A 96,626-nucleotide genomic window follows, 5' to 3' on the forward strand; every position below is an offset into this window, starting at 1 on the left:
GACTTCATTATACCGAAAGAGGCGATTTTTTTGTATATGAAATAGAAAAAGGAGCTGTAAAAGGTCATTTTTTCACAACCTTTTGATACAGCCCCCTCTGCTTATTTCTCTTCCATCGCCATCATTTTATCGACGCGGTCGGCGTGGCGGCCGCCTTCAAACTCCGTATCGAGCCAGGCTTTGACGATTTCACCCGCCAGACCCGGTCCGACGACGCGCTCGCCCATCGCCAGGATGTTGCTGTTATTGTGGGCGCGGGATGCTTTGGCACTGAACACGTCGTGGCAGACCGCGGCGCGGATGCCGTTGACTTTGTTGGCGGAAATGGAAATGCCGATACCGGTTCCGCAGATCAGGATACCTTTATCCACTTCTCCGGCGGCGACGCGTTCGGCCACCGGCTGGGCGTAATCCGGGTAGTCGACCGACTCCTCGCAGTTGCATCCGTAATCTTCTATCTCTATATTCATATCGTGCAGTACTTTCTCCACTTCCACTTTCAATTTGTGACCGGCGTGGTCGGATCCCATTGCAATTTTCACGGGCATTTCCTCCTGACATTTCTTTTTTCGGACTGGGAAAGACACCACTTCAGTCCTCGTTCATCCGCTCCAGTATCTTCTCTACCAGTGTCTCAAGCTCGTCCGCTGTGTGCCGGTACGTGTCACGGGAGCCGCCGATTGGATCGGTAATGTCCCCGGCCCCGCTTTCTTCATTCCAGGCAAATTCTTTCACGGTAAATACTTTGTCCGCAGCTTCCGGGAATTGCTGCACAGTCATGCCGTGGTGGTTTTTCGTCATCGTAAGAATAAGGTCGGCCCAGTCAACCCGTTCTTTCGTTAATGGTTTGGCCGCGTGACGGAGCAGAATATCCCGTTCTTTCAGCACTTCCACCGTTTCTTTGGACGCGGACATACCGGGGGATGCCGACGTCCCGGCGGACTGCACCTCGATATCATCTCTTCCTTTTTCCCGGAGAAGTGCTTCGGCCATCGGGCTCCGGCACGTATTACCGGTACAGACAAACAACACGTTGGTCATCCCTGGTTCCTTCCTTTTTATCTTAATGTAATTTCTATTTTACCACAGATATGTCTGTCACAGAATCAGCTTTACGCCAAGACTGAACAAAATAATGCCGCCGGCGGCTTCTCCAAAATGGCCGAGCATATACTGAAGTCTGCCACCAAGAGCAAGACCGGCCCACGTAAACGCTGCGCTGAATGCTCCAAACAAAAGCAGCACTTCGACCCACGGTGTCTGCAGAATGCCAAGCGATATACCGATCGAGAAACTATCCAGACTGACGAGCACCGCAAACAGAAAGACACCTTTTCCGCGCGGCATAACAGCAGCTGTCGTTTCTTCACTGCTTAGTGCCGACCAGATCATCTGCATGCCGGTGAAGATGAGAAGCACACCGCCTACCATGAGAGCCGCCTGCTCAAACGACTCTTCAATCCATCTTCCGCCGAACAGACCGAAAGACGGCATAATCATATGAAAAAAACCTACCACTGCCGCCGTTTTCAGACGTGGGATTCGTTCTGCCTGATTCATAGCGGCCGCAAGCGACATCGAAAACGCATCCATGCTTAACGCTGCCGCCATTCCGCACAGTACGAGCCAGCCTTCCATTTCCCGTTCCCCTTTCCGGACATGCTCGTACAGCTTATGCATGTCCGGAGCACATCATTCAGGAAGCGGAGGCGGCTTTTTCGAGACGATTCATCACGGCTTCCCCAATGCCCTCTTTCGGGAAGGTTTCACAAAAAATCACATCCACCCCGCTCTGGTCAGCGGCACGCAGATTATCATACAGCTTAGCGGCGATGCCGGCCGGCTTATCCTTTGATCCAAGTGGGATGAAAACATCCGCTGACGCCTCCAGTTCACGGCGGTGTTCATCCACCGCCATGATACCAACCGTTTTTCCTTCCCTGCGTGCTGCCAGGGCAGCTTTCTGCATACCACCTTCGATGAGCACCAAAGGGGAAGACGGAGCATAGTGCCGGTATTTCATCCCCGGCGCTTTTGGAGTATCTTCCTCGGCCGCAGCGTCTGCCTGCACGATGTGTTCTGCCCCGAGAACATCCGTCAGCTGCTCTCTTGTAATACCACCGGGGCGCAGAATCACCGCCTTCTCTCCGGTACAGTCCACAACGGTGGATTCCAGGCCGTACCCGGCATCGCCTCCCTGCACGATACCCGCGATTTGTCCGTCCAGATCATATGTCACGTGTTCGGCTTTTGTCGGACTCGGGCGCCCCGACCGGTTGGCACTGGGAGCAGCCACCGGAACACCGGCCTCGTTAATAAGTGCTCTCGCTACCGGATGCTCAGGCATACGGACCGCGAGCGAGTCAAGTCCGGCGGTTACTTTCTCAGAAACCGCATCGCTTTTCGGAACGATTAACGTGAGCGGACCCGGCCAGAACGCATCGGCCAGTTTTTCCGCCATGTCCGGTATCGAGGACACCAGAGGATGCCACTGGGACCGATCCCCGATATGTACAATCAACGGGTTATCGCCGGGCCTTCCTTTCGCGGCGAATATCTGCTCCACCGCCGTGTCCCTGCGTGCATCCGCCCCGAGACCGTAGACCGTCTCTGTCGGGAACGCAACGGCTTCCCCACGGCTTATACACAACCCAGCTTCTTCTAATTCAGGGGGTAAAGGCTCCTTCCCATCCCAATTATCCACATTCCAGATTTTCGTATGTTTATAACTCAACTTTCCACCCCTTTTCAAGCGTTCCATGAACCCCCATCATTATAAGAAAAATTGCTTTATCCAGGCAAATATAAAAAAGTTACCCACAACTATATGCGTTTCTGTGGATAACTTATTAAAGCCTTCATATCAGTTTTCAATACTCTTTTTAACCCTTGTCGCCAAACCAGCTGTTCCATTTCTCCACAACGAAGAACCGGTACTCCTCTTTTTCATCCACACTATCCCCTGACTTCTCCACATTTTCTCTTGAAACGTCTTCTTTTTCCACAGAATTTGATGACTTATCCACAGAATCGCCGGACGAGATAAAGCAGAGCGGTGGAAACAGTACGCACCACCAGTTATCCCCTTCGCCTTTGCCGATTGTGACGACGAGTGCTTCATATTCACCTGCCGGATAGACAATCGGCCCGTAAATTCTTGTTGGAAAATCCACATCGGATTTCACGGCAATCGAAAAACCGCGTTTTTCCAAGCCGTGATCGTCCAGAATACTCTGGACCGTTTCTTTCAGTCCGGGGAGGGAGCGCTGTAGTTTGGTGAGCGCTTCCTCTTTGTTCAGCTCAGACGTCATTTCGTCCTGTAACTGCTGATTCACCGCGTCGCGTACTTCGGTTTTTACAAGCTGTTCTTCCGGCGAGTTATTGTGGGCGAGAATGCGCAGGCGCACCGCTTCTTCGGGTATCGTCTGAATACCGGCATCCGATGCTGCGGCGTTCTGCTGCTGTTCCATCTGCAGCCAGGATATGAGAACGAGAAATAATACATAAATAAGTGCTTTTTTCGGCATGACTTTGGCACCGTCCTTTCATGATTCATTGTGGACGGTGCCGCTGCGTTCTAAACGATAAAAGGTTCGACATCTTTTGTTGTCACGTTATACGTCATTTCGTTCGCAGAATACCATTCTTGGTTTTTTGTTGATGTCATACCTGACTTCAATATCGGCGAGCGGCAGTTCCTTCCGGAGAATACGGCTTACATCTTCTCCCTGCCGGTCCCCGATTTCAAAGGCGGCCAGACCCCGGGACTGCAGCAGTGCCGGCAGATGAACTGCCATTTTCCGGTAGCAGGCGAGCCCGTCGTCTTCACCGACCAGCGCCAGCTTCGGATCATGGTCTCGGACGAGCGGATCGAGCGCTTCCCACTCCTCGTTCGGAATGTAAGGAGGATTGGATACGATAACGTCGTATTTTGTTTCTCCTTCGAGGAGCGGATCCATCAGACTTCCTTCGATGAACTCGACAGACGCCCCGAGATCAGCGGCGTTCTTCTGCGCGGTCGCAAGTGCCCGGGGCGAAATCTCCACCGCCTTCACCTGCACGTCCGGGGCTTCCAGTGCGATAGTGATCGCGATGACGCCGCTTCCGGTTCCGATATCAGCGATCTGCAGCGCCGTGATATGCTGGCGCCGGATCCAGCCGAGCACCTCATCGACGAGCTCTTCGGTTTCAGGCCTTGGGATCAATACATGTTCGTTGACGTGGAAGCGGCGGCCGTAAAACTCTTCATACCCTGTCAGATGCTGAACAGGAACGCCTTGTGCATGCTGCGTCACGTCACGCGAAAAAGCCTCCCACACGTCATCGGTCACAGGATCACGCCGGGACAGGTGAAAATCCGTCCAGTCCACGTTTAAGTGGTGTTTCATCAACCACTCCGCTGCTTTTGGCTCTCGTCTGCTTTCTTCTAAAAAAGACGAAGCCCGGTGGAGGGCTTCGTACACATATGCAGGCTTCATTTATGCCTCTCCTGCCTCTTCCATCATTTCCGCCTGTTCTTCCACAATCAGCGCTTCGATAATCTGCTCGATTTCGCCCTGCAGCACCTGATCCAGTTTCTGCACAGTGAGGCCGATACGGTGGTCGGTTACACGGCTCTGCGGGAAATTGTACGTACGGATGCGTTCCGAGCGGTCCCCGGTGCCGACTGCTGATTTGCGGTTCTCGTCATACTCAGCTTCGGCTTCTTTCTGGTACATGTCATAAATACGGGCGCGAAGAACTTTCATCGCTTTGTCCTTGTTTTTGATCTGCGATTTTTCGTCCTGACAGGACACCACAATACCGGTCGGTTCGTGGGTGAGCCGTACCGCCGACATGGTCGTGTTTACGCTCTGTCCGCCAGGGCCGCTGGAGGCGAATGTGTCGACGCGGATATCTTTATCGTGGAGTTCCACTTCGACTTCTTCGGCTTCCGGCAGAACCGCCACAGTGGACGTCGACGTATGAATGCGTCCGCCCGACTCGGTGCTCGGGACCCGCTGCACGCGGTGGGCGCCGTTTTCGTATTTCATCTTCGAGTAGGCGCCTTCCCCGTTGATCATAAAAATGATTTTATTGAAGCCGCCGAGTTCCGTCGGGGTCGACTCGATGACTTCCGCTTTCCAGTTGTTCTTCTCAGCGAAACGGGAATACATTCTAAATAGATCGGCCGCAAACAGCGACGCCTCATCGCCGCCTGCCGCTCCACGGATTTCCACGATGACATTTTTATCATCATTGGGGTCTTTGGGCAGCAGCAGAATCCGCAGCGTTTCTTCGAGTTCCTGCTTTTTTTCCGCCAGCTCCTCGATTTCCATTTTAACCATATCTTCCATGTCGTCATCCTGATTTTCCTGCAGCATGGCCTTAGCGTCGTCAAGCTGGGTTGTTGTTTCTTTATATTCCCTGTATTTCTGGACAATATCCGAAATCTCCGCTTGTTCCTTGGAGTAATCCCGTAATTTCGCCGTATCGCTCACGACATCCGGGTCGCTCAGCCATTCGTTCAGCTGTTCATAACGGTCTTCAACGGCTTGCAGACGTTCTAGCACAAGCTTTCACCTCTTTATCGGTTGCATAACATTATAATTATAGTATAATGCCGCCTCTCCGTCAAAAGAATCCGGATCGGGGTATCCGGCTTTCAGGCTTAACATAGACACGTGTGAAATATCTCATCTCGGGGAAGATAATGGGTGAATTATGAATAAAACTGGAGGTATAACTAGTGGGAAATAAAGTGTTTATCAGCCCAAATCAGTACGTGCAGGGAGTCGATGTGGTCGATGAAGCAGGAACATATGCAAAAGATATGGGGAGCAAAGCACTGGTTATCGCAGACGAGTTTGTCTGGGATCTTGCCGGAAACAGAGTGGTGGACAGCCTGAAACAAGAGAACATTGAATCTGTCGGTACTACGTTTAACGGAGAAGCGTCCACCGGAGAAATTAACCGGATTATTGAAGAAGCCAAATCGGAAGGCGCGGATATGATTGTGGGTGTCGGCGGCGGCAAAACGCTTGATACCGCCAAAGGCGTCCGCGATCAGGTTCCCGGCGCCTGCTGCGTGATCATCCCAACCACCGCTTCCACCGATGCACCGACGAGCGCGCTGTCCGTTATTTATTCGGATGAAGGTGTATTTGAAACCTACCGCTTTTATTCGAAAAACCCGGACTTGATCATCATGGATTCGAAAATTATCGCAGGCGCTCCGCCACGCTTTCTGGCTTCGGGCATTGCCGATGCCATGGCAACATGGGTCGAAGCTCGCATGGCGATTCAGGCGAATGCCAACGCCATGGCGGGCGGTCTTTCCACGATTGCGGCCGCAGCCATCGCCGAAAAATGTGAAGAAACTCTTTTTCAATACGGGCTCCTCGCCTACGAATCAAACAAACGGCAGGTTGTGACACATGCCTTGGAGCAGATTGTTGAAGCCAACACGCTGCTGAGCGGGCTTGGATTTGAAAGCAGCGGCCTGGCACTGGCACATGCGATCCATAACGGATTCACCGTCCTCCACGGCGATATACACCACATGACGCACGGGGAAAAAGTCGCTTTCGGCACCCTCAGTCAGCTGACATTGGAGAACCGGTCGAAAGAAGAGTTTGAGAAGTATGTGGACATGTATTCCCGTCTGGAGCTTCCTGTTACGCTGGAAGATCTGCACCTTGAACAGGCTTCGGAAGACGATCTGATGAAGGTTGCAAAAGCCGCTTTAACTGAAGGAGAAAGCAGCCATAACATGCCGATGACGCTCACCGCGTATGACGTCGTAAGTGCCATGAAGGCCGCGGATCAATATGCTAAAGCCTATAAAAAAGAAAACGGGCTCGCATAACCATGAATAGAAAACAAACCCCCGGACGTCTCTTTTAGGAACCGTCCGGGGGTTTTATTGTGCATAATATCGAAAGGTATGTCGGTGCGCTGCTGCTTCGTGGACACTAAACTGCCCGGCAGCATACGTAGTGTCCACGGAAAAAGTGTTGGTGGACACTAAGATTCCGAAGCCGGCAGATAGTGTCCATTGAATTCTGCCGGTGTACACTAATTTCTGATTTCGGCAACGTAGTGTCCACAACCGGATAGACGGCAGCTGCCTTCGTCCTGCCCGGCTGAAAACGAAGTACCCGACGCCGGCGGATGCTTTTTCTTCAATGCATTCGGATAGTAAGAGTTCGGCGTTTACGTCACGTTTGTATGCCGGCTGCCCGCGTAAACGTCACGTAAAGCCGTCCATAATGACGTTTAGGGTGTCCGCATCCGGCCTAAACGTCATCATGGCGTTCCAACGTTACGTTTAGCTTCTTTTTTCGGGCATAAACGTCATCTAAACGTGCTCATAACGACGTTTGCATCGGGAGCCGGCGCCTAAACGTCGTTATGCTTTCCATCCGGTGCGTTAGAAAAAACGTTTTTATTTTTTCAGGAAGGGAATACTGTCTGTACTACCATATAGTAAAGAGCAAAGGGTGTTTAGTCATGAAATACGTGATCATCGGCGGAGATGCGGCCGGGATGAGCGCTGCGATGCAGATTGTGCGTAATGTGGAAGAAGCGGAGGTGACAACGCTTGAAGCAGGCGGCATTTATTCGTACGCCCAGTGCGGCCTTCCTTACATTGTGGGGGGTGAGGTGGAACATACCGATAAGCTGATTGCGCGGGATGTGGAAACGTTCCGGGAAAAATACGGCATCGATGCGAGAGTGTTCCACCACGTGGAGGCTGTCGATACAAAAAAGCAGATCGTATCCGGTCAAAATCTCGAAACAGGACAGCCTTTTGAACTGCCGTATGACAAGCTTCTCATCGCAAGCGGCGGTTCGCCGGTGCTTCCGGATGTGCCTGGACGGACGCTGAAAGGCGTTCATACGTTAAAAACGATTCCGGATATCGAAGCAATTGATGCGGATCTGGATGACGTGCACGATGTAACCATTATCGGAGGCGGCTACATCGGCCTGGAACTTGCTGAAAATCTGATTGAAACAGGCCGGAACGTGCGTATCATCGACCGCAATGACCGCATCGCCAAAATGTTTGATCCCGACATGACACCCCTTATTCATGAAGAAGCTGGGAAGCACGGCGTCGAGCTGTGCCTCGGGGAATCGGTGGAAGCGCTGGAAGGCGTGCAGAGGATCCAAGCTGTTCAGACGACGGGCAGCTGGTATGATACAGATCTCGTCATCGCCGCCACGGGCATACGGCCCAACACGGACTTTCTCGAAAACGCCGGCGTTCAGCTCCGGCATAACGGCGCGGTACAGGTGGACGCGTGGATGCGGACAAACGTGGACCACGTGTATGCGGCCGGGGACTGCGCCGTGCAGTACCACCGCATCAAAGAGCGGGACGATTATGTTCCGCTTGGCACCCATGCCAATAAACAGGGCCGCGCCGCCGGGAAAAACATGGCCGGTATCCCGAAGCAGTTTCAAGGCATCGTCGGCACGTCCATTCTCCGCTTTTTTGACCTCACCCTCGCCAAAACCGGGTTAAATGAAGCGGAAGCCGAATCCATGTCTTTTCCGTTTGATACCGTGATGCACCAGACCGTCGATAAAGCCGGTTATTTTGAAGGAAAAAAACCGCTCACTCTGAAACTGGTGTACCGTACGGATACCGAAGAAGTCATCGGTGGTCAGGTCATCGGAGAATCCGGCGCAGCCAAGCGTATCGACGTGCTCGCCGTTACATTGTTCCACCGGATGACCTTAGATGACTACGAAGACCTTGATTTATCCTACGCACCCCCGTACAACGGCGTTTGGGATCCGATCCAGCAGACCGTGCGGCGGGCGACGTGAAAAAAACGCTCCCGCTGATCCTGAAGGATGGCCGGGAGCGTTTTGGTATGAAAGAAAAGCTGCGCTGTTGTATCCGTTGCGGGCCGGTCCCGTTGCGGGGTTGGCTGAAAGGTGGATGTCAGGGGACACTAATCAGAAGAAAGCAGCACTTAGCGTCCACCAATCGCTGCTCCATGTACACTATAAGGCTGAAATCAACGGATATTGTCTACCGGCGGCTGGTAATGGACACTATTGGATTGTGACGACAAACCAGTGTACCCGGAAACACTTTTCATGCACACTAACATCACTTCCCCGTGGTTTAGTGTCCACTCCCTGCCTTCCACCATATTAAGCAAAACGCGGGCGGGCCTCCGCTTTTGGTCATCCATCCAATACCGTCACATGTACCTGATACCTCGGAAACTCCTGCTTGTACTGCCGCTTCAGCTGCTGCTGCTTTTTCTTTTTTTCTTCCTTGTCCCACGACGTATCGCTTGTCGTATAAAGATACGCATGGCGGCCGCCGAACATGACGTATTTCGGGGAAAAACCGATGCGGCGGGCGATGTCTTTCACTCTGTCGTTGTCATCCCCCTGGTTATACTCGTTCGTTGTCATCGATACATTCCCGGGACCCTGGTTGTAATCTGAAGGTGCCGCCGGTTCAGGACTTTGCAGCGGCCCGGCCTGCGGGGACTTATCCTGTTCACAGGATGCGGCCGACAGGAGCACCACACTCAGCAGAAAATATACGATATATTTCATAAAAAGACGTCCTCCTTGAGGCAGGTTGTCCTTTTAGGATTTCCGGTCCGCGCGTTTTCATGCAGCGTCACACATAAACCCGGCCTCGCATGCACCTCTTGGCCGGTAAACTCTCTTCTTTGGCTTGTATTAACCTCTATTCGGACGGTAAATCACAGCATTTGGCATGTATTCACTGACATTTGGCCGGTATACGACCTGAGCACACGATTTTCTGCCCCGCCGGCATCCAGGTAAAAAAATCCGGGCGATCCATATAGATCGTCCGGATTGTGATGCCACCCTGTATTTTTTGTTCAGCAGGTAGACCCTGTATTTTCAATATGCAGCTCGGACACGGGCCGGCCTGGTACTTCGTGGCAGTGCCGGCAGCGTGGTTCGTAGGCTTCATCGGCTCCGACCATAATCACTTCATCGTCATAGTGCGCCGGGCGTCCTTCGATCAGGCGCTGCGTGCGGGAAGCGGGAGATCCGCAGCAGGGACAGACCGCCTGCAGTTTCACCACTTCTTCCGCTGCTGCCATGAGCTCTTTCACCTGCACGAACGGCTCGCCCCGGAAATCCTGGTCGAGTCCGGCCAGTACCACTTTGATACCGCGGTCCGCCAGGTGCTGGGCGACAGAAACAATGCCGCGGTCGAAAAACTGCGCTTCGTCCACCGCCACCATCTGCACCCCCTTTTCGAGCATCGGCAGGATGTCGCGCGAGTGCCCTACCGCTTTGGCCCATATTTTCGTCCCATTGTGGGAAACGACTTCTTCCTCACTGTACCGGTCGTCGAGCGCCGGTTTAAACACAATTACGTTCAGGTTGCCGTAGGCTGCCCGGCGGATGCGCCGGATCAGTTCTTCGGATTTTCCGGAAAACATACTGCCGCAGATGACTTCCATCCATCCATCTTTTCGTATCATGTACATTCTTGTTCCCCTTACTTACTTCCTCATTTATTCTTTTCTTATTTTCCCTGAAATTCAGAATGTATTCAATAGGTCTTGGGAAGTTTTCGGGATTATCCATTTAAACGGTCCCGCTCAGGCTGCGAAGCAGCGGCGGACGCCGCGTTCCACTGCATGCGCTGCTTGCGTTTCTGCCGCAGGACGCGGGTGACGATCCCGTCTTCGCCGGCAAAAAGAAACGAAATCAGGAAAAAGACACCTGTCATCACGGCCATACTTCCGGAAATGGAAACATTTAGCCATTTGGCAGCATAGTATCCGCTGAAACAGGAAGCAGCGCTGATGAAAATGCTGAGTACAAACATATACGGAAAGCTTCGCGTCCATAAATACGCTGATGCCGCCGGAACAATCATAAAGGCCACGACCAGTACAGCTCCCACGCTGTCAAACGACGAAACAGCGGTGACCGATGTCATCGTCATAAGCAGGTAGTGCAAAAATGCCACCGGAACACCGAGTGCCACGGCGAGCCCCGGATCAAAAGTCGACACTTTCCATTCCTTATAGAAAAGCACCGCGAGGATCACGTTAAGGAACAGCACCACACTGACAAAAAGAAACGCCTGCGGCATAGACACGCCGAATACGCTCACTGTCTGAAAGGGCACAAATGCGATATCGCCCATCAACGCATGATTGACATCGAGGTGGACGTTTCCGGCATATCGGGAAATGAGAAACACACCGAGCGCGAAAAACGCCGTAAATGTCACGCCGATGGCGGCATCCGGCTGCACGCCGGAGTTCTGGAGGAGCTGGATAACAATGGTTGTCAGTAACCCCGCAACCGCCGCTCCAATAAGCATCGTGAAACTGTCCAGCGTGCTCGTCAGCAAAAAGGCCGATACCAGTCCGAGTATGACAGTATGGCTGATGGCATCCGAAATCATCGCCATCTGCCGGAGCACCAGCAGAACACCGATGATACTGCATGAAGCACCGACCAGTACACCGGTAACAATGATCCATCCTTCATAGGTCAAGATGGTTTCCTCCTTTCAGCCGTCATGTGAGATACCTGTTCTTTTTCAGCCAGTTCCACAACCGCCGGGCTTCGCTGTTTTCCACACCCAGTGTTTTCTGCCAGGCAGCATACCTTGAGGGAGTGGTATCGGGAACAGAATCAAGCGCCTGAACGGCCTGCTGCTTTTTCCACCGGCGCCGGAACCGGCGGTATGCGGTGATCTGGGCCAGCTTTCCTCTCCCCGGCGCAAAAAGAAATGAGAACACAAAGACAGCCGTTGCCGTTAATACGACGACCGGTCCCGTCGGAATGCCGCCGTCGAGTGCACTGAGAGCGGCGCCGGACAAACCGGAGAAAGCGCCGATCAGAGCCGACAGAATGACCATGATGCCAAGCCGGTCGGTCCAGTATCTGGCGGCAATGGCAGGCGTAATGATGAGCGCCGACATTAAAATAATACCGACAGCCTGAATTCCCGCTGTCACAATCAGTACGATGGAAAAGCTCAGGATGCTGTTCAGGGTTTTGGTTTTCCATCCCAGACCTCCTGCGAACAACGGATCAAAAATTACAAGCTTCCATTCTTTAAAAAACAACAGCGCCGCGGCTGTCACAAGCATGGCAATACCGCTCATCATCCAGACATCGAACTGAACCATCGAAGCGGCCTGACCGAAAATGTAACTATCCAGTCCACTTTTATTGCCGGCCGAGCTGTTGGTAATCATCGTGAGCAGAACAATACCAAGCCCGAAAAACACAGAAAGAATTAAGCCGATCGCTGTATCCTGTTTCAGTTTTGTATTCCGGTGAATGATGCGGATGCCCCACAGGCTGATAAACCCAAAGACAGCAGCGCCGATCATCAGCGCAGGCAGCTCTCTTCCGGCAGCCAGAAATCCAAGACACACACCGGGAAGTGCTGCGTGTGACATCGCTTCGCCTACCAGACTTTCTTTACGTAAAAGCACAAACGAACCGATGACGCCGCTTGCGATCCCTAAAAACATAGAGCCAAGCAGGACCCAGCGGAGATTGGGACTCTCAAGCAGAGACAGCCATTCCTGCATCATGACAGCCCCCCCGTTTCTTCAGAGGCCGCGGACTGAAGGAAAGCCAGCTGGCCGCCGTAGGCCTGCTGGAGCTTTTCTTTTGTGAACACTTCTTCTGTCGGACCTTGCGCCACCACCTGTTTGTTCAACAGAATCATCCAGTCGAAATATTCCCGTGCTGTCTGCAGGTCGTGATGCACGACTATAATGGTTTTGTTCTGCTGTTTCCATTTCTGCATCAGCTCGATGATGGCGCGCTCCGTTTTGGCGTCGATGCCTGCGAATGGTTCATCCATGATATACAACGAAGCATCCTGGGCCATCGCGCGGGCCAGAAAAACCCGCTGCTGCTGCCCTCCGGAAAGCTGCCTGATCTGTCTTTTCGCATAATCCTCCATACCCAATTCTTTTAGACTTTGAAAAGCAACCTCTCTGTCCTGTTTCCGCGGCCGACGGAACAGTCCGACGTGGCCGTACCGCCCCATCGTTACAACATCCAGGGCGTTTGTCGGAAAGTCCCAGTCGACTTCACCGCGCTGGGGGACGTACCCGATGCTGGAGCGTACTTTTTTCAGCTCGTCGCCGAAGAATACAGCACGCCCGTGCAGTTTCGGTACAAGATCAAGCACCGCCTTAAGCAGCGTGGACTTTCCTGCGCCGTTTGGTCCTACAATACCTACCAGTTTTCCCTGTGGAACAGAAAACGCCGCGTTCTCAAGTACTGTTGATTCCTGATAAGCTACGGTTATATTCTGAACGTCCAATGCGTCACTCATTATGCTGCCTCCTTGTTTTACTGGAGAGATGATACGATCGTATCGATGTTGTGACGGAACATGCCTTCGTACGTTCCTTCCTCTGTTCCGGCTTCACCCATCGCATCCGAATACAGTTCTCCGCCGATTTCCACCTGCTGTCCCTGCTCTTTCGCGCCTTCCACAACAGAATTCACCGCCTGCTCCGAGACGCTTGATTCTACAAACAGGGCTCCTATGCTGCGCTCCACCATCAAGTCGACGATATTATTCACGTCGCCTACACCAAATTCAGCATCGGTACTGATCCCCTGAAGCCCTTTGACCTCCATGCCGTACGCATCCCCGAAGTAGCTGAAAGCGTCATGGGCGGTCACGATGACGCGGCTTTCTTCCGGAATTTTATGAATTTGTTCTTCCGCGTACGTATCCATTTCATCCAGCATATCGAGGTACTCCTGTGCGCGCTCTTTATAAGCTTCTTCGTTGGCCGGATCCACTTCAATGAACGCATCCCTCACTGCTTTTACAGCATACGCCCATCTGTCCGGGTCGAACCATACGTGAGGGTCATGCGGATAGTCCTCTCCCCCGGATATCAGCATATCTTCGGGTACGTTCTCCGCAACGGCAAAGCTCGGGGTTTCACTTTCCACGTTTTGAAATACCTCTCCCATGTTTCCTTCGAGATTCAATCCGTTGTAAAGGTTCAAATCCGCTTCCGTCAGATTTTGTACGTCCTGCTGCGTCGGTTCGTACAGGTGCGGGTCCACGCCCGGTCCCATCATTCCCTGTACATCAGCCTGCTCGCCGCCTATATGTGCCGCAATATCTCTAACCTGGCCGGTTGTTGTGACAACAGAAAGTTTGCCGCCGCCAGATTCCCCGGAGGATCCTGCATTTTCACCGGCACCGCATGCTCCGAGAAGAAGCAGGCCGCTGCTGAATACAACAATTTTTTTCAACAAGCTCATTTTTTTACCTCCAGTTAACATATTTTTATCAATGACAAAAAGTTTCCCTTATGCAATAATAAACCTGCGCCATTATTTTTTCAATGCTTTTTTTCATGGACAAGAAGAAAACAAATGGGTTTCTATTATACATACTGAAAAGGCCCAATTTTTGTTCTTCTGAATATCTTCATTCTGAAACGTGGAAGCCTGGTCGGGCTGGAGCGGAGAGAGGGCTGTGTTTTTTCAGGCGGATCGAGGGAGTGGACACTGGACGACTCCGGGGAAATCTTAGTATCCATCAACGCTGATTTGGTGAACACTAAGACGACGGCGCGGGCACGAAAATGCGGCGAATGCGCGTGCATCCGTCGTTTCCATCCATTAAAAAAACCAGGCAGGGATCCACGTCCCTGCCTGGTTTCGTCCAGGTCTGACTATTAGTCGAGGTTGTATTTCTTCTTGAAACGGTCGATGCGGCCGCCGGTGTCAGCGAGCTTCTGCTTCCCGGTATAGAACGGGTGGGAGTCGGAGCTGATTTCCACTTTCAACAGTGGATACGTGTTGCCGTCTTCCCATTCAATCGTTTCGTCCGACGATTTCGTGGAACCGCTCAAGAACTTAAATCCTGTGCTGGAATCCATAAATACGACTTTTTGGAATTGCGGATGGATGTCCTGCTTCATTTGTTTTCACTCCTTTTGCTCTGGTGGTGAAATGCCGCGGCTTGCACGGCTTTGAACCGGACAGCGCGCAGCATGTATCTTCCTTTTCCATCAGCGTTTGATGTCACACATAACGGGATTATAACAAGTCCGCCGCGATATTTCAACTATTTCTTCACTATCCGATCAGCTGCGCCGATTCGATGTGCGGCCTTTCTGCTTGTCCTTTTCGAGTTCTTCGAAAAACTCGTCATTTGTCTTCGTCTGTTTGACTTGGCGGATAAAATGATCCAGAAAATCCGGGGAATCGTTCATCGTTTTCCGCATCGCCCACAAGTTTTCAAGATGCTCTTTGGAAAGAAGGAGTTCTTCTTTTCTCGTGCTGGAACGACGGATATCGATGGCTGGGAAAATGCGGCGTTCTGCCAGACGGCGGTCCAGATGCAGTTCCATGTTGCCGGTTCCCTTGAATTCTTCGTAAATCACATCGTCCATCCGCGATCCTGTTTCCACCAGCGCGGTCGCAAGAATGGTGAGGCTGCCGCCTTCTTCAATATTGCGCGCCGCTCCGAAAAAGCGTTTCGGACGGTGCAGCGCCGCCGGGTCAATACCGCCGGACAGCGTACGGCCGCTCGGCGGAATGACCAGGTTGTAGGCACGGGCCAGACGGGTAATGCTGTCCATGAGAATAACGACATCCTTCTTCTGCTCCACGAGCCGCATCGCGCGTTCGAGAACCAGTTCGGATACTTTAATATGATTTTCCGGCACTTCATCGAAGGTGGAACTGGCAATGTCGCCGTCCACCGACCGTTCAATGTCGGTCACCTCTTCCGGGCGTTCATCAATCAGAAGCACGATTAATTCCGTTTCGGGATGGTTTTCGGTAATGCTGTTCGCTACTTCTTTTAAGAGAGAGGTCTTCCCGGCTTTAGGCTGGGCGACGATAAGTCCGCGCTGCCCGAAGCCGACCGGTGTGACCATATCCATAATACGGGTCCCGGCGCGTCCCGGTTTATTTTCAAGATTCATGCGCTCCTGCGGGTACAGGGGAGTGAGCGCCGGGAAATGAGGGCGTTCCTTGGATGCGTCGGGATCGTCTCCATTCACCGCCTCCACCATCAGCAGGCCGTGATAGCGTTCCGAATCTTTCGGCGGCCGGACTTTCCCGGATACTTTGTCGCCGTTTCTCAGATCAAAGCGGCGGATCTGGGAGGCGGAAATATAAATGTCTTCCGAACTCGGCAGATAATTAATCGGCCGCAGGAAACCATACCCTTCCGTCTGGATGATTTCAAGAATCCCTTCCATGAACATATAACCGTCTTTTTCCGCCTGTCCTTTCAGAATGGCAAAAATCAATTCGCGTTTTGTCAGTTTGCTGTAGTAGGATACTTTATACTCTTTGGCGAGCGCATAAAGTTCTTTCAGCGTTTTATTCTCCAATTCTGCTAAGTTTACACTCAATCATCGTCACCACTTTTCTACATAATCAAATACACACTTCGCTGTACTGCTTCGTTTCTATGAAAAACAAGGGTTGGAATTTTTATAGGATACCTGCTGGTTCGGGGTGGAAAGTTGCGGCTTCCGCTTGGAAATGCTGATAAAATCTTCAGGTGGGGATATATCATATACTATCTTACTGGTTTTCCCGTCTATCATACATTGTAAACACGTTTTTTCACGAATAGCAACAATGAATTCAAAAGCACAGCAGCACAACATGGTGTGCTGCTGACCTTCCTTTTTTCTGTCTTTTTTTACTCCGCTTTCTTTATGACAAATCCGGGTTTTTTCTCTATGTTGTGTTTGCCGTCTACAAACCGGACGGTGCCGGAGCGGGCCCGCATGACGAGTGTCTGGGTGGTGGCGCTTGCTCCCTTGTAGTGTATGCCTTTCAGAAGACCGCCGTCTGTTACGCCGGTGGCGGCAAAGATCGCGTCATCTCCGGCGACCATGTCCTCCATGTACAGCACGCGGGAAACGTCATCGATACCCATATCTTCGCACCGTTTCTTCTCATCATCGTCCTTTGGAAGCAGCATTCCCTGCTGCTCTCCTCCCAGACATTTGAGGCCGACCGCAGATAGGACACCTTCGGGGGCGCCGCCTGACCCAAGCAGAATATCAATGCCGGTTTCTTCAAAAGCCGTGTTAATCGCGGCAGCGACATCGCCTTCCTGAATAAACTTGATTCTTGCGCCTGCATCCCGCACTTCCTGGATAAGGGACGTGTGACGCTCGCGGTTGAGCATCGTAACCACAACGTCTCCTACGTCTTTGCCTTTTGCCTCGGCCACGGCTTTCAGATTATCCAATACGGGAGCTTTAATATCAATAACTCCGACCGCATCCGGACCGACGGCGATTTTCTGCATGTACATATCCGGAGCATTCAACAGGCAGCCCTGGTCGGCTACGGCAATGACCGTCAGCGCATTTTCCATACCGTTTGCTACAATATTGGTACCTTCTAAAGGATCGACAGCCACATCCACCCGCGGTCCGAATCCGGTGCCGAGTTTTTCCCCTATATAAAGCATCGGCGCCTCATCTTTTTCTCCTTCTCCGATTACGACAGTACCTTTCATCGGAATGGTGTCAAATACATCTCTCATCGTGCTTGTGGCTGCATCATCCGCTTCTTCTTTTTTTCCAAGTCCCATCCAGCGCGCCGATGATAAAGCGGCGGCTTCCGTTACACGTACCAGTTCGATGGATAAGCTTCTTTCCAATTTGTTCCCCTCCCATTTCCTTTACGAACTTTTCACCTGCTGTATTTCGCCCGGTGTCAGCTCTTCTCTCCAAACTCTTGCTCCAAGGGCGAGCAGTTTTTCAACCAAATCTTCGTAACCGCGGTCAATATGCTCCAGACCGGTGATTTCGGTCACACCTTCCGCCATCAGACCGGCTACCACCAGAGCGGCTCCCGCCCGCAGATCGCTTGCTCTTACTTTAGCGCCCTGCAGCGAGGATCTGCCGTTAATAATTGCGGAGCGCCCTTCCACTTTGACGTCGGCGTCCATCCGGTTCAATTCATCCACGTGCCTGAAACGAGCGTTGTAAATTGTATCGGTGACGACACTGGTGCCTCGTGCTCTTGTCAAAAGAGCCGTGACCGGCTGCTGCAGATCTGTAGCAAAACCAGGATACACGAGGGTTTTGATATCGACACTGGCGATTTCAGGCGGCGTTGCTATTCTTACCTGCTCATCCGCTGTCTCCACGCTCACCCCCATTTCACGTAGTTTAGCCATGAGGGATTCGAGATGGTCCGGTATAATGTTGTTAATCATTACTTCTTTCCCCATCGCGGCGGCGGCAATCATATAGGTTCCCGCTTCGATCCGGTCCGGTATAATGGAATGCACGCAGCCGTTCAGCTGTTCCACTCCGTCGATGCGGATAATATCGGTGCCGACTCCTTTGATTTTCGCGCCCATGCTGGAGAGTATCGTAGCTACATCGATGATTTCGGGTTCTTTGGCGGCATTTTCAATCGTTGTCCGACCTTCTGCTTTTACGGCGGCAAGCATAATATTAATGGTCGCTCCGACACTCACCACATCAAGATAAATGCGGGCCCCGGTCAGTTTTTCGGCCTGGAGGTAGATCGCTCCCTGTTCATTAGTCACCTTCGCACCAAGCGCTTCAAAGCCTTTAATGTGCTGATCAATCGGGCGCGGCCCGAGGTTGCACCCGCCGGGAAGACCGATTACCGCCTGTTTGAATTTGCCGAGCATAGCCCCCATCATGTAATAGGAAGCGCGAAGGGACTTCACCCTTCCGTTTGGCAGCGGTGTCGGAACGATTCCTGCCGGGTCAATGTTCATTTTCGAACCGTCATACGTCACAGAACCCCCAATATCTTCAAGCAGGGAAGCCAGCGTTTCTACATCTGAAATCTTTGGAAGGTTTTCAATGGATACGGTCGAATTGGCCATGACAGCCGCGGGAATTAAAGCTACTGCGCTGTTTTTGGCACCGCTGATATGTATACTGCCGTGTAAAGGATGTCCTCCTTCAACCATCAATTTCTGCATGCATATCTCACTTCCTCGTCTTCATTCTCAGGGTGTCGCGTTCATCTCATCTAGAGGGATCAATTTCAGTATAGACAGCCGGAAAGGGAGATACACCCTCCGGCCGGCTGTTTTTGATTTTTCCGGAATGCAGCTTTCGACCGCCCACGGCTTCCTGCTCTTTCTTTTTACCGATTCTCCCAATCGCTGAGAAATTTTTCAATTCCCTGGTCGGTCAATGGGTGTTTGAAAAGCTGACGAATGACCTTAAGCGGCAGCGTGGCTACATCCGCTCCTCTTGCTGCCGATTCCGATACGTGCAGAGGATGGCGGATGGAAGCAGCAAGAATTTCTGTGTCAATATCGTGTTCGGCAAAAATTTCTGCAATCTCACTGATTAGATCGAGCCCATTGTGTCCGATATCATCCAGACGACCCAGAAAAGGCGACACATAGGATGCGCCGGCTCTGGCAGCCAGAAGAGCCTGAACGGAAGAAAAGACGAGCGTTACATTGGTTTTAATGTTTTCTTCAGTAAAAACTTTTACGGCTTTCATCCCTTCTTCGGTCATCGGTACTTTCACTGTGATATTCGGCGCAATATGGGCGAGTTCGCGTCCTTCTGCAAGCATTCCATCCGCCTGGGTGGAAATGACTTCGGCACTGACCGACCCCTTTACGAGCGAAGTGATTTCTCTCAGCCGTTCCTTAAAATCAGCCCCTTCTTTCGCGACCAGACTTGGATTGGTCGTCACACCGGCAAGAATCCCCAGTTCGTGAGCTTCCGTGATTTCATCCATGTTGGCTGAATCAATAAAAAATTTCATATTTTCCGCCTCCTTTTGTAAGAAATGCTCCCTATTCCTATACTTTCCTGCCTGGCAGATAAAAGAGTTAACAGGTACCTCCCGCGGCGGCCTGTACACGATGAACGCCTTTCCCTCCATTGCCGGTTGTTATACACGGCCGGCCGAACCAAATTCACGCATTTTTGCTTTAACCGTCTCTTTCACAGCATCGCGGGCCGGACCCATATATTTACGGGGATCATAAAGCTCCGGCTTTTCTTCGAGAGTTTTTCGTACGGCGGCAGCTGAGGAAATCTGGCTTTCTGTGTTGACGTTAATTTTGGCGCACCCGAAACCAATGGCTTTCTGCACGTCCTCAGCGGGTATCCCCGTTCCGCCGTGAAGTACGAGCGGAACACCGACGGCGCTGTCGATTTCTTTCATACGGTCGAAACCAAGATGAGATTCCCTTTTGTAAGGAGCGTGCACAAAGCCAAGAGCGGGGGCCAGACAGTCTGCTTCTGTTTCTTCCACAAACTTTTTGCACTCAGACGAAACGGCATATGATTCTTCCGCTTTTTCCACAGCCGTGTCGTCTTCCTGCCCGCCGATCCGGCCGAGCTCCGCTTCCACCGATACCCCGACGGCATGAGCCGCTTCCACAACACGGCTGGTCAAGGCGATGTTCTCTTCCAGAGGATAAGAAGAACCATCAATCATAACGGATGTGAAACCGGCGCGGATGGCTTCCATGCCTACTTCGAAACTGGATCCGTGGTCCAGATGAACCGCTACCGGAACCGTAACGTGATGGGCTTCCATGAAGGTTTTCACCATGTCCACCACCGGCTTAAAACCGCTCATGTAGCGGGCGGATCCTTCAGAAACGCCGCATATCAGGGGCGAACGTTCTTCCTGGGCGGCCTGCAGCACCGCCTGAATAAATTCCATGTTGTTCAAATTGTACTGACCTACAGCATAATGATCGGCTTTTGCTTCATGGAGCATCTCTTTCATGGATACGAGCGGCATATGTTATCCTCCTTGCAAATTCCTTCGTGACAGGATGAATGAAAAGAGTTCCCGCTCCGCATCTTTAAAAACACCGGCAGATAGGTTGTACCGCTGTTTTTGTATTGTTTTCTGCTTCATTATAGCACATCATGAAAGATTTTCATCCATCCGTCCGGGAAAAGTTACCTGCGTCATAGAATAAAAGGCTGGTATAGAACTTTCGTTCGAGCACTAAGAATCAGGTCAGGTATTTCTGAATTTCTTCTCTAATCTGATTGATGTCAAATGGTTTGGAAATGTACGAGGAAGCACCAAGTCTTTGTGCTTCCTGCATCATGCTGAGCTCCCCGTACGCGGTCATTAATAGGACGGATGCGCCGGGAGCAAGCCCCAGCTCGGACCGTCTCCTCAGAATTTCAACCCCGTCCATGCCGGGAATTTTCATATCCAGTAAAACGAGATCGGGGTGCTCTGTTTCGAGAAGTTCCAGAGCTCTGCTGCCGTTTGATGCTTCCAGAATCTCATGTCCTTCTTTCTGCAGTATTTCCTGCAGCAGCACTCTTATGCCGTATTGATCGTCTACAATTAATATTTTATTCAAACCAAGTTCCCTTCTTTCTCCAGGCAGTACGTTCGATGCCGACTTTTTCTACTCAGGGCGTTCCGCGCTTATTTTCGTTATTTGTACCCCTTCCATACCTGCCTCCTGATTTCCTGCTTCTGCTGTTTTTTTTACAGAAATACAAATCTACTTTACGATAGACACAATAACAGTACATAAGGAAAGGCGGAAACCATGTGAAAGTATTTGCTACACAGCTCCAGGGAGCTTTTCAGAATATTTTATCAGAGGATGAAGCAATAGAAAATGGAGCCAGACTTCTGGCGCAGGGACCGGCGGGTACCGGGCGGCTGTTAATCGGCGGAACCACATCCATGGAAGGAAGCGCCTTGACCCTCACGCAGCACCCGGATGCGCCGGTTGAGACAGCGTTTGTATCTCTTGAAAAACCGGAGGAGGCGGCCACGGACGACCGCGTGCTTCTGCTGGCCGGAAACGCAGAAACTGATACGCTTCAGGCAGCCTTGGAAAAATTGCTCGAGCAGGAGATTCCGTTCGTCGCAGTGGCTCCGTTTGCCAAGGAGGAGGCCGGCGTGGAACTGGAACCGACAGATGTGTGGCTGCAGACGCACGTGAAAGGCGGCATCGTACCCGGGGAAAGCGGAGAGCGGATGGGTGACCCTTCTGCTCTATGCTCGCTGTTTGCAGGGCAGCTTCTATTTCTAAACATCAAAGAAATGCTCGACGAAACGTAAAGCCGCCGCTGAATGGGACGCTTGTCAACACAGGCAAAAAAGAGTCCGGGACAAAAGTAAAATAGGCGGAGGAAAACACGAATGTCCTGCGGCGTTGTTCAAGAGCCGCATAGCAGCGGAGTCAAAATACTTCAGCTCGTGCTTCCACAGGCTAATGACGTTTAAGGGGGCACGAAACCCTCTAAAGTGCTTTATGAATCATTCATGATGACGTTTAAGGGCGCACTGGGTACTCTAAAGTGCCTCATGAGCTATGCTTAACGACGTTTAAGGGGTTGCGGAACCCCCTAAAGTGCCTTATGACCCATTCCCATTTACAAACTACCGTACATCCACCCGGCATTTTTCTGCGTCCACGCTTCCAGCTCTGCTTCCTTTTCCTCGGTTATACCGGCTGGCGTCGTGATTACATTGCGGAGCAGCTCAGGTGTCGTTTCGATTCCGGCAAACGGGCCCTGGAACGGCCGGGGTCCGTCGATTTCGACAATTAGCTCATCCGGTGGAACCACAGCCGCGAGCCGTGGTGGCTTCTACGCCCGGCACAGGACGTACACGGTTTTGGGAGAAGGTCCCCTTTTTCTCAGCCGATTTTCCTCGTTTTCGAGCCGTGCGCGGGGCAAAGAAGACACGGTGCCCCCCCGGCGAACCGATGCCGCTCTTGTACTCCGGAGTGCAAAGAAGACACGGCGAGCCTCAGCGAGCCGATGTTGCCCTTGTGCTTTGGAGTAAAAGCAAAGTATCTTGGCGCAGCGGTTGATTTTAGAAACGAAAAATGCCGAACGATTTTAAGAAATCGTTCGGCATTTTTTATCTAATAAAGGTTTTGTCCTAGACTCTTCCTACTTTTTATTACTGATGCTCGATAGAGGCCTGGATGAATTCGCGGAACAGCGGCTGTGGTCTCGTTGGGCGGGACACAAATTCAGGATGAAACTGGGACGCGACAAAGTATGGATGATTCGCGAGTTCGATAATCTCCACCAGTCTGCCGTCCGGGCTCGTCCCGCTGAAGATGAATCCGGCTGCTTCCATGGCATCACGGTAGGCATTGTTGAATTCATAGCGGTGACGGTGGCGTTCGTACACCACTTCCTGATCGTACGCCTGCTTGGCAATGGTATTCTCCTGCAGCTTACAAGGGTACAGACCGAGACGCAGCGTGCCGCCCATATCCTCTACTTCTTTCTGCTCCGGCAGGAGATCAATGACCGGATCTTTCGTCTCCGGATCGAGCTCTGCGGAACCGGCTTCCTGCAGTCCCGCTACGTTCCGCGCGAATTCCACGGAAGCCAGCTGCATCCCAAGACAGATGCCGAGATACGGAATATTGTTCTCTCTGGCGTACTGGATCGCTGTCAGCTTGCCCTCGATACCGCGGTCGCCGAAGCCTCCCGGTACGAGAATGCCATCTGCCTCTTTCAGTTTCTCTACGATATTGTCCGGTGTCACGTCTTCGGAGTTGATCCACTGAATATCGACGTAGGAGTCAAACGCATAGCCGGCGTGTTTCAGCGATTCAGCGACGGACAGGTAAGCGTCGGGAAGCGATACATATTTCCCGACGAGCGCAATGGTGACCCGTCCGGAGAGGTTCTGCACCTTTTCGGCGAGCATCTTCCACTCTTCCATATCTGCCGGTCCGCCGCCCAGTTTCAGATAATCGCACACAATCTGGTCCATTTTCTGGCGCTGGAGATCGAGCGGAATCTGGTACAGGGTATCGGCGTCCGAACATTCAATCACAGCGTCTTTATGAATATCACAGAAGAGCGCGATTTTCTCTTTCATTTCCTGCGGCACGGCGCTCTCGGTCCGGACCACGATGATGTTCGGCTGAATGCCCAGGCTGCGCAGCTCTTTTACGCTGTGCTGGGTCGGCTTGGACTTAAGCTCACCAGCTGCGGAAAGGTGGGGAATCAGGGTACAGTGAATGTACATGGCATTTTCAACCCCGACATCACTTTTAATCTGCCGGATAGCTTCGAGAAAAGGCAGACTCTCGATGTCACCCACGGTGCCGCCGATTTCCGTAATCACAACGTCCGCTCCGGTTTCGCGGCCGGCACGGTATACCCGCTCAATAATTTCGTTGGTCACATGCGGAATAACCTGGACCGTCCCGCCGAGATAGTCTCCCCGGCGTTCTTTACGAATCACCGACGAATAGACTTTCCCTGTTGTGACGTTGCTGTTTTGGTTCAGGTTAATATCGATAAAACGTTCATAATGGCCTAAATCCAGGTCCGTTTCTGCACCGTCATCGGTCACAAACACTTCGCCGTGCTGATACGGGCTCATCGTTCCAGGATCGACATTAATATAGGGATCGAACTTCTGGATCGTCACACCATAGCCCCGGTTTTTCAGGAGACGGCCCAGCGAAGCGGCGGTAATTCCTTTCCCAAGCGATGACACAACCCCTCCGGTTACGAAGATATATTTAACTGCCATGCCTTCATCTACTCCTTTTTTATTTAATTACACTGTGGAATCCAGGTGGTTCGTTCATAAAAAAACAAAAGTGACACCTATCCCGGGGTAGGGGGCGCACTTTCGTTTCGTCTCATTTATGGAATGCTGTTATATATCTGTTTAAGCCCAAAAATGATTTTACCGAGCCTTATTTTAAAAGTCAAGCACCAAAATAACAGGATCTTTCCCCTGAACCGTGCACGTTCTGTGAAAGTCAGTAGGAGTCGTCATCTTCCGTTTCTTCCACGTCTTCACTGTCAAATCCGTCCAGCGGTTTTGTTTTTTCTTCGTCTTCGGCATTCTCTTCCTGCGACAGTTCATCCAGCTCGTCTTCGATATCTTCAAAGTCATCATCAAAGTCTTCCTCAAACTCATCAGACGCATCCTGATTCTTCTTCGTATCCTCACTCTTCACCGTCGTGCTCAGATCTTCATCCGACTGATCGAGTGGATACCAGCCGCGGAGACCCCAGTGATTCTCCCCGAGATGAACGAAGCGTCCGTCCAAATTCATCGAGGTGAACAGTTTCGTCTGCCGGTTTTTTGTTTCTTCAACGGCCATGCCTTTCAATTTAGCAATCCGGTTCATTAAGCTTCCATATTCATAAGGCTGGTTTTCCTCTTCCAGCAGAATATGAGCCAGCTCTATCGCAGACATTTCTTCAATTTCTTCTTCATTATAGTCAGAAATACTCAAGGACCGCACACTCCTTTTTTCCACAAAGTATTCATGTCCTACGGGAAACCATCCGCACAGATGCTTTCCCGATTGGAAACAGACGCCGTCTTGGTTATCCGTTCTTTAAAATCATACTTTTCATTATAAACATATTTGGGGTATTTATGCCAGCATTTTTCGAAGGATCCGCGCGCTCTTTTGCATACCCCGGCAGAAAGTTTTTTCGTATCCCTATTCTAGAATGAGCCGGTTTCGGACATTCTAGTGGATATATAACCCCTCTAATGAAACGACAGGGAGTGTCAGGAGGCCGTTTTCATGATTTGGATAATATCAGCAACCGCCGCCGTGCTGCTGGTGGCGGGGTGGTGTCTGTTTGATTTCATCCTGGGCAGAAAAAACCACCGCAGCGAGCGCAGCAGTGTACATTACCCGCGCCGTTTCGGTCAGGTCACGTGCTATAAAGAGGGGGGGACCTTTTTCCGAGACTATGTGGAAGATATAAAGCAGGCGGATCAGTCGGTTTACATTCTTTTTTATATTTTCCGGCATGACAGCATCGGTAGTCAACTGGTCGACCTGCTTTGCCAAAAAGCAGAGGAAGGCGTCACGGTACGCGTCATGCTTGACCGCGTCAGCAGCGGCATGAACCGCAAAGGCCGGGAAAAACTGAAGAAATCCGGGGTATTTTTTACGTACAGCCGGCCGGTTTCCCCGCCTTACCTGTTCTATTCCCTGCAGCGGCGCAACCACCGCAAAGTCACGGTCATTGACGGTGAAATTGGATATACGGGCGGTTTCAATGTTGGGGATGAATACCTGGGACGAGATCCGAAACTCGGTTACTGGCGCGATTTTCATCTCCGTATTAAGGGGGAGGGCGTGCAGGATTTAGTGCAGCAGTTCACCGCAGACTGGCTCCGGGAGCGTCCGGAAGACCATTTCTCCCCTGACAGCAATCCGGATCATCTGCCGGAAGGGGATACCTGCTTTCACTTTCTGGCGACAGATGGAGACGGGGTGCTGCAGGCGTTTCTTGATATGATCCGCAGGGCCAGGTTCCGTATTGATATGGCGACGCCGTATTTCATCCCCGGGGACGTTCTTTTAGAGGTACTGCTTGAAGCACTCGAACGGGGTGTGGTCCTGACAATGATTCTTCCGGCCAAGCGGGATCACCCCCTCGTTCAGGAAGCGTCCTGGTCCTACCTGGAGCCGTTAATCCGCGCTGGTGCCGGCGTTTATCATTATAATGACGGTTTCTTTCATGCCAAAGCCCTGCTGATTGATGATGTGTGCTGCGATATAGGCAGTGCTAACTTCGATCAGCGGAGTTTTCACCTGAACCTTGAAATGAATACGCTGATAGAGGATAAAACATTCATTGAATACGTGAGAAATATATTGGAAAAAGACTTGGAGCACGCGTCGCGCCTGCGTCTTGAGGATGTACAGAAGCGGCCGCTTCCGGTACAGATCAAAGAGAAAGCGGCCCGACTTGTGGAACCATTGCTTTAACATGCTGTCATGTTGACGCGCGGAAAGGAAAGACTCCTGTTTCGAGCTGACGGGCAAACTGCGTCACCGCAACATTATAGGAACCGGGCTGAAGGGTTGGAATCTGATGACCGACACCCTGGACCATCACGATATCTTTGGGCGCCTGCACAGCGTATTTGTAGAACATGTACTGGTAGTAATGAACATACCAGTCTCTTGTGCCGTATAAAAGCAGAAGCGGCCGGCTCAGAGAGGAAAGGCCCGCTGTGCAGGAATAATGCAGGCCGGATTCGTACAGAGAGCGGACAAGCGGGGCGGAACTTCGTTTCACCGCATCGGCTATTCGCTCCCGGTGCTCTGCCTGGGTTGCATTTCCGACCGAAAGCATCCAGGCGAGCAGCCCCATCCACCCTTTGTCCGTGATGTGGATTCCTATTTCAAATTCCCGCTCGAGCAGCGTCGTGCATACTTCCGGAAATCCTCCCGCCAGCGCCACCCCCGCCGTGCGCTCCGGCCATCGCAGCGCAAATTCGAGCGCAGTGGATCCCCCGCTTGAATACCCGCACAAGAGGACCTGGTCCAGACCGAGCAGATCGGCCAGATTGTGCACATCCTCCGCCCACTCCGAAATCGTCAGCGTCTCTCTGCCGGATGAACTGAGGCCGTGCCCTCTGGCATCCATCAGAATGACTTTAAAGCCCCGGGCGAGTTTTTGTTGATGATAAAATGCCGCACTGCCCATCGCCGGGGGATGGATAAAAATAATCGGAAACCCGTCTCCCTGTACCTCGTAATGAAGCGTGTGTCCCTGGGATAAGAAAAATGGCATTGGCTTCGTCTCCTTTGTTCAGCTTTCCCCGTTCTGCAGCCGGGCCCGGATCCATTGCACCACTTTACATCCGGTTAAAATTTCGATCACATCAAGCAGACCCGGCAGTGCGGAAGGGGCTCAAATCGGCAGGTGTACAAGTGCGAACAAGAAGCCGATGCCAAGTCCTGTTAACAGAGATAACAAAGCTTCTTTTATCCGTTATCACACCTTTCTTTCTACTATGTAACACTCCGCTTAAGAATATTCCCTTTTTCTGTTCTCCTTATCTGGGAATTTGCGTTATCCGGCGGAACGAAGACTCGTTGATAACGCCGCAATCATTAAAAAACCTGCAGCCGACAACATATCGGTGCAGGCAGTACATAGTCCAGAGAATGGAGCAGGCGAATGGTCACGATGTTAAATTCAGCGCCTGCTGCAGCACTTTATCTCCATTCATTGTGCCATAGGCCATATTATCAATCACATCCACTGGTATATTGTAAGAATCGGCTTTCCCAGAAATTCTCTGTTTTAAATACCGTACCTGCGGGCCTATGAGTATGACCTCCAGTTCCTCCATGTGTTGGTTTAATTCTCCTTCTGCATATGCATCGATTTCAGCCTCTATCCCCTTTTGCTCCGCTGCCTGTCTCATGTTTTTCACAAGCATGCTTGTGGACATCCCTGCTGAACAAACGAGTGCGATTTTCATTTTACTTCTCCCCTTCACCTCTTTTATAAAGTTCTATCATTTCTTCCCCAAGCTCCTTCACCGTCATTGCATTCATCAAGTGATCCTGGGCGTGAATTAATAAAATAGAAGGATTTTCTCCCGCGCCTGAGGCTTCCTGCTGCAATAATGCCGTTTGGGAGTGATGGGCCTGGTTCAATTTTTCTTCTGCCTCTTTTATCTTCTGATATGCCTGCTCTATCTCCTCCCTTCTTGCCAATTGTAAAGCTTCCATGGCGGATGAGCGGGCATTGCCTGCATGTAGTATAATGTCAAAAGAAACCTGCTGCAGATCCAGCGTATGTTTCATTGACCACTCACCTTCCTTTCTTCTTGAATGAAGTCTTCAGAGTCTGTATTTTTCATTAGTGAACGATCGGCTGCCATGATGAATGGAATATACATCGCCGTGGCAATGGACAAATTGATAAGCTGCAGAACAACTCCGGACCAGGATCCTCCTGTAACCAGATATCCACTTAATATCGGGGGAGTCGTCCACGGCAGAATGGCTACCGTTTTGGGAACAAAACCAACGGAAATGGCTGAATACGCGACAATCGTTAAAACAAAGGGGATTAAAATAAATGGAACAAGCATCACCGGGTTCAATACCACTGGGAGTCCAAATAACATTGGCTCATTAATATTAAAAATCCCCGGAGCACTTGAGAGTTTCCCTACTGTTCTGTAGTGTCTGGATTTGACGACCAGGAATATGGCAAAAATAAGAGCCAGTGTCGTTCCCGATCCGCCCATGAAAACATACGCATCAAAAAACGGCTTCGTCACAATATAGGGGACGTCAAAGGCACTGGTTCCCGCTGCAAATAAGGACTGGTTTTCTTCGATCAACGGAAGATAAATCGATTCCATGATCGGTCCCAGAATGTTCGTCCCATGCAGACCGAAGAACCAAAGCAGTTGATTTAAAAACGCGAACAGTAACGCTGAACCTAAAGTGTTGGATAAACCCTGCAACGGCTCCTGAATAACGGAAAAAACGAGTTCATGAATGCTTTGGCCGAAAAAAAGGGTGATCAGGGTATTAACTAATCCCGCTGCGAACAATATGAGGGCTGCCGGGAGCAGGGCGTTAAATGACTTTGTCACTCCCTCCGGAACTCCTTCCGGCATTTTTATTCTCAATTTTTCGTATTTACCTAATATTCGAAATACTTCTGTTGAAATGATCGATGTAACAACAGCTACAAATAAGCCCTGTGCCCCAAGCCAGGTGAACGACAGGCCGAAATCATCCGTAACCGGGGTCAATACAACAAGAGCACCAACAGCAATCAGAGCAGCTGATATTCCATCTGCCTCATATGATTCTGCCAGCTTATACGCGATAGATGCCGTCACCAGTAAGCTTAAGATAGCAAAAGACCCATTCCACACCGAATCGCCCACCATTTTCCAGCTTTCCCCGAAAACCATTACCATGAAATTTTGAAAACCATCCCACGGAAAATTATTAATAAGAACGGCTAGAGATCCAATGATAATCAGCGGCATAATCCCTACAAAACCATCCCTTATTGCGACCAGGTGACGCAGGGAACCTATTTTTCCAGCTATGGGCATAAACTTTTCTTCCATAAAATGCATGAATTTGTTCTGATTCATGAACGAACAACCCCCTTAGTGAATTGAGGCAGAAAGTCCTTATGAGCTTCTAATAACTCATCAAGTACTATCTGAGCTTTTTCATCAGACCGGACCAACGGATTCATTACGAAAGCGGCATAGGCACTGTAATAATTACCAGTTACCGCAGCCTCGATGACCAACTCCTCCATTTTTTTCATCTGTATGAGTAAACCACTAGTTTGTCTTGGGATAGAACCAACAGCGATCGGTCTCGGCCCATTCGCAGTAATAAGACTATTTACTTCAATAACTGTATCATCGGCCAGCTCCGGAAGACAGCCATTGTTACGCGTGTTCACCGTTTGCACATCCAGGGAGTGATTATAAATGGACTCCATTAAGTTGCAGGCAGCATCGCTGTAATATGCACCTCCTCTTTCCTCCAGTTCTTTTGGTTTTGCTTTAACGGATTCATCCGCATACTGCCGAAATAAATTTTTTTCCACCTGCATGACCATCTCCGCTCTAGTGCCCTGTTCTTTCCATTGCTCGAAGTCTTTTTCCAGCATCGTTTCCTGTTGAAAATAATATTGATGATAAGGATTCGGGATCATACCAAGCATTCTCAAAAACGTTTTATTCCAGGGAAGCGATACAATGTTAGCCGGCGCATAATCCACGTCCTGATTCATCAATTTTTCCATAGTTTCCGAGGTGCGGTCTTTTCCGTCTATAAAAACACGCTTTCCGAATGAAAAGTGGTTCAGCCCTAAAAATTCGACAGAGATCCGTTCCACTCCCACATCAAATAAAGAAGCAATACCTGTTCTCATGTTGTATGGAATATTGCAGACACCTACCACTTTCGGGTGTGGAGAGTGCTTTAAAACTGCTTCTGTTACAATCCCGGCCGGATTGGAAAAGTTGATCAGCCAAGCTTCAGGACAGATATTATGCATGTCTTGAGCAATATCCAGAAGAACAGGTATTGTCCGCAGTGCATTAAAAATCCCCCCTGCCCCATTCGTTTCTTGCCCGATCAACCGATGTTTTAAGGGAATCTGTTCATCATAATAACGGGCCTGCAGGCCGCCGACCCTCACTTGAACCATGACGAAATCAGCATGATGAAGTGCTTTCTTCCGGTCCTTCCCGGCATGGATCTCCACAGGCAGTCCAGCCTCCGCTATCATCCGGCGTGACAGCGATGCCACTGTCTGCATTTTTTCTTCCCCTTCTGCGACATCCACCAGTACAACGGAGGTGACCGGAAACCGATGATAACGGTCAATCAGACCTTCAATGATTTCCGGTGTGTAGCTGGATCCCCCGCCAATGACTACGAGCTTTAACCCCATCCTTGTGACCTCCTTTGTATATAAAAGCGCTTTCTAAGAAACAACTTAACATGTTACTACAAATATGTCTATACCATTTTGTTATTATGAATTTATGATAAACTATGATAAACTATCACTACATCATCTACAGGCAGGGAGAGACAGCAATGGCAAAGAAAAAATCTCAGTTACACAGCCTGATTAAAAAAGACATCATTGAAAAAATGGAAAGCGGATATTACCGTCCCGGACGTCTTCTGCCCACGGAAACAGAATTCTGCAGTCTGTATGAAGTGAGCCGTACAACCATCCGCACTGCGTTAAACCATTTAATTATGGAAGGATATATTTACCGTAAACAGGGGAAAGGAACATTTGTCGCTAAAGGGAAAGTGCAGCAGACTCTGAGCTCCAGTACGATGCGGTTTAGTGATCAACTTCGTGCCCAGTCGCGCACCCCCCGCATCAAGGTGGAGGAATGCAGAGAGGATGCAGCTGATAAGAAAGCCGCGCAAAAACTGGGGATCAACGAAGGGGATCCCATCTATATCGTGAAACGGACTCGTTTCGCAGATGACGAAGAAATCCAGTTTGAGATCGCTTATGTAAGGAAAGACCTTGTTCCCGACTTAACGAAAGAGTCGGCTGCGAGGTCGTTGTATGATACGATCACCGCCAACGGCCATCAGCTGAACAGAACGGAAGAACAGATAAAGATTGTCATCACCGATGAAGAAGCAGCAGCCAGTTTGAATATTTCTACCGGCGCTCCCTGTTTTCAAATATCCACCATAACCTTTATTCCATCTGAAGAAGCTGTTGAATATTCAGAAGCTTATTTCCGCGGCGACCGGGTGGAATTCATGATTGAAAGAAATTATCAATAATCCTGCGCGAGAAGGGGTTGATTTTCTTGAAAAACGTCATTATCAACGCTGATGATTTCGGGTATTCAAAGGGGGTGAACTACGGAATAATGGAAGCTTACACCTCTGGAGTCTTAACATCGACCACTCTAATGACCAATATGCCTGAAGCGTCGCACGCCTGTAACCTGGCGGCAGCCAACCCTGAACTCGGAGTCGGTATACACCTCACATTAACCTGCGGTCCTCCGCTTGTTTCCGGTCATCAAACAATCGTGGATGAACAGGGGCAATTTCATGCTTTATCCTATTATTCCGGTTCATATAACATTGATGAAGAAGAAGTTTATCAGGAATGGAAAACTCAGATAGAAAGGGCTGTCCAATTCGGGATCACCCCGACTCATCTGGACAGCCATCATCATATTCACTCTTACCCGGGACTGACAGAAATTTATGCGTCCCTTGCTGCTTCTTTTCATCTTCCCGTCCGGGTTCCTTTTCCAGAAAAGACACCCGGCGGAGACTCTTTCGTTTCTGAGGTTATGACGACTGACTGCCTGGAACTTTGCATTGATAAATTAAAAGGAAACATGGAAGAAATGTACGACCAGGCCTATACGATTGAATTCATGACCCACCCTGCCTATCTGGACAAACCGCTGATTGAAGGTTCTTCCTTTTTATTTCCCCGCACGCAAGAGCTTGCCCTGCTCACCGATGATGCTCTGAAACATCAGCTTAACAACAATGCTAATGTACAGCTGATTACCTTCCGCGATCTTTCATAAAACGGAGAATGAAAGGGGAAGCACGTTGGAGCTGAATGTCCACAAAATCAGGATAGGACCCATTTTTCAGAATCAAGCATTATATGGTGTCCAATAAATGTTGGGCGCAGCCATTTTGGTCTTTGTTTCCCCTTAAAGTGTCCCTTAACTGCAGTTTATAGACATTTTGATTCCTGATCTGTCCTCTTTCGATGGAAAAAGACCTGCCCGGTCAGCCGGGCAGGTCTTTTAGTACGTCATGATTACATTCTTTCAGGCGCGTCCACACCAATCAGCGCCATGGCGTTCTGCAACGTGATCTGTGCCGCCTTCACAAGCTTCAGCCGGGCCTTGGTTTTGGCAGCATCGTCACCATCCACCACACGCTCCGCATTATAGAAGCTGTGGAAGGCGGCGGCGAGCTCATGGGCGTAATTGGTCATCCGGTGCGGCGCGTATTTATCCGCGGCCACCGCGACCGTTTCCGGAAATTCACCGATTTTTTTAAGCAGGGCGTACTCTTTCTCCGAAGCAATCGGTGTAAGATCGGCTTCCGGGTCATACGCGTACCCTTTTTCCTCCGCCTGCCTGAAAATACTGCACAGACGCGCGTGCGCATACTGGACGTAGTAGACCGGATTTTCATTGGATTCGGACTTGGCGAGTGTCAAATCAAAATCCATGTGGGTGTCGGAACTTCTCATCGCAAAAAAGTAACGTGTGGCATCGATGCCGACTTCTTCCATTAAATCTTTCAGCGTCACGGCTTTGCCTGTCCGCTTGCTCATTTTCACGCGTTCACCGTTCTCATACAGATTCACCATCTGAATAATACGGGTATCGAGCTGCTCCTTGTCATAACCGAGCGCCTGCACCGCTGCTTCCATTCTTGGAATATAGCCATGATGGTCCGCACCCCAGACATTGATGACTTTTTCAAATCCGCGCTCAAACTTGTTCTGATGATACGCAATATCGGGCAGGAGATACGTATAGGTGTTGTCATTTTTGACGAGCACTCTGTCTTTGTCGTCACCGTAGTTGGAGGATTTAAACCAGACGGCGTTGTCCGCTTCATACACTTCGCCGCGCTCCTCAAGCAGTTGCAGTGCCTCTTCGACTTTGCCGGTTTCATACAGCGACGTTTCAGAATACCATACGTCAAACTCCACCCGGTAATCCAGCAGGTCCTGTTTCAGTTTCTCCATTTCCCGTTTTAACCCGTATTCCCGGAAAAAGGCAAGCCGCTCTTCGCGTGCTGTCTCGACAAAAGCCTCTCCGTGCTCTGCGGCCAGTTCTTCGCCGAACTGCTTAATGTCCGTACCGCGGTAGCCGTCTTCGGGCATCGTCGTTTCTTTCCCGAGGGCCTCGAGATAGCGCGCTTCCACCGAGTAGGCGAGGTTATTGATCTGATTGCCGGCGTCGTTGATGTAGTATTCCCGCGTGACATCAAATCCGGCCGTTTTCAGAATATTGCTGAGTGCATCTCCGACAGCGGCGCCGCGAGCATGTCCAAGGTGCAGATCCCCCGTTGGATTGGCGGAAACGAATTCCACCTGGACTTTCTTTCCCTTTCCGAGATTGGTCTCTCCGTAGGTGCTTCCAGCAGAAAGGACAGCTGGAATCACCTGGCGCAGATAGCGTTGATCGAGGAAGAAGTTGATAAAACCGGGACCGGCAATTTCCATTTTCTCAACAGATGCTTTCGATGTATCGATCGCGTTTGTAATATCTTCTGCAATCAGGCGTGGTGCTTTTTTTGCTGTTTTGGCCAGCTGCATCGCAAGGTTCGTGGCAAAGTCGCCGTGTTCTTTATCCTTTGGTGTCTCCATCACCACTTCCGGCAGTTCGTCTTTGGACACGAGCCCTGCTTTCACAGCGGCATCGGCGGTTTCCTGTTTCAATTGTTCCTTGATCTGTTCGACGACGTTCATAACCGTTACGTATCCTCCTCAATCGATATAGTGACATCATACCGTCCGGCCGATGCCCCCTGCAGGGTCAGGTCATAGCCGAACTGGATGCGGCCGGTGCTTCCGCTGTCTGCCCACATGACAGCGACCTGATGGGTGTCGGCCTCGGTCGTGAAGGTGCCAAATGGCGTTTCATAGCTTCCTTCCGTTTGTTCTCCGCTTACGTAGCGCTGACGCATGGATACCGAGCCGGATCGCAGGACCGTGATTTCCCGTCCTCCCACCTTTAAGACAGTAGACACTTCCCCGATATCGTCCAGGTTTTCCGTAAACGACACAAAAGTGTAATTCTGCTTTTGGTATATTTCACCTTTCGCCTGCAGGTTCACCTGCTCTTTTTCCCCCTGCTGCCTGATGTTGGTGGTCATTTTAACATCCACCGGCGTCTTCAGCGCATCTGTCATTTTACCGCTCCCCTTCTATAATCGTGGATTTTTCCGGGTCCCTGCGTTTCTCCGTATACAAAGTGTAGCGATTCCTTTTTTCACATGCAAGATAAAGACAGGCCTCCCCTGCCATATTATGTACGGGTGCGCATGATTATGACTTTTCTTTACGGAAAAATAGATGGATGAAGACACCTGCCGGGCTGACTTCCTTCTATTATACATGAATCACAGTATTTCTGAATCACTTTTTCTGTATTCCGGCACGTGCCGCTGGATTTGATTACACTGCGGGTCACTTTGTACTCCATTTCTTGAAAAGTAACCCTTAGACCGGGGCTGGGCGTCACAATTACTGTGAATCGTTGAAAAAGCGGCGCTTAGAAAATTTCCAACCCCCACAATCCGTAAAAATTTTGTGATTGTGCATCTTAGAACGAGAAAAGCTGCCCCGTTTATTGGAACAGCTCCCTCTTCTGGATCTATCCTTCAAATGTTGTTCCTTTTCCGGCATCGAGCAGGCTTTGATAAGCATGTACCGCAATCGCGGTGTCCTGGACGCCGGTGCCGGTCAAGTCACAGAACGTCACCTCGGCATCGGACGTGCGGCCGGACGCTCGGCCGAGAGACAGAGCCCCCAGTTCCCTGATGTCGCTGCTTTCCTTAATGGTCCCTGCTTCCAGCGCGTGATGATGTTCGCCAAGTTTAAACACCTGGGCTTTGGAATCACACGCGAGCACATCCACCGCCTGGAGGACACCCGGAGCAACCTCGTTCTTTTCTTCAGCATCGGATCCCATTGCCGTGATATGCAGACCGGGGTGGAGCCATTCTTTTTGAATGATTGGTTGTTTGGCGGGTGTTGTTGTTATAACTACATCACTGTTTCGTACCACCTCTTCCGGACTGCCGGCGGCTTTCACCGGGACCCCGAGCTCATGCTCCATCTCGCTGATATACTGCTGCACACGCTCCGGCTTCCGTCCGTACACGAGAACCTGATCCAGCTTCCGCACGAGCTGCAGGGCCCGGATTTGGTACCGGGCCTGGGTTCCGGTGCCGATCACACCAGCTGTTATCACCGACGCCGGAGCGAGGTGATCCGCTGCGACGCCCCCGGCAGCCGCTGTGCGGACATCCGTCAAATAGCCGTTGTCCTGGAGAAGCGCTTCGGTAAACCCTGTCTGTGTACTCAGCAGAAGCATCATGCCGCTGAGGCTGGGCAGTCCCTTATCCGCATTGTTGAAAAAACCGGACGACATTTTCAGAGCAAACAAGTCTTTGCCTTTCACGTAGGCTGTTTTCACGTCCACTTCCCCGTTATTTTCGGGAATATCGACACGCAGCACCGGAGGCATCGTCACCTCCCCCTGCTCCAGCTTCTGAAAGCCTTCTTCCACCAATTCCAGGGCGGTCTTGTTCACATGTACAACCTGACGAAGTTCTTTTTCAGAAAAGATATACATCCGTGATCCGCTCCCTTCTTCTTTTATTCATACTATCCCTTTTCTGCGGCGATGATTAAACCTGTTTTCCGCTTTTGCAGCCATCACCGTATCCGCTCGTTTTCGCTGCGGTTTCGCTTGTTTTCGACACAATGTCGCTCGTTTTCGACAAAACTTCGCCTGCAACCGACAATATTTCGCTCGAATCAGGCGGTGTTTCATCTTTGTAGATGCTGGAAGAAAAATCATGTACAATAGCGGAAGCGCTTTATATTATATGAAACAAGGTGGTGCATGGATGATGAAATACCGTCAGCTTGGAAATACGGACCTGAACGTTAGTGAAATCAGTTTCGGCACCTGGGCCATAGGCGGTGCCTGGGGTTCAACCAATGACACGGAAGCCTTAAAAGGACTGGAACGGGCCATGGAAGCCGGCGTGAATTTTTTCGACACCGCGGATGTGTACGGAGACGGCCGCAGCGAAGAACTTCTAGCCAAAGCAACGAAGGGGCGCGAAGATGAGATTCATATCGCGAGCAAATTCTGCCGTGCCGGGGACATCGATGAGCCTGACACCTACTCCGAAAAAAACGTGCGGGCCTGGCTCGAAAACAGTCTGCGCCGTCTTGGCCGGGAGCGGCTTGATCTCTATCAGATCCACTGCCCGCCCAAACATATTCTCGAAGACGGTCGTGTATTTGACGTGCTTGATAAGCTGCAGCAGGAAGGGAAAATCCGCTATTACGGTGTCAGCGTGGAGACGGTGGAGGAAGGTCTGATCTGCCTGGATCAGCCGAACGTTCGGGCCTTGCAGGTCATCTTTAATATCTTCCGCCAGAAACCTTTGGAAGAACTTCTTCCGAAAGCCAAACAGCAGGGCGTCGGCATTCTGACCAGGGTTCCACTTGCAAGCGGCCTCTTGACCGGCAAATTCACGGCCGGGAGCACGTTTGCTGAAGACGACCACCGGAACTTCAACCGGGAAGGGAAAGCTTTCAATGTAGGGGAAACGTTTGCCGGCCTTCCTTTTGAAAAAGGGGTGGAACTCAGCCGATCCCTTGAGTGGATTGCAAAAGGACGCGGATCCATGACAAGAGGAGCGCTAAAATGGATTCTTGAGCACGACGAAGTAACGTGCGTGATTCCAGGCTTTAAATCGATGGAACAGGTGGAGGACAACCTGCAGGCTGAAGAAAGTGCTTCTTATACTGAAGAAGAAATGCAGAAGCTCCGCAGGATATATGAAGAGGATGTGCTGCCCTATATCCAGGGGGCCTATTAAAAATAGACGGTCATACAAAATCTGCCCGGTTCGTTCCGGAGCAGATTTTGCTTATTCATTTAATTTTCCCTGGACGATCAAACGATTCACCGGGTTTTTCATCGGAGAGCAGGTTATCAGCGTAATGACTTTTTTTCCATTCGTATCCTGCCGCAGCACGGAGGTGTCGGAAGGGTCCACGACCTTGGTCTGAAATACGGTGTAGAAATAGGTTCCGCTTTTCGTCTCTACTTCTATCGCGTCTCCTTTCTCCACTTCATTCAAACGGTTAAACATGCGGCCGTATGTGTGGCTGCGGTGGGCGGCCACCGCGCTGTTTCCTTTTGCTCCCAGCGCAGCTGTCCCGGCAAGATGGCCGGCAGCTACCTCAAGGGCAGCCGCGGAGGCATCCTCTGCTACCGGTAGCTCCGCTTCAATGGCAGGAATCCGGAGCACACCAACAGTCTCTGTTTTTCCTTCCGGACTTTCCGGGGGAGGAGGTTCGGGTGCCTCTTCCGTCTCTTCCTGCTCAAAAATATGTTCCAATTCTTCGTAATCCCGTCCTGCTCTGGTGTTCACCTGTGATGCTTCAGCAGTCTCCCACTGTTCCAGCAGTTCCGCCTGCCGGGAATCGGCCATCCATTCGTTCACATGCGGATAAAACAGCAGGAAGATTCCCGCGAGAACAAGAAGAAAGGCGACCGGTTTCATGGTTCTCTTCTCCTTCTAAACACAAACGGCGCGGCAATGGACGATACTCTGCCATATAAATAGATGCCGGCAGCAATACTGACAAGTCCCGCCGCATAAAACAGTAAATTTCCATGCTCACCTGTCTGCGGCAGCGTAGGTCCGGGACGGTCACTGCCGCCGGGAACTGTCGTCTCATTATCGCCGGGCTCCTCTGGATCATTTGGTTCATCTGCATTCGGTACACCCGGTTCTTCAGGTGTTGCGGGACGTTCCGGATTGTCCGGAATGTACGGGGTGTCCGGATTGTCCGGATCTTTCACTGGGTGATCCGGGTCCGCGGGCTCCCCGGTTTCCGGTTCTTCCGGTGCCCCGTTATCCGGCTCCGAAGGCGTTTCTTGATCGTCAGAATCTCCCGGATTTCCGGTGTCACCCGGATCGCCGGTATCACGGTCCGGGTTTCCGGACCCACCGTCTGAATCATTGCCGCCATTTCCGTCATCGTCTTCTTCGCTGTTTTCATCATCGTCCGGCGGAGTATTCACCTGCCGTGCCTTCACTATCACGGACACACCGGTGGAAAGCCCCTGATACTCATTCCCGCTCTCTTCGGGAAAACGGACTTTAAATGTCACCGGCAGATCTTCCTCCTTTTCCAGCACCCCCATATCAATCGTTTCGACCCCTTCGAAACTTCCTTCATACTTCTGTTCACCGTCTGCCTGGACAGTTACCTGCAGATTTTCAAAGAACATGATTGATTCTTCTTCCCGGTCCTGCTGCTTTTCTTCTTCCCTTTTCAAGGTAAGGACATATTCGATATCATCCTCACTGACATTTTCCACCGTAATCCCCGTTTCAAAGGAATGACCCGGAGCAAAGGGACCGACGTCTTTCATGAAGCGACTGTCCTCCAGCTCCACCAGTTCCCCGGCAGCCGCTGTATTGGAAGAGAATAGACATAACAGCGCCGCCCCGGTCAGCAGGGACGACGCTTTTGTCCATATTTTCATCATCTCACGATCCCCCCGTTTTTTATTCAACTGTCAAAGCTCCGGGGCTTGTAACGGACATATTTCTTCCGCAGCCCCAAGACTTTGAGAACCGTTTTGTAGTATTTCCCTAAAGCTATAAAACCAAGCAGCGTGGCACCGGTAATGATCCCGTATCCGCCTGCCATCTGTTCTATCAACCAGCCGGCTGAGGGGATGTGAAAGAGATAAATACCTTTCACCTGCTCCGGGGGAACCAATGCACCATCTTCCAGTGCATTGGCATCTCCTTTCGTACGGAATCCTTCCTCGGTTATCTGCGTCACACGGTGGGTGACGCTCACCTCATTTTGTTCATACATAAGAACAGAACCGATCCGGATGGCTCCCGTTTCTTTCATAAATAATAGATCTCCTTTAGAAAACGTCGGTTCCATGCTGCCGGATGCTGCTTTCACCGGCTGCAGACCGAATATCTTCGGCATATCACCGGGATGCTGGATCGTAAAGAAAACGAGATAGACAGCCAGAACAAACGTGCCGATACTAAGCAGCGCCAACAGTTTTTTCAGCAGCTTCATTGGTCCTTATCCTTTTTGTCTGCTTTTTTTCTGTCTTTATCAACTTTGGATGCTTTGTCTTCGTCCGGGCGGTTTTCCCGCTCCTTGTCTTCCTTTTTATCTTTGTCTTTGCCGTTGTCTTCCTTTTCCTTCTCATCCTTATCATCTTCATCCCTGGAGCTTTTGTCGTCTTCTACACTTTTTGTTCCTTCATCCGGAGGGTCTTCTTCTCTTGCATTTTGATTTTCCTGGTTGTTATTCTCTTCTTCCTTACTTTCATTTCCATTGTCATCCGTTGTTGGTGCCTCTTTATCACCATCACCTCCGGACGGTTCCTGTTTTTCATCGTCTTCCTTTACGCCCTTATTTGGAGATTTACTTTCTTCTCCGGCAGCGTGGTTCTCTTCCTCACTGCCCTCTTCGGAGCCGGTGGTATCTTCCGCATTTTCTCCGGTATTACCGGAATCACTGTTACCAGCATCCGTGTACCCACTTTCTCCACCTGTGCTCTCATCGGAGCCGGCCCCTTCGGACTCTTGGGCATTGTCTCCGCTGTTTTCAGCACCATTATTGCCGCTTTCGGCATTTTCGTTTTCTTCTTCTTTTTCATCCGTGCTGCCCTCTGATCCGGGGTTTTCCGATTCCGAGGTATCTTCCGTATTCTCTCCGCTGCTTTCGGAACCGCTGTTTTCTTCTGTGCTTTCATCTGAATCTGGTTCCTTCGAGGAGTGTTCTCCGGATTCGTCAGGACTGCTTCCCGATTCCTCCCCGGACTCTTCTGTGTTGTCTTCCTCACTATTTTTTTGTTCTTCTTCGGTGGTTTCTTCTTCCTTCTTGTTCTCTTTTTCTTCTTTTTTCTTCTCTTCTTCTACTTTTTCTTTAGGAGGCGGGTTGTGGACTTTCACGCGGATTGTCTCTTCGAACTTTCCATTAAAAGCGGAAATATTAAAATACACCCATTGATTATTGCAATGGACTCCTTCCCGGTGATTTGTCACAAACCCGGCTGACGCTGAATCTTTCGCCGGAATAACGAGGCGATCCACTCCGGGCGTAATGCGGTAGTTATTTTTCTTATGTGCTTTCTGTCCAGCTTCAATCCTTACGTCATCAGCATCTACCTGTGTTTTGTTTCTCACTGTCAGCGTAACAGCGCATCCGTTGACCTTCTCCTTAATGTCCAGACCATCTGCCGGGACAAACGCCCGGACGGAGCTGGGGGAACTTTTTGTTGCCGTCGAAAAATAGGAATAAGTACTGAATCCATCCAACACGCATGCAATGATAAACAGGCTTACCACAAATAGGGATAACCAGCCTTTCAACGTACAGCACCTCCATTCTTTGATCGCGATAAAGAACGGAGCAGCTGGAAACCAGCTGCTCCTTGTTTACAGCTTATCTACCTGATTATTCGTCTTCCGGGTATTCCGCATTTTCAACAGTCTGCTTGCCGTCTACACGGAGCGTACCTGTTACCGAGGAATCCTGATACGCATTGCCGGCTTCCTGATCGAGGTAGACGTCAAAGCTTACGGTCACGGCATCGCCCGGCTGCATATCCTCCTGGAAACCATTTTCTTCACTACGGAACCATTCATTGATTGGAGCGTCTATTTCATTAGCATTTTTCCACTCACTCTGCCCGCTCCAGTCCACGCTTCCGGTACGTTCCAGATTCATACGGATTTTATAGTCATTGCCGTCAGCACCATCAATGCCGTTTGTTTCCACATCCAGCATGAGACGGGGATCGAGCGCGAGATTACCATCGTTTTCAAATGTGATGGCATTTCCTTCAGCCATATACTCTCCGGGATTATTTTCCGCGGTGCCTACAGTTACCGGCTGCAGAAGCTGACCTTCTGTACTGAAGACTCTCTCTTCAGTTATATCAGTCAGCGAGAGTGTTCCTGCCTGCACCTCACTTGATCCTGTTTCCTGACTTTCGGTGAACCATGAGAATGTGCCGAATCCTGCCCCTGCTGCCATGACTCCTGCCAAAGATGTTGCGATAAGTGCCTTTTTTGTTTTGTTCATTTTTCTTCCTCCTCATTAATTAAGTACATGTTTTTGACTCTTTTCCTGTCCCCGGTGAACCTTGGTGTACCTGTTTACCATTGATAAATAATAGCCGGATGCGGCTTTGCTGCTTTTTCACCTCCTTCATAGAGTTAACGTTCACGCTATACTGTCTGTTCGGACTTTTTGTCCCGTCCCAATCGTTCGTAAATCTCGATACCGATATAAGCGAATACAGGAAGAATAATAAACAGGATGATTCCGGCCGGACTGCCGAAGAACTGTGCCAGATGACCGCCGTAAGGAAGAGAAAACTGCATTTTCCCAATTAGCTGTGCGCCGGTGACAGCCGTATCATCTTTTACATTGTTGTTGTCTCCCTGTGTCACAAAAGCGGCCTCGTCCTGCTTCCCGGCGATTTCAACAACACGGTGGGTAATGATTTCCTCTTCTTCGTTATAAAAGGAAATGACATCTCCTGTCTGAATGTCCGAGGGATTTGTCTGTTTGGTCAGAATCATATCTCCCGCCGAAAAAGCAGGTTCCATGCTGTTTGATAAAACAGTTAATGGGTGATAGCCGAAAACGGAGGGCAGTTCATCCGGATTCATCCTTCCCTGAATCAACAGAAACACCGAGGCGAGAAAAAGAACGAAAAGCACACCCAGTAAGCTGTTCAAAGCGATTCGCACCATTTTTCCAACCACCCTGCCACCTCCCTTCTTTTTGTTCGTTTTATAGAATGTAAATGTATTATATAACGAACTAATTCTTTAGCAAAACATGATGAGCATTGATATAGTTCTATATAACGCACATTACCTTTATTTTTCTTTCTTTATCTTTAAATTCCTCCTTTTTTAAAATTTATTCCTTCTTTTTTGTTTTATATAATGAACAATAGGATGTGACTTCTGTTTATGCTTCGAGGGCTTTATTTGTTGTTCTGCCGGGGTAACGCATATAATAAAAGAAACGTACTGGAGAAAGGATCGGGATACGATTATGAACAGCAAGCACTATGATTTTTTATACGACCTGCTGCACACCCCGTCGCCTTCGGGCATGGAAGCGGACATTCAGAAGAAATGGCTGCAGTATGTGAAGCCGCATGCACAAAGCTTACATACCGACGGCGCGGGGAACGCGTCCGCCGTTTATCATCCAGATGCTGCGCTCCGAGTGGCTGTCGCGGGGCACTGTGATGAAATTGGGTTTATGGTGAAGGCGATTGATAACAATGGTTTTATTCACGTGGAAAAGGTAGGAGGAATCAACCATAAGCCGGCCATTGGGATGAAAGTAACGATACTCGGTACACACGGCCGTCTGACCGGGGTTTTTGGTACAAATGCTGAGCATCACGGTGGGGCCAAAGATGATTTCAGTTTTTCCGATTTATTTATTGACTGCGGTGCTACGTCTAAAGAGGAAGTCGAGGCGTTTATTGCAGCAGGGGATACAGCGGTCTACAAACGCGAACCGGAAGGACTGTTGAACAACCGGATCAGCGGGCGCGGGCTCGACAACCGGACTGGTGCGTTTATTACGGCGGAGGCTTTCCGGCGCCTTGAAAACCGGCTGCAGCCGGACGTCGGCATGCACGCGGTGAGTACGGTGAATGAAGAAACGAACATGGGCGGGGCTTATTTTGCCGGAGCAGGCATCGCACCGGATCTTGCCATTGCGGTGGATGTTACGTTCGCGACCGATTATCCGGGCTCCGTTTCGGAAAAAACGACCGACGTAAAGCTGGGCGGCGGGCCCGTTCTTGCTAAAGGGGCTCCCATTAACCAGAAAGCAAATGACCTGCTGGAGCAGGCAGCCAAAGCAGCCGGCATCCCGGTTCAATATGAACTCACGCCCCGTTCCACCGGCACCGATGCGGATCAGCTCCGTAAAACGGCACGCGGCGTTCCGGTTGCGTTGGTTTCGCTTCCGCTCCGGTATATGCACGCGCCGGTTGAAACCGTGAGTCTGGATGACATCGAACAGGCCATTGAACTGCTCGTCTCGTTTTTCACCCGGCTGAAGGGAAACGAAAATCTAAAACCCGTTTCTCTCGATGATCTTAAGGATTAAGGTGGAACGATTTTTATATAGGACGGTTGACAAGATTTATTTCTCTTTCTCGTGTAAGATAAGAGATAGTGTTTTGAACGTACATGTTATTTTTATCTGAAAGGTCGTCTGATATATTTATGGAACATTCCGCCGCTTCCGCTCCAACATTGTCAAAACTGCGCCGTATATGGATGGCTGTCCTGCTCGGTTCACTGGCTGCTTTCGGTCCGTTGACGATTGATATGTATCTCCCGAGCTTTCCTTCCATCGCAAATGATCTGGATACGACCGCGTCATCGGTGCAGTTAAGCTTAACGGCCTGCCTTCTAGGCCTCGCGGGAGGGCAGCTCGTCATCGGCCCGATTAGTGATATGAAAGGCCGCAAAACGCCGATGATAATATCGCTCGGCGTGTATGCGGCCGCGTCTTTTCTATGTGTGTTTGCCCCGTCCATCTGGGTTCTTATCGCCTCGCGGTTTCTGCAGGGATTTTCGGCGTCGGCGGGCATTGTCATTTCAAGAGCCGTTGTCCGTGATCTGTACACCGGCAAAGAACTCACGAAATTTTTTGCGCTGCTGATGCTTGTAAACGGGCTCGCACCGATCCTTGCCCCGCTCGCGGGCGGTATCGTACTGAACTGGACGTCGTGGCAGGGGATATTTGTCATACTGAGTGTCATTGGTTTGTTTATGCTCACGACCGTCTTTTTGCTGCTTCCGGAAACCTTGGCGGATGAAAATAAATCCAACAGCGGCATCAAACATACCATCCGGACGTTCGGTGAATTAATGAAAGACCGTACGTTTGCCGGGTATGCGCTCGCACAGGGGCTGGTCATGGCCGGTATTTTCGCTTATGTGTCCGGTACGCCGTTTGTCTATCAGGGGATTTACGGAGTGTCCGCCCAAGTGTTCAGTATTCTATTTGCGATGAACGGGATCGGCCTGATTATAGGAAGTCAGCTGACCGGTCGTCTGGCAGGATTTATAGATGAAAATAAAATACTGAAGACCGGCCTGTTCGTAACCATGGGCGCCAGTATCTTTCTACTCATCATGATTTTACTGCAGGCGCCGCTCGTCTTTATCGTCATCCCGATCTTTCTCGTCGTCTCCTGTGTAGGTGTTGTTACCACAACCTGCTTCTCCCTTGCCATGGAGACCCAGGGTCACCGTGCCGGCAGTGCCTCCGCACTGCTCGGCCTGCTGCCGTTTCTGTTCGGCGCGACTTCCGCTCCGCTTGTCGGAGTGGCTGGAGAAGGTACAGCCCTGCCGATGGGACTGATTATTTTCATTGCTGACGCTCTGGCACTGAGCTGTTACCTGTTTCTTGTCCGAAAACCTACATCGTCATAAAGTCAATCATCCGCAGATGGCGCCGCTCTATTTCGTAAAGGGATACTTTTTCCTTAAACGCTGCAGTTCTTCCAGGTGCGCCATCGCGGCCTCTTCCCTCGTTCTTCCCAGCTCGACAATCACACTTTCTATCAAAGCGACCGGTGCCACCATCGAATGAAACTCCCACATTTCCCCCCGTTCAACGTAGAGAACCACATCCGCTCTCGGAATAAACTCAAATACCTGCAGGTCTGTAACGAGAATCACCTTCATACCTTTTTCTGCCGCTTCGTCAAACAAAGCCCTCGTTTCGGGGAGAGGTTTGGCAAAACCGAAGACCACGATGACATCTTCTTTCTGAAAGTGCATCATATCTTCAAGCAGTTTCTGGCCGCTTTCCGGCAGCACGTGCACATGAATACCGAACCGGCGCAGACGAAATGAAAACAACGAAGTCAGGGAGGCAGCCGGACCGTATCCGAACATATACACAACTGCTGCTTTATTCAATAAAGACACCATCTCACGGAAATCGTTCTCCGACATCTGCCGGGACGTCGTTTCGAGATACTCCTTTCCCTGCTGAATCATCGACTGCACCACTTCTGAAGACTCGGTTTTCTCCAGTACTGTCCCCATTTTATTAGCCGGTGTATCCGCAAAACGCCGCTTCATTTCCTCTCTGAACGATTTAAAGCCGGCGAAACCAATCTGACGGAAAAACCGGGACACCGTCGCCATGCTCACCCCCGTCTCCGCAGCGATGTCCTCCTGCGTGAGATAAGCTATTTTCGTCTCCTGTTTATACAGATAATCCGCCACTTTCTGTTGATTGGCACTTAACGTGGATGAGTCAATCTGAAGCCAATCCACACACTCCACCTCCTTTGCCTTCATGATACAATACTTTTCAATATGAAAAATTAATTTCATTATAATAAAATAGAAAAATTAATTTCATTTTAATAATCACTTAACAATGCCTTTATATAAACCTCTTACACTGAACGTGTATTCATATTAAAGGAGGTACCCGCTTCATGCCGAATCAACTGCCACATCAAAAAAAGGAATTAAACCAGTCACAGCAGCTCATGATTTTTGTGTTGTCCATGTCTCTCTTTGGTATCGCCAACATTATCACGGAAATCGTTCCGGAATTCTCGTTCGGTCCTGTTGAACTGTCGGTCTCTTATTTCGCTTTCATTCCTCTGGCTATGGTGTTTTTATTCAGCCCGCTTCCGGCAGCCCTTGGCGCTCCGCTGGGCGAAATCATCTTTGCTGACCTTCTGATGGGAGATTTCGGCGGAATTGGTGAGCTGGAAGGCTTCATTGAATTTGCGCTGGCGTTGTACGTCGCAGGGCTTCTCGTGAAAAATCCAAACAACCGGAAACAGATTGCCATCGCCTCTCTGGTCGGTGTCGGTATCGATCAGATGCTGAGCACTGTGGTCGACATCGGAAAAGTCTGGGTCGGCATCGAGGAGCTGGAAGCTGTCCCCGGCGTTCCCGAGAGTATTCTGGTTCTGGAAGGTATCAGTTTCGTTAATGAAATGGTTATTTCCGGTGTCCTTTTCGGATTGATTCCGGCGATATGGCTCGTTCCCCGCCTGTACGGCAAAATAGAACCATTGATGGGCTTTGCGCCGCGCGAAGACGTCTCGTTCCGCTCCGCTAAAGAAATCGTCGGTGCCCGTTTTCTTGTTTTCTCCGTCTTCTTCATTTTTGTCGGTATGATTGCGGAATTTATGGCGGAAATGGACGTTAACTTCGCCGTCTGGCAGCCGGAGTTCATCGAACAGTTCGGACAGCAGTTCTTATGGGTGGGCGTTTCCGCCGCCGTTATCGTCCTGATTCTCGCAGTCATGGGACTATCGTATTTGAAAAAGGCAAACAGCGGACAGAATCCTTCGAGAAAGGCGCAGTGACGTATGAAACCATCACCGATTATTGAGCTGGAACATGTGAATTTTTCCTATCCCTCTTCGGTTAAACGGGTTCTTCAGGACGTTTCTCTTACCGTGAACCGAGGCGACTTTCTCGCTGTCATCGGAGGAAACGGGAGTGGAAAAACCACGTTATGCAAAACGTTTAACGGATTGATTCCCCATTATTATAACGGCGCGCTGGAAGGGGCCGTGCGTATTAACGGCGAAGCCACCGAAGATACAAATACCGCCCTGCTCTCCAAAACAGTCGGCTACGTCTACCAGGACTTTGAAAGCCAGCTTGTCCGCCCGAGAGTGCTGGATGAGGTGCGGTTCGCCCCGCTTAATTACGGATGGCCGGATTATAAAGAACGGGGGGATGAGGCCCTCGACATGCTCGGTCTGAACCCGATCAAGAATGAATTTATCTGGCAGCTGAGCGGCGGCCAGAAACATTTGACGGCCCTTGCAAGTGTTCTCTCCCTGCAGCCGGAGGTCATCATCGTAGACGAGCCCGTCGCGCAGCTCGACCCGGTCCATGCCCGGGACATCTATCACACGCTGCAGTACTTAAACCGGGAGCACGGCATTACCATTATCGTCATTGAACACCATACCGAGTTTATCGCCGAGTTCGCTCAATCTGCGGTGCTGATGGACGCAGGTACCGTAAAGTGGAAAAAGCCGGTGGCAGACGCGATGCGGAGCATAAAGGACCTTCAGCACCACAACATCCTGCCGCCTCCTGTAACGAGACTGGCAGAAGCGGCCGGCGCAGAAGAAAGCGACGTGCCGATCACTCTGGAGGAAGGTGCCAATTGGTTCAGCTCCCGTGTGCCGGCGGCTTCCCCGCGCCACATTGCACCGGTTCCCCCAGGCGCTTCCGAAAAAACGAAAATTGCTTCATTCGACCGGGTCACCCAGGGGTATAAAACCGTACAGAAAACGTTCAAGTGGGTGTTTGAGGAGTTATCCCTGTCTTTCTATGAAGGAGAACGGATTGCTTTGGTCGGCGGGAATGGCGCCGGAAAATCAAGCTTATTGAAAATGCTGACCGGTATTCTCCGGCCGCGTAAAGGTAACATCACGGCAGCCGGGCAGCCTGTCGCACGTACCTCTCCGGAAAAAATCGCCGAACAAGTGACCTACATTTATCAGAACCCGGAAGAGATGTTCATAGCCGATAACATCCGCGCCGATATTGAGTACTTCCTCAAGGCTCGGAAATCGCCGGAGGCTGCCGCGTACGCAGATGAGCTGTGCCGTCTTTTTTCACTGGAAGACCTTCAGGACAAAGACGGCCGGCTGCTCAGCGGCGGCCAGCAGCGGCGGGCTTCGCTTGCCATCGGACTTGGTACGCAGCCTTCCCTGCTTCTTTTGGATGAACCGACCTCGAGTCTTGACATCAACAGCCGCGAAGAAGTCGCGCGGCTGCTTCACGAGTTGAAAGAACACGTCAAAACCGTCGTTATCGCCACCCACGACATGGACCTCGTCGCGGAGTGGGCATCTCGTGTCATTGTACTGAATGAAGGAACGGTTGAGTACGACGGCGGACCGCGGGGGTTATTTTCCCGTCACGAACTGATGCGCAGGTGCTCCCTGCATCCGCCGCAGATTGTGCGGCTTTCGGAAAAACTGGGGATTCAGCCGTCAGCGCTTGATATACAGGAATTCCTTCCGTTCGTGAAAGGGGGCGGCCCGCGTTATGAACCGTATCCGGCAGTGGCTTTCGAAAATCAACGTTGAGACCATTAAAATTGAGCTCATGAACACGGCGTACGGAGAACGTACGACACTTATGGCGAAGCTGGATCCAAGAGTCGCCATCATCTGGTACCTGCTGTTTGCCATCCTGCCCTGGCTTTTCTGGAACAACACGATTCTGATCGGCATGCTTCTATATATGATCATTCTGACCGCCCTGTCCCGTATCAGCCCGCTGATTTTATTTCTGCTTTGTTTCGGGCTCGTGACCGAAGCCGGTTATGTCATTTTCGTCGCTCTCTTTTTCGGCGGAGATCTCACCGCGGCGGCCGCACTGCTGACATTCACGATGAAACTGACGATCATTTCGCTTGCCAGCATCGTCATTTTTACAAACATGGACCCCGAACGGTTCAGTGATGCCCTGCTCCGTTTCAAAGTGCCGGAGACCTTTTGTTTCGGCATTTCCTACGGCTACCGTATGCTTCCGATTCTGATCGATGAATACCAGAACATCTTCCATTCATTCCGGCTGCGCGGCAGGTTCCCGGAGAAAAAAGGGATCCTTGCGTGGCGGTATATCTATCACTTCTGCGTGACAGCCGTGAAAGCTTTCTACCCTATGATTCTAAACACTGCCAAACGCACACGAACGACAGTGGAAGCTCTCGAGGTCAAAGGATTCACGTACGGCATGCATAATCCTGAAGCAAAAGAACTGAAGCTTTCCTACCTGAAAACGACGAAAAAAGATGTTCTGTTTCTCGGGATTACGGGCGTCGTTTTAATAGCCATTATTTACACTGGGACATTATATCCAATAGAAAGGACGATCCACCAACTATGAATATTGATCTTCACACACACGGCAAACTGACGAAAAAGACGGACTTTGACCTTGAATTCTTTCTTGGCATGACAGCAGGCGCAGCAAAAAACGGGCTGGATGCCTTCGCGTTAACAGAGCATTTCAACACCCGCCATTTCCAGGAAATCTATGACACCCTGGATGCGCATTACCACTATGAAAACAACTATTACGATGTAGACGGCATCCGGGTCTTTCCCGGCATGGAGGTGGATGTAAAAGAAACCGGTCATATACTGCTGATCGGGGACAAAGAGGATATTGTTTCGTTGAACAAGACACTTGAACCCTTCAAGGAAGAATTTATTGCTTTTGAGGAACTGCTCCGGCTCACCGATGAGAAAGAAATACTCCGCATCGGCGCGCACCCGTTCCGGGAATCGACACCTCTCACAGCTCATCCGGAGCGCCTGCTTGAAAAACTGGACGCCTTTGATGTGAACGGAAAAGACCTGTTCACCTATGAAAATACCAGCATGGAAGAGCGTGTAAAGAAATGGGCGGAGGAACTCGGTATCCGCATCACCGCCGGCAGTGACTCCCACCATCCGCTCCAGCTCGGCGCCGTTTTTAACGAAGTGGATAACGATATTAAAACAATCGCGGAACTGAAAGAAGCCGTCTTCCAGCAGCCGAAACGTCATATTTCCAACTGCCTGTCCACGAAAGTTGAAGCGGCCAAAGCGGTGAAAAAAACACTGAAACAGCAGATCCTTTCTGCTTAATCTTACAGCAATAGAATAGATATCACATAAAAACCCGGACGACTCTTTTCAAGCCGCGTGGCGGCGAGAATGTCGTCCGGGTTTTTCGTGTTGCTCCAAGTACTGAGAATCTGTGGTTGACAATCTCTATCATACTGCTGGATACTTAAATCCGTGTTTACTCCACAAATTGCTGACGCCGGACGGATGCGGCGATGTCCTCAAGGGATTTTCCCATGCCGGCTTCCACTACCGCAACATAGGTGCCCTCGACAACAGGCGCGTTCACGATTTCGACGTTCCCTTCCAGATCGGGAAGCATATCAAGAGCGAGTTCGGCGTTCATCAGAGCGCTGCCGATGTCATAAAACACGAGCGTGCCGGCTTCATTGTCAGCCTGCTGCAGCGCGTGTTGAATCTTATCGGCACTCGTTCCGATTTCTCCGTCTTCCGTGCCGCCGGCTGCAAAGACGTGAACATCCGGTTGTTTCGTCTGAGAGACAAGATCGTTAATGCCTTCTGCTATTTTTTCACTGTGGGAGACGATAATGACAGCTGTTTTACTCATCAGGCTTCCTCCTTGTCCAGAGCCTCAGCCAGCGCTTCAAACAGAAGATAGGACGAGTAGGCGCCGGGATCGATATGGGAGATGGATTCTTCTCCGTAATAAGAGGCTCTTCCTTTTTCAGCTTTCATGCTTTCCGTTTGTTCCATGCTTTCTTTCGCCTTTGCGGATACATCGGGCGCAGCGATATCGTGGTGCTGGACGTAGTCGAGAACCGGAGTCCAGACGTCGAGCATCGTTTTGCTTCCGGCTTCGGCCTTGCCGCGGGTTTTAATCCCTTCCACGGCTGCCTCCAATCCTTCTGCGAATTCATCTTTGGAAAGAGAGGTCTTCCCCTTCCATTTATCCGAAGCTTTCAGAAATGCGGTGCCGTACAAGGGACCGGATGCCCCGCCTACTTTTGAAATCAAGGTCATCGCTGCTGCTTTCATCAGAGCCCCGATGTCTTCTTCTGTGCTCTCTTTGGCATTCTCCGCCGCAACTTGAAAACCGCGGGCCATGTTATGTCCGTGATCGCCGTCCCCGATCGCCTGATCCAGTTCGGATAAATACTCTTTATGGGTCTGCATTTTTTCATCGGCTGTTACCAGCCAGTATTTCATCACGTTTGTTGTCAGTTCCACAGCACCTTTCACCCTTTCTGTTTATGTTACATATTTTTTGATTGTATCATCCAGCTTCAGGAGCGTAAGAGAACATCCCGCCATCTCCAGCGAGCTCATGTATTCTCCGACCATCGATTGGTGGATGGAGATATTTCTACCGGAGAGGAGCTGCGCTGCTTTACGGTACACGATATATAGTTCCATGAGCGGTGTGGAGCCCTGACCGTTTACGAGGGCGATAACGTCATCTCCGCTTTTCACTTCAAGCTCGGCCGTCACTTTGTCCAGCAGTTCTTCGGCGACTGTGTCGGCCGGCTGGATTTTCTTTCGTTCCATTCCCGGTTCGCCGTGTATGCCGGTTCCAAGTTCCATTTCATCGTCGGCAAGGGTGAAACCGGGTTTGCCGGACGCGGGAACCGTACTTGGACTTAAAGAAACTCCCATCGATCCGATGCGGGACGTGACGTGTTGCGCAAGTTCTGCAGCTTCCTGGAGATTCAGCCCTTCTTCCACCGCTGTACCGACGATCTTATGGACCAGTACGGTTCCTGCCGTACCGCGTCGGTCTTCTTTATTCTCGACGGCAATATCATCTTTCACGACCACCTGCTCTGTATCAATGCCTTCGGCGGCTGCCATTTCCGCTGCCATATCAAAATTCATCACATCACCGCTGAAATTTTTCACAATCAACAGTACGCCGCTGCCGCTGTCCACCGCTTTGATGGCTTCAAAGATCTGATCCGGCGCCGGGGAGGTGAACACTTCACCGGCGACAGCGGCATCCAGCATGTTTTCCCCGATAAAGCCGGCGTGGGCCGGTTCATGACCGCTTCCTCCTCCGCTGACAAGACCAACCTTTCCTGTGACGGGGGCATCTTTTCGTACCAGTACGTTCCACCCTGGGAGCCGTCTCAGTTCATTAGAATGAGCCGCCGCCATTCCTTCAAGCATCTCCTCCACAACGTCTTCCGGGTTATTGATGAATTTTTTCATTTTTTCCTCTCCTCCTTGTGTGCTTAAGTCTTCCCTTCTATTCCTTTTTTCAGAATGAAAAAAACATTCCCCGGGGTTGCATTTCAACGCTCCGGATTCTATCATTTTCCATGTAACCCTGTTTGTTATGATGGATACTTTTTAATAGAAGAAGGTGCGCCCATGATTGACATCAAAACGAAAACGTTCTGGCGGGCTGTGTTCGCGCTTGGTGCGGCCGCCTTGATGACGTTTGCGAACCTGTATTTCCCGCAGCCGCTGCTTCCTCATTTTTCTGAATCATTCGGCGTTTCCGAAACGACGGCAAGTCTGCTCGTTTCCGTTCCGCTGTTTGTGCTCGGCATCACCTTTTTCATCTATACCGCGCTGTCAGATGCGTTCGGACGCCGTCCCATCATTTTTACGGCGCTCGGACTCGGGATACTCGGCACGATTGCGGTAAGTGCAGCTCCGACATTTGAGGTGATGCTGGCCGGACGGATATTTCAGGCGGCCGGTCTGGCTGGTATTCCGGTCGCCGCCATGGCCTATATCAGCGAAGAATTCAAGATGCGCGCGATGACGGTTGCGGTTGGTGCCTACATCAGCTGTAACAGTCTCGGCGGCATGAGCGGCCGCGTACTCAGCGGCGTGTTAACCGACGTCTGGAACTGGCGGACAGCCTTTCTTGTCATGACGGTGCTGAGTGCTGTTCTGGCGGCTCTTGTCTATATGCTGCTGCCGCGATCCCGGGAGTTTCAGGCAAGGCCTCTCAAGCTGAGAACCATCATTCAGGACAACAAAGACCATTTAGCCAGTCCGCTGCTCCGCGATGCTTACATCCTCGGCGGGCTTCATTTTCTCATGTTTATGGGGATTTTCACGTTCATCACCTATTATCTCAGCCGGGAGCCGTTCCATGCATCCACGGGAGTTCTCGGTCTGCTTTTTCTCACATACAGTGCCGGTACCATCAGCTCCACCCTTGCCGGAAAAGCCGCGCAGCGCTTTAATCAAACCACATGTATGGCTGCCGGTATGGTTTGTATGGCGGTCAGCCTCGCCTTGACGCTGATCCCTGTCTTTCCTGTCATTATCGGCGCTTTGTTCCTGCTTTGTTTCGGATTCTTTTTCACTCATTCCACGTCGAGTGCGTGGGTGACAAGGCACGCCACCCACGCCAGAGCCAGTGCATCCGGTCTTTATCTTACCTTTTATTATCTCGGAGGCGGATTCAGCAGTTTTTATGACGGCGTATTGTGGTCGATAGCCGGATGGAATGCCGTTATTGCCGGTTCTTTCGTTATTCTTGCTGTGACGACCGTTATAACCATGCGGATGAAACATATGGAGGATCAGCTGCCCAAAACGCAGCAGGAATAAACCGGGCGTTTTCCTTTCCACCGTTAAAAGCCCATCCTGCGCGGCTTCATTGTTCCGCAAAGGATGGGTTTTTTCAGGTTAATTGGTTTTCATCAACAGGTAAATAAAATACGGGGCTCCAATAGCGGAGACGACCAGTCCGACTGGAATCTCAGCCGGCGAAAACAGATTCTTCCCCACTGTATCAGCAATCAAAAGCAGCAAAGCTCCCATCACTGCCGATGTGGGTATCAAAAAGTGATGCATCGGCCCGACAATTCGTCTGGCGAGGTGGGGCGCTACCAGTCCGAGAAACGCAATGCCGCCGCCGACAGCGACACAGGCGCCGGCAAGCGCAACCGCCGCTGCCAGAAGCACCCGCCGTTCTTTTTCCACCTTTGTGCCAAGCCCTGTTGCAATGGAATCCCCAAGAGAGAGGACATTCAGATGTTTCGATTTGTATATGGTGTACGGCAGCAGAATCGCAATCCATGGCAGCGTGGAGAGAACGAGCCGCCAGTTGGCGCCCCAGATGCTGCCGGAAAGCCAAATCATGGCCTTCGAGAAGTTATTGGGTTCCATGCGGAGCTGAAACACAATCAATAGCGCGTTAAATCCCGCATTGACGGCGATACCGACAAGGATCAGGCGGAGCGGGGTAATCCCTTGCTTCCACGCCAGCATGTATATGAGAAACGCAGCCAGAAAAGCGCCGGCAAGGGCGGAAAACGGCATCGCAAATAAAGAAACCCAGCCGAGGTTCCCGAGCGACCCTTCAAAGATGTAGATAAACAGAACCACCGCGAGACCCGCACCGGCGTTGATGCCGATAATGCCGGGGTCAGCCAGTTCATTCCGCGACACACCCTGCAAAACGGCGCCGGAAACCGCCAGCCCGGCCCCAATCAGAAGCGCCAGCACAATTCTCGGCAGCCGGAAACCAAACAGAACAAGAGACGATTCCGATGTTCCTGCGCCGAACAGCGTTTTCAGCGTGTCCAGCGGGGAGAGAGGATAGCTTCCCAGGTTCATGCTGATGAGAAAAACAGCAGTGACCAGCACGCCGAGTGTGATCATCGCGTAAACAAACCGCCTCCGGTGGATACGGTCGATATCCATTACAGACCCCTCCCTTCACCGCGCGCCAGGTAAAGAAAGAAAGGAATACCAATTAAGGCAGTAATTGCGCCGACCGGTGTTTCATAAGGGGCGTTGACCATTCTGGCGCCAAGATCGGACAAGACGAGCAGCAGCGCCCCGAGTACAGCAGAACATGGAATCAGCCAGCGGTAATCCATCCCCGCCAGAAACCGGGTAATATGGGGGATGACGAGACCGATAAATCCAATTCTTCCCGCCACAGCCACCGCCGCTCCTGTTAAAAGAAGCACGGTGATGATGCCGAGTACTTTAATCAAAGTCGTACGCTGGCCGAGACCTCTGGAAACCTCTTCTCCCAGACTCAAAATAGTAACAGCCCTGGAAATAAGGAAAGCAATCCCGAGACCAACCACCGCTACAGGGAGAAGCATCTGTATGCTGGTCCATTCTATGCCGGCAAGACCTCCGGCAAACCAGAAGGTCATATCCTGTGCGACATCAAACTGAATCGCAATCGCCGTCGAAAAGGAACTGAGCATCGCGCCGACCGCCACACCGGCAAGGGCCAGTTTCGCCGGCGTGATACCACCTTTGGAAAACATCCCGACGCCGAACACGAGAAGCGCTCCAAGGCCCGCTCCTGCAAATGACCATCCCATCAAACCGACATACGACGTCCCCGGAAAAAAAGCAAACGCAATAGCGATCGCAAACGCCGCCCCATCCGATACACCCAGAATGGCGGGGGAAGCGAGCGGATTTCTCGTCATGCCCTGCATGATGGCACCGGAAACCGCCAGGAAAGAGCCGACAAACACCGCGCTGAGCACCCGTGGGAGCCGGATTTCCTGAATCACCTGATGGTCCGAAAGATCCGGGTTGAACGCAAACAGCGCCTCCCATACCGTTGTCAGCTTAATCGACGCCGCGCCGAAAGTGATGGAAACGGCAAGACTGATGATCAGGGCAAGCGTGCCGAACACGAGAATCAAAACGGCTGCGGCAGGACCCTGCTTGTTTTTGTTTTTTACTGCGTCCGGCTGTTCTTTTTCATGATCTGCCACAATGATTCCCTTCTATCATTCAGATTCGGTAATTTTGGATACAAGCGTATCCAGCTGACGTTCCACGAGGACAGGGTTGAATTCACTCCAGTATTCATTGTCCACGACATGAACATTGCCATTCTGTACCGCAGAAAGGCTCTGCCATACATCTTTCTGCTTTAACTGCTGGTAGTTTTCCTCTGCTGTCGAATTGGAAAACATGACGAAAATATGATCTGCTCCGTACTCCGGTATAATTTCTTCGGAAAGCGTAACAGGGTCGGTAATCTGTGCCGCTTTTTCGGTTGGTTCAAACTGGGCGGCATCGTAAATCGTCGGGAAGGCGGATGTTTCATACATATGAATGTTTTTATCATAAAACTGCATGACCGCCGCTGTCGCGCCCTCTTCGATATACGGATCCATTTCTTCACGGGCTTGCTGGACATCTTCTTCGTACTGCTGGATCCACTCCTGGGCTGCTTCTTCCCGTCCTGTCACCTCTGCAACGATATTCAACTGCTCCCGAAGCGGCGCTCCGAATTCGAGCGCTACGGTCGGTGCGATTTTCTGCAGATTCTCAATGGCTTCGGTCTCACGGTAGTTTGAGACGACAATCAGGTCCGGATCGAGGGAGATGATTTTTTCTGCGTCCGACTGTTCTGATCCGACACTTTCAATCCCTTCCGTCAATTCAGCTCTGTATTTATTCAGGTCATATTCGAGTGCCCCGACCGGTTTAATACCAAGCGCCGACAGCTCCCCAAAGTAATTGATGGCCACTACATCTTCAGGGTTTTTGGGTATCTTGACTTCCCGGTCCAGGCTGTCTGTGTAGGTACGCATGTTTCCATCTCCGCCGCTGTCTTCCTCCGCGTTTCCTTCATTCGAGCTGTCCTGATTGGAATCAGTGCTGGAGCTGCCGGAGCTGGAACCACCGCCGCACGCCGCTAGAACGACTGCGGCAAGAAAGAGAATGCCTATCATATATATCGAACGATGTTTCATTACCCTGTCCCTCCTGCTTTTTTAATTGATAATGATTATTAATGTCATAGGAATTATATCGGAAATAAGCCGGCAAAGCAATGATAAATAGAAAAATTGATACAGTTGTCCGTTTATTGTCACACCTCGAGCGATTTTTGATGATACAGCCTCTGTCATTGTATCACCTACCCTGCCCTACCCGTCACTTTTTTGAAATGAACATCAAAAGATTTAGCTTAGATGGTGTCTAAACCCCACTTTATCCTGAGTTAGATAGCAAAGTTCACGTCAGCTCGTTTTTAAACACCACAATAGAGGGTGTGTGCTTATATTTTGGAGGTTAGAGACAGATTGCCGTGGTAAATGTCCGTAAAAAATTTTTTACAGACATTTTCACGGCAGCCGGGCTGGATTTTGTCTGTAATCTGTGTTTTATAGACACTTTCTACGCTGCTATGTCCGTAATCCGGGGGTTACAACCATTTTCCCGGCGTAGTTGTCCTTAACTAAAAAAAGAGCCTCTATAAGAGAGACTCTTTCTATTACGATAATTTCATTTTCTGCAGGCGCAGCGCATTCAAGACGACGGAGACAGAGCTGAAGGCCATGGCGGCACCGGCGACCCATGGAGCGAGGAGGCCGGCGGCGGCAATCGGGATGCCGAGGGTGTTGTAGATGAACGCGAAGAAGAGATTCTGCTTGATGTTTCTCATCGTCGTCCGGCTCATCAGCACCGCATCCGCGACGCTGTTCAGGTCTCCTCGCATCAGCGTGATATCGGCGGCTTCGATAGCAACATCCGTTCCGGTTCCGACAGCCATACCGATGTCGGCGGCTGCAAGCGCCGGAGCGTCGTTGATACCGTCGCCCACCATTGCGGTTTTTCTGCCTTCCTGCTGGAGTTTCTGGATTTCTACGCTTTTCTGATCGGGCAGTACACCAGCGATGACCCGGTCGATGCCGACCTGGTATGCGATGGCGTCGGCAGTGCGCTGATTGTCGCCGGTTAGCAGTACCACATCAAGGCCGGCCTGCTGCAGCCGGTGGACTGCTTCTTTGGACGTCTCCTTGATCGTGTCGGCAACAGCGATCATACCCGCATATGCTCCGTCCACTGCAATCAGCATCGCGGTTTTGCCGCCGGATTCCAGCCGGTGCATGGACTCCTGCACGTTTTCTTCCATTTCCAGTCCCATGTCTTCCATCATCCGCTGCGTTCCAATCGATACAGAATGATTATCCACTACGGCCTGGATACCCCTGCCGGGAACGGCTTCGGTGTCTGCCGCTTCAAGCAAAGCAGTAGAGCGGGACTGCGCTCCCTGAACGACAGCGCTGGCAAGGGGATGTTCGGAACCTTTCTCCGCCGAGGCGGCATACGAAAGCAGTTCATCTTTGCTCCATCCTTCTTCCGGAATGACATCTGTCAGTTCCGGTTCTCCTTTTGTTACCGTGCCTGTTTTATCGAGCACCACGGTTTCGATGCTTTTCGTATTCTCGAGGTATTCCCCGCCTTTAAACAGGATTCCGGCCTCTGCGGCACGTCCCGATCCCGCCATAATCGACGTCGGGGTCGCAAGTCCGAGCGCACACGGGCAGGCAATGACCAGAATCGAAATTGTCGGTATGAGCGCACCTCCCAGACTGCCGGGTGTGATAAAGAGAATCCAGACGAGAAAAGTGAGCAGCGCGATACCGATGACAGCCGGCACAAAGACGCTCGACACCCGGTCGGCAAGGCGCTGCACATCCGCCTTGGAGCTCTGCGCTTCTTCCACGACTTTTACAATCTGAGATAACGCGGTGTCGCTGCCGATCCGGGACGCTTTGACCTGGAGCGCGCCGTTTTTGTTTATGGTGGCACCGTACACCTCACTGCCTTCGCTTTTATCCACCGGCATGCTTTCTCCGGTGAGCATCGATTCATCGATGGATGAGCGGCCTTCTATCACTTCACCATCGACCGGTATTTTTTCTCCTGGTTTTACATACATAACTTCTCCGACCTGGACGTCTTCCACCGGAATCTCCACTTCTTCTCCCGCCCGGTAAACGACCGCCGTCGCAGCACGCATGCCGAGCAATTTCTGGATGGCCTGTGACGTACGACCTTTGGCGCGGGCTTCAAAAAGTTTGCCGAGCAGAATGAGCGTAATGATAACAGCCGAGGCCTCAAAATACAGTACAGGCCTCTCCGCCCCCGGGCTGCTCCACCACTGCCAGCCTAAATAGACGCTGTAAAAATAGGCCGCGGATGTTCCCATCGCTACAAGAACGTCCATGTTCGCGCTTTTATTGCGCAAGGCCTTCCATGCTCCTTCGTAAAACTGCCGGCCGATCACAAACTGGACCGGAGTGGCGAGCGCAAACTGCACCCACGGATTCATTAAAATATCCGGCATCCAGATGAAGGACAACCATTCAAAATGGGTCACCATCGTCCAGAGCAGCGGCAGAGCGAGAATGGCCGAAGCGGTAAACGTCATCGTCTGCTTCCGGACCGCTTTCTGACGGGGATCTTCTTCTTCGCTGCTGTCCGTTTTGGAATGAAGTCCGTACCCGAGACGATCCACCGCCTGTGTCAAATCTTCCGCCGATACCATACCGGGGGTATATTCCACTGAAGCCGTTTCCATAGCGAGGTTGACACTTGCTTCTGCCACGCCCGGCATCTTGTTCAGTTTTTTCTCAATCCGGTTGGCGCATGCCGCGCATGTCATGCCGGTTACGTCGAATTCCTTCTTTTCATGCTCCACGTGATAGCCGAGCTTTTCGATTTTTTGTTCAAAATCAGCCGCTCCTGTCTGTTCCGGATCATACGTAACACCGGCGCGCTCCATTGCCAGGTTGACGTTCGCGCTTTCGACGCCTTCGATTTTGTTCAGTCCTTTTTCAATTCTGTTCGCACATGCCGCGCACGTCATTCCTGTAATCGGAAGCGTCGTTTCTTTCTGTTCAGCCATTGTCTGTCCCTCCTTTCCAGCTGATTAAGCAATATATACATAACCCGGGGAGGGTATTATATATTGAAAAATAATGCAGTCTGACATGTCAGACTGCTTATTCTTCCACGTCATACCCCTGATCATCGATTTCTTCGACGATGTCTTCATGACTTGTTACGTCTTTATTATACTCTACGTCGACTTTACCCTGATCAAGATGCACAGTAACACTCGATACACCTTCCAGCTTCCCGACACTTCCTTCTACCGCCTGCACGCAGTGGGCACAGGACATTCCTTTCACCTGAAGTGTTTCTGTTGTCATGGTCTGCTCCTCCTTTTTTTATTTACTATACCCATGTATGGTATATTTCATTCAAAAATATTATTTCATCATCCGTTTCATAACATCCATCAGCTCATTGATGGATTCTTCCCCTTCCCCGCTCTCAATCGCGTTGGACACGCAGTGGTGGGTATGATCTTCCATCAGCTGCACCGACACTTTGTTGACTGCGGACTGAATGGCTGCGATCTGGTTGAGAATATCCACGCAGTACCGGTCATCCTCCACCATGTTATGAACACCACGGACCTGCCCTTCAATCCGTTTCAGCCGGTTCAGCATCTGCTGTTTATGCGGCTGCACCGTCCGCTTCTCTGTATGCGTCTGCTCATCCATTCAGATTCCCTCCTCTCTATAATACCCATACCCCGTATTTTTATAATAATAAAAATATCTCTGCTATGCAACACATTCAATGCATAAAAGCAACAATTTGTTCTGAGAATGTTTTTATTTCCGACAAGTTCCGGGTGATTATCTGCTGAATGATTTCCATATTTAATTCTTGATAATCATGGATAGCGATATTCCGAAAACCGACCATCGCTTTCATTTTTTTAGATATATCTTCGGTTATGACTCCATGTCCGGATAACAGCTCAAAGGCATCACGGCTGGATTGCGGCAGTCCTAATTTTTCCACGGCCGTTATATGCATAGCAAGATCTATAGATGTCTCGCAGGCCCGTTGAATATTTAAAATGATGGAATCCTGCTTCGTGATATTATGAAGACTTGCGGGGGAGTCTGCATATTCCTCGTACACCCGCTTTATACAACGCTCTATCGTGCTCACCTTATTATATACCACATCACTTGTCATACACGGATCCACTCTCCTCAATCCGGTCGAGTACAACTTGGCGTTCCTCATTCAACTTGGCGTATTCCTTGTAAATTCTCATTTCAAGCAGCTCACGTCTGGTTTCATCTGTGCAGTACAGGACTTTGCCGGTCCCTGCAATCTGCATTTGAAAAACCGTCGACGCCTTATTGATATCAACGAGCTGCACGTCCCGGTCGATGATCGCAGCCACATCCTCCGCTGTAAAAAAGGATGCCGCCGGACTAAGCGGCGTATCTGTTACATAAGCAATATCAACATCACTGCCGGGGCGGTTTGTCCCCTTGGCAAACGATCCGAACAGAATAAGCAGAACCGGTGATATTTTTTCCACCAGAACCTCTGTTATGCGCTGTTCCATATCTTTCACAGCTGACCCACCTCCACTCCGTATCTCTTCTATCATTGTATCATATACAAAAACCGCTCCCGGAGCAGTTCCGGCCGGACTGAATGAAAGATTATCCGCAGCTGGGAAAGCGGCGCCTTTACTCCAATTCTTCGAGTTTTGCCTTATACCCGTCGTTATATCCTTTGCGGTAAGCAGCATGCAGCATGTCTTCCAACTGTCTGCGTAATCCTTCGTCCTGAAATGTTTCAAGGAAACCCTGTTGATTCTCTACATTCATGCAGCATCCCTCTATTTCCACTATCCAGCCCGGTAATTTTCCATTCCTTTATTTTCTCTAAATCAAACCATTTTATTACTCAAAAAATGCATCATTCCTGCACATTTGTTGATAAATCGATCCGACCTCCTTACAATAATGAAAGTGATTCATTTTCGACAAAATTTTTATATAAAAGGGGGGTTCATGTTGAAAAAAGGAATCCAGTTCTGGCGTAAAGCCACCCGTTCCTTCGCCCTTCCCGTCATCATCGTCCCGGTGCTGCTCGGTACAGCGGGCGCTTTTGCCTGGGAAGGCACCTTTCATTTTTTCTGGTTTTTGATTACATTGGTCGGCGCAGCGGCGGCGCACTTATTTTCCAATATGATTAATGATTTATGGGACTACCGCAACGGCGCGGATGAAGAGGTGGAGAAAGAAGAAGCCGCTATCGCTACCAATTCCAGGATTCTGCCGGCTGGCGCTATGTCGGAAAAAGCATTCGCCGCGGTAACATGGGGGTTATTTGCGGTGGCGGCTATCTGTGGTGTTATCATTGCGATAGGAAGAGGATGGCCGGTTCTCGGTATTGCCGCGCTCGGTGCATTGATCGCCTATTTTTACGTCGCACCGCCGCTTCAATTCGGCTATCGCGGCAAAGGCTACAGTGAGTTCGGTATTTTCACGGCGTTCGGTATTCTGCCGGTGATGGGAGCTTATTTCGTACAGACCGGAGCTTTTGATTTCCAGACGTTTCTATTATCTTTTCCCGTAGGTATTCTTACCACTCTGGTTCTGTATAACCATCACTTTCTGCATCCGCGTGCTGATGAGGCGGCGGGCAAACGAACCGTTGTTGTCGTGCTTGGCGAAAAGAAAGGACTCATCCTTTCCAAATGGCTGACCGCTGCTGCGTTTGTTTTTGTTCTGGTCTGCGTGGTATTTCAGGCACTGCCGTGGTACGGTGTCATCAGTCTGCTCGGCTTCGTGCCGCTCATCCGGATGCACCGCTCGCTCGGCGACACCAATCCTCCGGACGCGTATCCGCCCTTTATGGGAGCAGCGCTGAAAGCATCAACGCGATGCGGGGGGCTGCAGATTATCGCGCTTATCATTCACGGTTTCATAACGTAAGGAGGTCGAGAAATGGCACAAAAATTTCAGCTTGGAGCATTTGATACGATTTTATCGGAAGACGGGCCGTGGCAGATCGGCGGCTTTCCACTTCGGGACGGAAGTTTCTGGACGTACCGCGAACCCGAAGCCGTCGTGATTGTCCGAAACGGCATGCTGTACGTGCGGGCTCCGCTCAGCCGCAGCCACGACAACGTGCAGATTCTCGACAACGCCAAGCATATGTATTACTCGAAAGAACCGGTCGAGGTCCCGGAAAACGGAGAAATCAGCTTTGAATTCCAGATCCGCGCCCGTACGCAGGATACCGTCCCGGGGGATCTGTATGACGGCTACGTGTCGTTGAACCTGCTTGATTTCACAACCGGCGCGGCGCTCGATTTCTTCGTCACCGATGATCAGTACGCGTCGGTATACGGCGTGCTGCCGTTTCCAAATGTCGAAGTACCGGACACAGATCAGACGAAGTACTTCTGTATTTTCAAGGAAGATACGAAAAGCTTTGAAGAACGCGCCTTCAACACGTACCGGATCACCTACAACCGCGCGGCAGACGAAGTCGTATACTCGGTGAACGACGTAGAAGTGCGCCGGGAAGCGGACGTCCCGCTTAAACTCAATCAATTCACCGTCGGCCTTGGCATCATGACCGAAAAAGACCTCACCCCGGAAGGCAGCGTCTCCGTCCACGGCCAGACTGTCACCGGCGAATGGTCCCCCGTCACGGTTACCATCAATGAATAAACCGAAACACTCCGTCATGCCGGCGGAGTGTTTCTTTTCATGTCCGGGTGTGAGAAAATATACTTTGGAATATATTTGATTAAAGGAAGATGCACAATGTCCAGGCAGCAGGCTTATATATGCGCCGCGGCGGGGGCGGCGATGTGGGGGTTTCTCGGCTTATTCGTAGAGGGTCTCTACGCCGCGGGCTTCACCCCGTGGCAGACGGTGGCCATCCGCGCCATTTTCTCCGCGGTGCTGATTACTTCTTACCTTGCCCTCCGCCACCCGCATCTTTTAAAAATACATATCAGGGATCTCCCTTATTTCATCGGTACCGGCATTATCAGCATCGTATTCTTTAACTGGTGTTATTTTACGGTGATGCAGGAAGCTTCGCTGTCGCTGGCGGTGGTTCTTCTGTATACGGGGCCGTTGTTTGTGACACTGCTCTCGCGTCTGTTGTTCAAGGAATGGCTGACCGGGCGTAAAATCGTGGCGCTCTTTCTCACACTGACCGGCTGTGCTTTCACCGTCGGCCTGCTTCCGTCGTTTGACACAAGTCTTTCCGCCTTTGTCATCCTGGCAGGTCTCGGATCCGGGTTTTTCTATGCGCTGTACAGCATCTTCGGCAAGTACGTCAGCCGCCGCTATTCCTCGATGACAATCACCGCCTATTCGTTCATCTGCGCGAGCGCGTTTATGATTCCGGCGGGCGGCTTGATCGGCCAAGCCGGAGAACTCGCGGATCCGGCTATCCTGCTGTACGGGTTCGGGCTCGCCTTCGTCCCGACCGTGCTCGGCTATATCCTGTACACGATCGGGCTGACGCACATCGAATCGAGCCGCGCCTCGATTCTGACGACGATAGAGCCGGTCGTTGCCATCATTCTCGGCGTCACCGTATTCGGCGACACCCTGAACAGTTGGCAGATTCTCGGCATCGTACTCGTGCTCGCCTCCATTTTCGTCATATCCGAACGCCGGAAATCATCTTCCGCACAAGCCGGTATGTAGTGGAGGAAAAAGCTGCACCCATTCATCACGTATTTCCGTTATTTCATCCAAAAAACCGCCCTGTACCACTTATGAAGTGATACAGGGCGATTTGATATGCAGTGTATTACATCATTTACTGCCCTGGTTTTTCACGGAAGCAATAATCATCTGGAAAATCATAACGAAACCAAACGAGGAAAATGAGATAATCATTACATTCAATACTATGCTCCAAACATTATAAACGGGCAGATAAGAAAATAATAGAAACATGGGGATGACAAAGATGAGATCCAACCATCCCATTCTTTGAAACTCAGTTTTTAAATCGCTCAACGCAAAAACACCTATTTCATTTTGACTTAAGAAAGAACTTTGCAAGCAAGTCTACCAGCAGCACCAGCCCACCTGATACGGCGGCACACGCTGCATAACTGGAAATAATGCACGCCCATTTAAAAGCCGCTTCATTAACACCTGATCGGTCTGTTCAGCCTGCATGGTTATTAATTTTGCCGCCAATAAGACACAAACGTCCTGATAAAATACTTTATCGTCGTTGGCACAGGATGTGCGCGCTTTTAGTAAAAGTTCCCCCTTTTTAACCATTCTTCCTTCAGAGATATAGCTGAAAATGTATTTTTTGTACATGATTTCATAGATATTTATAGAAAATGAACAGGTATGTCCATATCCGTATTTATGTTTATCAGCTTTTATCATAATCACACGTTATAGTTTTCCGATACTCTATATATATATGAAGAGTAGAGGTAAAAAGGAGGTATTTTCATTGGCAGTAGTAAAAGCGAACGAATCCGATGTGAAGATGCTGGCCAGACTAATACGTGCTGAAGCCGAGGGGGACGGAAAACTGGGAATGCTTATGGTTGGCAACGTAGGAATAAACCGCACAAGAGTACGTTGCCTGGATTTTGAAAACATTAATACTATTCCTGAAATGGTTTATCAGTCACCTGGTGGATTCGAAGCCACCCAGAAGGGGTATTTTTATCAAAGAGCCAGGCAGACAGACATCAACTTAGCAAGAAAAGTAATTCAAGGAAAACGTTATCATCCGGCAAGCTACTCCCTCTGGTTCTTCGCTCCTTCTGGAAACTGCCCCAGTCAATGGTTCGGCGAACCACTTGCCGGCCGCTACAAATCCCATTGTTTTTACACCCCATCTGAAGGAAGTTGTCCGGGGGTATACAGCACATACTAAATAACAGCAAAAGCACGGGGAGAACGGAGTAATAATCAACATGAGAAAAGCATGTCTCTCTTGAATCAGCGTGTCACTTTTTTAAACTCACTCCAAAAACGGAACATAGACGATATGCTGTATGCAAGGGGAATTCGGTCACATCATTGCCACGACACCCGGGTATCTGATTTCTTCCAAATTTGAAGTCTCTTTCCACACTCAATCCACTCACCCGGGTGGTTCACCGCAGACAAAACAGATCATTCACGGAGCTGCCGCCATACAGAATATTCCCGTTCAGATGACTAAGCTCGGCGAAGCCATTCCGGTGCCGGCTCCATCATCAAAAGAATACGAACGGGTACGGCAGCTGGAACTAAGCCGTGGTTGTTTCAGGCCGGACCGACTCCGTGGACACTAAGACTCCCGGCACCCGCAGATAGTGTCCAATCATTTCCGGCGGCACCCACTAATCCCTGATTTCAGCGGCGTAGTGTTTACAAAACGGTGATTCGTGGACACTATGTTCTTATTTTTTGATGGTAGTGTTCACGTCCGGAGGAACGACAACCGAAAGTGCTTCGCTAAAATATCCGGCATGCGTTGCAGACGTACTCTTTTCCCCAAGAGAACAAGTAAGGTGTCCAAAACCGCAGCCTTCCGCTCCTTCCTATGGTTGCTGCATTCTCTTTCATAAAAAAAGGCTATTTCTTTTAATTCAGCCCCGGTATTTGCATCGCCTTCCACTAATCCACCGTCTATTCTGAAGTTTTTTCATTCTCGTTTTTTATGAAAGCTGTTATGGTAAAATCTCGTTCTATCGTGCAGAATGAAGGAGAGTGTTCCATCAACAGAGAGGGTGGTATAACATGATTGCAGACATGTACAAACGTCGGGAAAAACTGGGGTATGTTTTCACAGTGGTTATTCTACTTATCACCGCTTTGTGGCCGCTGTATCAGCCGCCTGAAACCGCGGGAGAATGGCTGGAAATGCTCGTGTTCCTGCTCCCGCTTGGTCTCGTACTCTCCATCATTGCCGCGAGTCGTTTCAACTACAATAAAGTGAAAGATATCATCATCCCTCCTTCCGAAAAACAGCTTCCGGACCTGCAGCATGTCGTCCTAAAAAAAGATGCAGCGTTTGTTCCGCGGCTGCTGTTGTTTGAAAAGGACGGCGCGTTTATCGGCATAGTGAAGCCTATCAACCTACCCTGGTGGATGGCGCCGCTCGGTCTGCTCCAAGAGTCGGTGCTTCACTTTCTTCCTGTCACATACGGACTGGTTTTACATCATGGAAAAACCGCCTGTACCTTCCGGAAAACAGGCGGCTTCAAACGCGTGAAACTGATGATTTTCAATGAAGAAAAGGAAGAGACCGGCACGTACATACAGGAGGAGTGGAAGTCGTTCACCCAGATGAAAGGCTCCCTTTACGACGAGCACGGAGAAGAAAGAATTGCCTTGAAAACGTCCGGGTTTTCCGGCGATTTCAAGTGGTATGATGCCGAAGGAAGAAAGTGGGCATCCTTTTACAACGGCTGGTTTCCCCACGAATACACCAATCTCTTCCGGGATATGCAGAATGACATCGTCGAATTGTCCGACGACCTGTCCCATCAGGATAAAATCCGGATCATATCCGTTATCAGCTGGCTGTTTCTGGCACGGATCCAGCAGTAAAAGACAGCTGCACACCCGGCTGAACACGGTACGAACTCATGGAAATCTTAAACTTTAGTTGTATTAACGGAAGGATATATTTTTTATCATCCCCATCGTTAAACCGGTCAGAGCTCTATGGAAGAAAGGCTCGTCATAAAATGGCTCCCCATTCACCGTAGTCGTTGTCTCTACATCTATCCGGGCAAGCCTTACAATCGCTTCGTCTTCATGGTTTCCCTTCTCCTGCACATTGCAGAAATCATGGACTTTGTCATCCAGCCATTTCACGTACTTGTCTTTTTCCTTGGTGCAGGAAAATACCATAGGATACAAATAACCTATTTTATTTCCTTCCACCGCCGTTCCGCCATGGTCATAATAATTTTCATGGATCACGCCGTCCCTTGCGTACGTTGTTTGAAAACCTTCCCACACAGCATCTGCCTCTTCGGTATATACAGACTTGTTCTCCGCTTCAATGGAAGGACCGTCATAGCAGTGCCCGAAAGCCATTTGGGCTTCCGACCAGGCGACCCAGGAGGTATAGCCGGCAGATACCGTATTGGACAGTTCTCTGCCTCCCCCAATTTTATTCTCTTTTCCTTTACCATCCATATGATTATAATCCATAGCCTTTATAAAATCCGCTATTTCAACAATGCGGTCATACCCGCCATATCGTTTGTAGTCTTTCGGAACGCTTTCCCCATCATTCTCGAAAGCATGGTGCATAAAATACGAGTCCATCGCCAATGCTGCACCGTACAGAGAAATGATATTGATAGAAAACACCGGAAGATTCTCCGAAGCATTTCTATACTCCTGCGCTCTGACAATCTCTTGAAACGTTCCATAATCTCCATATGTGTCATTAATATAAACATGGGACATTTCCGTCATCAAATCATCCTTTAACATCCCTGTTCTCTGTTGAGTATCAGGATTATGCTCCGATAACCTGGAAAAATTATAGTACCTCATATAGATACAAGCCTGTACCATAAGAGAAGCACTGGGCGAATTAAAAATACTGGTTCGCTCATAATATTCATCACCATCAGCCGTCACATTCCTGTAAACAAAATCAAAAGCATCTTCCAGCTGCGTTAACACCTCATCTGCCACATGATTGTCCCCGTTGCTTCGTGCTTTATTTTCCAAAAGGGACAAAAACTGAATATCCATAGCGAAACGCATGATCAACTCTCCGGTATGGCTGTCTTTCGTTTTTGACTTTTCAACATGCTTTCCTTCTCTAAAATGTTCGATAAAGACTTTTCTTGCTGCTTCGTATGCGGTACCCATTCATTATCACATCCTTATAAAGGTATAGTATAACTTGTTACAACCGTATAATCCCTCTTCATTCATTTCTTCCAATTTTATATGACTGTATGACTTTTCCTTATTCAGCCATTCCTTAAACGCTTAGATCATTACACCTGTGTACGTTTTTGAAACATTCGGTTAAAAGAAAAAATCCGGACAATATCATCCGGATTTTTCGCCTTCGTTTCTTCTTTGGATTCGATGTCCTGCATCGTTAAGGTCTGATCAGGACTTTCAGGGCTTCGCGGTTGTCCATGGCACGGTACCCTTCCGGCACGTCATCGAGTCCCACCGTTACGTCAAAGACGCGGCCGGGGTTCAGCGTACCATCGAGGATGTCCGGCAGCAGCTCGTCCATGTAGGCACGTGTTGGCGCCGGGCCTCCGGTCAGTGTAATGTTGCGGCCGAAAAAGCTGCCGGCACCAACAGGAGCGTCTTCGTACTGCGGGGCTCCGACGCGGCTGATCACACCGCCGGATCGGACCACACCGGCGCTCATTTCAAATGCGGGCATCAAGCCGACGCATTCGAGCACGACGTGGGTGCCCTCGCCGTTTGTGAGCTCGCGCACTTTCGCAATGCCTTCTTCGCCGCGTTCGGGAACAACATCGGTCGCGCCGAATTCAACACCAAGATCGGTTCGCACCTTATGGCGGCCCATCAGAATGATCCTCTGTGCCCCGCGTTTTTTCGCTGCCAGTACGGCAAGCAGACCGACAGCCCCGTCGCCGATAACCGTCACCGTCGTATTCTCGTTCACGCCGCCCATGACCGCCGCGTGGTAGCCGGTGCCGTAGACGTCTGACAGCGTCAGCAGTGATGGAATCAAAGGAGAGTCGTCTTCTATTTCATCCGGCAGTTTAAACATACTCCCCTGGGCTTGCGGGATATGGACGTATTCAGCCTGACCGCCGTTCATGAAACCTCCGTTCACGCACGATGTCGTCCATCCTTCCCGGCAGTGGGGACAGGTGTTATCGGCGTAGAAAAATGGAACAACGACGAGGTCTCCTTTCTCAAAACCGGTTACGTCTTCTCCCAATTCTTCGATCCGGCCAAGCACTTCATGACCCATTGCTTCGCCGTGATCATGAGATTCCATGTTGTGGTACGGATGAAGATCGGTCCCGCAGATACAGGACGCCACTACTCTCAACACACTGTCTGTAGGCTGCTGGACGTGCGGAACCGGTACGTCTTCCACACGGACGTCGCCTGCTGCGTACATCATATTTGTTTTCATGCTTATTTTCCACCTTTTTTTCACATTGCGGGGCAGCATCATTACTGCCCCGTATGCACAATGTAGCACAAACTTTCCGTGTCTATCAGTTTTCAAAACTGCGACGGCTCCGGAATGCGCTTCCTATTCTCCTTCTTTTTTCGCAGGACGATGCCATGAACCTGGAGAAATATTCTTGTTTCCCTTTGCATTCAATAGGGTTTTCTGTTTCAATTTAAGAACAAACGTTCGTTTTTATGGTTGTTTTTATTACTGTTTCCTGTCTTTTGATGGGGAGACGAAAGGAAAGGAGGACACGGCATGGAACACGTACCATCCGGATTGTACGGCCGCTGCCGCAGGCTTGATCAATTCATTGCGGACCACCCTTCACTCTGGGAGCATTCCGTGATGCAGCAGTTCCTCCAGGACGAGCACTGCCGGGAACAGCTCATTCAGGCGGTTTGTGCCCCAACACCGGAAAATCAGGCCGCCCTCGATAAAGCGTTTGCTTCCTTTTACGCGGAAGTCAGGTTTACATCGTACATGCTGAAAACCCTGTACTGGAGGGCAGTCCGCTATGATCAGAAACAAAAGCGCAGAACGCGGCGCCAGCCGTTGATTATGGACAGACCTCTGAGTACAGAACAATCCGTGACAATCAAAGACTCTTTCGCAGCACCCGGCACGCCGGATTCGGAAGAAAAGATGCAGGAAGAAGCGCTGGACCTCAGGCAGTACGCCGGCGATTCCTTACTCTACAACGCCCTGAACCAACTGACATCCCGCCAGCACAGTGCGCTGTATCAAAAGTATATAGAAGAAAAAACAGACAAGACCATCGCGGCGCAGTGGAATATCTCTGCCCAGGCTGTTCACAAGACAAGGCAGGCAGCGCTTTCGAAATTGAGATCATTTTTGGAAGGGGGAAGGAACACATGATGAATGTCATGAACGCAGCCGGTTTTATGCAGCTTGTTGCCAACTTCGGTTTCCCTGTTGTTATGACGTTTTACCTCTTGTTCCGGTTTGAAAAGAGGTTGGAGAATATAGAGAAAACATTGAAAAATAACGAGGAAAAGAGGAGGCAGAAAGAATGACCATTACATTGACTCTTATTCAGGAAGCGAGAAATCACGATGAAAAAGCCATCCAGCATATCATCGATCAGTTTGAACCATTTATGGAGCAGTGCCTGACGCAGACACAACCGCAGGAAAGAGAAGATCTGCGCCAGGACCTGCGGTTATCGTGCATCGAGAGTATTCATTCGTTTGAAAGCATGAATCCTCCCGGGTTTTTCACGTTCTGCAGAGGCTTCGATACAAGAAACTAACGCGGCATGACAAATGCTTGCAGCGTCACTCCGCGGCATGTGCATCGAAATATTCATCCAGCCACTCTTTAAACAGCTCATGGTCCTGTTCCACGCGCTCTTTGTAGAATTTGGACCATAGCTGCAGTTCTTTGATGAAGCCTTCGCTGTCATCACCGATGGCTTTCAGAATTTCATTCTCACTGTGATAGTCCAGAATATGATTCTCGATGTCGCCATCGGCGCGCGCGTGGATTTTGGCGGCAATTTTGCCCATCGTCTTCAACGTTTTCTCCACGTCGTCATATTCCTCCAGGTGTTTCTCCTTCAGATCTTTTTCATACGGCGAACGCTCGCGCACATAAAAATCACGGTCCTGTATCGTAAAATAACCCAAATACGGGTCCGCCATATGGTGCATCGCCTGCTGGGTCACCGTCACGCGCTCCCCCTGATGGCTGTGGGCTGTCCAGAACTGCTCATCATACGGGAAAAAGTAAGCCGGAATCGGGGCACGCGCCTCTTTTGCTTCCAGGATCACATCATCTTCATGCCCATCATCGTGTGTTCCTTCTATTAAAATATAGAAGCGCTTCAGGCCGGTGGAGCCGATACCGGCACCAGTTTTTGTCACGACATCCTTGATTTCATAATGATCCCGGCCCTGGAAGCTTTCCCTGGCCAAACTATCAAGATACTGGTCCCAAGCTTTGTTTATCTCTTCCCGCTCGTCGTTGGAAATGGATTCCAGTGCAGTATCCCCACGCTCAAACATCCGGTTCCCGTTGTCGTCCACCGTTGTCTGCTTGTCCAATTCGTGTGTCGCTTTGCGCTCTTCAAGCTTTTTCAGTGCTTTCTTGATGGCGCTCTTCGTATTATCTACCGTAAAACGTGTAGTAACAGGGTCTTCTTTATCTTTCACGAATTTTTTGATCTGCTTGTAATACGACTTCACAAACTGTTCCACGAACTCATCCCGCTCTTTTTCTTCAAAGCCCTGCTGCGCTGCAAACAGCCGGATGCTCACCACCATGCGCAGCACATCGTACAGGTAGGACCCAAGGAACCCTTCGTCAAAATCGTCCACATCGAATACAATCTCACCTGCTTCATTCTGAAACGCGCTGAAGTTATCAAAATGAAGATCACCCATGATCCACGTCGGCTTATCTTCAGGAGTATGATAGAGAAACGGAATATTGGTCACATCATAATAGAAAAGATAGGCACTTCCGCGGAAAAAGCTGAACGGATCTTCTTTCATTTTATCGTACTTCGCCTTCCGTTCCGTTTGACTCAACTTCATGATTTCTGCATCGAACTGCTCTAAAATCGTATGAAGTGTCTGCTTCCGCAGGTATTTCTTTGTATCCTTTATACGTGTCTCTGGACTCTCAACCATAACAATTGTCCTCCTTACTCTATGGAACTATTCCTATATCGTAATAGGAATGACGGTTGAACACAACACGTGCCCCTCCGTTATATTCCCGTTTTGGAAGAAGTATAACGTGAAATATCCGGAAACACGGCACAGACACAAACGGACCTCTGCTGCCGTGAACAGAGGTCCGAAGCGTTTTTTTGACACCAAGAATGAAAGAAATTTCATCCATTTACAACCCTGCTTTGATTTGTTCTGTCGTCACCCAGCTGCCGGAAGCGGCGGATTCCTGTACCGCTTCGAGGACAACCTGGTTTTCAAAGCCGTCGGTGAAGTTGGCATGGGGGCTTTTGTTTTCATGGATACCGTTCATCAGTTCCGCCATTTGGTGAATGAACGTGTGCTCATAGCCGATGATATGTCCTGCGGGCCAGTACGCCTGCATGTAGGGGTGTTCAGCTTCTGTACAGTGGATCATCCTAAAGCCCTGCAGTCCCGGTTTGTCGTCTTCGAAATACACTTCGAGATTGTTCATGTTCTCCAAGTCCCAGCGGATGGATCCTTTTTCGCCGTTAATCTCGAATTTGTTCTTGTTGCGGTTACCGGCTGCAAACCGAGTGGCTTCAAATACTCCCATGGCGCCATTCTCAAGGCGGGCCAGAAAGCCGGAAGCATCATCGACGGTCACTTCCCCCGTACCGGATCCGTCTTCAAGCGGACGCTCAGGGATAAATGTCTGCAGCATTCCGCTGACAGAGTGGAATTCCCCGACGAGAAAGCGCGCCAGATCAATAATATGAGCGCCGATGTCACCGAGAGCGCCGGATCCGGTATGTTCTTTTTTCAAACGCCACACTAGTGGGAACGCCGGATCCATGATAAAATCCTGCAGGTACTGGGCGCGGATATGATAAATCCGGCCGAGCCGGCCCTCTCGTATCAGCTGCGCAGCATACTGCACGGCCGGTGCGTACCGGTAATTGTGCGATACCATATGAACGACGTTATTCTCTTCGACGGCATCTTTCATTCGTTTCGCTTCAGCGGCGGTGACAGCAAGGGGTTTCTCGCTTATAACATGCTTTCCGGCTTCTGCGGCGGCGATGGCCATGTCCGCATGGGTATGGTTCGGGGTGACGATATCGACCAGATCTATGTCGTCACGTTCCACGAGCCGGCGCCAATTCGTTTCCACGGAGTTCCAGCCAAACTGCTCCGCCGCCTCTTTCACCGCAGCTTCGTTTCGTCCGGCAATCACCTGCTGCACCGGATCAGCCGGCGGATCAAAGTAGAAAGGCAGATCCCGGTACGCGTGGCTGTGGACCTTGCCCATAAACTGATGGCCGATCATGCCGACCCGGATCGTGCTCTTGTTTATACCCAAAAGACTTCACCAATCCTTTCCCGTATGAGAATGCTTCGGAGAAACGCGGAGGCTTTTTCAAACCCTTCTTCCACCGACATCAGGCTGTCTTCGTGTTCAATGCTCACAACCCCTTCGTAACCTGCGAGCTGCAGCGCGCTGATGATATCGCGCCACGTCTTTTCCCCCTGCCCGTAACCGATTGTGCGGAACATCCAGGACCGGTTCCATTCATCGGTGTACGGCTTCGTATCCAGCACCCCGTTCACAGCGGTATTTCCAGCATCAAAACTCGTGTCTTTCGCGTGAAAATAAAACAATGCATCCGCTTCCGCCAGTTTCTTAATTGAGGCCACAGGGTCCATCCCCTGCCAGAAAAAGTGACTGGGATCCATGTTTACGCCAATGTTTGTGCCGCACGCTTCCCGGAGCCTGATACACGTTTCCGTATTGTAGACATTGAACCCGGGGTGCGGTTCGATGGCCGCCAGCACTCCGTGTTCTTTTAGAAAACGGTCCTGCTCTTTCCAGTACGGAATGACTTTTTCCTGCCACTGCCATTCCAAAACATCCGCATGCTCCGGCGGCCACGGGCACGTCACCCACACCGGATGTTTGGAGTCCTCGGACTCGCCGGGGCATCCGGAAAACGTAATCACATGCTTCACGCCAAGCTTGGCGGCCAGGCGGACCGTCTGTTCAAACAGCTCGTGATTCTGCGCCGCTGCGTTCGGATCAGGATGAAGCGGGTTGCTGTGGCAGCTGAGCGCGCTGATCTTCAATCCTCTGTCTGTGATTTTTTTCTGAAATTCCCGCCGTTTCGATTCATCATTCAAAAGTTCCGCCGGATCACAGTGGGCATTGCCCGGATGGCCGCCTGTGCCGATTTCCACCGCATCCAGGCCGTTAGCCTTCACAAGATCGAGGGCCTCCGCAAGCGGCCGGTCCTGAAACAACACCGTAAATACGCCTAACTCCATATATGTCACACCTTTCCATTTCTAATCCCTTTTCTGGAACAATACCGCCACTACGATAATGAGACCTTTGACAAGTCCCTGCAGATGGGGGGATACATTCATCAGGTTCATCATGTTATTTAAAATACCGAGAATCAGTACGCCGAAAAAAGTACCGATGACTTTTCCGCGTCCGCCGGTCATCCTTGTTCCTCCGATAATGACCGCCGCAATCGCATCCAGTTCATAAAGCTGTCCGGAGCTGGAGGAGGAAATCGAGTTCAGCCGGGACGTTTCAATGATCGCGGCAATGCTCACGAGAAAACCGGCGATACTGTAAACGGCGATTTTCACCCGGTCGACCCGGATGGTGGACAGGACCGCCGCTCTCTCATTACTGCCGACCGCGTACACGTACCGTCCGAAACGAGTATGATTCATCAACACATACACCAAGGCCGTCATCACCAGAAATATGATAATCGGATAGTCCACGAGGCCGAGTTCACTGTTAGCAATCGCTGAAAATCCATTCACTTCGCCGGAGACACTGCCGCCATCCGCTGTGTACAGCGCAATCGAACGGGCGGCAGACATCATACCAAGGGTTGCGATGAACGACGCGATCTTCCCTTTGGAAATCAGGACCCCGTTGATAAAACCGGCAGCCAGACCCACCACACACGCAGCTAGCAGTGCAGCGGGAATGCTTCCGGTGGCGTTCAGAGCGAGCACCGCCATCACACCTACCATGGCAAGCACCGAACCGACGGATAAATCAATGCCGCCGGACAGCATAACCATCGTCATGCCAAGCGATACGATACCGATGATGGATACCTGCATCAGGATATTGAGCTGATTGTTAATATCCAGAAACCGCGGGTTTAACACAGCGGCGAGGACAAATATAATAACAAACGCGATAATGACGCTGTATTCCGCCCATAACCAGGAAAGCCAGTTTCGTTTCTCTGCTTGGGATTTTGCAGACTGCTGCGGTTCGAACTGAGGTTCAGCCAATAGATTCCACCATCCTTTTTGATCCTGTGGCATACGCCATGATTTCATCTTCGGCGGTGTCATCCCGGTTCAGACCGGCTGTGATTTCTCCTTTATACATCACATAAATACGGCTGCATAATTTGAGAACTTCCGGTGCTTCCGAAGATAGAATAATAATGCTCTTGCCCTGTTCGGCCAGTGATACAATGTGCTGATAGATTTCACGCTTGGCACCAACGTCGATTCCCTGTGTCGGGTTGTCGAAAATAATGACATCGGCATTCACTTCCAGCCATTTCGCGATCACGACTTTCTGCTGATTGCCGCCGCTCAGCGAAGCAATCAAAGCTTTGGGATCGTGCGCTTTAATATTTAAGTCCTGTTTATACTGCTTGAACGCTTTACGTTCCTGTTTCTTGGTAAGGAAGCCGCCTTTTTCAAAATGCCGGAGAGACGACAGCGTGAGATTATGAACGATGCTTAGATCCTGAATCACCGCATTTTCCTTCCTGTCTTTGGGTACCAGGCCGATGCCGGCGCGCAGTGCTTGATTCGGGTGGTTTACCGCCACTTTCTTTTCGTGGACGTATAAACTGCCGCTGTCTTTTTTCCGGAATCCGAATAGTGCTTCAAACAGTTCGGTCCGGCCGTCCCCGGCAAGCCCGGTGAATCCCGCTATTTCTCCTTCACGTATCGTGAAATCAATGTCGTGGAACAGGCCGGTTTTCGAAAAGCCCTCCACCCTCATCACTTCGTCTCCCGGCTCATGCTCCCTCGTAAACCGTTCCTGCGAGACAGACCGGCCGACCATCATTTTTGTAATGGATTCCGGATCTTCTTCTTCCAGACTTCCTGTCCCGGCGATGAATCCGTCCCGGAGAACGGTGTAGCGGTCGCAGATTTCATTGATTTCCTTCAGCTTGTGGGAAATATAAATGATGGAAACCCCGGATTCCTTTAACGTGGTCATCAATTCAAACAACCTGCCGATTTCGTGATCAGACAATGCCGTTGTCGGTTCATCCATGATAATCACAGAGGAGTCGCGCAGCAGGGCTTTGGATATTTCGATAAATTGCTTGTGGGACGTTCCCAGATCACGCACGTAAGCCGACGGATCGAGTGACACACCCAGCCGCGACAGCACATCTTCCGTTTTCTGCTTCATCGCTTTCACATTCGGAAATCCTGTTTTATTGCGGATTTCCGATCCGAGAAACATATTTTCATACACTCTTAAGTCGGAAACAACATTCAGTTCCTGATGAATAAAACTGATGCCGAGCTTTTGGGAATCTGCCGGCGTAGTGATAGATACCGGTGCACCGTTGACATAAATGGTTCCGCTGTCGGGCTGCAGCACACCGCCCAGAATGTTCATGAGCGTCGATTTCCCCGCCCCGTTCTCCCCCAAAAGGGCATGTATTTCCCCTTCCACCAGGTCCAGGTTGACCTGGTTCAGAACTCTTACTTGATGAAAGGATTTATCAATCGTTTCCATGCTGATAAAGGCCATTCTGCTCTCTCCTTTTTCAGAGCTTTGTTTCCAGAAGGAAACAGCCGGGGATGCAGCCTCTTTTGTAGAAAGAGGCTGCGCCGCTGCTCTGCTCTGTCTAAAGCCAAGTCGTGACAATGTTATCAATATTTCGAATCTGGATTGTAGAATTCGTCTACATTCTCCTCTGTCACCTGTGTCGCTTCTTTAATCACCATAGACTCTTCCGGTTCTTCGCCCTGCGCGATATCGGCTGCGATCTGCACGCCGTCTCTCACCATGGTCGGTGCATAGAGGAACGTGGCCTGAATCAATCCTCCGTCCCGGATGTTTTCAAATACCTCTTTGCTGCCGCCTGCTCCGGTAATGAACTGTATATCATCCCGCCCGGCTTCTTTCACCGCCTGCTGAACGCCAAGGGCCATTCCATCATCCTGGGTAAACACCGCATCGATCTCCGGCTGTGCCTGCAGAATGTTCTGCATGACTTCAAGAGACTTTTCTTTCGAGAAATCTCCGCTCTGGGACGCTACAATCTCCATGCCATCTTCAGATTCCACTGCTTCCTGAAAGCCGCTGCCGCGCTGCTCTGTTACTGAGTTCGGCGGTCCGGTAATTTCCACTACTTTTCCTTCTCCGTTAAGCTGTTCTATAAAGTATTCTCCCGCGTTCGCACCGATTCCCTGGTTATCGCCTTTCACAACGACGTCCGCCGCATCATTATCGAGCTCCCGGTCCACCACGACAAGCGGAATGTCTGCCTCTTTCACCTGCTGTCCAACCGGCGATAACGCTGCAGATTCTATCGGAAGCATGACAATGGCATCCACGTCCTGGGATATAAGGTTATTCACGTCATTGGCCTGGGTATTTGGATCTTCCGCGTTCGTCATGATATATTCCACGCCGCTCGCTTCCTCAATTTCCTGGGCTTTGCTCTCTGCATTATCGATAAGAGCCCCCATCCATCCGTGCGTGGCGGAAGGAAGACTAATTCCAATCGTCAAATCTTCTCCACCGGAAGAACCTGAACCTTCTGAAGTTTCACCTCCGTCTCCAGAAGAACCGCCCGCCTCTTCATTCGATTCACTGTTTCCACAGGCTGCCGCAAGAGCCGGAACGAGCATCACCAATACCAATAACAGTACTTTTTTCATTTTGTCCGTCACCCCTTTTTAAAAATTAAAAATCTATAATGTAATCGATTACAAAAAAGTGTTGAGTCAGGCTGTCGGTTTTAAGAAAAAACAGTACACTCTTTTATCCGATGGTCGATTCGCGGATGATCAGCTCATGACTCATCATTGTACTTTCGACCGTCCTGCCGTTTATCTTGTCGATGAGCATCTGCGCCGACGTTGTTCCCATATCATACATCGGCTGCGCAATGGTCGTCAGTGCCGGATTGGTCATGTTGGAGAATGCAATCTTATCAAATCCTGCAATGGCGATATCTTCCGGAACGCGGAGCCCCAACTGATGCGCTTCTTTCAGTGCTCCGATTGCCAGAAGGTCGGATACGGCAAAAACAGCCGAGTGGTCTTTGTGATCTGTCAGTATTTTTCTCATAGCCTGCTGCCCGCGTTCAAAGCTCGGACCGTTGGTGTAATACACATTCCCTTCGTCAAAGGGTACCCCTTTTTCTTCCAGAGCGCGCTGATACCCAAGCTGACGCTGGCGTGCATATAAAAATGTGACGTCGGAATTTATCATAGCAATATCTGTACGGCCGATGTTGACTAAATGGCTGACAGCCCGGTATGCCGCTTCCTCATTATCAATGGTGACAAATGGAATGCCGCTTTCCACGGAATATTCACTGCACTGGATAATCGGATGATCTTCCGCGAGGATCTTGAGCTCCTCCATATTCACGGTGGGATCCATGGAAATAATGCCATCCGCCATTTTTTTACGGACCATATCAAAGTAAATATTCTCCCTCTCCGGGTTGGAATCTGTTTCACATAACAGAATATTGTACCCCTGGCGGATCACCGTGTTTTCAATACCATTGATAATATCGGAATAATAAGGGTTCGAAATCGTTGGAATAAGAACCAGCAGGAGCCTGCTTTCGGAATTCCGCAGATTCCGTCCGAGCATACTCGGCTCATAATTGAGCCGTTTGATCACTTCTTCTACTTTCCCTTTTGTTTTCGGAGTGACAGCACCTCCATTCATGACTCTCGAGACTGTAGCTACCGACACGCCGGCTTCTTTTGCAACTTCCTGAATGTTTGCCATAAGGTCACGTCCTGTTTTGTAATCGATTACATTTAAAATTTTATGTAGAGTGCACCATTTTGTCAACTGTATTTCTGATATTTTTTATTTTATTTTTCGGAATATTCTTTTTTGCAGGACGCGCGCATCTGCCTATTTTTTAATGTTTCACATGAAACATTGTTGGAAGTGAAACCAGAACTTCGTTTTATTCGTCTAATAAGATGGAATACTAACGTGCGTGGCAGTTTTTTTTCGAAAAGATGACACATGGATTAAGTCTGAATAACGGTTTATGCTGTGCCTTCTCCCTCTGTTTTTCCTGATCTATAATGGTGGCATAAACAGATATTGGTATGATTCAGGTTTTATAGAGTCTGCTAAAAGGTGTGAACAATCGTGACTTTTCATAAATTACTGAAATGGCTGACTGCATTTGTCGTCATAGGAGCCGGCGCTGCCGCTTTCTATTTTTTTGCCACCCCGACGTTCAGTAATGATTACAAGCAGCTGACAGCACGGGTGGAAATGGGAATGAAGTATACAGATCCGGCAGAAGAGACCATTTACTTTCAGCCTTACATCGAAAACCCAAACCCATCGTCAAATATTACTCTGACCCACAGCGCTGACTTCATGTCTATCGCTGTGCTTGATGAACACGGAAATGTTATGGAAGACTCGGTTACGGTCAAGGAGAATAACAATGACAGGGCAGCAGGCAGCCTCCAGACCATCCTTCATCCCGGCGAACAGGAAGAGAACATCAATTATTACAAAGTCCATCTCCCCGACGAGGCACAGCGTCTACAGGTTACATTCACGGGTCAGGTAAAAGATGAATTCGGCATAGACATGGTGGATGAAAGCATAGAAATAAACCTCAACCGCCTTACCATGTAGGAAAAGCAGGGAAGACGTCTTCCTTTTTTTTCTCAGGAAAAAGCTGTACTTTTTCCTGAACCCGAGTAAACTGATATAATAAAATAGACAGATTATCTTCATATGACTGCAAAACGATAATGTGCGGGTGTGATGCCACTTGAAAAAAAGAATGCTGATGCTTCTGGGCCTCGTTTTTTTATTAATGCTTCCATCAGGAGCTTGGTTAGTAGGTTCTTCTCTTTCAGATTCCAGCCCTGACCACACACTATCCGGTGCAGCTGCCACCTCTTCCAAAACGCAGCAGGAAGACACCACCGCATCCTCCGGCACCGCGGCATCTTCAAGTGAAGAACAGCGTCCTTTTGAACAAGGTGTTCAGGACGCCGTGGCTTCTGTGGTAAATGAGACACGCCGTCTTTTCATTTCCTCTGATCTGCACATCACAGCTGTCGGCGATTCCCTGACAAAAGGGACCGGTGATTCATCTGATAACGGAGGCTATGTAGGGATTCTCGAGGATTCTCTGGAAAAGAGTGTGCCGGATGCGTCCATCCAGGTGGATAACTACGGGAAGAAGGGAAACCGCAGCGATCAGATACTGGAACGCCTGAATAATCCGAAAATCTCATCATCCATCAATCAGGCCGATATCGTCCTTCTGACAGTCGGTGCCAACGATATCATGAAGATTGTCAGATCCAATCTGACGGACCTTACCTATGACGACTTTCAGGAAGAAAAAGACCCCTACAAGCAGCGACTTACCTCCATCTTCGAAAGAATCCGTGAAGAAAATGAAGATGCCGTCATCTACCTGCTGGGACTGTACAATCCTTTTAATATGTACTTTTCCGATATTCCCGAACTGGACCGTATTGTTACCGACTGGAACATGATCGGAAAAAACGTCGTAAACGAACAGGAACAGGCCGGTTTCATTCCAATTCGGGATCTTTTCCAGTACGCGGGACCTGGATATTACGCGGAGGACAATTTTCACCCGAACCAAAGAGGATACGCCTCCATGGCCGACCAGGTGCTCGAGTATATCCAGCCGGATTTGGAGGAATTCCAAAACGGGACGGACGAGGAGAACAGCAATGAATAGAACAAACCGCAGAAAAGCAGTATGGAAGTGGTTATTTTTATCCCTCTTTACGATTAATCTCGGTGTCGTTCTCTGGCTGTTTCTCGTTTTGAATGCTCCTCCTTCCGATCCTGTTTCACGTTCTAACAGCGATGTAGAAGAAAAAGATGTTGCCTTCACGATTCAATCAGACAAGGAAAATCTGAATCAATTAATCGAAGAATATATTAACAGACTTCCCCAAAACGAAAATGTTTCCTACAGCGTCGACTTAAACAATGTCGTGGAATTATCGGGCTCTGTCAAAGCTTTTAATCAGCAGATTCCGGCTACGGTGACGCTGATTCCTGAAGTGCAGACCAATGGAGATCTCATTTTGAAACAGGATTCCATAAAGCTGGGAAGGCTGCAGCTTCCCAACCGGCAGGTTCTTCAGTACATTAAACAAAATTATGAAATGCCGGAATGGATCCGTGTTCATCCATCACGGGAAAATATTTATGTCGCTGTCACACAAATCAGCCACAGCAGCATTCAGGTGAGGGCAGAACAGTTCGATCTCCAGAATAATGAGATTTCTTTCAGCGTCCATGCGCCTTATGAATATCTTCCGTTTAATCAAAATACCATTATGAACTATTTTCAGTCCGGGTAACCGCCGATAACGAAGAAAGAAGGGAATCATTGTGTACCAGGCTTACAGCTATCTTTCCCATTTATACTGCCCGCGGTGCATCCGTAGACATGACTCCTCTGTCCCTCAGCAGACATGTTCATGCAATGCACCGCTGCTATCAGCCTATGATATGGATGCCTTGAAGATCCAGTACCGTAAAGAAACGGTTATGGTCCGTCCTCCTTCCATATGGCGCTATCATGAACTGCTTCCCGTCCGCTCGGAGAAAAACGTTGTGTCGATGGGAGAGGGCATGACCCCGTTACTGCCTATGCCAAAAACCGGCGGGCGGTACGATATAGCGGCTCTATTTCTCAAGGACGACAGTGTCCTTCCTTCCGGCTCCACAGAAGCCCGTGGAGCGGCTGTTGGCATGTCCAAACTGAAGGAATTAAATATACCTGATGCTGTGCTTGCCGCAAACGGTCATGCTGGTGCCGCCTGGGCGCTGTACGGCAGCCGTGCATCCATCACTTCCCACGTTGCCATTCCTGTGGAATCTCCGCTCTCGATCAGAAAAGAATGTGCAGCGTCAGGCGCCGACCTGCAGTTGATCAACGGGTTTGTGCAGGAGGCTGAAGATGCGGCAGAGCGCGCGTCACAGCGTCACGACTGGTTTGATGCCACCCCTTTCAAGGAACCATACCGGATCGAGGGGCAGAAAACAATCGGATTGGAGCTTGCTGAACAGCTGCAGTGGAAACTTCCCGACGTCATCGCTTGTCCGGTCGGTGCGGGAACCAGTTTTATCGGTATCTATAAAGCACTCCAGGAATTAATAGAGCTGGGATGGGTGTATTCGGAAAAAATGCCGAAGCTGGTGGCTGTGCAGTCGGAAAACTGCGCTCCGATTGTCCACGCTTTTGAAAACAAACAAACAGAAACAACGGAGGTTCCGGAATCATATTCAGCCGCTTTTGAAATCAATACAGGTACGTCTGCCGGGGATTTTCTCATCCTGGAAGCTATTTATGAGACAAAGGGAGCAGCTGTAGCCGTCTCTGAGGAGGACCTTCTTGCTGAACAGCGGCTGGTCACGAGGGAAGAAGGATTGTTTGTCAGTCCTGAAGGGGCGACGGTGTTCGCCGGAGTCAGGAGTCTGCGGGAGGAGAACTGGATTCACCGCGGGGACCGCGTCGTTTGTATTAATACAGCCATGGGCGTAAAGTCGCCGGAAACCATAGAAGGAAGCACCCCCATTCTTGCCCCGGAGGATGACTGGTAACCTTATTTGCTGCAGCCATCATTAAAATACTCCCGGCAGTCTTTTCTGACTGCCGGGAGTATTTTTCCGGGGCCGCTGTCAGACTGACGGAAGGAACTGGTGTCCTGCGCAGTATAACGGACAGCTCCCTCCCTATTTCGCTGTTTTATAGGAAACAGAGACCCCGAGCTGTTCCAGAAGGTCATAGAATGTCGGGCAGGTTTTTGAAACGCATCCGGGATCTTCAATGGACACGCCGGGTACTTTCGTTCCAATCAGCGACAATGCCATGGCTACGCGGTGGTCATCATAGGAATGCAGTTCCACGCCGACAGGAACGCCGGGGTGAATCCGGAGTCCATCCGAGAACTCTTCCACTTTGATTCCCATTTTCCGGAGTTCGGTGCAGGCGGCGTGGATCCGGTCGGATTCATGATGGCGGATGTGCTCCACATCGGTTATCGTAATAGGGCCGTCCGCAAACGGAGCAACAGCTGCCAGTGTTAATGTCTGGTCCGACATTTCCTTCATGCTGATCTCAAAGTTCCCTTTCAGCTGCGGTACTCCCTGCACCTCAATGAAGTCTTCACCACGGGTGACAGTGCACCCCATTTTTTCGTAAACGTCCACCATGTAAATGTCCGGCTGATTCGTCTGCATGGTCAGGTTTTTAATCCGGATGCGGCCGTTATTAAGCGCTGCCAGTGCCATGAAGTAGCTGGCGGTGGACGCGTCGGCTTCAAGTGCCATATTACGGGCCTCGTATCCACCGGACAGCACATCCATTTCCGTTAAGTCCTCGTTATATTCCACATCCGCTCCGAACTGTTTCATCAGATCGAGCGTGATGTTGACGTAGGCCTGCTGGACAATGTAATCCGGAATCCGGACCTTGAGCTTCTCCTCCGCGTACGGACCGGCAAGCAGCAGACCACTGATGAATTGGCTGGACATGCGTCCGGAAATGGAGACCTCCCCGCCACGGAGCCCTTTGGCCCGGATCCGGAGTGGATAAGAGCCTTCATTCCCTACGTATTCCACGTCAGCTCCAAGTGTCTCGAGGGCTTCCATCAGCGGCTGTACCGGCCGTTCGCTCATTCGTTTACTCGCTTCGACGTTGTACGTGCCGCTTCCCGCAACAGCGAGCGCACCCGGCAGAAAGCGTGCAATCGTACCGGCTGCTCCGATGTATAGCTCTGCTTCCCGCACCGGCCAGCTGCCTCCGCACCCTTCTATCGTGACGGTATCCCCGTCCACTTCGGCCGCGGCCCCGAGTTTCTGCAGCGCATCGATGCACCAATAGGAGTCATCGCTTTTTAAGATGCCGGAAAGCGTAGAACGCCCTTCTGCCAGAGCCGCCATAATCAACGCCCGGTTCGTGAAACTTTTGCTGCCGGGAATTGTAATATCAGCCTGCAGACGTCCTTCCTTCAGCGGAGCAATCGATACATGTTCCACATCGTTCAGCGCAGCCCACGGGGACCGTGCTCTAAAATCTGGTTCGTCCATTCCCATCGTCCTTTCTATTATCATATGTTTTTTTATTTTATCACACCGAACGCTTTCATCGTTCAGCTTCTATGCAGGAGATGTTCGATTTTTTGAAAAAATGATACGTCATACCGGCGCGGCGGGACAGCGGTAAGGTGCCTGGTAATATCCCGGGCTGCCGCCTCTTCCCTGCCGGCCTTCGTGTGGTACATCCGGATCGGCAGAGAGTTCAGAAAATCGGTGTAGAACCGCCGGTGCGCCTCCGCCGGCACCGTTTTCTGTAAAGAACTTCCTCCGGGATACCGGCGCTGGAGCAGCTCAAAGGAAGCATCGTGATACACATAATGATCCGGCATGCCGAGACGGTTCTCTAGAAAAGCCGCACGAAAATGCAGAAGCAGCTGCTCGAGATGATGCTGCCGATGACGCAGCCTTGCGTACACAAGCGGGGCATACAGGTCGCCATCCAATACGACCAGCGCGTGCAGCCGGGATTTATCGATTGCCAGCTTCCAGCGTTTCTGCTCATCTATGTAATCCTGCCAGGCATCTTCACTGCGGTCCCGGAACGAAGATGCCGGGATGATATATGCTCCGTATCTGTCCGCAAGCTCCAGGGAAAGGGTGGTTTTCCCAGAGAACGGCGGCCCTTCTATACAAATAATCGACATCTTTATCCTTCCTTGTCCGGTGATTTCTCTTGATTCCTGATCTACATCCCGCTTTTATTCTTTTCGCTGCGGCTGCTTTTTTCTCCTTCCCGCACGCTGTTATCAAAAAAAGGAAGCCTTTTTTCATACAGAGTGTTGAAGGATAATAAAGTTGTTAAAATTATAAAGTTATTTAAAAAATAAAATAGTTGTTTAAAAACTTCCCTTCTATTCAATAATTGGGCCAGTTTGTGGAAGAAGGAGAGCAGGTTGTTTTATGATAACTCAGAATGAACTCCCTAATGAATAGGAATAAATAAAAAACGCTAATACATTTTCAATCACATCAACAGGATTAATTTGACGTAAACAGTTAGTTGTATGTCGCCTTTTGCTAGTTACAAAACAACATTGGATTGGTAATATATTAACTGTCCTACCAACAGGGTAGACACAATAAAAAATTGTCAAGTTATAGATAGCTAAGGGAGGGGTTTATAAATGACGTCTTATACTCGCATTAAATTCCCGGCAGGATTTTGGACGGGATTACGTCAATTAGGGATTGCCCCCCATGAAGTGGCCCGAAAAGCGGGACTTCCACTCACTATCATTAATGAACCAGTTGTCACCACCTCCCAATATTTCTCAATTTGGCAGGCGTATTCCGATATCATAGGTGACACAGCTAAAGGAATCATCAAGCTAACGACCGGCTTCGAAACAGTTCATTTTCCACCAACTGTTTTAGCAGCTTACCACGCTCGTGACTACCGCGACGCACTAACACGCATGGCTCGGTATAAACAACTGTGCCCCCCTGAAAGCTTACTTATCACAGAGGAAGGCGATGAATGTACTATCGAACTGGGATGGTTGTATACAGAGCAACCCGGTCCGTCGATGTTGATTGGTATCACGCTGGCATTTCTTTTGGAGTTAGGACGCAGGGGCACTGGTCAGCCATTGACGGCGAAGTCCGTGGAATTTTCGCATTTAATGGGCGATGTTCAGTCACTTGAAGCTTACTTCGGATGCCGTGTCCAAATCGGTGGAAGTCGTGACAAATTGACGCTCCATAGAAGTGACCTGGACCGCCCCTTTGTCTCATACAACGCAGAGTTGCTGGAAATTCTGACCCCCGTATTGGACCAATCGGCAGATGAGCAGCAACCTGGCAATTCAATTACCAAGATGGTCAAGTGGATCATGAAACGTAGCCTGCCAGGAGGGCGTTCCAACATCCAGACTGTCGCAGGCGAGTTAGGGATGAGCAATCGCACCTTGCAGCGCCGTCTTCATGACGAAGGGACGAGCTTCAAACATCTGTTAACACAAGTCCGACAAGAACAGGCACGAGAGTACTTAGCAGATCCCTCGCTCGATATTCGCGAAGTTGCCTTCCTGATCGGTTATGGGGATCAAAACTCGTTCTATCGGGCCTTTCGGCTTTGGGAGGGAGATACGCCCTCAAATTGGCGTACTGAACATTTAGGTACAAACTCGATAAACTGACCTTATTCTTAACTATAAACGAAAAGGAGAATTGTATTATGGACATGGGACTAACCAACAAAACAGCTTTAGTTACAGGCTCAACAAAAGGTATAGGTAAAGCAATTGCTATTGAGCTTGCAAAGGAAGGTGTTAATGTCCTTATTAATGGCCGAAATTATGAAGAGGTAGAGCGAATTGTAAATGAAATTAAGTCAGATTTCCCTACAACCTCTCCTCAAAATGCTGCAGCCGATATTGTGGATGTTGAACAACGAAAAATTTTATTTGAAAAGTATCCCAATATTGATATTTTAGTTAACAATATGGGTATTTATGAAATCATGCAATATGAGGACGTTGACGATGAAGTATGGGAAAAATATTTCCGTACCAATGTTCTTGCTGCAAATGGTTTATCTAAATTTTATTTACCTAAAATGTTGAACAATGAGTTTGGCCGGATTATCTTTATTGCGAGTGAAGAAGCAGTGATGCCTTCAGGACAAATGCCTCAGTATTGTATGACAAAATCAATGCTATTATCATTGTCAAAAAGCTTATCTAAATTAACAATAGGAAAAGATGTTACAGTCAATACGATCATGCCAGGACCAACACTCTCTGAAAATGTGCATCAAATCATTGAGGGTATGTACGATAATAAAGATATGACTTTTTCAGAGAAAGAGAAGGAATTTATGATTGCAAACCTACCTCAATCTGAGATACAAAGATTTATTAGACCTACTGAAATAGGAAGGCTAACTACATTTGTCTGCAACCCTTATGCATCCGCATTTAAAGGGTCCCCAATCCGTATGGATGGTGGGCTGGTACCGACTATCTTTTAACGCTCTTCAAGTATAGAAATGTGAAATAATATCATGCTAAGGCGTTGTCCTTGTTCTAGAATATCAGCAAGAATTAGAAAGAGACTACCGGGCGCGATTGTTGAAGAAAACTTAGTTTTTTAAACGACTTTATTGTTATATTTTTTAGTGTAGTGAAGTATCTTACATCAAAAATTAAACAACTATATTTCTGACCCCGCCCTTACTTAGAACGGGGTTATGCTTGTTTAAGGTTATAAAATTAAAAAACTTTATTGTCACTTTACACAGAATCGGTGTATTCAGTGCTTCTGTCCTTTTCTCATTGATTCTCAGGTTTCTCTATTAATTATCGGGCTCCTTGCTGTTTTTTCGTATCGATGCTTTGGGGATGGGATTGATTTCTGTCTCGATTCAGAGCCGTATCGAATTGATTCTCTCATTTCTCAATCGATTCTCCCCCACTTTTCTGTTTTCTCTATTGATTCTCAGCGTTTAGCTATCGATTCTACAAATGTCTGAATCGATTCAGGACATTTCTGCTTCACAACCTTGAAAAAAAAACCAAACAACCTTCTACCTGAAAGCTGCTTGGTTTCTGACATGTTGTTTACCGCACAGCCAGCCGGACCCGGCTGCCGGATGTATCGCGGGTTCGTACGTCCCCGTCCTGATCGTCATAAACGATACCTGCTTTTTGCAGACGGGAACGCACCTCATCAAGCTTCTGCCCATCCCGCATCGTGATGGTATATTCTTTCAATCCGACCGCGTTTTCAGGCGGCCTGGCGGCATCTCTGCCCGCCCAGATGTTCAGGCCGATATGATGATGGTAGCCGCCGGCTGCGACAAACAAGGCGTGATCCCCCATGTGCACCATCGGAGAAAACCCCAGACCACTGACATAAAAGGCTTTCGTTTCCTCCAGGTCCCCTACGTGCAGATGAATATGACCGATGATGGTGGCAGCTGGCATACCCTGCCACTCTTTTCCCTCAGCAGCCTGCAGAACCGCATCGGCATCCAGAGGGACTGTCGGCGCATATATCCAGCCCTCATCATCGTATGTCCACTGACTGCGATCCCGGTCTCTGTAAAGCTCCAACCCATTACCATCAGGATCGGGCAGATATACCGCTTCGCTGAAATGATGATCCGCCGCTCCCTGCAGTGGATAGTCATGCTGCACAAGACGTCTTAGAATCATGCCGAGCGAAGTCCGGTCCGGCAGCAGTACAGCAGTGTGATACAGACCGGTGGTGTGCAGTGGTTTTCGTATCGCGTCTTCCCTTTCTTCCAACACAATAAGAGGATGCTTTCCATCAGCGGAGAGCTTTGCGGTGCACGGTGTTTTCTCTATCACCTGAAAACCAAGCAGTTCTTCATAAAAAGACAGCGATTGTTCCAGATCCGAAATCGTAAAGACGACGGAGCCTATCCCCGCGTCATCTGGAAGTAATGCAGACATAGCAGATTCCCCCCTATCGTTTAGAAAATCACGGCATCCAGTGAAAACGAACCGGCTCCGATGAAAGCAATGCCGATCCCGGCGGCGAGCAGCATCAGATTGTATTCATAACCGCCCTCGGTTGACCAGAATCCATTCGGACCGTGAACTTTCACAATCGCTCCGATCATCGTCACGGCGATGATGATGCCTGCTGCAGGGGTGAGCAGCCCGAGAGCAAACAGCAGACCGCCGACAAACTCAGCCAGCCCCGCTGCCAGAGCCATCGTATAGCCCGGTTTGATACCGATCGAATCAAAAAATCCTCCGGTTGCTTTCAATCCATGGCCCCCGAACCATCCGAACAGTTTCTGCGCACCGTGAGCGGCAAAACTAAGTCCGATAACGAGCCGTATGATAAGCAGCCCTGTACTTGCTAATAAAGACATATGATTTCCTCCTTTCACACTAGTAACAAAAATATAACAGGTTACTTTTAGTAAGTCAATAAAAATAACCATCCCTCCGCTTTTGCGCACAGCCGTGTAACGAGGTGCCTGTTATGCTGTGTCAGCGTTCTTTCTTTTTATTCCTCTGCTTTTGTGTCTTCTTCCACCCAATTGTCCGCCCATTTCTGGACTTCCGCCAGTGCCGGGGTAATGTCCGCTCCCTTGTCCGTTAAGGAATACAGAATACGCACCGGCTTTTCCGGTATGACATCCCGCTGGACCATATTTTTTTCTTCCATCTCTTTCAACCGTTCGGTCAGCATTTTTTTACTGATCTCGGGGATTTGTGCGGCGATTTCATTAAAGCGCATCGGCCCTTCCTCCAGAACACGGATAATAACACCGATCCAGCGCTTTCCCAAAAGCTGAAATGCTTCTTCAAATTTCGGGCACACTCTCATCGAAGCCATATCGACACCTCCCGTTTCCTGTTATTATAGTATATTCTCTCGTTGACTAATAGTAACGAAGCCTGGAGAGAATCGTCATGGAAAATATTTCACCTTTTATAAGAACATTTGTTCTCATATACTAAATAGAGAAAGGAGGGGGAAGCTATGAAAGGAAACAAACTGACCCCCGGCTCCAACCTGCGCTGGGAGTCATCACGGATGATCCTGCCGGAACACCGCGAGCAGTGGCTCAGGCATCAGCAGGAGCAGAAAAAAGCGAAAAAACCGGAGCTGGATCCGCAGCGGTGGGAGGAACTGGAATGGATTCTCGCCGATGCGATGCGGGACAGCCGCTCTCTTCGTTTCACGTACTGGGAGGATGGCTTTTTTTATGACATAACGGGCACCTGCCACTTCATCAACCACGAGCAGCAGCAGTTCCACATTCAGACAAAAGGCGGAGTGAAATATTTGAAATTTGAGCATTTAGTTCATATTGAGTAGTACGCAAAACAACGTAAAATCTGTTATGATAGGTTTAAAAAGTGTAAGTGAATGATACACGGGGAATACTGTACAAAGAACAATCCCGGAATAGAAAAACAACAGCGCCCGGACCGGCGGTAAGACACTCATGTTGTTTGTGTCATGAGTGTCTTATTCGTGCAGAACGGCAGCCTAAGCGAAAGGGGATGCATGTCGATGGCTGATATAGAAAGAGTTTCCATCGTCATTCCCGCCTACAACCCGGACGAGCAATTGCTGGAACTTGTATGGAAATTAAATAGGGAATCTTTCGATGATATTATTATTGTAAACGATGGAAGCAGCGCTGCCTGCGCATCCATCTTTGACACACTGGACCATATCTCCGGCTGCACCGTGCTCCGTCACGAGCAGAACGGCGGCAAAGGAAAAGCGCTGAAAACGGCTTTTTCCCATTACGTCCAGGCCCATCCGGATGGGATAGGGATGATTACAGCGGATGCGGACGGCCAGCACCGTCCGGAAGATATCAGGAAAACGGCAGAGGAGCTGGTGGAACAGCCGGAATCCATGATACTGGGCGTCCGGGATTTTTCGGGCGAAGACATTCCGCTCCGGAGCCGTTTTGGCAACGTATTAACCAAATTTGTCGTCAAAGCTGCTTCCGGCATGAAACTGACCGACACCCAGACCGGGCTCCGCGGCATTCCGGCAGCTTTTGCCAAAGAACTGCTCGAAGTCAAAGGCGACGGCTATGAGTTCGAAATGAGAATGATTATGGCCTGCCGGACCTACAAACGGTCGATTGCCGAAGTTACCATTGAAACGATTTATATGGATGGTAATGAGTCGTCCCATTTTCATCCGATTTTGGATTCTATCAAAATATACTACGTGTTTTTGCGTTTTCTTTTTTCCTCTCTAGCTTCCTTTGTTGTCGACGTTTCCCTGTTTGCCGTATTCTCGATGGTATTCAAAGCGTTGATGCCGATGGGATTCATCATTTTGTCGACGGTGCTGGCGAGGGTGCTTTCCTCCCTGTTTAACTACTTTGTGAACCGGCATGTCGTGTTCAGGTCGAAACAATACCCCGCCCGCACGATGGTGAAATATTATTCGCTTGCCGCTGTCCAGATGGGTGCTTCCGCCGGCGGGGTGTACGCCCTTTATCACGCGACCGGCGGACATGAAGTTCCTATTAAAATCGCGGTCGATTCCCTCTTGTTTTTACTCAGCTTTTATATTCAGCGGAACTGGGTATTCAAACGAGAAGCGTCGTACATCGGCAGAGAGGTGAACCACTATTAACGTCTTAATCATGCTGCTCTTTGTATCGGTATCGTTTGCAGGGTACGGCGCGGTGTTATACGCGAAATACCGTATCGCACCGGCGGTCCTGCCTCTCGTTTTGTTCACCGGAACGATTCTTATCCTGTTTTTTGGCGGCGTGCTGAACGTTCTCACCGAAACAACGTATGTGCTGTTCGGAGGCGGACTGCTCGCTTTCTGCCGGGCCGTCTATCTTTTCTTCCGGGACCGCAGCCTGTTTTCCGGTATGCTGAGCCCGGGAGTCGTCTTTTTTGCGGCAGGTTCTATCTTCTTCATTCTGATGCTTCAGGATGAAATTTTTCTGCATTATGACAATTTCAGCCACTGGGGTCTGATTGTGAAAGAACTGTTTCAGTCAGGCAGCCTGCCTGGTGAATCGTCCATCATTACATATACTACGTATCCACCGGGATCGGCTCTGTTTGCCTATTATATCGTGTCATTCACCGGTTTTTCTGAAAGCATGGCACTGATTGCACAGGCCATCCTGATAACAGGTGCGCTCACTCCGCTGTTTCTTTTCTGCTCCTGGAAACAGCCGGTTCATGCGGCGTCCGCCCTGTTCATTCCGGCTGTGCTGCTGCTTGTGAACAGTTCCAGCATTTTCAGTCTTCTCGTCGATCCGCTGCTCGGCTATATTGCGGCCGCGGCTGTTATCACCGCTTTTTATTACCGGAATGACTGGAAGATGATGGGCATTCTGCTGTTCCCCATGCTCTCCGCGCTTGTTCTGATCAAGGACAGCGGCAAAATCTTTCTGGCGTTTACTGTCATCTGGGTCATCGGCTTATTGATCCGGTACTTGTGGAAATACGGCGGAGGCTGGAAAGAAACGATACAGGCATCTCTGTGGAGTATTGGCTGGACCATTCTGTTTCCGCTTGTTTTTAATCTGCTTTGGTCACGCTATATTGCAGAGGCCTATGAGACATCGGAATACGAAGACAGCAAGTTTGCTATTACCGAGGAAACACTGACTGATATCGATAAATCTCCGGAATTCATCGATCAGCTGCTTCCGATGGTGGTGAACGCCGGACTGGACTTCTCTTCCCCGCTGGTGCAGGGCATGGTTCTCGCTGATATCGCCGCCCTTCTGACCGTTATCATTGTAAAAGCCACAGCGAAACGGATGCCGCTCGCACTGTTGTATACGGCGCTCACCGCCAATGTCTTTTATGTTATATACATTGCCCTCTTGTATCTCATGTATCTCTACTTGATGCCGCAGGTGGAAGCGGAATACCTGGCTGGTTTTGACAGGTATCAGTCATCGGTTGTCATTTTCTCCACCGGCATTATTATGGTCTTTACGATACGGGCGCTGATGGAGCATGCCGGCAGATCTCTGCGGAGCTGGAGTACCGCGGCAGCAGCTGTCCTGGCGGGTGTTCTCGTATTCGTTCCGTATACGGGAGAAATACAGGCGTTTTTCCATCAGGAAAATTCGGAAGCTGCGCCGCGGAAAGCCGCGTCCTCCCTTTTAACCGAGTTAAGACAGGAAGAGCCGATTTCTCCAAACACACGCATTACTGTTATCAATGATCTGGGCGATTCCGACCGCGGCTTCCTGCGGCACCTGATGCGCTATGAGCGGATGTCAGCCAGCACCTTTATTCATACGCAGTGCTCCACAGAGAAACATCAGGAGCAGCTGACAAAGGATATCGGACGATCCGGTTATCTTATGGTCATTCAGATCACCTCAGGCATGCAGGAATGCCTTGAGGCAGACAACAGCATAGAGGTGGATGAACCCGGCCTGTACCGGATCGAAGACGGAACCATCACATCCACTATTCAAACCGAAGACGGCTGAGGAAGCCGTCTTCTTTTTTTGGCTGGAAAAGAGGGGTTTAGGGGGTATCGGCGGGCAGGGGGGCGTTTATCGGCGCTTTTTTTGATATATCGGCGGCTTGGGAGTAAATATCAGCGGTTTCCGCTCGTTTATCAGCGGACACGGATGGCCGGCGGCTGCACTTCTCACCGGCGCAGATACATATTGGAAAAATCAACGTCCCGGTCTACATCCACCGGACGCCCTTCACTGTCGGTAATGGAGAATCCCTCCGGAACCTCTCCGGCGCCGTTCTCTTCAAGGTCGCTGCCGAACAGCCCATCATATGCTTCTTCCGGATCATTCATATCCTGTGGTGTATCCGACGTTCCGTAGGCGGCGGTCAAATCCCATGTCTCTTCGGCATCAAAACGCCCATTCGCTGTTTCATCCATATCCATTCCCGTGAACCCTCCTTTTCCCGGTATCAGCCGCTCCTCTTCCACCGGACGATCCTGCCGGCCGGATTCTTCACCGGCATGCTGCATACAACAGAGCGCCGTCGGTTCTGCCTCGAGCCTCTCGACCGGAATATCCGCGCCGCATATTTCGCACGTTCCATACGTTCCCTCTTCAATTGCCTGCAGTGCTTTTTTCACACGATCCAGACTGCGCTCTTCATGCTGCTCGAGCGCCATGTCTTTTTCCCGTTCATACAACCCTGAGGCTGTGTCGGCAGGGTGGTTATCGTAGTTGGAAAGCTCCCCCACGGTCTCCTGCGCAAAAGCCGTTTCCTGTTTGTCATGTTCTGCGTGCTGCTTCAGCTCTTCCAGCAGCCGCTTCTGCATCTTTTGAAAAAATTCACTCGTTTTCACACGCCTCTTCCTTTCTGCCTTTTCCCTTAGCCTGCGCGGATCGGCACGTTTTGTTGTGTAACAGTTTCTGGCATACGTGGAAGCTTTCCAGAAAGGACCGTAGACATCTGTTTCATTCTGCCTTTATGCTTAAAAGAGAAGCGCTGTTGACCAAATACTGGTATAAGGAGCGGATGAAATGACCACTATAACTGTACGTGATATCTGGACCGCCAGAAACCGAATACGGCAGACACTCCCTCCCACTCCACTGATTTTGTCCCCTGTTCTTTCAGAAAAAACAAGGGTCCCGGTGTACCTGAAGCTCGAGCAGATGCAGCCGACCGGAGCATTTAAACTGCGGGGTGCCATAAATAGGATCACCTCGCTTCCCCCGGAGGAAAAAAGGCGTGGTGTGATTACGTTTTCTACAGGCAATCACGGATTTGCGACCGCTTATGCGGCTGCGCAGGCGGGGATACAGGCCGTGGTGTGTGTATCGAAAAACGTTCCGCAAACAAAAATCGATGCGCTGGAGGGCGCCGGCGCGGAACTTCATATGGAAGGACAAAGCCAGGACGAGGCAGCGGACGTATGTGCACGGCTGCAAGAGGAGAAAGGGTACGTGCTTATACCTCCGTTTGATCACCCGGATATCATTGCCGGCCAGGGCACGATCGGGCTGGAAATTCTGGACGAACTGCCGGACGTACAGACCGTAGCAGCCGGGTTATCCGGCGGAGGACTGCTTTCAGGCATCGGACTGGCGCTGAAAGGTGCCGACCCATCTATACAGATTGCCGGACTTTCTGTGAAAAAGGGAGCGGCCATGGATGACAGCATACAGGCAGGTAAGCCTATCGCCTCTTTGGAACATCCAACGTATGCCGACAGCCTCCTCGGCGGCATCGGGGCGGCCAACCGTTATACGCTGCCGATGGTGAAACAGTACGTGGATGAGCGGATCCGGCTGTCGGAGGAATCGATTGCCCGCGGCATGGCTTTTCTGTATGAAACCCACCGCTTTGTCGTGGAGGGAGCGGCGGCAGTCGGTGTCAGCGCGCTGCTCGACGGTGCCGTGAAACCAAAAGGACCGGCGGTGGCTGTCGTAACCGGGAATAACGTCGGTATTCAGGAGCATCAGCAAGCCGTCCTGCCCTGGCTCTCCAAGAGGCACGATGTACCATAGAGCTGCGGCAGGAGTTATGGACACTTTGCGGTGGAAAGTGTCCATAATCCCACTAGTCTTGCAAATAGCTAACATATAATAACTATAATGAGAAATAATACTTTATTCTCGTGTTGAGTTTTCTTTAGTTCGTAGAAAGGGGATA

General features: G+C 50.2%; 100 protein-coding genes. 33 read left to right on the plus strand and 67 right to left on the minus strand.

Going from position 1 to position 96,626, the window contains the following annotated elements; genetic code table 11:
• Window positions 1-101: 101 nt before the first annotated feature.
• The 7 genes from rpiB to prfA all read right to left on the minus strand — a co-directional run bounded on the left by rpiB (window position 102) and on the right by prfA (window position 5,552).
• Complete coding sequence (gene rpiB / locus BM124_RS12595; protein ID WP_093338018.1) at window positions 102-542, minus strand: ribose 5-phosphate isomerase B; 441 nt, start codon at window positions 540-542, stop codon at window positions 102-104.
• A gap of 49 nt (window positions 543-591) precedes the next feature.
• A complete protein-coding gene (locus tag BM124_RS12600) occupies window positions 592-1,041 on the minus strand; it encodes a low molecular weight protein arginine phosphatase (protein WP_093338020.1) in 450 nt (149 codons plus the stop codon).
• A 57-nt stretch (window positions 1,042-1,098) separates the two neighbouring features.
• On the minus strand, window positions 1,099-1,680 hold the full coding sequence (locus BM124_RS12605) for a manganese efflux pump MntP (RefSeq protein ID WP_093338021.1): 582 nt from the start codon (window positions 1,678-1,680) through the stop codon (window positions 1,099-1,101).
• Between the two features lie 16 nt (window positions 1,681-1,696).
• The gene (locus tag BM124_RS12610) at window positions 1,697-2,761 is read right to left on the minus strand and encodes an L-threonylcarbamoyladenylate synthase (protein ID WP_093338023.1); all 1,065 of its coding nucleotides are present in this window, start codon (window positions 2,759-2,761) and stop codon (window positions 1,697-1,699) included.
• Window positions 2,762-2,882: 121 nt separating this feature from the next.
• Window positions 2,883-3,527: a stage II sporulation protein R gene (gene spoIIR / locus BM124_RS12615; RefSeq protein ID WP_093338024.1), complete on the minus strand. Its 645-nt coding sequence runs from the start codon at window positions 3,525-3,527 to the stop codon at window positions 2,883-2,885.
• An 87-nt stretch (window positions 3,528-3,614) separates the two neighbouring features.
• On the minus strand, window positions 3,615-4,478 hold the full coding sequence (prmC, locus tag BM124_RS12620; RefSeq protein WP_093338026.1) for a peptide chain release factor N(5)-glutamine methyltransferase: 864 nt from the start codon (window positions 4,476-4,478) through the stop codon (window positions 3,615-3,617).
• Entirely contained in the window at window positions 4,479-5,552 is a 1,074-nt protein-coding gene (gene prfA / locus BM124_RS12625; RefSeq protein ID WP_093338027.1) for a peptide chain release factor 1, read from the minus strand.
• 176 nt (window positions 5,553-5,728) lie between these two features.
• On the opposite strand from prfA, the gene BM124_RS12630 reads away from it, so the two are divergent.
• Complete coding sequence (locus tag BM124_RS12630) at window positions 5,729-6,847, plus strand: glycerol dehydrogenase (protein ID WP_093338028.1); 1,119 nt, start codon at window positions 5,729-5,731, stop codon at window positions 6,845-6,847.
• A gap of 644 nt (window positions 6,848-7,491) precedes the next feature.
• A complete protein-coding gene (locus BM124_RS12635) occupies window positions 7,492-8,820 on the plus strand; it encodes an FAD-dependent oxidoreductase (protein WP_093338030.1) in 1,329 nt (442 codons plus the stop codon).
• A 366-nt stretch (window positions 8,821-9,186) separates the two neighbouring features.
• Here BM124_RS12635 and BM124_RS12640 read toward each other — a convergent pair whose 3' ends face one another.
• The 13 genes from BM124_RS12640 to BM124_RS12700 form a co-directional block, all read right to left on the minus strand.
• Window positions 9,187-9,570, minus strand: coding sequence for a hypothetical protein (locus BM124_RS12640; RefSeq protein ID WP_093338031.1), 384 nt, complete (start codon window positions 9,568-9,570; stop codon window positions 9,187-9,189).
• 296 nt (window positions 9,571-9,866) lie between these two features.
• Window positions 9,867-10,487, minus strand: coding sequence for a thymidine kinase (locus tag BM124_RS12645; RefSeq protein WP_093338033.1), 621 nt, complete (start codon window positions 10,485-10,487; stop codon window positions 9,867-9,869).
• 92 nt (window positions 10,488-10,579) lie between these two features.
• Window positions 10,580-11,512 (minus strand): metal ABC transporter permease, encoded by a 933-nt coding sequence (locus BM124_RS12650; protein ID WP_093338034.1) that lies wholly within the window; start codon window positions 11,510-11,512, stop codon window positions 10,580-10,582.
• 22 nt (window positions 11,513-11,534) lie between these two features.
• The gene (locus BM124_RS12655) at window positions 11,535-12,566 is read right to left on the minus strand and encodes a metal ABC transporter permease (RefSeq protein WP_244504332.1); all 1,032 of its coding nucleotides are present in this window, start codon (window positions 12,564-12,566) and stop codon (window positions 11,535-11,537) included.
• The gene (locus tag BM124_RS12660; protein WP_093338036.1) at window positions 12,563-13,321 is read right to left on the minus strand and encodes a metal ABC transporter ATP-binding protein; all 759 of its coding nucleotides are present in this window, start codon (window positions 13,319-13,321) and stop codon (window positions 12,563-12,565) included. Before BM124_RS12660 ends, BM124_RS12655 begins: the two co-directional genes overlap by 4 nt.
• Before the next feature lie 17 nt (window positions 13,322-13,338).
• The gene (locus tag BM124_RS12665; RefSeq protein WP_093338037.1) at window positions 13,339-14,274 is read right to left on the minus strand and encodes a metal ABC transporter solute-binding protein, Zn/Mn family; all 936 of its coding nucleotides are present in this window, start codon (window positions 14,272-14,274) and stop codon (window positions 13,339-13,341) included.
• A gap of 419 nt (window positions 14,275-14,693) precedes the next feature.
• The gene (locus tag BM124_RS12670) at window positions 14,694-14,939 is read right to left on the minus strand and encodes a type B 50S ribosomal protein L31 (RefSeq protein WP_093338039.1); all 246 of its coding nucleotides are present in this window, start codon (window positions 14,937-14,939) and stop codon (window positions 14,694-14,696) included.
• Window positions 14,940-15,104: 165 nt separating this feature from the next.
• Window positions 15,105-16,385, minus strand: coding sequence for a transcription termination factor Rho (gene rho, locus BM124_RS12675; RefSeq protein ID WP_093338041.1), 1,281 nt, complete (start codon window positions 16,383-16,385; stop codon window positions 15,105-15,107).
• A 296-nt stretch (window positions 16,386-16,681) separates the two neighbouring features.
• Complete coding sequence (gene glpX / locus BM124_RS12680; protein WP_093338042.1) at window positions 16,682-17,656, minus strand: class II fructose-bisphosphatase; 975 nt, start codon at window positions 17,654-17,656, stop codon at window positions 16,682-16,684.
• A gap of 21 nt (window positions 17,657-17,677) precedes the next feature.
• Window positions 17,678-18,964 (minus strand): UDP-N-acetylglucosamine 1-carboxyvinyltransferase, encoded by a 1,287-nt coding sequence (locus BM124_RS12685; protein WP_093338044.1) that lies wholly within the window; start codon window positions 18,962-18,964, stop codon window positions 17,678-17,680.
• 167 nt (window positions 18,965-19,131) lie between these two features.
• Entirely contained in the window at window positions 19,132-19,770 is a 639-nt protein-coding gene (gene fsa / locus BM124_RS12690; protein WP_093338045.1) for a fructose-6-phosphate aldolase, read from the minus strand.
• A 129-nt stretch (window positions 19,771-19,899) separates the two neighbouring features.
• Window positions 19,900-20,763, minus strand: a complete 864-nt coding sequence (gene fba / locus BM124_RS12695; protein WP_093338047.1) for a class II fructose-1,6-bisphosphate aldolase — start codon at window positions 20,761-20,763, stop codon at window positions 19,900-19,902.
• Between the two features lie 220 nt (window positions 20,764-20,983).
• Window positions 20,984-21,346 carry a response regulator gene (locus tag BM124_RS12700; protein WP_093338048.1) on the minus strand — a complete coding sequence of 121 codons (363 nt, stop codon included), beginning with the start codon at window positions 21,344-21,346 and terminating at the stop codon, window positions 20,984-20,986.
• A 197-nt stretch (window positions 21,347-21,543) separates the two neighbouring features.
• Between BM124_RS12700 and BM124_RS12705 the strand changes: the two genes are divergently transcribed.
• Window positions 21,544-22,062: a DUF2529 family protein gene (locus tag BM124_RS12705; RefSeq protein WP_170841137.1), complete on the plus strand. Its 519-nt coding sequence runs from the start codon at window positions 21,544-21,546 to the stop codon at window positions 22,060-22,062.
• 314 nt (window positions 22,063-22,376) lie between these two features.
• Here BM124_RS12705 and BM124_RS12710 read toward each other — a convergent pair whose 3' ends face one another.
• The 3 genes from BM124_RS12710 to rpoE form a co-directional block, all read right to left on the minus strand.
• Window positions 22,377-22,571: a hypothetical protein gene (locus BM124_RS12710; protein WP_093338051.1), complete on the minus strand. Its 195-nt coding sequence runs from the start codon at window positions 22,569-22,571 to the stop codon at window positions 22,377-22,379.
• A gap of 340 nt (window positions 22,572-22,911) precedes the next feature.
• On the minus strand, window positions 22,912-24,513 hold the full coding sequence (locus tag BM124_RS12715; RefSeq protein ID WP_093338052.1) for a CTP synthase: 1,602 nt from the start codon (window positions 24,511-24,513) through the stop codon (window positions 22,912-22,914).
• Between the two features lie 235 nt (window positions 24,514-24,748).
• Window positions 24,749-25,231 carry a DNA-directed RNA polymerase subunit delta gene (gene rpoE / locus BM124_RS12720; protein WP_093338054.1) on the minus strand — a complete coding sequence of 161 codons (483 nt, stop codon included), beginning with the start codon at window positions 25,229-25,231 and terminating at the stop codon, window positions 24,749-24,751.
• A 300-nt stretch (window positions 25,232-25,531) separates the two neighbouring features.
• Between rpoE and cls the strand changes: the two genes are divergently transcribed.
• A complete protein-coding gene (cls, locus tag BM124_RS12725) occupies window positions 25,532-26,731 on the plus strand; it encodes a cardiolipin synthase (protein ID WP_093338055.1) in 1,200 nt (399 codons plus the stop codon).
• A 7-nt stretch (window positions 26,732-26,738) separates the two neighbouring features.
• Here cls and BM124_RS12730 read toward each other — a convergent pair whose 3' ends face one another.
• The 5 genes from BM124_RS12730 to BM124_RS12750 form a co-directional block, all read right to left on the minus strand.
• A complete protein-coding gene (locus tag BM124_RS12730) occupies window positions 26,739-27,542 on the minus strand; it encodes an alpha/beta hydrolase (RefSeq protein WP_093338057.1) in 804 nt (267 codons plus the stop codon).
• Between the two features lie 394 nt (window positions 27,543-27,936).
• The gene (locus BM124_RS12735) at window positions 27,937-28,239 is read right to left on the minus strand and encodes a PTS sugar transporter subunit IIB (protein WP_093338058.1); all 303 of its coding nucleotides are present in this window, start codon (window positions 28,237-28,239) and stop codon (window positions 27,937-27,939) included.
• Between the two features lies 1 nt (window position 28,240).
• A complete protein-coding gene (locus tag BM124_RS12740; RefSeq protein WP_093338060.1) occupies window positions 28,241-28,567 on the minus strand; it encodes a PTS sugar transporter subunit IIA in 327 nt (108 codons plus the stop codon).
• Window positions 28,564-29,886 carry a PTS cellobiose transporter subunit IIC gene (gene celB / locus BM124_RS12745; RefSeq protein ID WP_093338061.1) on the minus strand — a complete coding sequence of 441 codons (1,323 nt, stop codon included), beginning with the start codon at window positions 29,884-29,886 and terminating at the stop codon, window positions 28,564-28,566. Before celB ends, BM124_RS12740 begins: the two co-directional genes overlap by 4 nt.
• Window positions 29,883-31,208, minus strand: coding sequence for a 6-phospho-beta-glucosidase (locus BM124_RS12750; RefSeq protein WP_093338063.1), 1,326 nt, complete (start codon window positions 31,206-31,208; stop codon window positions 29,883-29,885). Before BM124_RS12750 ends, celB begins: the two co-directional genes overlap by 4 nt.
• Window positions 31,209-31,357: 149 nt before the next feature.
• Between BM124_RS12750 and BM124_RS12755 the strand changes: the two genes are divergently transcribed.
• Window positions 31,358-32,077, plus strand: a complete 720-nt coding sequence (locus tag BM124_RS12755) for a GntR family transcriptional regulator (protein WP_093338064.1) — start codon at window positions 31,358-31,360, stop codon at window positions 32,075-32,077.
• A gap of 26 nt (window positions 32,078-32,103) precedes the next feature.
• On the plus strand, window positions 32,104-32,847 hold the full coding sequence (gene chbG, locus BM124_RS12760) for a chitin disaccharide deacetylase (RefSeq protein WP_093338066.1): 744 nt from the start codon (window positions 32,104-32,106) through the stop codon (window positions 32,845-32,847).
• A gap of 242 nt (window positions 32,848-33,089) precedes the next feature.
• Here the strand turns inward: chbG and argS are convergent, their stop codons facing one another.
• From argS to BM124_RS12775, 3 genes are all read right to left on the minus strand, one after another.
• Complete coding sequence (argS, locus tag BM124_RS12765; RefSeq protein ID WP_093338067.1) at window positions 33,090-34,760, minus strand: arginine--tRNA ligase; 1,671 nt, start codon at window positions 34,758-34,760, stop codon at window positions 33,090-33,092.
• 5 nt (window positions 34,761-34,765) lie between these two features.
• Window positions 34,766-35,203, minus strand: coding sequence for a YwiB family protein (locus BM124_RS12770; protein ID WP_093338069.1), 438 nt, complete (start codon window positions 35,201-35,203; stop codon window positions 34,766-34,768).
• 464 nt (window positions 35,204-35,667) lie between these two features.
• Window positions 35,668-36,651 carry a cyclodeaminase gene (locus tag BM124_RS12775; protein WP_093338070.1) on the minus strand — a complete coding sequence of 328 codons (984 nt, stop codon included), beginning with the start codon at window positions 36,649-36,651 and terminating at the stop codon, window positions 35,668-35,670.
• Between the two features lie 280 nt (window positions 36,652-36,931).
• Here BM124_RS12775 and BM124_RS12780 point away from each other — a divergent pair, with 280 nt between their 5' ends.
• Window positions 36,932-37,915: an aldo/keto reductase gene (locus tag BM124_RS12780; protein ID WP_093338160.1), complete on the plus strand. Its 984-nt coding sequence runs from the start codon at window positions 36,932-36,934 to the stop codon at window positions 37,913-37,915.
• 51 nt (window positions 37,916-37,966) lie between these two features.
• Here BM124_RS12780 and BM124_RS12785 read toward each other — a convergent pair whose 3' ends face one another.
• The 6 genes from BM124_RS12785 to BM124_RS12810 all read right to left on the minus strand — a co-directional run bounded on the left by BM124_RS12785 (window position 37,967) and on the right by BM124_RS12810 (window position 42,865).
• Entirely contained in the window at window positions 37,967-38,605 is a 639-nt protein-coding gene (locus tag BM124_RS12785; protein WP_093338072.1) for a class D sortase, read from the minus strand.
• Window positions 38,602-39,600, minus strand: coding sequence for an LPXTG cell wall anchor domain-containing protein (locus BM124_RS12790; protein WP_093338073.1), 999 nt, complete (start codon window positions 39,598-39,600; stop codon window positions 38,602-38,604). Before BM124_RS12790 ends, BM124_RS12785 begins: the two co-directional genes overlap by 4 nt.
• Window positions 39,601-39,623: 23 nt before the next feature.
• Window positions 39,624-40,157, minus strand: a complete 534-nt coding sequence (locus BM124_RS12795; RefSeq protein WP_093338074.1) for a signal peptidase I — start codon at window positions 40,155-40,157, stop codon at window positions 39,624-39,626.
• On the minus strand, window positions 40,154-41,461 hold the full coding sequence (locus tag BM124_RS12800) for a hypothetical protein (RefSeq protein ID WP_093338076.1): 1,308 nt from the start codon (window positions 41,459-41,461) through the stop codon (window positions 40,154-40,156). Before BM124_RS12800 ends, BM124_RS12795 begins: the two co-directional genes overlap by 4 nt.
• 85 nt (window positions 41,462-41,546) lie before the next feature.
• Entirely contained in the window at window positions 41,547-42,176 is a 630-nt protein-coding gene (locus BM124_RS12805) for a hypothetical protein (protein ID WP_093338077.1), read from the minus strand.
• A gap of 146 nt (window positions 42,177-42,322) precedes the next feature.
• Window positions 42,323-42,865 carry a signal peptidase I gene (locus BM124_RS12810; protein ID WP_093338079.1) on the minus strand — a complete coding sequence of 181 codons (543 nt, stop codon included), beginning with the start codon at window positions 42,863-42,865 and terminating at the stop codon, window positions 42,323-42,325.
• A gap of 298 nt (window positions 42,866-43,163) precedes the next feature.
• Here BM124_RS12810 and BM124_RS12815 point away from each other — a divergent pair, with 298 nt between their 5' ends.
• Together BM124_RS12815 and BM124_RS12820 are read left to right on the plus strand one after the other, a co-directional pair.
• Window positions 43,164-44,240, plus strand: coding sequence for a M20/M25/M40 family metallo-hydrolase (locus BM124_RS12815; RefSeq protein WP_093338080.1), 1,077 nt, complete (start codon window positions 43,164-43,166; stop codon window positions 44,238-44,240).
• A 119-nt stretch (window positions 44,241-44,359) separates the two neighbouring features.
• Complete coding sequence (locus tag BM124_RS12820) at window positions 44,360-45,577, plus strand: multidrug effflux MFS transporter (protein ID WP_093338162.1); 1,218 nt, start codon at window positions 44,360-44,362, stop codon at window positions 45,575-45,577.
• A gap of 27 nt (window positions 45,578-45,604) precedes the next feature.
• Here BM124_RS12820 and BM124_RS12825 read toward each other — a convergent pair whose 3' ends face one another.
• Complete coding sequence (locus BM124_RS12825; RefSeq protein WP_170841138.1) at window positions 45,605-46,432, minus strand: MurR/RpiR family transcriptional regulator; 828 nt, start codon at window positions 46,430-46,432, stop codon at window positions 45,605-45,607.
• A gap of 167 nt (window positions 46,433-46,599) precedes the next feature.
• Here BM124_RS12825 and BM124_RS12830 point away from each other — a divergent pair, with 167 nt between their 5' ends.
• From BM124_RS12830 to BM124_RS12845, 4 genes are read left to right on the plus strand one after another with little or no spacing between them, the layout of a single operon-like run.
• Window positions 46,600-47,487, plus strand: coding sequence for a DUF8171 family membrane protein (locus BM124_RS12830; protein ID WP_093338083.1), 888 nt, complete (start codon window positions 46,600-46,602; stop codon window positions 47,485-47,487).
• A gap of 3 nt (window positions 47,488-47,490) precedes the next feature.
• The gene (locus tag BM124_RS12835; RefSeq protein ID WP_093338085.1) at window positions 47,491-49,236 is read left to right on the plus strand and encodes an ABC transporter ATP-binding protein; all 1,746 of its coding nucleotides are present in this window, start codon (window positions 47,491-47,493) and stop codon (window positions 49,234-49,236) included.
• Complete coding sequence (locus BM124_RS12840; RefSeq protein WP_093338086.1) at window positions 49,196-50,041, plus strand: energy-coupling factor transporter transmembrane component T family protein; 846 nt, start codon at window positions 49,196-49,198, stop codon at window positions 50,039-50,041. Before BM124_RS12835 ends, BM124_RS12840 begins: the two co-directional genes overlap by 41 nt.
• Window positions 50,038-50,787 carry a PHP-associated domain-containing protein gene (locus BM124_RS12845; RefSeq protein ID WP_093338088.1) on the plus strand — a complete coding sequence of 250 codons (750 nt, stop codon included), beginning with the start codon at window positions 50,038-50,040 and terminating at the stop codon, window positions 50,785-50,787. The genes BM124_RS12840 and BM124_RS12845 overlap by 4 nt, the downstream gene beginning before the upstream one ends.
• A gap of 157 nt (window positions 50,788-50,944) precedes the next feature.
• Here BM124_RS12845 and dhaM read toward each other — a convergent pair whose 3' ends face one another.
• The 3 genes from dhaM to dhaK are packed head-to-tail and all read right to left on the minus strand — an operon-like array spanning window position 50,945 to window position 52,932.
• Window positions 50,945-51,334 carry a dihydroxyacetone kinase phosphoryl donor subunit DhaM gene (dhaM, locus tag BM124_RS12850; RefSeq protein WP_093338089.1) on the minus strand — a complete coding sequence of 130 codons (390 nt, stop codon included), beginning with the start codon at window positions 51,332-51,334 and terminating at the stop codon, window positions 50,945-50,947.
• Complete coding sequence (gene dhaL, locus BM124_RS12855) at window positions 51,334-51,954, minus strand: dihydroxyacetone kinase subunit DhaL (protein ID WP_280139741.1); 621 nt, start codon at window positions 51,952-51,954, stop codon at window positions 51,334-51,336. The genes dhaM and dhaL overlap by 1 nt, the downstream gene beginning before the upstream one ends.
• 21 nt (window positions 51,955-51,975) lie before the next feature.
• The gene (gene dhaK / locus BM124_RS12860) at window positions 51,976-52,932 is read right to left on the minus strand and encodes a dihydroxyacetone kinase subunit DhaK (protein ID WP_093338091.1); all 957 of its coding nucleotides are present in this window, start codon (window positions 52,930-52,932) and stop codon (window positions 51,976-51,978) included.
• A gap of 162 nt (window positions 52,933-53,094) precedes the next feature.
• Between dhaK and BM124_RS12865 the strand changes: the two genes are divergently transcribed.
• Window positions 53,095-54,294 carry an MFS transporter gene (locus BM124_RS12865; RefSeq protein WP_093338093.1) on the plus strand — a complete coding sequence of 400 codons (1,200 nt, stop codon included), beginning with the start codon at window positions 53,095-53,097 and terminating at the stop codon, window positions 54,292-54,294.
• 78 nt (window positions 54,295-54,372) lie between these two features.
• Here BM124_RS12865 and BM124_RS12870 read toward each other — a convergent pair whose 3' ends face one another.
• From BM124_RS12870 to BM124_RS19005, 9 genes are all read right to left on the minus strand, one after another.
• Window positions 54,373-55,392 (minus strand): FecCD family ABC transporter permease, encoded by a 1,020-nt coding sequence (locus BM124_RS12870; protein WP_093338094.1) that lies wholly within the window; start codon window positions 55,390-55,392, stop codon window positions 54,373-54,375.
• Window positions 55,392-56,438, minus strand: a complete 1,047-nt coding sequence (locus tag BM124_RS12875) for a FecCD family ABC transporter permease (protein ID WP_244504333.1) — start codon at window positions 56,436-56,438, stop codon at window positions 55,392-55,394. The genes BM124_RS12870 and BM124_RS12875 overlap by 1 nt, the downstream gene beginning before the upstream one ends.
• A 15-nt stretch (window positions 56,439-56,453) precedes the next feature.
• The gene (locus BM124_RS12880; protein ID WP_093338097.1) at window positions 56,454-57,428 is read right to left on the minus strand and encodes an ABC transporter substrate-binding protein; all 975 of its coding nucleotides are present in this window, start codon (window positions 57,426-57,428) and stop codon (window positions 56,454-56,456) included.
• A 524-nt stretch (window positions 57,429-57,952) separates the two neighbouring features.
• Window positions 57,953-60,373 (minus strand): heavy metal translocating P-type ATPase, encoded by a 2,421-nt coding sequence (locus BM124_RS12885; RefSeq protein WP_093338099.1) that lies wholly within the window; start codon window positions 60,371-60,373, stop codon window positions 57,953-57,955.
• Window positions 60,374-60,470: 97 nt separating this feature from the next.
• Window positions 60,471-60,680 carry a copper chaperone CopZ gene (gene copZ, locus BM124_RS12890; protein WP_093338101.1) on the minus strand — a complete coding sequence of 70 codons (210 nt, stop codon included), beginning with the start codon at window positions 60,678-60,680 and terminating at the stop codon, window positions 60,471-60,473.
• A 60-nt stretch (window positions 60,681-60,740) separates the two neighbouring features.
• On the minus strand, window positions 60,741-61,037 hold the full coding sequence (locus BM124_RS12895; protein ID WP_093338102.1) for a metal-sensitive transcriptional regulator: 297 nt from the start codon (window positions 61,035-61,037) through the stop codon (window positions 60,741-60,743).
• Window positions 61,038-61,113: 76 nt separating this feature from the next.
• On the minus strand, window positions 61,114-61,524 hold the full coding sequence (hepT, locus tag BM124_RS12900) for a type VII toxin-antitoxin system HepT family RNase toxin (RefSeq protein ID WP_093338104.1): 411 nt from the start codon (window positions 61,522-61,524) through the stop codon (window positions 61,114-61,116).
• The gene (gene mntA / locus BM124_RS12905) at window positions 61,514-61,906 is read right to left on the minus strand and encodes a type VII toxin-antitoxin system MntA family adenylyltransferase antitoxin (RefSeq protein ID WP_093338165.1); all 393 of its coding nucleotides are present in this window, start codon (window positions 61,904-61,906) and stop codon (window positions 61,514-61,516) included. The genes hepT and mntA overlap by 11 nt, the downstream gene beginning before the upstream one ends.
• A 127-nt stretch (window positions 61,907-62,033) precedes the next feature.
• Window positions 62,034-62,174, minus strand: a complete 141-nt coding sequence (locus tag BM124_RS19005; RefSeq protein WP_170841139.1) for a hypothetical protein — start codon at window positions 62,172-62,174, stop codon at window positions 62,034-62,036.
• A 189-nt stretch (window positions 62,175-62,363) separates the two neighbouring features.
• On the opposite strand from BM124_RS19005, the gene BM124_RS12910 reads away from it, so the two are divergent.
• The 3 genes from BM124_RS12910 to BM124_RS12920 all read left to right on the plus strand — a co-directional run bounded on the left by BM124_RS12910 (window position 62,364) and on the right by BM124_RS12920 (window position 65,027).
• Window positions 62,364-63,287: a prenyltransferase gene (locus BM124_RS12910; RefSeq protein ID WP_244504334.1), complete on the plus strand. Its 924-nt coding sequence runs from the start codon at window positions 62,364-62,366 to the stop codon at window positions 63,285-63,287.
• 12 nt (window positions 63,288-63,299) lie between these two features.
• Window positions 63,300-64,031, plus strand: coding sequence for a DUF6081 family protein (locus BM124_RS12915; RefSeq protein WP_093338107.1), 732 nt, complete (start codon window positions 63,300-63,302; stop codon window positions 64,029-64,031).
• A gap of 96 nt (window positions 64,032-64,127) precedes the next feature.
• Window positions 64,128-65,027 carry an EamA family transporter gene (locus BM124_RS12920; RefSeq protein WP_093338109.1) on the plus strand — a complete coding sequence of 300 codons (900 nt, stop codon included), beginning with the start codon at window positions 64,128-64,130 and terminating at the stop codon, window positions 65,025-65,027.
• 111 nt (window positions 65,028-65,138) lie between these two features.
• Here the strand turns inward: BM124_RS12920 and BM124_RS19310 are convergent, their stop codons facing one another.
• Together BM124_RS19310 and BM124_RS12930 are read right to left on the minus strand one after the other, a co-directional pair.
• Window positions 65,139-65,390 (minus strand): DUF6007 family protein, encoded by a 252-nt coding sequence (locus BM124_RS19310; protein ID WP_342028634.1) that lies wholly within the window; start codon window positions 65,388-65,390, stop codon window positions 65,139-65,141.
• A 6-nt stretch (window positions 65,391-65,396) separates the two neighbouring features.
• Window positions 65,397-65,732 (minus strand): hypothetical protein, encoded by a 336-nt coding sequence (locus BM124_RS12930; protein WP_170841140.1) that lies wholly within the window; start codon window positions 65,730-65,732, stop codon window positions 65,397-65,399.
• Window positions 65,733-65,802: 70 nt separating this feature from the next.
• On the opposite strand from BM124_RS12930, the gene BM124_RS12935 reads away from it, so the two are divergent.
• From BM124_RS12935 to BM124_RS12945, 3 genes are all read left to right on the plus strand, one after another.
• A complete protein-coding gene (locus BM124_RS12935) occupies window positions 65,803-66,234 on the plus strand; it encodes a cell wall hydrolase (protein WP_093338113.1) in 432 nt (143 codons plus the stop codon).
• 121 nt (window positions 66,235-66,355) lie between these two features.
• Window positions 66,356-66,637 carry a hypothetical protein gene (locus BM124_RS12940; RefSeq protein ID WP_093338115.1) on the plus strand — a complete coding sequence of 94 codons (282 nt, stop codon included), beginning with the start codon at window positions 66,356-66,358 and terminating at the stop codon, window positions 66,635-66,637.
• A 448-nt stretch (window positions 66,638-67,085) separates the two neighbouring features.
• Complete coding sequence (locus tag BM124_RS12945; protein WP_093338116.1) at window positions 67,086-67,898, plus strand: hypothetical protein; 813 nt, start codon at window positions 67,086-67,088, stop codon at window positions 67,896-67,898.
• Window positions 67,899-67,961: 63 nt separating this feature from the next.
• Here the strand turns inward: BM124_RS12945 and BM124_RS12950 are convergent, their stop codons facing one another.
• Window positions 67,962-69,185: a hypothetical protein gene (locus BM124_RS12950; RefSeq protein ID WP_093338118.1), complete on the minus strand. Its 1,224-nt coding sequence runs from the start codon at window positions 69,183-69,185 to the stop codon at window positions 67,962-67,964.
• A gap of 238 nt (window positions 69,186-69,423) precedes the next feature.
• The gene (locus BM124_RS12955) at window positions 69,424-70,452 is read right to left on the minus strand and encodes an alcohol dehydrogenase catalytic domain-containing protein (protein WP_093338120.1); all 1,029 of its coding nucleotides are present in this window, start codon (window positions 70,450-70,452) and stop codon (window positions 69,424-69,426) included.
• A gap of 300 nt (window positions 70,453-70,752) precedes the next feature.
• Here BM124_RS12955 and BM124_RS12960 point away from each other — a divergent pair, with 300 nt between their 5' ends.
• The 3 genes from BM124_RS12960 to BM124_RS12970 are packed head-to-tail and all read left to right on the plus strand — an operon-like array spanning window position 70,753 to window position 71,767.
• The gene (locus BM124_RS12960) at window positions 70,753-71,373 is read left to right on the plus strand and encodes a sigma-70 family RNA polymerase sigma factor (protein ID WP_093338121.1); all 621 of its coding nucleotides are present in this window, start codon (window positions 70,753-70,755) and stop codon (window positions 71,371-71,373) included.
• On the plus strand, window positions 71,370-71,531 hold the full coding sequence (locus BM124_RS12965) for a YvrJ family protein (RefSeq protein ID WP_244504335.1): 162 nt from the start codon (window positions 71,370-71,372) through the stop codon (window positions 71,529-71,531). Before BM124_RS12960 ends, BM124_RS12965 begins: the two co-directional genes overlap by 4 nt.
• Window positions 71,528-71,767, plus strand: a complete 240-nt coding sequence (locus tag BM124_RS12970) for a helix-turn-helix domain-containing protein (RefSeq protein ID WP_093338123.1) — start codon at window positions 71,528-71,530, stop codon at window positions 71,765-71,767. Before BM124_RS12965 ends, BM124_RS12970 begins: the two co-directional genes overlap by 4 nt.
• 25 nt (window positions 71,768-71,792) lie before the next feature.
• On the opposite strand, the gene BM124_RS12975 is transcribed toward BM124_RS12970, so the two are convergent.
• From BM124_RS12975 to BM124_RS13010, 7 genes are all read right to left on the minus strand, one after another.
• Window positions 71,793-73,148: a DUF2252 domain-containing protein gene (locus tag BM124_RS12975; protein WP_093338124.1), complete on the minus strand. Its 1,356-nt coding sequence runs from the start codon at window positions 73,146-73,148 to the stop codon at window positions 71,793-71,795.
• Between the two features lie 214 nt (window positions 73,149-73,362).
• Complete coding sequence (locus tag BM124_RS12985) at window positions 73,363-74,514, minus strand: Gfo/Idh/MocA family protein (protein WP_425288591.1); 1,152 nt, start codon at window positions 74,512-74,514, stop codon at window positions 73,363-73,365.
• The gene (locus BM124_RS12990) at window positions 74,505-75,473 is read right to left on the minus strand and encodes a sugar phosphate isomerase/epimerase family protein (RefSeq protein ID WP_093338128.1); all 969 of its coding nucleotides are present in this window, start codon (window positions 75,471-75,473) and stop codon (window positions 74,505-74,507) included. The genes BM124_RS12985 and BM124_RS12990 overlap by 10 nt, the downstream gene beginning before the upstream one ends.
• Window positions 75,474-75,494: 21 nt before the next feature.
• Window positions 75,495-76,475, minus strand: a complete 981-nt coding sequence (locus BM124_RS12995; RefSeq protein WP_244504336.1) for an ABC transporter permease — start codon at window positions 76,473-76,475, stop codon at window positions 75,495-75,497.
• Window positions 76,468-77,973: a sugar ABC transporter ATP-binding protein gene (locus BM124_RS13000; RefSeq protein WP_093338131.1), complete on the minus strand. Its 1,506-nt coding sequence runs from the start codon at window positions 77,971-77,973 to the stop codon at window positions 76,468-76,470. The genes BM124_RS12995 and BM124_RS13000 overlap by 8 nt, the downstream gene beginning before the upstream one ends.
• A gap of 122 nt (window positions 77,974-78,095) precedes the next feature.
• The gene (locus tag BM124_RS13005) at window positions 78,096-79,109 is read right to left on the minus strand and encodes a substrate-binding domain-containing protein (protein ID WP_093338132.1); all 1,014 of its coding nucleotides are present in this window, start codon (window positions 79,107-79,109) and stop codon (window positions 78,096-78,098) included.
• 103 nt (window positions 79,110-79,212) lie between these two features.
• Window positions 79,213-80,199 (minus strand): LacI family DNA-binding transcriptional regulator, encoded by a 987-nt coding sequence (locus tag BM124_RS13010; protein ID WP_093338134.1) that lies wholly within the window; start codon window positions 80,197-80,199, stop codon window positions 79,213-79,215.
• Window positions 80,200-80,577: 378 nt separating this feature from the next.
• Between BM124_RS13010 and BM124_RS13015 the strand changes: the two genes are divergently transcribed.
• The 4 genes from BM124_RS13015 (at window position 80,578) to BM124_RS13030 (ending at window position 84,051) form a co-directional block, all read left to right on the plus strand.
• On the plus strand, window positions 80,578-81,081 hold the full coding sequence (locus BM124_RS13015) for a hypothetical protein (protein WP_093338135.1): 504 nt from the start codon (window positions 80,578-80,580) through the stop codon (window positions 81,079-81,081).
• A 139-nt stretch (window positions 81,082-81,220) separates the two neighbouring features.
• Window positions 81,221-82,171: an SGNH/GDSL hydrolase family protein gene (locus tag BM124_RS13020; protein ID WP_093338137.1), complete on the plus strand. Its 951-nt coding sequence runs from the start codon at window positions 81,221-81,223 to the stop codon at window positions 82,169-82,171.
• Window positions 82,164-82,805, plus strand: a complete 642-nt coding sequence (locus tag BM124_RS13025; RefSeq protein ID WP_093338138.1) for a YpmS family protein — start codon at window positions 82,164-82,166, stop codon at window positions 82,803-82,805. Before BM124_RS13020 ends, BM124_RS13025 begins: the two co-directional genes overlap by 8 nt.
• 31 nt (window positions 82,806-82,836) lie before the next feature.
• Window positions 82,837-84,051: a threonine synthase gene (locus BM124_RS13030; RefSeq protein ID WP_093338140.1), complete on the plus strand. Its 1,215-nt coding sequence runs from the start codon at window positions 82,837-82,839 to the stop codon at window positions 84,049-84,051.
• 132 nt (window positions 84,052-84,183) lie between these two features.
• On the opposite strand, the gene aroA is transcribed toward BM124_RS13030, so the two are convergent.
• Both aroA and BM124_RS13040 read right to left on the minus strand, forming a co-directional pair.
• Entirely contained in the window at window positions 84,184-85,539 is a 1,356-nt protein-coding gene (gene aroA, locus BM124_RS13035) for a 3-phosphoshikimate 1-carboxyvinyltransferase (protein WP_425288592.1), read from the minus strand.
• A 62-nt stretch (window positions 85,540-85,601) separates the two neighbouring features.
• Entirely contained in the window at window positions 85,602-86,192 is a 591-nt protein-coding gene (locus tag BM124_RS13040) for a hypothetical protein (RefSeq protein WP_093338143.1), read from the minus strand.
• A 480-nt stretch (window positions 86,193-86,672) separates the two neighbouring features.
• On the opposite strand from BM124_RS13040, the gene BM124_RS13045 reads away from it, so the two are divergent.
• Together BM124_RS13045 and BM124_RS13050 are read left to right on the plus strand one after the other, a co-directional pair.
• Window positions 86,673-87,686 (plus strand): AraC family transcriptional regulator, encoded by a 1,014-nt coding sequence (locus BM124_RS13045; RefSeq protein ID WP_093338145.1) that lies wholly within the window; start codon window positions 86,673-86,675, stop codon window positions 87,684-87,686.
• Between the two features lie 38 nt (window positions 87,687-87,724).
• Complete coding sequence (locus BM124_RS13050; protein WP_093338146.1) at window positions 87,725-88,519, plus strand: SDR family NAD(P)-dependent oxidoreductase; 795 nt, start codon at window positions 87,725-87,727, stop codon at window positions 88,517-88,519.
• A 589-nt stretch (window positions 88,520-89,108) separates the two neighbouring features.
• Here BM124_RS13050 and BM124_RS13055 read toward each other — a convergent pair.
• From BM124_RS13055 to BM124_RS13065, 3 genes are all read right to left on the minus strand, one after another.
• Window positions 89,109-89,966 (minus strand): VOC family protein, encoded by an 858-nt coding sequence (locus BM124_RS13055; RefSeq protein ID WP_093338147.1) that lies wholly within the window; start codon window positions 89,964-89,966, stop codon window positions 89,109-89,111.
• 20 nt (window positions 89,967-89,986) lie between these two features.
• On the minus strand, window positions 89,987-90,394 hold the full coding sequence (locus BM124_RS13060) for a DoxX family protein (RefSeq protein WP_093338149.1): 408 nt from the start codon (window positions 90,392-90,394) through the stop codon (window positions 89,987-89,989).
• A 137-nt stretch (window positions 90,395-90,531) separates the two neighbouring features.
• Complete coding sequence (locus BM124_RS13065) at window positions 90,532-90,864, minus strand: winged helix-turn-helix transcriptional regulator (RefSeq protein WP_093338150.1); 333 nt, start codon at window positions 90,862-90,864, stop codon at window positions 90,532-90,534.
• A gap of 147 nt (window positions 90,865-91,011) precedes the next feature.
• Between BM124_RS13065 and BM124_RS13070 the strand changes: the two genes are divergently transcribed.
• The 3 genes from BM124_RS13070 (at window position 91,012) to BM124_RS13080 (ending at window position 94,480) form a co-directional block, all read left to right on the plus strand.
• The gene (locus BM124_RS13070) at window positions 91,012-91,350 is read left to right on the plus strand and encodes a YolD-like family protein (protein WP_093338151.1); all 339 of its coding nucleotides are present in this window, start codon (window positions 91,012-91,014) and stop codon (window positions 91,348-91,350) included.
• Between the two features lie 144 nt (window positions 91,351-91,494).
• Complete coding sequence (locus BM124_RS13075; RefSeq protein WP_244504337.1) at window positions 91,495-92,640, plus strand: bifunctional glycosyltransferase family 2/GtrA family protein; 1,146 nt, start codon at window positions 91,495-91,497, stop codon at window positions 92,638-92,640.
• Between the two features lie 10 nt (window positions 92,641-92,650).
• On the plus strand, window positions 92,651-94,480 hold the full coding sequence (locus BM124_RS13080; RefSeq protein ID WP_093338155.1) for a hypothetical protein: 1,830 nt from the start codon (window positions 92,651-92,653) through the stop codon (window positions 94,478-94,480).
• 164 nt (window positions 94,481-94,644) lie between these two features.
• Here the strand turns inward: BM124_RS13080 and BM124_RS13085 are convergent, their stop codons facing one another.
• Window positions 94,645-95,313, minus strand: a complete 669-nt coding sequence (locus BM124_RS13085; protein ID WP_093338156.1) for a TraR/DksA C4-type zinc finger protein — start codon at window positions 95,311-95,313, stop codon at window positions 94,645-94,647.
• 178 nt (window positions 95,314-95,491) lie between these two features.
• On the opposite strand from BM124_RS13085, the gene eutB reads away from it, so the two are divergent.
• A complete protein-coding gene (gene eutB / locus BM124_RS13090) occupies window positions 95,492-96,481 on the plus strand; it encodes a hydroxyectoine utilization dehydratase EutB (protein WP_093338157.1) in 990 nt (329 codons plus the stop codon).
• The last annotated feature ends 145 nt before the right edge of the window (window positions 96,482-96,626 follow it).

This window comes from Salibacterium halotolerans, from assembly GCF_900115625.1.
Lineage (GTDB): Bacteria > Bacillota > Bacilli > Bacillales > Marinococcaceae > Salibacterium > Salibacterium halotolerans.

Coding starts and splice junctions, on each gene's coding strand:
- BM124_RS12600 (WP_093338020.1), bottom strand. CDS start 1,041: ATGACCAACGTGTTGTTTGTCTGTACCGGTAATACGTGCCGGAGCCCG.
- BM124_RS12605 (WP_093338021.1), bottom strand. CDS start 1,680: ATGCATAAGCTGTACGAGCATGTCCGGAAAGGGGAACGGGAAATGGAA.
- BM124_RS12610 (WP_093338023.1), bottom strand. CDS start 2,761: ATGGAACGCTTGAAAAGGGGTGGAAAGTTGAGTTATAAACATACGAAA.
- spoIIR (WP_093338024.1), bottom strand. CDS start 3,527: ATGCCGAAAAAAGCACTTATTTATGTATTATTTCTCGTTCTCATATCC.
- prmC (WP_093338026.1), bottom strand. CDS start 4,478: ATGAAGCCTGCATATGTGTACGAAGCCCTCCACCGGGCTTCGTCTTTT.
- BM124_RS12635 (WP_093338030.1), top strand. CDS start 7,492: ATGAAATACGTGATCATCGGCGGAGATGCGGCCGGGATGAGCGCTGCG.
- BM124_RS12640 (WP_093338031.1), bottom strand. CDS start 9,570: ATGAAATATATCGTATATTTTCTGCTGAGTGTGGTGCTCCTGTCGGCC.
- BM124_RS12645 (WP_093338033.1), bottom strand. CDS start 10,487: ATGTACATGATACGAAAAGATGGATGGATGGAAGTCATCTGCGGCAGT.
- BM124_RS12655 (WP_244504332.1), bottom strand. CDS start 12,566: ATGATGCAGGAATGGCTGTCTCTGCTTGAGAGTCCCAATCTCCGCTGG.
- BM124_RS12660 (WP_093338036.1), bottom strand. CDS start 13,321: ATGAGTGACGCATTGGACGTTCAGAATATAACCGTAGCTTATCAGGAA.
- BM124_RS12665 (WP_093338037.1), bottom strand. CDS start 14,274: ATGAGCTTGTTGAAAAAAATTGTTGTATTCAGCAGCGGCCTGCTTCTT.
- BM124_RS12670 (WP_093338039.1), bottom strand. CDS start 14,939: ATGAAGCAGGACATCCATCCGCAATTCCAAAAAGTCGTATTTATGGAT.
- BM124_RS12685 (WP_093338044.1), bottom strand. CDS start 18,964: ATGCAGAAATTGATGGTTGAAGGAGGACATCCTTTACACGGCAGTATA.
- fsa (WP_093338045.1), bottom strand. CDS start 19,770: ATGAAATTTTTTATTGATTCAGCCAACATGGATGAAATCACGGAAGCT.
- fba (WP_093338047.1), bottom strand. CDS start 20,763: ATGCCGCTCGTATCCATGAAAGAGATGCTCCATGAAGCAAAAGCCGAT.
- BM124_RS12715 (WP_093338052.1), bottom strand. CDS start 24,513: ATGGCAGTTAAATATATCTTCGTAACCGGAGGGGTTGTGTCATCGCTT.
- cls (WP_093338055.1), top strand. CDS start 25,532: ATGATTTGGATAATATCAGCAACCGCCGCCGTGCTGCTGGTGGCGGGG.
- BM124_RS12730 (WP_093338057.1), bottom strand. CDS start 27,542: ATGCCATTTTTCTTATCCCAGGGACACACGCTTCATTACGAGGTACAG.
- BM124_RS12735 (WP_093338058.1), bottom strand. CDS start 28,239: ATGAAAATCGCACTCGTTTGTTCAGCAGGGATGTCCACAAGCATGCTT.
- BM124_RS12740 (WP_093338060.1), bottom strand. CDS start 28,567: ATGAAACATACGCTGGATCTGCAGCAGGTTTCTTTTGACATTATACTA.
- celB (WP_093338061.1), bottom strand. CDS start 29,886: ATGAATCAGAACAAATTCATGCATTTTATGGAAGAAAAGTTTATGCCC.
- BM124_RS12750 (WP_093338063.1), bottom strand. CDS start 31,208: ATGGGGTTAAAGCTCGTAGTCATTGGCGGGGGATCCAGCTACACACCG.
- BM124_RS12755 (WP_093338064.1), top strand. CDS start 31,358: ATGGCAAAGAAAAAATCTCAGTTACACAGCCTGATTAAAAAAGACATC.
- argS (WP_093338067.1), bottom strand. CDS start 34,760: ATGAACGTCGTCGAACAGATCAAGGAACAATTGAAACAGGAAACCGCC.
- BM124_RS12770 (WP_093338069.1), bottom strand. CDS start 35,203: ATGACAGATGCGCTGAAGACGCCGGTGGATGTTAAAATGACCACCAAC.
- BM124_RS12775 (WP_093338070.1), bottom strand. CDS start 36,651: ATGTATATCTTTTCTGAAAAAGAACTTCGTCAGGTTGTACATGTGAAC.
- BM124_RS12780 (WP_093338160.1), top strand. CDS start 36,932: ATGAAATACCGTCAGCTTGGAAATACGGACCTGAACGTTAGTGAAATC.
- BM124_RS12785 (WP_093338072.1), bottom strand. CDS start 38,605: ATGAAACCGGTCGCCTTTCTTCTTGTTCTCGCGGGAATCTTCCTGCTG.
- BM124_RS12790 (WP_093338073.1), bottom strand. CDS start 39,600: ATGATGAAAATATGGACAAAAGCGTCGTCCCTGCTGACCGGGGCGGCG.
- BM124_RS12795 (WP_093338074.1), bottom strand. CDS start 40,157: ATGAAGCTGCTGAAAAAACTGTTGGCGCTGCTTAGTATCGGCACGTTT.
- BM124_RS12805 (WP_093338077.1), bottom strand. CDS start 42,176: ATGAACAAAACAAAAAAGGCACTTATCGCAACATCTTTGGCAGGAGTC.
- BM124_RS12815 (WP_093338080.1), top strand. CDS start 43,164: ATGAACAGCAAGCACTATGATTTTTTATACGACCTGCTGCACACCCCG.
- BM124_RS12820 (WP_093338162.1), top strand. CDS start 44,360: ATGGAACATTCCGCCGCTTCCGCTCCAACATTGTCAAAACTGCGCCGT.
- BM124_RS12830 (WP_093338083.1), top strand. CDS start 46,600: ATGCCGAATCAACTGCCACATCAAAAAAAGGAATTAAACCAGTCACAG.
- BM124_RS12835 (WP_093338085.1), top strand. CDS start 47,491: ATGAAACCATCACCGATTATTGAGCTGGAACATGTGAATTTTTCCTAT.
- BM124_RS12840 (WP_093338086.1), top strand. CDS start 49,196: ATGAACCGTATCCGGCAGTGGCTTTCGAAAATCAACGTTGAGACCATT.
- BM124_RS12845 (WP_093338088.1), top strand. CDS start 50,038: ATGAATATTGATCTTCACACACACGGCAAACTGACGAAAAAGACGGAC.
- dhaM (WP_093338089.1), bottom strand. CDS start 51,334: ATGAGTAAAACAGCTGTCATTATCGTCTCCCACAGTGAAAAAATAGCA.
- dhaK (WP_093338091.1), bottom strand. CDS start 52,932: ATGAAAAAATTCATCAATAACCCGGAAGACGTTGTGGAGGAGATGCTT.
- BM124_RS12865 (WP_093338093.1), top strand. CDS start 53,095: ATGATTGACATCAAAACGAAAACGTTCTGGCGGGCTGTGTTCGCGCTT.
- BM124_RS12870 (WP_093338094.1), bottom strand. CDS start 55,392: ATGGATATCGACCGTATCCACCGGAGGCGGTTTGTTTACGCGATGATC.
- BM124_RS12880 (WP_093338097.1), bottom strand. CDS start 57,428: ATGAAACATCGTTCGATATATATGATAGGCATTCTCTTTCTTGCCGCA.
- BM124_RS12885 (WP_093338099.1), bottom strand. CDS start 60,373: ATGGCTGAACAGAAAGAAACGACGCTTCCGATTACAGGAATGACGTGC.
- copZ (WP_093338101.1), bottom strand. CDS start 60,680: ATGACAACAGAAACACTTCAGGTGAAAGGAATGTCCTGTGCCCACTGC.
- BM124_RS12895 (WP_093338102.1), bottom strand. CDS start 61,037: ATGGATGAGCAGACGCATACAGAGAAGCGGACGGTGCAGCCGCATAAA.
- hepT (WP_093338104.1), bottom strand. CDS start 61,524: ATGACAAGTGATGTGGTATATAATAAGGTGAGCACGATAGAGCGTTGT.
- mntA (WP_093338165.1), bottom strand. CDS start 61,906: ATGGAACAGCGCATAACAGAGGTTCTGGTGGAAAAAATATCACCGGTT.
- BM124_RS19005 (WP_170841139.1), bottom strand. CDS start 62,174: ATGAATGTAGAGAATCAACAGGGTTTCCTTGAAACATTTCAGGACGAA.
- BM124_RS12915 (WP_093338107.1), top strand. CDS start 63,300: ATGGCACAAAAATTTCAGCTTGGAGCATTTGATACGATTTTATCGGAA.
- BM124_RS12920 (WP_093338109.1), top strand. CDS start 64,128: ATGTCCAGGCAGCAGGCTTATATATGCGCCGCGGCGGGGGCGGCGATG.
- BM124_RS12930 (WP_170841140.1), bottom strand. CDS start 65,732: ATGATAAAAGCTGATAAACATAAATACGGATATGGACATACCTGTTCA.
- BM124_RS12940 (WP_093338115.1), top strand. CDS start 66,356: ATGCAAGGGGAATTCGGTCACATCATTGCCACGACACCCGGGTATCTG.
- BM124_RS12945 (WP_093338116.1), top strand. CDS start 67,086: ATGATTGCAGACATGTACAAACGTCGGGAAAAACTGGGGTATGTTTTC.
- BM124_RS12950 (WP_093338118.1), bottom strand. CDS start 69,185: ATGGGTACCGCATACGAAGCAGCAAGAAAAGTCTTTATCGAACATTTT.
- BM124_RS12955 (WP_093338120.1), bottom strand. CDS start 70,452: ATGAAAACAAATATGATGTACGCAGCAGGCGACGTCCGTGTGGAAGAC.
- BM124_RS12960 (WP_093338121.1), top strand. CDS start 70,753: ATGGAACACGTACCATCCGGATTGTACGGCCGCTGCCGCAGGCTTGAT.
- BM124_RS12965 (WP_244504335.1), top strand. CDS start 71,370: ATGATGAATGTCATGAACGCAGCCGGTTTTATGCAGCTTGTTGCCAAC.
- BM124_RS12970 (WP_093338123.1), top strand. CDS start 71,528: ATGACCATTACATTGACTCTTATTCAGGAAGCGAGAAATCACGATGAA.
- BM124_RS12975 (WP_093338124.1), bottom strand. CDS start 73,148: ATGGTTGAGAGTCCAGAGACACGTATAAAGGATACAAAGAAATACCTG.
- BM124_RS12990 (WP_093338128.1), bottom strand. CDS start 75,473: ATGGAGTTAGGCGTATTTACGGTGTTGTTTCAGGACCGGCCGCTTGCG.
- BM124_RS13000 (WP_093338131.1), bottom strand. CDS start 77,973: ATGGCCTTTATCAGCATGGAAACGATTGATAAATCCTTTCATCAAGTA.
- BM124_RS13005 (WP_093338132.1), bottom strand. CDS start 79,109: ATGAAAAAAGTACTGTTATTGGTATTGGTGATGCTCGTTCCGGCTCTT.
- BM124_RS13010 (WP_093338134.1), bottom strand. CDS start 80,199: ATGGCAAACATTCAGGAAGTTGCAAAAGAAGCCGGCGTGTCGGTAGCT.
- BM124_RS13025 (WP_093338138.1), top strand. CDS start 82,164: ATGAATAGAACAAACCGCAGAAAAGCAGTATGGAAGTGGTTATTTTTA.
- aroA (WP_425288592.1), bottom strand. CDS start 85,539: ATGGACGAACCAGATTTTAGAGCACGGTCCCCGTGGGCTGCGCTGAAC.
- BM124_RS13040 (WP_093338143.1), bottom strand. CDS start 86,192: ATGTCGATTATTTGTATAGAAGGGCCGCCGTTCTCTGGGAAAACCACC.
- BM124_RS13045 (WP_093338145.1), top strand. CDS start 86,673: ATGACGTCTTATACTCGCATTAAATTCCCGGCAGGATTTTGGACGGGA.
- BM124_RS13050 (WP_093338146.1), top strand. CDS start 87,725: ATGGACATGGGACTAACCAACAAAACAGCTTTAGTTACAGGCTCAACA.
- BM124_RS13055 (WP_093338147.1), bottom strand. CDS start 89,966: ATGTCTGCATTACTTCCAGATGACGCGGGGATAGGCTCCGTCGTCTTT.
- BM124_RS13060 (WP_093338149.1), bottom strand. CDS start 90,394: ATGTCTTTATTAGCAAGTACAGGGCTGCTTATCATACGGCTCGTTATC.
- BM124_RS13065 (WP_093338150.1), bottom strand. CDS start 90,864: ATGGCTTCGATGAGAGTGTGCCCGAAATTTGAAGAAGCATTTCAGCTT.
- BM124_RS13070 (WP_093338151.1), top strand. CDS start 91,012: ATGAAAGGAAACAAACTGACCCCCGGCTCCAACCTGCGCTGGGAGTCA.
- BM124_RS13075 (WP_244504337.1), top strand. CDS start 91,495: ATGAGTGTCTTATTCGTGCAGAACGGCAGCCTAAGCGAAAGGGGATGC.
- BM124_RS13080 (WP_093338155.1), top strand. CDS start 92,651: ATGCTGCTCTTTGTATCGGTATCGTTTGCAGGGTACGGCGCGGTGTTA.
- eutB (WP_093338157.1), top strand. CDS start 95,492: ATGACCACTATAACTGTACGTGATATCTGGACCGCCAGAAACCGAATA.